This window comes from Paenibacillus tarimensis, assembly GCF_021532315.1.
In the GTDB taxonomy this organism is placed as follows: Bacteria; Bacillota; Bacilli; order Paenibacillales; family Paenibacillaceae; genus Paenibacillus_I; species Paenibacillus_I tarimensis.
Window position 1 is genome coordinate 57,672 of the sequence record NZ_JAKGAO010000007.1, and the last position, 115,343, is coordinate 173,014.

General features: G+C 52.5%; 113 protein-coding genes (2 of these 113 cut by a window edge). 80 read left to right on the forward strand and 33 right to left on the reverse strand.

The features are described from left to right. Window positions 1-475, forward strand: partial view of an ABC transporter substrate-binding protein gene (locus L1N82_RS06930; RefSeq protein WP_235286658.1) — the 3' portion only. Its footprint begins 722 nt before the window's first position; the window shows 475 of its 1,197 coding nt (coding positions 723-1,197); its start codon lies beyond the left edge, outside the window; it ends in the stop codon at window positions 473-475. 163 nt (window positions 476-638) lie between these two features. Beyond that, window positions 639-1,931 carry an ABC transporter substrate-binding protein gene (locus L1N82_RS06935; RefSeq protein ID WP_235286659.1) on the forward strand — a complete coding sequence of 431 codons (1,293 nt, stop codon included), beginning with the start codon at window positions 639-641 and terminating at the stop codon, window positions 1,929-1,931. Between the two features lie 16 nt (window positions 1,932-1,947). Here the strand turns inward: L1N82_RS06935 and L1N82_RS06940 are convergent, their stop codons facing one another. Then, window positions 1,948-2,793 (reverse strand): helix-turn-helix transcriptional regulator, encoded by an 846-nt coding sequence (locus L1N82_RS06940; protein ID WP_235286660.1) that lies wholly within the window; start codon window positions 2,791-2,793, stop codon window positions 1,948-1,950. 141 nt (window positions 2,794-2,934) lie between these two features. Between L1N82_RS06940 and L1N82_RS06945 the strand changes: the two genes are divergently transcribed. Next, window positions 2,935-4,230 carry a Gfo/Idh/MocA family protein gene (locus L1N82_RS06945; protein WP_235286661.1) on the forward strand — a complete coding sequence of 432 codons (1,296 nt, stop codon included), beginning with the start codon at window positions 2,935-2,937 and terminating at the stop codon, window positions 4,228-4,230. Window positions 4,231-4,350: 120 nt separating this feature from the next. On the opposite strand, the gene L1N82_RS23165 is transcribed toward L1N82_RS06945, so the two are convergent. Further along, window positions 4,351-4,476 carry a hypothetical protein gene (locus L1N82_RS23165; protein ID WP_268821866.1) on the reverse strand — a complete coding sequence of 42 codons (126 nt, stop codon included), beginning with the start codon at window positions 4,474-4,476 and terminating at the stop codon, window positions 4,351-4,353. Window positions 4,477-4,864: 388 nt separating this feature from the next. On the opposite strand from L1N82_RS23165, the gene L1N82_RS06950 reads away from it, so the two are divergent. From L1N82_RS06950 to L1N82_RS06975, 6 genes are all read left to right on the forward strand, one after another. Then, on the forward strand, window positions 4,865-6,619 hold the full coding sequence (locus L1N82_RS06950) for a cache domain-containing sensor histidine kinase (RefSeq protein ID WP_235286662.1): 1,755 nt from the start codon (window positions 4,865-4,867) through the stop codon (window positions 6,617-6,619). Then, window positions 6,612-8,171, forward strand: coding sequence for a response regulator transcription factor (locus L1N82_RS06955; RefSeq protein WP_235286663.1), 1,560 nt, complete (start codon window positions 6,612-6,614; stop codon window positions 8,169-8,171). Before L1N82_RS06950 ends, L1N82_RS06955 begins: the two co-directional genes overlap by 8 nt. A gap of 120 nt (window positions 8,172-8,291) precedes the next feature. After that, window positions 8,292-9,620 (forward strand): ABC transporter substrate-binding protein, encoded by a 1,329-nt coding sequence (locus L1N82_RS06960; protein ID WP_235286664.1) that lies wholly within the window; start codon window positions 8,292-8,294, stop codon window positions 9,618-9,620. 117 nt (window positions 9,621-9,737) lie between these two features. Next, a complete protein-coding gene (locus L1N82_RS06965; RefSeq protein ID WP_235286665.1) occupies window positions 9,738-10,634 on the forward strand; it encodes a carbohydrate ABC transporter permease in 897 nt (298 codons plus the stop codon). 2 nt (window positions 10,635-10,636) lie between these two features. Further along, window positions 10,637-11,473, forward strand: a complete 837-nt coding sequence (locus L1N82_RS06970; protein ID WP_235286666.1) for a carbohydrate ABC transporter permease — start codon at window positions 10,637-10,639, stop codon at window positions 11,471-11,473. Between the two features lie 139 nt (window positions 11,474-11,612). Next, complete coding sequence (locus L1N82_RS06975; RefSeq protein ID WP_235286667.1) at window positions 11,613-12,629, forward strand: GDSL-type esterase/lipase family protein; 1,017 nt, start codon at window positions 11,613-11,615, stop codon at window positions 12,627-12,629. 106 nt (window positions 12,630-12,735) lie between these two features. On the opposite strand, the gene L1N82_RS06980 is transcribed toward L1N82_RS06975, so the two are convergent. From L1N82_RS06980 to L1N82_RS06995, 4 genes are all read right to left on the reverse strand, one after another. Next, window positions 12,736-13,374 carry a hypothetical protein gene (locus tag L1N82_RS06980; RefSeq protein ID WP_235286668.1) on the reverse strand — a complete coding sequence of 213 codons (639 nt, stop codon included), beginning with the start codon at window positions 13,372-13,374 and terminating at the stop codon, window positions 12,736-12,738. A 59-nt stretch (window positions 13,375-13,433) separates the two neighbouring features. Beyond that, window positions 13,434-13,745, reverse strand: coding sequence for a hypothetical protein (locus tag L1N82_RS06985; protein WP_235286669.1), 312 nt, complete (start codon window positions 13,743-13,745; stop codon window positions 13,434-13,436). Next, window positions 13,746-14,639, reverse strand: a complete 894-nt coding sequence (locus L1N82_RS06990; protein ID WP_235286670.1) for a glycoside hydrolase family 43 protein — start codon at window positions 14,637-14,639, stop codon at window positions 13,746-13,748. It lies immediately after the preceding gene. A 208-nt stretch (window positions 14,640-14,847) separates the two neighbouring features. Continuing rightward, window positions 14,848-15,894, reverse strand: coding sequence for a glycosyltransferase family 4 protein (locus L1N82_RS06995; RefSeq protein ID WP_235286671.1), 1,047 nt, complete (start codon window positions 15,892-15,894; stop codon window positions 14,848-14,850). Window positions 15,895-16,221: 327 nt separating this feature from the next. Between L1N82_RS06995 and L1N82_RS07000 the strand changes: the two genes are divergently transcribed. The 7 genes from L1N82_RS07000 (at window position 16,222) to L1N82_RS07030 (ending at window position 23,311) form a co-directional block, all read left to right on the forward strand. Then, complete coding sequence (locus tag L1N82_RS07000) at window positions 16,222-18,321, forward strand: HelD family protein (protein ID WP_235286672.1); 2,100 nt, start codon at window positions 16,222-16,224, stop codon at window positions 18,319-18,321. Between the two features lie 249 nt (window positions 18,322-18,570). Further along, complete coding sequence (locus L1N82_RS07005) at window positions 18,571-20,160, forward strand: hypothetical protein (RefSeq protein ID WP_235286673.1); 1,590 nt, start codon at window positions 18,571-18,573, stop codon at window positions 20,158-20,160. A 61-nt stretch (window positions 20,161-20,221) separates the two neighbouring features. Next, entirely contained in the window at window positions 20,222-20,401 is a 180-nt protein-coding gene (locus L1N82_RS07010; protein ID WP_235286674.1) for a hypothetical protein, read from the forward strand. Then, window positions 20,388-21,260 carry an ABC transporter ATP-binding protein gene (locus L1N82_RS07015; protein WP_235286675.1) on the forward strand — a complete coding sequence of 291 codons (873 nt, stop codon included), beginning with the start codon at window positions 20,388-20,390 and terminating at the stop codon, window positions 21,258-21,260. Before L1N82_RS07010 ends, L1N82_RS07015 begins: the two co-directional genes overlap by 14 nt. Continuing rightward, the gene (locus tag L1N82_RS07020; RefSeq protein ID WP_235286676.1) at window positions 21,242-21,868 is read left to right on the forward strand and encodes a hypothetical protein; all 627 of its coding nucleotides are present in this window, start codon (window positions 21,242-21,244) and stop codon (window positions 21,866-21,868) included. The genes L1N82_RS07015 and L1N82_RS07020 overlap by 19 nt, the downstream gene beginning before the upstream one ends. 99 nt (window positions 21,869-21,967) lie before the next feature. Further along, window positions 21,968-22,375, forward strand: a complete 408-nt coding sequence (locus L1N82_RS07025) for a hypothetical protein (protein WP_235286677.1) — start codon at window positions 21,968-21,970, stop codon at window positions 22,373-22,375. 54 nt (window positions 22,376-22,429) lie between these two features. Next, entirely contained in the window at window positions 22,430-23,311 is an 882-nt protein-coding gene (locus L1N82_RS07030) for a YwqG family protein (protein ID WP_235286678.1), read from the forward strand. Between the two features lie 65 nt (window positions 23,312-23,376). On the opposite strand, the gene L1N82_RS07035 is transcribed toward L1N82_RS07030, so the two are convergent. The 5 genes from L1N82_RS07035 to kduI all read right to left on the reverse strand — a co-directional run bounded on the left by L1N82_RS07035 (window position 23,377) and on the right by kduI (window position 27,782). Next, window positions 23,377-23,802, reverse strand: coding sequence for a hypothetical protein (locus tag L1N82_RS07035; protein ID WP_235286679.1), 426 nt, complete (start codon window positions 23,800-23,802; stop codon window positions 23,377-23,379). A 697-nt stretch (window positions 23,803-24,499) separates the two neighbouring features. Then, a complete protein-coding gene (locus tag L1N82_RS07040; RefSeq protein ID WP_235286680.1) occupies window positions 24,500-25,165 on the reverse strand; it encodes a bifunctional 2-keto-4-hydroxyglutarate aldolase/2-keto-3-deoxy-6-phosphogluconate aldolase in 666 nt (221 codons plus the stop codon). 95 nt (window positions 25,166-25,260) lie between these two features. Then, window positions 25,261-26,013 (reverse strand): 2-dehydro-3-deoxy-D-gluconate 5-dehydrogenase KduD, encoded by a 753-nt coding sequence (gene kduD, locus L1N82_RS07045; protein WP_235286681.1) that lies wholly within the window; start codon window positions 26,011-26,013, stop codon window positions 25,261-25,263. 102 nt (window positions 26,014-26,115) lie between these two features. After that, window positions 26,116-26,886 (reverse strand): DeoR/GlpR family DNA-binding transcription regulator, encoded by a 771-nt coding sequence (locus tag L1N82_RS07050; protein WP_235286682.1) that lies wholly within the window; start codon window positions 26,884-26,886, stop codon window positions 26,116-26,118. 62 nt (window positions 26,887-26,948) lie between these two features. Beyond that, a complete protein-coding gene (gene kduI, locus L1N82_RS07055; protein ID WP_235286683.1) occupies window positions 26,949-27,782 on the reverse strand; it encodes a 5-dehydro-4-deoxy-D-glucuronate isomerase in 834 nt (277 codons plus the stop codon). Window positions 27,783-28,302: 520 nt separating this feature from the next. Between kduI and L1N82_RS07060 the strand changes: the two genes are divergently transcribed. The 9 genes from L1N82_RS07060 (at window position 28,303) to L1N82_RS07100 (ending at window position 39,083) form a co-directional block, all read left to right on the forward strand. Continuing rightward, window positions 28,303-29,406, forward strand: a complete 1,104-nt coding sequence (locus L1N82_RS07060; RefSeq protein WP_235286684.1) for a GntR family transcriptional regulator — start codon at window positions 28,303-28,305, stop codon at window positions 29,404-29,406. A gap of 121 nt (window positions 29,407-29,527) precedes the next feature. After that, window positions 29,528-30,238: an L-ribulose-5-phosphate 4-epimerase gene (gene araD / locus L1N82_RS07065; RefSeq protein ID WP_328284448.1), complete on the forward strand. Its 711-nt coding sequence runs from the start codon at window positions 29,528-29,530 to the stop codon at window positions 30,236-30,238. A gap of 81 nt (window positions 30,239-30,319) precedes the next feature. Next, the gene (locus tag L1N82_RS07070) at window positions 30,320-31,999 is read left to right on the forward strand and encodes a ribulokinase (RefSeq protein WP_235286685.1); all 1,680 of its coding nucleotides are present in this window, start codon (window positions 30,320-30,322) and stop codon (window positions 31,997-31,999) included. 71 nt (window positions 32,000-32,070) lie between these two features. Further along, complete coding sequence (gene araA, locus L1N82_RS07075; protein WP_235286686.1) at window positions 32,071-33,549, forward strand: L-arabinose isomerase; 1,479 nt, start codon at window positions 32,071-32,073, stop codon at window positions 33,547-33,549. Between the two features lie 245 nt (window positions 33,550-33,794). After that, on the forward strand, window positions 33,795-35,189 hold the full coding sequence (locus tag L1N82_RS07080) for a DUF2252 family protein (RefSeq protein ID WP_235286687.1): 1,395 nt from the start codon (window positions 33,795-33,797) through the stop codon (window positions 35,187-35,189). Window positions 35,190-35,301: 112 nt separating this feature from the next. Continuing rightward, on the forward strand, window positions 35,302-36,414 hold the full coding sequence (locus L1N82_RS07085) for an ABC transporter ATP-binding protein (protein ID WP_235286688.1): 1,113 nt from the start codon (window positions 35,302-35,304) through the stop codon (window positions 36,412-36,414). Further along, the gene (locus L1N82_RS07090) at window positions 36,404-37,210 is read left to right on the forward strand and encodes an ABC transporter permease (protein ID WP_235286689.1); all 807 of its coding nucleotides are present in this window, start codon (window positions 36,404-36,406) and stop codon (window positions 37,208-37,210) included. Before L1N82_RS07085 ends, L1N82_RS07090 begins: the two co-directional genes overlap by 11 nt. Further along, window positions 37,207-38,010, forward strand: coding sequence for an ABC transporter permease (locus tag L1N82_RS07095; RefSeq protein ID WP_235286690.1), 804 nt, complete (start codon window positions 37,207-37,209; stop codon window positions 38,008-38,010). Before L1N82_RS07090 ends, L1N82_RS07095 begins: the two co-directional genes overlap by 4 nt. Next, entirely contained in the window at window positions 38,007-39,083 is a 1,077-nt protein-coding gene (locus L1N82_RS07100; protein WP_235286691.1) for an ABC transporter substrate-binding protein, read from the forward strand. Before L1N82_RS07095 ends, L1N82_RS07100 begins: the two co-directional genes overlap by 4 nt. A 91-nt stretch (window positions 39,084-39,174) precedes the next feature. Here L1N82_RS07100 and L1N82_RS07105 read toward each other — a convergent pair whose 3' ends face one another. Together L1N82_RS07105 and L1N82_RS07110 are read right to left on the reverse strand one after the other, a co-directional pair. Further along, on the reverse strand, window positions 39,175-39,579 hold the full coding sequence (locus L1N82_RS07105) for an RDD family protein (protein WP_235286692.1): 405 nt from the start codon (window positions 39,577-39,579) through the stop codon (window positions 39,175-39,177). Between the two features lie 202 nt (window positions 39,580-39,781). Beyond that, window positions 39,782-39,937: a hypothetical protein gene (locus L1N82_RS07110; protein WP_235286693.1), complete on the reverse strand. Its 156-nt coding sequence runs from the start codon at window positions 39,935-39,937 to the stop codon at window positions 39,782-39,784. 242 nt (window positions 39,938-40,179) lie between these two features. Between L1N82_RS07110 and L1N82_RS07115 the strand changes: the two genes are divergently transcribed. The 4 genes from L1N82_RS07115 (at window position 40,180) to L1N82_RS07130 (ending at window position 43,824) form a co-directional block, all read left to right on the forward strand. Beyond that, window positions 40,180-41,817, forward strand: coding sequence for a PhoX family protein (locus L1N82_RS07115; protein ID WP_235286694.1), 1,638 nt, complete (start codon window positions 40,180-40,182; stop codon window positions 41,815-41,817). 119 nt (window positions 41,818-41,936) lie between these two features. Further along, entirely contained in the window at window positions 41,937-42,152 is a 216-nt protein-coding gene (locus L1N82_RS07120) for a twin-arginine translocase TatA/TatE family subunit (protein WP_235286695.1), read from the forward strand. Window position 42,153: 1 nt separating this feature from the next. Then, entirely contained in the window at window positions 42,154-42,909 is a 756-nt protein-coding gene (gene tatC, locus L1N82_RS07125; protein ID WP_235286696.1) for a twin-arginine translocase subunit TatC, read from the forward strand. 201 nt (window positions 42,910-43,110) lie between these two features. Further along, window positions 43,111-43,824: a hypothetical protein gene (locus L1N82_RS07130; protein ID WP_235286697.1), complete on the forward strand. Its 714-nt coding sequence runs from the start codon at window positions 43,111-43,113 to the stop codon at window positions 43,822-43,824. A 1-nt stretch (window position 43,825) separates the two neighbouring features. Here L1N82_RS07130 and L1N82_RS07135 read toward each other — a convergent pair whose 3' ends face one another. From L1N82_RS07135 to L1N82_RS07150, 4 genes are all read right to left on the reverse strand, one after another. After that, the gene (locus tag L1N82_RS07135; protein ID WP_235286698.1) at window positions 43,826-44,014 is read right to left on the reverse strand and encodes a hypothetical protein; all 189 of its coding nucleotides are present in this window, start codon (window positions 44,012-44,014) and stop codon (window positions 43,826-43,828) included. 171 nt (window positions 44,015-44,185) lie between these two features. Further along, a complete protein-coding gene (locus L1N82_RS07140) occupies window positions 44,186-45,568 on the reverse strand; it encodes an FAD-dependent oxidoreductase (protein ID WP_235286699.1) in 1,383 nt (460 codons plus the stop codon). A gap of 858 nt (window positions 45,569-46,426) precedes the next feature. Continuing rightward, window positions 46,427-47,329, reverse strand: coding sequence for a helix-turn-helix domain-containing protein (locus L1N82_RS07145; protein ID WP_235286700.1), 903 nt, complete (start codon window positions 47,327-47,329; stop codon window positions 46,427-46,429). A 140-nt stretch (window positions 47,330-47,469) separates the two neighbouring features. Beyond that, entirely contained in the window at window positions 47,470-48,747 is a 1,278-nt protein-coding gene (locus L1N82_RS07150; protein WP_235286701.1) for an MFS transporter, read from the reverse strand. Between the two features lie 130 nt (window positions 48,748-48,877). On the opposite strand from L1N82_RS07150, the gene L1N82_RS07155 reads away from it, so the two are divergent. After that, window positions 48,878-50,716: an ABC transporter substrate-binding protein gene (locus tag L1N82_RS07155; RefSeq protein ID WP_235286702.1), complete on the forward strand. Its 1,839-nt coding sequence runs from the start codon at window positions 48,878-48,880 to the stop codon at window positions 50,714-50,716. Window positions 50,717-50,781: 65 nt separating this feature from the next. Here the strand turns inward: L1N82_RS07155 and L1N82_RS07160 are convergent, their stop codons facing one another. Next, a complete protein-coding gene (locus L1N82_RS07160) occupies window positions 50,782-51,015 on the reverse strand; it encodes a hypothetical protein (RefSeq protein WP_235286703.1) in 234 nt (77 codons plus the stop codon). A 342-nt stretch (window positions 51,016-51,357) separates the two neighbouring features. Here L1N82_RS07160 and L1N82_RS07165 point away from each other — a divergent pair, with 342 nt between their 5' ends. The 3 genes from L1N82_RS07165 (at window position 51,358) to L1N82_RS07175 (ending at window position 53,570) form a co-directional block, all read left to right on the forward strand. Continuing rightward, window positions 51,358-52,674, forward strand: a complete 1,317-nt coding sequence (locus tag L1N82_RS07165) for an ABC transporter substrate-binding protein (RefSeq protein WP_235286704.1) — start codon at window positions 51,358-51,360, stop codon at window positions 52,672-52,674. A gap of 97 nt (window positions 52,675-52,771) precedes the next feature. Further along, window positions 52,772-53,197 (forward strand): GNAT family N-acetyltransferase, encoded by a 426-nt coding sequence (locus L1N82_RS07170; RefSeq protein WP_235286705.1) that lies wholly within the window; start codon window positions 52,772-52,774, stop codon window positions 53,195-53,197. 178 nt (window positions 53,198-53,375) lie between these two features. Next, complete coding sequence (locus L1N82_RS07175) at window positions 53,376-53,570, forward strand: hypothetical protein (RefSeq protein ID WP_235286706.1); 195 nt, start codon at window positions 53,376-53,378, stop codon at window positions 53,568-53,570. 49 nt (window positions 53,571-53,619) lie between these two features. On the opposite strand, the gene L1N82_RS07180 is transcribed toward L1N82_RS07175, so the two are convergent. After that, on the reverse strand, window positions 53,620-54,555 hold the full coding sequence (locus L1N82_RS07180) for a serine hydrolase domain-containing protein (RefSeq protein WP_235286707.1): 936 nt from the start codon (window positions 54,553-54,555) through the stop codon (window positions 53,620-53,622). A 126-nt stretch (window positions 54,556-54,681) separates the two neighbouring features. Here L1N82_RS07180 and L1N82_RS07185 point away from each other — a divergent pair, with 126 nt between their 5' ends. Continuing rightward, entirely contained in the window at window positions 54,682-55,143 is a 462-nt protein-coding gene (locus L1N82_RS07185) for a hypothetical protein (protein WP_235286708.1), read from the forward strand. Window positions 55,144-55,223: 80 nt separating this feature from the next. Continuing rightward, entirely contained in the window at window positions 55,224-55,604 is a 381-nt protein-coding gene (locus tag L1N82_RS07190) for a hypothetical protein (protein ID WP_235286709.1), read from the forward strand. Window positions 55,605-55,718: 114 nt separating this feature from the next. Here L1N82_RS07190 and L1N82_RS07195 read toward each other — a convergent pair whose 3' ends face one another. Beyond that, window positions 55,719-57,005, reverse strand: coding sequence for a glycoside hydrolase family 27 protein (locus L1N82_RS07195; RefSeq protein ID WP_235286710.1), 1,287 nt, complete (start codon window positions 57,003-57,005; stop codon window positions 55,719-55,721). 465 nt (window positions 57,006-57,470) lie between these two features. Between L1N82_RS07195 and abc-f the strand changes: the two genes are divergently transcribed. The 12 genes from abc-f (at window position 57,471) to L1N82_RS07255 (ending at window position 69,793) form a co-directional block, all read left to right on the forward strand. Further along, window positions 57,471-59,132, forward strand: a complete 1,662-nt coding sequence (gene abc-f, locus L1N82_RS07200) for a ribosomal protection-like ABC-F family protein (RefSeq protein WP_235286711.1) — start codon at window positions 57,471-57,473, stop codon at window positions 59,130-59,132. A 214-nt stretch (window positions 59,133-59,346) separates the two neighbouring features. After that, entirely contained in the window at window positions 59,347-59,736 is a 390-nt protein-coding gene (locus tag L1N82_RS07205; RefSeq protein WP_111149503.1) for a Fur family transcriptional regulator, read from the forward strand. Further along, the gene (locus tag L1N82_RS07210; protein ID WP_235286712.1) at window positions 59,715-60,536 is read left to right on the forward strand and encodes a winged helix-turn-helix domain-containing protein; all 822 of its coding nucleotides are present in this window, start codon (window positions 59,715-59,717) and stop codon (window positions 60,534-60,536) included. The genes L1N82_RS07205 and L1N82_RS07210 overlap by 22 nt, the downstream gene beginning before the upstream one ends. Before the next feature lie 164 nt (window positions 60,537-60,700). Beyond that, window positions 60,701-62,158 (forward strand): catalase, encoded by a 1,458-nt coding sequence (locus tag L1N82_RS07215; RefSeq protein ID WP_235286713.1) that lies wholly within the window; start codon window positions 60,701-60,703, stop codon window positions 62,156-62,158. A 73-nt stretch (window positions 62,159-62,231) separates the two neighbouring features. Continuing rightward, a complete protein-coding gene (locus tag L1N82_RS07220; RefSeq protein ID WP_235286714.1) occupies window positions 62,232-62,702 on the forward strand; it encodes a Fur family transcriptional regulator in 471 nt (156 codons plus the stop codon). 477 nt (window positions 62,703-63,179) lie between these two features. Further along, a complete protein-coding gene (locus tag L1N82_RS07225; RefSeq protein ID WP_235286715.1) occupies window positions 63,180-63,449 on the forward strand; it encodes a hypothetical protein in 270 nt (89 codons plus the stop codon). Window positions 63,450-63,870: 421 nt separating this feature from the next. After that, window positions 63,871-64,848: a ubiquinol oxidase subunit II gene (gene cyoA, locus L1N82_RS07230; RefSeq protein ID WP_407946720.1), complete on the forward strand. Its 978-nt coding sequence runs from the start codon at window positions 63,871-63,873 to the stop codon at window positions 64,846-64,848. 17 nt (window positions 64,849-64,865) lie between these two features. Next, window positions 64,866-66,836: a cbb3-type cytochrome c oxidase subunit I gene (locus L1N82_RS07235; RefSeq protein WP_235286717.1), complete on the forward strand. Its 1,971-nt coding sequence runs from the start codon at window positions 64,866-64,868 to the stop codon at window positions 66,834-66,836. Then, the gene (gene cyoC, locus L1N82_RS07240) at window positions 66,836-67,453 is read left to right on the forward strand and encodes a cytochrome o ubiquinol oxidase subunit III (RefSeq protein ID WP_235286718.1); all 618 of its coding nucleotides are present in this window, start codon (window positions 66,836-66,838) and stop codon (window positions 67,451-67,453) included. The genes L1N82_RS07235 and cyoC overlap by 1 nt, the downstream gene beginning before the upstream one ends. Window position 67,454: 1 nt before the next feature. Continuing rightward, window positions 67,455-67,811 (forward strand): cytochrome o ubiquinol oxidase subunit IV, encoded by a 357-nt coding sequence (cyoD, locus tag L1N82_RS07245; protein ID WP_235286719.1) that lies wholly within the window; start codon window positions 67,455-67,457, stop codon window positions 67,809-67,811. A 668-nt stretch (window positions 67,812-68,479) separates the two neighbouring features. Next, window positions 68,480-69,214: an MBL fold metallo-hydrolase gene (locus tag L1N82_RS07250; protein WP_235286720.1), complete on the forward strand. Its 735-nt coding sequence runs from the start codon at window positions 68,480-68,482 to the stop codon at window positions 69,212-69,214. Between the two features lie 6 nt (window positions 69,215-69,220). Continuing rightward, window positions 69,221-69,793 (forward strand): TetR/AcrR family transcriptional regulator, encoded by a 573-nt coding sequence (locus L1N82_RS07255; protein WP_235286721.1) that lies wholly within the window; start codon window positions 69,221-69,223, stop codon window positions 69,791-69,793. 114 nt (window positions 69,794-69,907) lie between these two features. Here the strand turns inward: L1N82_RS07255 and L1N82_RS23170 are convergent, their stop codons facing one another. Next, complete coding sequence (locus tag L1N82_RS23170; protein ID WP_268821867.1) at window positions 69,908-70,039, reverse strand: hypothetical protein; 132 nt, start codon at window positions 70,037-70,039, stop codon at window positions 69,908-69,910. 164 nt (window positions 70,040-70,203) lie between these two features. Between L1N82_RS23170 and L1N82_RS07260 the strand changes: the two genes are divergently transcribed. Beyond that, window positions 70,204-70,725: a CBO0543 family protein gene (locus tag L1N82_RS07260; RefSeq protein WP_235286722.1), complete on the forward strand. Its 522-nt coding sequence runs from the start codon at window positions 70,204-70,206 to the stop codon at window positions 70,723-70,725. Between the two features lie 59 nt (window positions 70,726-70,784). Here the strand turns inward: L1N82_RS07260 and L1N82_RS07265 are convergent, their stop codons facing one another. The 3 genes from L1N82_RS07265 to L1N82_RS07275 form a co-directional block, all read right to left on the reverse strand. Further along, window positions 70,785-71,378: a YdeI/OmpD-associated family protein gene (locus tag L1N82_RS07265; protein ID WP_235286723.1), complete on the reverse strand. Its 594-nt coding sequence runs from the start codon at window positions 71,376-71,378 to the stop codon at window positions 70,785-70,787. A 102-nt stretch (window positions 71,379-71,480) separates the two neighbouring features. Next, window positions 71,481-71,831 (reverse strand): ArsR/SmtB family transcription factor, encoded by a 351-nt coding sequence (locus L1N82_RS07270; protein ID WP_235286724.1) that lies wholly within the window; start codon window positions 71,829-71,831, stop codon window positions 71,481-71,483. A gap of 351 nt (window positions 71,832-72,182) precedes the next feature. Next, window positions 72,183-72,782, reverse strand: a complete 600-nt coding sequence (locus L1N82_RS07275; RefSeq protein ID WP_235286725.1) for a collagen-like protein — start codon at window positions 72,780-72,782, stop codon at window positions 72,183-72,185. Between the two features lie 301 nt (window positions 72,783-73,083). Between L1N82_RS07275 and L1N82_RS07280 the strand changes: the two genes are divergently transcribed. Continuing rightward, window positions 73,084-74,208 carry a DNA alkylation repair protein gene (locus L1N82_RS07280; RefSeq protein WP_235286726.1) on the forward strand — a complete coding sequence of 375 codons (1,125 nt, stop codon included), beginning with the start codon at window positions 73,084-73,086 and terminating at the stop codon, window positions 74,206-74,208. Window positions 74,209-74,237: 29 nt separating this feature from the next. Next, window positions 74,238-75,260, forward strand: a complete 1,023-nt coding sequence (locus L1N82_RS07285) for an aromatic acid exporter family protein (RefSeq protein WP_235286727.1) — start codon at window positions 74,238-74,240, stop codon at window positions 75,258-75,260. Window positions 75,261-75,359: 99 nt separating this feature from the next. Here L1N82_RS07285 and L1N82_RS07290 read toward each other — a convergent pair whose 3' ends face one another. From L1N82_RS07290 to L1N82_RS07310, 5 genes are all read right to left on the reverse strand, one after another. Continuing rightward, window positions 75,360-75,650 carry a transposase gene (locus L1N82_RS07290; protein WP_235286728.1) on the reverse strand — a complete coding sequence of 97 codons (291 nt, stop codon included), beginning with the start codon at window positions 75,648-75,650 and terminating at the stop codon, window positions 75,360-75,362. Window positions 75,651-75,712: 62 nt separating this feature from the next. Beyond that, on the reverse strand, window positions 75,713-75,856 hold the full coding sequence (locus L1N82_RS07295; RefSeq protein ID WP_235286729.1) for a hypothetical protein: 144 nt from the start codon (window positions 75,854-75,856) through the stop codon (window positions 75,713-75,715). A gap of 100 nt (window positions 75,857-75,956) precedes the next feature. Further along, the gene (locus L1N82_RS07300) at window positions 75,957-76,562 is read right to left on the reverse strand and encodes a TVP38/TMEM64 family protein (protein ID WP_235286730.1); all 606 of its coding nucleotides are present in this window, start codon (window positions 76,560-76,562) and stop codon (window positions 75,957-75,959) included. A gap of 72 nt (window positions 76,563-76,634) precedes the next feature. Then, the gene (locus L1N82_RS07305) at window positions 76,635-77,831 is read right to left on the reverse strand and encodes an MFS transporter (RefSeq protein WP_235286731.1); all 1,197 of its coding nucleotides are present in this window, start codon (window positions 77,829-77,831) and stop codon (window positions 76,635-76,637) included. Continuing rightward, window positions 77,815-79,065: an MGDG synthase family glycosyltransferase gene (locus L1N82_RS07310; RefSeq protein ID WP_235286732.1), complete on the reverse strand. Its 1,251-nt coding sequence runs from the start codon at window positions 79,063-79,065 to the stop codon at window positions 77,815-77,817. The genes L1N82_RS07305 and L1N82_RS07310 overlap by 17 nt, the downstream gene beginning before the upstream one ends. A gap of 163 nt (window positions 79,066-79,228) precedes the next feature. On the opposite strand from L1N82_RS07310, the gene L1N82_RS07315 reads away from it, so the two are divergent. Then, on the forward strand, window positions 79,229-80,206 hold the full coding sequence (locus tag L1N82_RS07315; RefSeq protein ID WP_235286733.1) for an aldo/keto reductase: 978 nt from the start codon (window positions 79,229-79,231) through the stop codon (window positions 80,204-80,206). Window positions 80,207-80,294: 88 nt separating this feature from the next. Here the strand turns inward: L1N82_RS07315 and ilvA are convergent, their stop codons facing one another. Then, window positions 80,295-81,569: a threonine ammonia-lyase IlvA gene (gene ilvA / locus L1N82_RS07320; protein ID WP_235286734.1), complete on the reverse strand. Its 1,275-nt coding sequence runs from the start codon at window positions 81,567-81,569 to the stop codon at window positions 80,295-80,297. A gap of 642 nt (window positions 81,570-82,211) precedes the next feature. Between ilvA and L1N82_RS07325 the strand changes: the two genes are divergently transcribed. The 8 genes from L1N82_RS07325 (at window position 82,212) to L1N82_RS07360 (ending at window position 88,774) form a co-directional block, all read left to right on the forward strand. Continuing rightward, a complete protein-coding gene (locus tag L1N82_RS07325) occupies window positions 82,212-82,754 on the forward strand; it encodes a PulJ/GspJ family protein (protein WP_235286735.1) in 543 nt (180 codons plus the stop codon). Continuing rightward, complete coding sequence (locus L1N82_RS07330; protein WP_235286736.1) at window positions 82,738-83,286, forward strand: prepilin-type N-terminal cleavage/methylation domain-containing protein; 549 nt, start codon at window positions 82,738-82,740, stop codon at window positions 83,284-83,286. The genes L1N82_RS07325 and L1N82_RS07330 overlap by 17 nt, the downstream gene beginning before the upstream one ends. 20 nt (window positions 83,287-83,306) lie before the next feature. After that, window positions 83,307-85,067, forward strand: coding sequence for a hypothetical protein (locus L1N82_RS07335; RefSeq protein ID WP_235286737.1), 1,761 nt, complete (start codon window positions 83,307-83,309; stop codon window positions 85,065-85,067). A 372-nt stretch (window positions 85,068-85,439) separates the two neighbouring features. Further along, window positions 85,440-86,066 (forward strand): hypothetical protein, encoded by a 627-nt coding sequence (locus tag L1N82_RS07340; protein ID WP_235286738.1) that lies wholly within the window; start codon window positions 85,440-85,442, stop codon window positions 86,064-86,066. Continuing rightward, window positions 86,063-86,578, forward strand: a complete 516-nt coding sequence (locus L1N82_RS07345) for an accessory gene regulator B family protein (RefSeq protein WP_235286739.1) — start codon at window positions 86,063-86,065, stop codon at window positions 86,576-86,578. Before L1N82_RS07340 ends, L1N82_RS07345 begins: the two co-directional genes overlap by 4 nt. 16 nt (window positions 86,579-86,594) lie before the next feature. Further along, window positions 86,595-86,717 carry a cyclic lactone autoinducer peptide gene (locus tag L1N82_RS07350; protein ID WP_235286740.1) on the forward strand — a complete coding sequence of 41 codons (123 nt, stop codon included), beginning with the start codon at window positions 86,595-86,597 and terminating at the stop codon, window positions 86,715-86,717. 23 nt (window positions 86,718-86,740) lie between these two features. Further along, complete coding sequence (locus L1N82_RS07355) at window positions 86,741-87,121, forward strand: LytTR family transcriptional regulator DNA-binding domain-containing protein (protein WP_235286741.1); 381 nt, start codon at window positions 86,741-86,743, stop codon at window positions 87,119-87,121. A 153-nt stretch (window positions 87,122-87,274) separates the two neighbouring features. Then, the gene (locus tag L1N82_RS07360) at window positions 87,275-88,774 is read left to right on the forward strand and encodes an N-acetylmuramoyl-L-alanine amidase family protein (RefSeq protein WP_235286742.1); all 1,500 of its coding nucleotides are present in this window, start codon (window positions 87,275-87,277) and stop codon (window positions 88,772-88,774) included. Between the two features lie 62 nt (window positions 88,775-88,836). Here the strand turns inward: L1N82_RS07360 and L1N82_RS07365 are convergent, their stop codons facing one another. Together L1N82_RS07365 and L1N82_RS07370 are read right to left on the reverse strand one after the other, a co-directional pair. Then, complete coding sequence (locus tag L1N82_RS07365; protein ID WP_235286955.1) at window positions 88,837-89,016, reverse strand: small acid-soluble spore protein H; 180 nt, start codon at window positions 89,014-89,016, stop codon at window positions 88,837-88,839. Window positions 89,017-89,188: 172 nt separating this feature from the next. Beyond that, entirely contained in the window at window positions 89,189-93,484 is a 4,296-nt protein-coding gene (locus L1N82_RS07370; RefSeq protein ID WP_235286743.1) for a DUF5057 domain-containing protein, read from the reverse strand. A 373-nt stretch (window positions 93,485-93,857) separates the two neighbouring features. Here L1N82_RS07370 and L1N82_RS07375 point away from each other — a divergent pair, with 373 nt between their 5' ends. The 9 genes from L1N82_RS07375 (at window position 93,858) to L1N82_RS07415 (ending at window position 102,737) form a co-directional block, all read left to right on the forward strand. Continuing rightward, window positions 93,858-95,522, forward strand: a complete 1,665-nt coding sequence (locus L1N82_RS07375) for a GspE/PulE family protein (RefSeq protein ID WP_235286744.1) — start codon at window positions 93,858-93,860, stop codon at window positions 95,520-95,522. A 16-nt stretch (window positions 95,523-95,538) separates the two neighbouring features. Continuing rightward, the gene (locus L1N82_RS07380) at window positions 95,539-96,621 is read left to right on the forward strand and encodes a type IV pilus twitching motility protein PilT (RefSeq protein ID WP_235286745.1); all 1,083 of its coding nucleotides are present in this window, start codon (window positions 95,539-95,541) and stop codon (window positions 96,619-96,621) included. Continuing rightward, complete coding sequence (locus tag L1N82_RS07385; RefSeq protein ID WP_235286746.1) at window positions 96,621-97,829, forward strand: type II secretion system F family protein; 1,209 nt, start codon at window positions 96,621-96,623, stop codon at window positions 97,827-97,829. Before L1N82_RS07380 ends, L1N82_RS07385 begins: the two co-directional genes overlap by 1 nt. 113 nt (window positions 97,830-97,942) lie before the next feature. Then, window positions 97,943-98,443 carry a prepilin-type N-terminal cleavage/methylation domain-containing protein gene (locus tag L1N82_RS07390; protein WP_235286747.1) on the forward strand — a complete coding sequence of 167 codons (501 nt, stop codon included), beginning with the start codon at window positions 97,943-97,945 and terminating at the stop codon, window positions 98,441-98,443. 233 nt (window positions 98,444-98,676) lie between these two features. Further along, entirely contained in the window at window positions 98,677-99,438 is a 762-nt protein-coding gene (locus L1N82_RS07395) for a prepilin peptidase (RefSeq protein WP_328284449.1), read from the forward strand. A gap of 15 nt (window positions 99,439-99,453) precedes the next feature. Beyond that, window positions 99,454-100,965 carry a pilus assembly protein PilM gene (gene pilM, locus L1N82_RS07400; protein WP_235286748.1) on the forward strand — a complete coding sequence of 504 codons (1,512 nt, stop codon included), beginning with the start codon at window positions 99,454-99,456 and terminating at the stop codon, window positions 100,963-100,965. Next, window positions 100,965-101,600, forward strand: coding sequence for a type 4a pilus biogenesis protein PilO (pilO, locus tag L1N82_RS07405; RefSeq protein ID WP_235286749.1), 636 nt, complete (start codon window positions 100,965-100,967; stop codon window positions 101,598-101,600). The genes pilM and pilO overlap by 1 nt, the downstream gene beginning before the upstream one ends. A 516-nt stretch (window positions 101,601-102,116) precedes the next feature. Further along, a complete protein-coding gene (locus L1N82_RS07410) occupies window positions 102,117-102,329 on the forward strand; it encodes a hypothetical protein (RefSeq protein WP_235286750.1) in 213 nt (70 codons plus the stop codon). Window positions 102,330-102,551: 222 nt separating this feature from the next. After that, complete coding sequence (locus tag L1N82_RS07415) at window positions 102,552-102,737, forward strand: hypothetical protein (RefSeq protein ID WP_235286751.1); 186 nt, start codon at window positions 102,552-102,554, stop codon at window positions 102,735-102,737. A gap of 182 nt (window positions 102,738-102,919) precedes the next feature. Here the strand turns inward: L1N82_RS07415 and L1N82_RS07420 are convergent, their stop codons facing one another. Continuing rightward, window positions 102,920-103,654, reverse strand: coding sequence for a YhcN/YlaJ family sporulation lipoprotein (locus L1N82_RS07420; protein ID WP_235286752.1), 735 nt, complete (start codon window positions 103,652-103,654; stop codon window positions 102,920-102,922). Between the two features lie 432 nt (window positions 103,655-104,086). Between L1N82_RS07420 and coxB the strand changes: the two genes are divergently transcribed. From coxB to L1N82_RS07480, 12 genes are all read left to right on the forward strand, one after another. Further along, entirely contained in the window at window positions 104,087-105,190 is a 1,104-nt protein-coding gene (coxB, locus tag L1N82_RS07425; RefSeq protein WP_235286753.1) for a cytochrome c oxidase subunit II, read from the forward strand. 69 nt (window positions 105,191-105,259) lie between these two features. Then, entirely contained in the window at window positions 105,260-107,071 is a 1,812-nt protein-coding gene (gene ctaD, locus L1N82_RS07430; RefSeq protein WP_235286957.1) for a cytochrome c oxidase subunit I, read from the forward strand. Further along, window positions 107,068-107,685 (forward strand): cytochrome (ubi)quinol oxidase subunit III, encoded by a 618-nt coding sequence (locus tag L1N82_RS07435; RefSeq protein WP_235286754.1) that lies wholly within the window; start codon window positions 107,068-107,070, stop codon window positions 107,683-107,685. Before ctaD ends, L1N82_RS07435 begins: the two co-directional genes overlap by 4 nt. Before the next feature lie 4 nt (window positions 107,686-107,689). Beyond that, window positions 107,690-108,007, forward strand: coding sequence for a cytochrome C oxidase subunit IV family protein (locus tag L1N82_RS07440; protein WP_235286755.1), 318 nt, complete (start codon window positions 107,690-107,692; stop codon window positions 108,005-108,007). Between the two features lie 85 nt (window positions 108,008-108,092). Next, on the forward strand, window positions 108,093-109,004 hold the full coding sequence (gene ctaG / locus L1N82_RS07445; protein WP_235286756.1) for a cytochrome c oxidase assembly factor CtaG: 912 nt from the start codon (window positions 108,093-108,095) through the stop codon (window positions 109,002-109,004). Window positions 109,005-109,293: 289 nt separating this feature from the next. After that, the gene (locus tag L1N82_RS07450; protein WP_235286757.1) at window positions 109,294-110,019 is read left to right on the forward strand and encodes a hypothetical protein; all 726 of its coding nucleotides are present in this window, start codon (window positions 109,294-109,296) and stop codon (window positions 110,017-110,019) included. A gap of 13 nt (window positions 110,020-110,032) precedes the next feature. Continuing rightward, window positions 110,033-110,461 (forward strand): GntR family transcriptional regulator, encoded by a 429-nt coding sequence (locus L1N82_RS07455; RefSeq protein ID WP_235286758.1) that lies wholly within the window; start codon window positions 110,033-110,035, stop codon window positions 110,459-110,461. A gap of 28 nt (window positions 110,462-110,489) precedes the next feature. Continuing rightward, on the forward strand, window positions 110,490-111,413 hold the full coding sequence (locus L1N82_RS07460; RefSeq protein WP_235286759.1) for an ATP-binding cassette domain-containing protein: 924 nt from the start codon (window positions 110,490-110,492) through the stop codon (window positions 111,411-111,413). A gap of 13 nt (window positions 111,414-111,426) precedes the next feature. Then, window positions 111,427-112,329, forward strand: coding sequence for an ABC transporter ATP-binding protein (locus tag L1N82_RS07465; protein ID WP_235286760.1), 903 nt, complete (start codon window positions 111,427-111,429; stop codon window positions 112,327-112,329). Beyond that, entirely contained in the window at window positions 112,313-113,614 is a 1,302-nt protein-coding gene (locus L1N82_RS07470; protein WP_328284450.1) for an ABC transporter permease, read from the forward strand. Before L1N82_RS07465 ends, L1N82_RS07470 begins: the two co-directional genes overlap by 17 nt. 938 nt (window positions 113,615-114,552) lie before the next feature. After that, window positions 114,553-115,146 carry a response regulator transcription factor gene (locus L1N82_RS07475; RefSeq protein ID WP_235286762.1) on the forward strand — a complete coding sequence of 198 codons (594 nt, stop codon included), beginning with the start codon at window positions 114,553-114,555 and terminating at the stop codon, window positions 115,144-115,146. 118 nt (window positions 115,147-115,264) lie between these two features. Further along, on the forward strand, window positions 115,265-115,343 hold the 5' end (the start) of the coding sequence (locus L1N82_RS07480; protein WP_235286763.1) for a F510_1955 family glycosylhydrolase. It continues 1,139 nt past the right edge of the window; only the first 79 of its 1,218 coding nucleotides appear in the window; the start codon lies at window positions 115,265-115,267; its stop codon lies off the right edge, out of view.

Sequence of the window (115,343 nt, forward strand, 5' to 3'; positions counted from 1 at the left end):
CTTCACGTCAGGGGAGTACGCCATGCAAGCCGTATCTTACGAAGAGTTCCGAATGCTGGAGCAGCAGACGGGCATGGAATGGGGAATGGTGACTATGCCTGTAAATCCCGCAGATCCTGATAATGGAAGCTCTATGACGGCGGGTGGTTTCTTCGCGATCCCCGCAGCATCAGTCCATGCCGACGCGGCATGGGAGCTGCTGCAGTACTTTATGTCGGACAGGGTGGCGGAGCTGGAATACCGGTCTTCCTATGGATTTTCCACCCTGACATCGATGATCTCGATGAGCGAAGCTGAAGATGCTTATACGGAGGCTTTCTACAAGCTTCTAAGTACTCCAGCCGCGGAAGAATCCGCCAAAGCTTATTCGCTAGTAGAGGAAGTTGTTACACGGCTGATTAAGGAAGATACCGCAACTGAGGTCATCTTGGCAGAAGCCGGGCAAGACCTGGCTGGCAGCAGTAGGCCTAAGTAGGCTAGCCATCCAATTATCGTTCACTCTCCCGATGTATACGGAAGCTTAAGGTGCTCCGTTTACTCTATTACAGCGGGGGTTCCTACGACCAGGACTACGCTTCAACGTCTTGGTAATAAGCGGAGGGTGGGTTATCCCACCCTTTTTATAATGGAGGCTGCACATGCGAACCGCACTAATCATGATTGTCTTTATGCTGGCTGTGGCAGGCTGCCAGAGCCCTGAGCCGGAAGAGCCGGTAACCATCACGGTGAACTACCCGTCTATACAGCAGTTTAACAAGATGTACGGTTATGCATTTGAAACGAAATTTCCCCATATACAGGTGAAGGTTGTTCAGGACCTGGAGCTGGATGCCGCTAAGGCGGGTACTACAGACCTCGTATACATGAACGGGATCGAAGCTTACAAGAAAGCTGCCCAGGATGGAAAGCTGCGGGCAATCTCCTATCTGGACAATGGAAGTCAGCTTGCCGATGGCTTGTCTCCGGTCGTCACAGCTCTACTGGGAGCGGCCGTACCGGATGGTCAGCTGTATGGGTTGGCCCCCACATTTCACAGCGCAGCGTTGTACTTCAATAAGACGCTGTTTGACAAGTACAGGGTGCCGCATCCGGTTAACGGGATGAGCTGGCAGGATGTCTTCACGCTGGCTTCACAGTTTCCTGCCGAGACGAACGAAGGGGAGCGACTGTATGGACTGCAGATGAACTATTACCGGGATGTAACGCTGAATTTCATTATCCAGGCTGGAGAAGCACAGCAGCTGTCCTATATCGATCCGAAGACATACAAGGTAACCATGAATACGGACAGCTGGAGGAAGATATGGTCTTACGCAGTTGGAGCCTTCCGGACAGGCGCTGTTTATGATAAAGGAGAAGACATGGACTCGATGCGGGCCCCGGCTTTTTTTACACAGGATGCGGCAATGACGGTCGGTTCCCACAATGTGGCTTACAGCATGGAGCCGTTCTCGAGGCAGAATGGGGAGCCGGTGATGGACTGGGGTATGGTGACTGTGCCTGTTGATCCTGCCGACCCGGTATACTCAACGTCTTACGCCGTCTACGATATATTCGGTGTATCCGCGGCGTCGGAGCATCCAGAGGAAGCGGCTGAGTTGTTAAAATTTATCGTAAGCGATCCGGTGAACAGCCGCCTGGTGGCCCGGAATCAGCCAAACTACGGACTCCCGGCCATCACAGATTATATCATCCCGGTAGGAGAACATGACTTGTCACCGCTCTACGCCTTGAAGCCCGCTCCCCATCATGTTGACCCTTATCTGGTCATTGAACCGGAAATCCTGGATGCCTTCAAGACAGCCGCCCAAGCCGTGCTGGACAAGGCAATAGCAGGAGAATTAACGATTGAGGAAGCAGTGGCTGAAGCGGAACGGTCCGGGCAGGCAGCGGTAGATGAAGCTAGGCTGAAGCTGGGATTAGGGTTATAAGGCCCGGGACGCCGCACTAACCCCGCCTATACGTGCGAGGCGAAACCTTGGTGAGCTTCTTGAACATTTTGCCAAAGTGGGAAAAGTTATTATAGCCGACGGCTGCCGATACGTCGAGGATGCTCATGTCCGTGTCCTTCAGCAGCTGCTCGGCTTCTTTGATGCGCGTTATATTCAGATACTCGTTCAGCGTCAGGCCGATCGCCTGCTTGAACATTCGGCTCAGATAATAGGGGCTGATGTGAAAATGGCCGGCAAGCTCCGTTAGCGTCAGCGGTTCCGTATAATGGCTGTTGATGAACTGGGCGATCTCCGTCATCTTACGGTACAGTGGCGTATCAAGCGGCGGTGCCGCCTCCTCCTGCTCGTCATGCCGCGCGGCAAGCAGCAGCAGATCGACGACCGCATGCCGGATTGCGGTTTCCTGGCCTGGGGCGCGGGTCCGCAGCTCCTGCATGATCCGCTCGTTCACGGCATCCAGCTGCAGCCGGGCCTTGGCGGGCAGGCGGCAGACCGGATTTTCCCGCTTGAAGACGCCGAGCAGGTAATCTGCCTCATTCTTATAATGCTGGCGCAGGAACGCTTCATAGAAGTAGATGACGATCCGCTGATGTGACGGCGGCCCGGCGTCCGAGGTCTGATGGACCGCTTGCTTGTCCACGAGCACGATATCCCCCGGCTGAATGTGGTAGGACCGGTCTCGGATGAAATACCGCCGCTCTCCCGACAGCAGTACATACATCTCGTAGAAATTATGATAATGATCGGTCGCCATCCGGAAAGGTCCGGTTCGTTCAATATACTCCAGCGAGAATAATGATCCCGGCGGATCAAACTGCAGCCATTCATTCCGTTCACCCATGGGAGCGGCCTCCTTATGCCCATCTTTATCGCAAATTATGCGGGGTTTGGTGTAAGAAGTCAATTATTGCGGCGTAATGGCTCCATTTTTGCGGTAATCTGAGGGTACATGGTTCACAAGACTTGGAGGGGGACAACGACAATGAGCAGGAAAAAACGGTATGTACTGGTCGGCTCCGGCGGACGGGCGGAATTCTTCTATGCGGCGATTGCCAAGGATTATAACGAGACATCCGAGCTGACGGCATTTTGCGATATTAACAAGACGCGGATGGACTACGCGAATAAACGGCTTGCCGAGCAGCATGGCTACCATGCGGTCAACACCTATAAGCCGCACCAGTTCGATGAGATGATTGAGAAGGAGAAGCCGGACGCGGTGATCGTGACCAGCGTGGACCGTACGCATCATACGTATATTATCCGCGCGATGGAGCTGGGCTGCGATGTGATCACTGAGAAGCCAATGACGGTCGACGAGAAGAAGTGCCAGGAAATACTGGATGCCGTGGAACGCACGGGGCGGAATGTCCGGGTTACGTTCAACTACCGGTATGCGCCGCATCACACCAAAGCGAGAGAGCTGATCATGGATGGCGTCATCGGGCAGGTGACTTCGGTTCACTTCGAGTGGCTGCTCAACACCCAGCACGGCGCGGACTACTTCCGCAGATGGCACCGCGACAAGCGCAACAGCGGCGGACTGCTGGTGCATAAGTCGACGCATCATTTTGACCTGGTGAATTTCTGGATTGGATCGCAGCCGGAGACGGTCTTTGCGTTCGGAGACCTGCTGTTTTACGGACGGGAAAATGCTGAGCAGCGCGGCGTGACGGAGTTTTACGACCGGGCGACATGGCATCCGAATGCGAAGGGGGACCCGTTCGCGCTGCATCTGGATGAGAACGAGCATCTGAAGGCGATGTACCTCGATGCCGAGCATGAGGACGGCTACCGCCGCGATCAGAGCGTGTTCGGCGACGGCATCAATATTGAGGATACGATGGGCGTTATAGTGCGTTACAAGAACAACGCGATTCTGACCTATTCCCTGAATGCGTATATGCCTTGGGAGGGTTATCAGATTGCATTTAACGGCACGAAGGGCCGCATTGAGATGAAGATTGTGGAGAAGTCCTATGTTAATTCGGGCGGTGACAAGGCGCTGGAAGGCGCATTGCAGAACAAGTCGATCCATGTGTTCCCGATGTTCGGCGCTCCCTATGAGGTTGAAGTGGAGGAGGGCATCGGCGGTCACGGCGGCGGCGACCCGGTGCTGCTGAACGATATTTTCGGCGTTCCGGTGGAGGACAAATTCAACCGCGCGGCCGACCACACGGACGGAGCACGCTCGATCCTGACAGGCATTGCGGCGAACAAGGCCATCCGCACAGGCCAGCCAGTACAGGTGGCAGATTTGGTGAAGTTCCACGGGTAAGGCAAGCAAGGCTGACTGCTGAAACATTATTTAAAATGATGAGGCTGTTCCGCGCCATCGTTGATGGCGCTTGGAACAGCCTTGTTTTTTAAGTGTGGTCTGCAGTGCTGCGTCAGCTAGCTAAACCTGCCAGCCGTCAATCATATTCTGCGCCATCCCCATATCGGATCCCTTGCCGGTAATGAGGGCAACTGCGGCTACCTGGATCGGGTAAGCGGGCCACCGCTCAGCGATATGCTCGGCCATCCACGAGCAGCAGCGGTCGGAAGATATAAATTTATTAAAGCTTCTAACGTTTACCTATTGTGTGTGTCATAAGGTCATCATCGTTCTCAATCGTAATTCTTCATCTGATTCATCCCTTTATGACGCTGGACCCACTGATCCTTAGCCTGTTCCAATAATAGCGGAGCCCCGGGTATTCTGCACATACTAGCTTAAAGTCAGGGAATGTTTACCCATAATGAACCCAGCCCGGACCATTGTGGTCTGGGTCTCTTCTTTTGCCGCCCTTCATAGGGTCTACCAGAGCTGCTCCTTCTTCATATCCCCGTATATCATGTCCGCAGTATGATGTCCAGCTGGGGTGATTTTGCTACAATAGGAGAGAAGCACCAGGAGGGAGGAAGCTGTATTGCCTCGTTTGAAAACGCTTTATCAGCAGCTTCGCATCAAATTCAAGCTGTTTGTGCTGATCTCGGCTGTGATGCTGACGGTCGGCGTCCTAATTGTATTGATTCAGCAGTATGCATTCGAAATCTATGATGAGGAAATTTACGAGCAGTCGGCGAAAGCTCTTAACCTGACCTCTGTCGGCATCGAAAATGAACTGAGGAAGATGGAGCAGCTTTCCTTCCGGATTGCCACAGATGAATCCATACAGAGCAACCTGACGAAGATCCGCAATGGCGGCTCGCAGTACGACAATTTCCTGGTATCTGCCCAAATCAGGGAGCGAATGATTGACCTGGGCGTGCTTGACCAGTATGTTCTCTCCTACCAGATCACAGATGCCTTTAATGGAGAATACTCCTCGGGCGTTAACCGGGTCACAACAACCGGCAAGCAGCTGCGGAGAATTAAGCGTGAGACGGCAAACAACGATGGCGGTAATACCTGGATACTGCCAAATGAGGATGACAGTGCGCTGGGGGCAGCCCGGTTGATCCGTTCCTTCGACCAGCTCAGCCTGGAGCAGCTTGGCACGATCATGATACGAATTGATATGGAACGGCTGATCCGTAACTTCTCTCTCGGGCTGAACCGTCAGGCTGACTTCATTATCCTGAACGGTGACAGAGCTGTCTATCCGCTTGATCCCCCGGAGACTGTCGCAGGGCTCAGCGCCTTGGGTGCCGGGGAACAAGGCTTTCGAATAATCGACCGGGACGGCAAACGGTATTTCATGACGTATGTCCCTTCCGAATACACGAGCTGGACTTATCTGACGATGATCCCGTACGACGATATCTTCGACCGGATTGCCACCGTCAAGCAGCTTTCTATAGTACTGTTCGGCGCATTGTTTCTTGCTGCGGTTATCTTCTCATTCCGCTTCTCCAAGGGGATTACCGACCCAATTGAACGACTGAATGCGAAGATGAAGCGGGTGCAGATGGGCAATTTCACCTATACGGAGGATCCCGATGACAAGCTGATGCCTATGGATGAAGCGGGCCAGCTGCACCGAAATTTTCGCATTATGCTGCAGCGGATTGACGAACTGATCAAGGAGAATTATGTCAAGCAGCTGTCGATCAAGGAATCCGAGTTCAAGATGCTGCAGGCGCAGATTAACCCGCATTTTCTATATAACACACTGGAGACGATCAACTGGACGGCCAAGATGGGCGGACAGAAGCAGATATCCGTGATGGTCGAGTCGCTCGGCTACCTGCTGCGCAGCTCTATCGGCCTGAAGGAGCCGCTAATTCCTCTGGAGCAGGAGCTGGATATTGTCAGCCATTATATTAATATTCAGAAAATCCGCTTCGAAGAGCGGCTGGCATTCGAGCTGGATATTCCCGGTCACCTAAAGCCATACAGCATCCCCAAGCTCTCGCTGCAGCCGCTTGTCGAGAATGCGGTGAACTACGGACTGGAGCAGATGCTGGAGTGCTGTCAGATCAAGGTATCGGCCTCCGACGAGGGCGACTATATACTGCTCAGCGTGGAGGATAACGGTCCAGGCATGGACGAGTCGCTGCTTGAGCAGTTGAATCAGGGCGTGGTGAAGCCCAAGGGCACAGGCGTGGGGCTGCGCAATATTAATGAACGGGTGAAGCTGCTGTTTGGAGAATCCTACGGCCTGAGCATCCGCAGCAAGCGCGGCGAAGGAACCTGTGTCAGCATCCGATTACCGAAGGAAGTGAGGGATTCTCATGTATAAGGTACTGCTGGTGGATGATGAGCGTATTATCCTGGACGGGATCTCGAATATTGTGAACTGGGCGTCCTGCGGCACCAGGCTGATCGGCACAGCCCGCAACGGGATAGAAGCCAAGGCAAGCATTGAGCGGGAACGGCCGGACATTATCATAACCGACATCAAGATGCCAGGCATGGACGGCCTGCAGCTGATTGAGCAGGTGAAGGAAGCGGATCCGGACATGGAATTCATTATGCTCTCGGGCTTCAGTGACTTCGATTATGCACGGAGGGCTATGCGTTATGGGGTTAAGGATTATCTCTTGAAGCCCTGCAATGAGCAGACGATTGAGGAAGCCCTGAAGGAGGCGGCCGGACGGCTCAGCCGTAAGCAGAGCAAGGAGGCCTTCATCCAGAAGACGGAGGAGGAGCTGAAGCGGGTGCTGCCGCATGCGCGGGAGCAGTTCCTGAAGGAGCTGGTGACGAACCGGACCTACGGTCGCCGGGATTGGGACAACTTCAGGCGGCTGTTCAACATTCCCGTCGAGCATGACAAGGTTCGTCTGCTGCTGTTCCAGATTGAAGGGGATTATGAATTTGAACATATATTTGCGCTGAAAAATATTGCCCAGGACCTGCTCGGTGAACAGGTGCTGCTGCTGAGCACCACGATCGGGAAGCAGGTGCTGCTGCTGATCCGGGATATGAGCGAGACGGACCTGCTGTATGCGCTCGTTGCCGAGATCCGAGGCACCTTCCGGCGCTACTACAAGCTGGAAGCAACTGCGGCTGTTAGTGATCCGGATGATATTACGGGCGCGCGCCGGATGTACCGGGATACGCTGGAATGCCTGGAGCATCGTTTTTATCTTGGCGAGGGCAGTCTAATTACGAAGCAGGATATTGACGCGGGGCCCGGCCGCTCCGCTGATGATTTTATCTATGATGAAGAGCAGTTGTGCCTGTATGTGAAATCCGGGCATTGGGAGGATGCGGAGCGCGAGCTCACGCATGTATTCGAGACGCTGTCCCAGCTGCGGCTGGAGACAGCCGTTACCAAATCCTACGTCATTCCGATCTATGTGGCCTGTGCCAGACAAGGAGAGCCCTCACGCATACACGAGCGGCTGAAGGGGCTTGCGGTGCTTGATGAGCTCGACACGCTGCAGGCCATCCGCGAGTTCATGTTCCAATCGGTCCAGGAGATCTGCACAGCTAACTATGAGCGGCACCGCAACAAGCATTCCGATATGGTGAGCCGGATGATCTCTTGCATTCTGGAGAATTTGGGCGAATCCAGGCTGTCGCTTCACTGGGTGGCAAGCGAAATTTTGTTTATGAATCCTGACTACCTCGGCAAGCTGTTCAAGAAGGAGACGGGCGAGAAGTTTTCTAATTATGTAACGAGACTCCGTATGGAAAAAGCAGTGGAGCTAATCGCCGAGGCCGACGATGTGAAGGTCTATGAGCTGGCCGACCGGCTGGGCTATGGCGACAACCCGCAGTATTTCAGCCAGGTGTTTAAGAAGCATACCGGCTGCTCTCCCTCCGATTACAAACGGACACTGATTTGACGACACCTCTGTTTTTTAAACAATGTAAACGGTTTTTTGGATTCCGGATATGTCTAAAAACGTTAAAATTAAAGATGTAAGCCTTATCATTTCTAAGTGACAGAAAGGGGCTCGTCAAACATGAGAAAATGGTTGACCATTATGCTTGCCTTTACGCTTGTGTTCTCGCTGGCAGCATGCAGCGGCGGCAGCAATAGCGGAGGCAATAATGTAAGCAGCAATGGGGGAAGCGGAAACAGCGGAGACGGCGGAGAGCAGAAGCCGGTTAAGCTCCGGATGGCCTGGTGGGGCGGTCAGCCGCGCCACGATTACACACTTGAAGTCATCAAGCTCTACCAGCAGGAGAATCCTCATGTAACGATTGAGCCGGAATACGCAAACTTCGATGACTACTGGAAGCGTCTGGCGCCACAGGCGGCAGCGAACGAGCTTCCGGATATTATCCAGATGGACATCTCGTACTTCACCCAGTATGCGCAAAAAGGGCAGCTGGCTGACCTGACGCCTTACATCGGCAATCAGATTAATGTGGATAACATCTCGGAAAATGCCATTGCCGGCGGTAAGCTGGATGACAAGATCTACGCATTTAACGTAGGCGTCAATACCGTCCAATTCCAGTATAACCCGGAGACGCTCAAGAAGGCGGGCATCGAAGAGATTGATGATGAGAACTGGACTTGGGAGGACTATGTACGGATCGCCAAGCAGGTAAAGGACAACACTGGTCTGTATTTCGATACTGGTATGCGTCCGGAGGTATTCTTCGGTTACTTCCTCCGTACCAAAGGACAGCATCTGTACAACGCGGAAGGAACTGCACTCGGCTACGAAGACGACGCGCTGTTCGTTGAATTCTTCGGACGGCTGGCTGAGCTGGTGAAATACGGTGCAGCGCCTGCGCCGGATGTGAAAGCACAAATTAAAGGCCCGGAGGATGATCCGATGGTTAAGGGTACGGGCGTCGGCATCTGGCAGTGGACCAACCAGTATGTATCCATTCAGCAGATTGCCGGTGTCCCCCTCGAAATGCTGCACATGCCGGGGCCAGACCGGGAGCAGGGGCTTTACCTGAAGCCAAGCATGTACTTTGCCATCTCGAAGAATTCCAAGCAGAAAGAAGAAGCGGCGAAGTTCATCGACTTCTGGGTGAACAACGTGGAAGCGAACAAGCTGATCAAAGGCGAGCGCGGTGTTCCAGTATCCTCCGTTGTGAAGGATGCCATCAAGCCTGAGCTGGATGAGGCGCAAGCCAAGGTATTCGACTATGTAGCATGGGCTGAGGAAAACAGCACGCCGATGGATCCGCCGGATCCAGTGGGCGCAGCGGAAATTATGAACATGCTGAAGAGCTACTCCGAGCAGATGGACTTCCAGAAGATTACACCGGAAGAAGCGGCTAAGAGATTCCGTGAGGAAGCTAATGCCGTACTTGGCAAGAATAAATAAAGAATTCCAGACGGATAACCCCGAGACGGGCGGCCAGCCTCATGGCTGGCCTCACCCGGCCGGATAAAGCTTCAACCGAAATCCCATACGTGCCTAGGGCAGTAGGAGTTGGAAAGAATGAAAGTGGCATGGAAGCAGCATTTGACGGGCTATGCCTTTATCGGGCCGTTCGTCATTGGGTTCCTTTGTTTTACATTAATCCCAGTAATCGCATCGCTATATCTATCTTTCACAGACTATGATTTGTTCACGACACCCTCATGGGTCGGTATGGAGCACTACAAGGAAATGTTCACGTCAGACAGCAAGTACGCTACATCCCTGAAGGTAACATTGATTTATGTGTTTGGAGGCGTACCGCTCCGTCTCGCATTCGCGCTGATGGTGGCGATGCTGCTGAACCGGGCTTCGAAGGCAATCGGTTTATACCGTACATTATATTATCTGCCCTCTATTATCGGAGGAAGTGTCGCTGTCTCCATTATGTGGCGCAACCTGTTCGGCGATGAAGGGGTAGTCAACCTGTTCCTTGATACACTTGGCATCGGCGCGGTCCGCTGGTTTGCTGAGCCGCTTGCAGCGCTGTGGATGCTGATCTTCCTGTCGGTATGGCAGTTCGGTTCTTCCATGCTGATCTTCCTGGCAGGACTTAAGAATATCCCAAGCAGCCTGTACGAGGCAGCGGGGGTTGATGGAGCAAACGGCTTCCAGAAATTCTTCAAAATCACGATTCCGATGCTGACGCCTGTTATCCTGTTCAACACGATCATGCAGACGATCAGCGCATTCATGACCTTCGTACCGGCTTACATTATTTCGAAGGGTGAGGGCGGTCCGCTTGACGGCACGCTGCTGTACTCTCTCTATCTGTTCCGCCAGGCGTTCGTGTACTTCGACATGGGCTATGCCTCGGCTATGGCTTGGGTCATGCTGATCATCGTTGGCATCATAACAGCTATCCTGTTCCGCAGCTCGCGGATGTGGGTTCACTATGAGTCGAAAGGGGGCAACTAGACATGAGAAGCAAACCGGTCAGACTGGTGATGTATCATATCCTGGCGGCAGGCGGCGCGCTGCTCATGCTCTACCCTGTGCTGTGGCTGGTGATGAGCTCATTCAAGCCGAGTACCTTGATCTTCTCCACAGCTGAATCTCTAATTCCGTCCCCATGGATATGGGAGAACTACGTTCAAGGCTGGCAAGGGATCGGCGGTTATACCTTCTCGACCTTTATCTCGAACTCTCTAATCATAGTTGTTCTGTCTACGATTGGCGTTGTGCTGTCTTCGGCACTTATTGCATTCGGGTTTGCGAGATTGCAGTTCTGGGGCAAGAGCTTCTGGTTCATCATCATGCTCATTACCCTGATGCTGCCTCATGATGTCGTGCTCGTGCCGCAGTATATCCTGTTTGCCAAGCTGGGCTGGCTGAACTCGTTCCTGCCGATTATTATCCCGAACTTCTTCGGGGCGCCGTTCTTCATCTTCCTGATGGTTCAGTTCATTCGGACACTGCCCCATGAGCTGGATGAAGCGGCCACCATTGACGGCTGTGGCAAATTCAGGCTGTTCTACCGGATTATTCTGCCGCTGATCGCACCGGCGCTCGCTACATCGGCTATCTTCTCGTTCTACTGGCGCTGGGAGGACCTGATCGGCCCGGTGCTGTACCTGAACAAGCCGGAGATGTACCCGGTATCAATGGCACTCAAGATGTTCCTGGATAACGACACGCTCTCTAACTGGGGCGCCATGTTCGCCATGTCCGTTGTAACCCTGGTTCCGGTTATCGCCGTATTCTTCGCCTTCCAGAAGTATATTGTCGAGGGGATTAGTACCAGCGGATTAAAGTAAGGGCAGATAGGAATTAGACGAACAGGCTGCCGGTATCTCTCGTATACCGGCAGCCTGTTTAATTTGAACGGCAGGACCATGTGAGGGAGACAGGCGAGGCATCTGCCTGCTATTTTCCAGAATAGGGGGAGAGGATAGGATGACATCGGCTCTTGAACAAGTGCTGCTGCATAACGTTGCAGAAGCGGAATGGACAGGACAGGGGGACTACCGATTGAGCCGGATACCGGCAGATGTCCGGGAACGGATCAACGCAGATGCGCAGAAGCGGGCATTCAATACTTGCGGCTGCGAGATCCGGTTCGTCATGAAGGGCGAGGAAGCGCTCGTGCTGCTGCGCCGGGCAGAGTCGGAAGCAGCGGCTGCCTATGGCATTGCAGAAGTCTACTTTGGCTTGTTCCAGGGCATGTATGCGGAGACCCCTGTTCCGGTTGGAATAGACACTGTGGCCATTAAAATCCGCAGACCTGCTCATATGGATGTGTTGAAGCGGCTGGCGAAGGAGCAGGGGATGGCTTTTGACCCCGAAGTCGTGCGCCTCATCCTGCCGTATGATTGGGAGTACAGGCTGGTTGGGATAGAAGGAAACGTTGCGCGGCCGCGTGCGGACCAGCTGCCAGGGAAGACTATGCTGGCCTACGGCTCGTCGATTACGCATGGCGGCGATTCGGTACAGCCGACTGGAACCTATGCGATGCGGACAGCGCGCAGGCTGGGGATGGACCTGATAAATATGGGCTCGGCCGGCAGCGCCCAGATGGATGAGGCCATGGCGGCATATATAGCAGGCAGGAAGGATTGGCACCTGGCAACAGTGGAGATGGGCATTAATGTCATCCGGCTGTGGGAACCCGAGAGGTTCGAGGTAGCGGTGAACCGGTTTCTGCGCGTGCTGGCGGATGGTGCCGGTGAACGTCCCGTAATCGTGACAGACCTGTTCCGCTGCATCCATGATGCTGCCGGTAACCCGAGGGCTACCGAGTACCGAGGAATTGTGCAGGAGGCGGTACAGAAGCTGCAATCGCCGCATTTCAGCTATATAAGCGGGCTTGACCTTCTCCCGGACTATGCCGGATTGTCCGTCGACCTTGTCCATCCGGGCGCGGCGGGCCATGAGCTGATTGCGGAGCGGCTGTCGGCAGCTGTGCAGGCATAGAATAGGGCCCGTGCTATTAGGACGGGCCTTTCTGCTGGCTGGCTGGTAGCATAATTCCTGGCGGGTGCTTCGAGAAGCAGGCATAGGAGGGGGACAGCCGCATTCCTTACGACTCCGCCTTCTCTAATTCATAGAAGTTGCCGTCTATAAGCACTATCGGAGGCTGTTCATCCCGGAGAATAATGAAGCTGCCTCCGCCATTCCAGTCGGCCACCACGATCGTCTTGACTGATTCGGCTTCAACACCGATATCGCTCAGCTCGACCCGGTATTCCTTGAGGAAGTTTTCATTCGTCATTTCATATTCTTCATAGACAGGGTCTTGTACCTCATCATGGCCCAGGGATGCCGTATTTGCATTATAGACAACGGTCAGTCCGATAACACCGTTGTTCGGTTCAGTCGAGATTCCAGTAGAGCCGATATGCTTGCTGATTGTCCACTCACCAAAGAAGGAAGGTGCATCATTGGGGCCGGCAGCGGTATTGGGATTCTCATCGGCTGCATCGGCCGCGCTGCCTTCAGTCCCGTCCGAATTCGTGCCCGCATTGCCTGGTGTGGCCTCTGTTCCAGTGCCTGAATCATTCCCGGATGTATTATTAGTCAAATCGTTGGTCGGGTCCACAGCGAAATTCTCTGGCGCTTCAGCCGGCGCATTGGTGTTCGTATTCTCGCCGCAGGCACTGACCAGCAGCATCAGCAGCAATATGAGCGGCACTGAGGAATAGCGGAATACTCTCTTCATATTTTCGATACCTCCCGATTAGTAGAGTCGCGCGTTGATCTGTACCATGAAACCTAAGTTTATCCATGTCCGGTTCGCTTCACTCTGAGCCTCCACACAGCGTAGCGGATAGAGCCGTATAATAGTGATGCTGCAGTGGAAGCTTTCGCGTAATCGAACAAGTCATAGGGCAAGAAATAGTGGACTCTTACGGTCCCATCATGACTCTCCAGCTTCTCAACCGTACTTTCCACCAGCACCGGCGGCGGCCCATCCTCCCATATATTCTCCTGCAGACCATGGGCCTGAATAAAATAATAGACGTACATGCTAATAACAACGGATAGAGCGATGACCAGGGATTCCAGTAAAATAACCGCTTCTCTGCGCATCTACTGCCCAGCCTGTCCTTCGATCACAAGCCTGCTGCCCTCTTCCTTTACCTTGAAAATAACCGGCCTCTCCTGCGGATTGGCGTTCGGCGTGTGGATGGTGAGGCAGAGCTCTCCCTCAAAGGTGCGGAACAGCATGCCATGACCGCCGTCCTTCGCGAATACGGGCTCAGCATCCTGTGTCCATGGGCCCTCAATACCGCCTGAAGAGCGGGCAAGTCCCATGGTATAGCCATGTTCACCAGCGCTGGACCAGAGCATAGCCAGCTGACCGTCAGGCAGTCTGTGCATGTAAGGACCATCTGTGATGTAGCTGTCCTTGTTATCGCCAACCGCTACTGCCCAAGGGGCATCCGAGGCTTTGAACAGCAGGACGGGATTACCATCGGCGCGGCTCAGATCGGGTGCCAGGCGGACTGCGTACATTTCACCGTCCTTCACCTCCACCCATTCCCGGCAGAAGACCATCCAAGGCTGGCCTTCATCGTCCACATGAAGCGTACCATCGAGGCATTCCCAACCTTCGGGTGTTACGGGCTTGCCGCCAAACAGCGGGATGAACGGCCCGACAGGGCTGTCCGATACCAGAATGGAGGTTCCGCGTGCCTGCTGCTCCGACTTAAAGCTGGCAAACATGTAGCAACGCCCGTTCCATTGATGCACCTCGGGCGCCCAGTAGTGACGATCCGACCAGAAGTCCTCATCCGGGCGAAAAGCAGGCTCAGGGCCTTCCCAGTTGACCAAGTCCCGGCTGACATAGACGTCAAAGCCCGCAGGTGTGCCCGACCAGGCGGTCGCGCCGTCCGTACCGTACAGATAGTAAGCCCCTGTCCTCACGTCCGTGAGAATGAAGGGATCGCGCAAATTGATTTCAGACAGGTTTAAGGATTTCATCGGGTTGTTTACCACCTCAGCTATAATTAATCGTAACGGCCGCTGCTAAAACATGGCCGAACGTTTGTTGCACGGCGCTATAAGAAATAGACGATGTCCGCAGCGAGTTGGTTTCACGGGATACGGAAGGTAAGAAACTCACCACAGTACAAAGAAGAGCATCCCGGCGGCAGTGGACTGCCAAACCAGGATGCTCAGCTGCTTAGCTCTAGCTAACCGTAAGAGTGCCTTCTCTCGAATTCTTCTCGTGCTTGTCCATAATTTCCTTATATACCTCGATGTAGTCTCTGACCATGCGCTTCTGGCTGAACCGTTCCTCCACCAGCTGCCGGCAGCCCTCTCGAGAGATGCTGCTGACCTCCGGAACACGCTGCACCAGCTCCTCTAGTGTATCTACGGCATAGCCGTTGCGTCCGTTCTCGATGATTTCAGGCATCGACCCCTTGCGGAATGCAAGCACAGGTGTGCCGCAGGCCATGGATTCGACCACGCTCAAACCGAACGGTTCGTGAAAATGGATCGGGTGCAGCAGCGCATAAGCGCCTCCCAGCACCTCATTGCGCTCCTTCGGGCCGACAGAGCCGATGTACGTGATATCGGTGCCAAGATTCGGCGCTACGTAGGCATCGTAGTAGTCCTGATCCTGAATAATGCCAGCGATCACCAGCTTCATGCCGATTCGCTTGGCGATCTCAATGGCTTCACGTGTTCCCTTGTCATGATGAATTCGGCCGAAGTAGACTAGGTAATCCCCCTGCCGCGGGTTGAACGTGAATGCCTCCAGATCGATGCCGTGGTGGATCGTCCGGATATAGTCCAGCTCAGCGCTGCGGTCGGCATCGCTGATCGAAACATAGTAGGAGCTCGCATTGTATTTGCGGTAGACCGGCAGAATCTTCGGCGAGGAGAAGCCGTGAATTGTGGTGATAACAGGCGTCCGGATCAGCCCGCTGTAAGATAGCGGCAGGAAATCAAAGTGGTTGTGAATGATATCAAATTCCTCCGCCTGCTCCATAATCTCGGCTATGTGCAGACATTCCCAAACCTTTGGGTCGAGCTCCCGGTCCTCTTCATAGGGTGCAGGACAGACGCTTCTAAGCTTGGCCGAAGTAACCGAGTCGGCGGTTGCATAGAGCGTGACATCGATGCCTTCCTTGACCAGCCCTTCGGTTAGCAGGGAAACGACACGCTCCCAAGGGCCGTAGTGGCGGGGCGGTGTGCGCCAGGCAATGGGTGACAGCATGGCTATTCTCATCCTCATGTTCTCCTTTCATCTCTTCTGGGAAGTGATTTCGGCCGTTTACGGCAGCCAAGAGATTAGATGAAGTCTGCGGGCTGCATGTATCGGTACATGTGGTGAGTGCAGTTCTCGGGACGCAAAAAAACCGGCTTCATCAGAAGCCGGTCTCCTAAACAGTTTAATCGAACAGCTCCCCAAAAACCGAACATACGTTCTAATTATTTTAGGCAACCCTCTAATCAACAGCATAGCAAATTTTTGAATATAAGTCTATTGTTTCTTAGCAGAATGTGGCACAATGATTAAGGTCTGCAGACGAACGATAATATAGGAGGTAACTGAATGGACGTTCAAAGTGCCTACCATGAGGAAAGCACACGCCTGAAGGAAACGCTGGAGGAAGTCAGGCAGCAGCTTGCGGGGATCGGCCCGCGGTATTATGGTGATGATTTTGTGGAGCAGCTGCTCGATGCCAAGCGCGAGGAAAGCCGGGAAAGGCTGCAGCTGCTGGAGATTGAGCCGTATTTTGGACGGCTGGATTTTCAAGAGAAGGGAATGGACGGTGCGTCACCGCTCTATATCGGCAAACGCGGGATGGAGAAGAAGGAGACCGGGCAGCCCTATATTATTGACTGGCGGGCGCCGGTAGCCAGCTTATTCTACTCCTTCACGGGCGGCGACGAGCCGGTTGAGTACGAAGCGCCTGAAGGGGTTGTTGGCGGCGAAATTCACCTGAAGCGCAACCTGTCGATCCGCGAGCAGGTGCTGCAGCGCGTCGTGGACAGCTATGTCAGAGGCGGCGACAACCTGGGGCTCAGCGATGAGTTCCTGCTCTACAGGCTTGGGGAGAAGAAGGATAATCGGCTGCGTGACATCGTGTCCACGATTCAGGCCGAGCAGGATCAGATCATCCGTGCCCCGCGTGCGAAGGCGCTTATCATCCAGGGGGCGGCAGGATCGGGAAAAACCACGGTGGCGCTGCACAGGCTGGCTTTCCTGCTGTATCAGTATCAGGATCAGGTGCGCGCGGACCGGATGATTATTTTTGCGCCGAATACGATGTTCCTTGATTATATATCCGGGGTGCTGCCGGAGCTGGGCGTCGGGAATGTGCGGCAGACGACCTTCGTAGATTGGGCACTGGAGCTGCTCGGTGATGAGGTGCGTCTCGCAGAGGACGACCAGGAAGGCAAACGCTGGTTCTCGCTTGAAGCGGCCAGGCCGGAGGAAGGCGAATGGGCCTCAGGGCGCTACAAGGGCTCGATGGTGTTTAAGGAGCTGCTGACAGGCTGGCTTCGTGAATATGAGCAGTTTTACTTGCCGGAGCTGGATTTTGAGCCTTGGGATGGCGGACATCTGCCATACAGGACGCTCCGTGAATGGTTTGAGGTGGAATACAGACCGTATCCGCTGGCAGCGCGCCGGGACCGGCTGGTGGCAAGGCTGAACCGCTGGCTGGAGATGGAGCTCGGCAAGATTTCGGACCCGAAGAAGCGCAAGGAACGCAGCAAGACGGGCAAGCAGCGGCTGCGGACCTTCCTGAAGAAGCTGCCAGAGGTGACGGCGCTGCAGTTGTACCGCAGGTTCTTCGGTGTGGAGGCCTCGCCTGTTGAGCCGGCCGCGGGAATGCCGGCGACCATCGCGGAACAGACCAAGGCGGGGTTGAAGAAGGGTGTGGTGAGGCAGGAGGATCTGGCGGCGCTGTGCTGGATACACCGGCAGATCCATGCGGCTGAGGGGCGGATGCTTGATCACATTGTTGTGGATGAGGCGCAGGATATCTCGCCGCTGCAGGTCGAGCTGTATAAGTCATTCATGAATGAGCCGTCCTTTACGATCCTGGGCGACCTTGCGCAGGGCATTCATGCCTACCGCGGCATTCACCGGTGGGAGGAGCTGTCGGAGCTGTTCAAGCCGGAACAAACCTCCTACCACGAACTGAAACAGAGCTACCGCTCGACGCTGGAAATCATTGAGTTTGCGAATACGATTCTGCCTTATACGGATACAGGGCTTCCGGCGGCGCAGCCGGTCTTCCGCAGCGGGGAACCCGTTGAGGTTGTCCGCTGCGCGGGCACGGATGAACGGGACCAGCGGGTCCGGTCGTATATTGAGGACATGGTAACAGGCGGCATGCGGACGGTCGCGGTCATCTGCCGGACGGACGGTGAATGCCGTGAGGTGCACGCCATGCTGGAGCGGGAAGGCGTCGAAGCTTCCCTGATTCTTGAAGGACAGCAGGCCTACAAGGGCGGCGTATCGGTTGTGCCGGTCTACATGGCCAAGGGCTTGGAGTTCGACGCCGTGCTGCTGCCGGATGTGGATGAGGGGCGTTACGCCGCTTCCCCTGCCGATGCCAAGCTGCTGTATGTCGGCTGCACCAGAGCGCTGCACCGCCTGACCCTGCTGCACATAGAGGAAGCTTCGCCGCTGCTGGGGTAGCGGAGGATCTGGAATGAGGCGGGCGGTTTTAACGAGAAGAGAAGTGCGAATTGTCTTGCCCGATCTTAACGTTTCATAGATGAATACAGGTGGGAAAAATGCTGGTCCCGGATAGCCGTGGACCGGCTTTTTTTGTCCATAATATTCCTTTTACTAGGTGAACTATAAATCCTTTTCCATAAGTCTATCGTTAAACTATCAAGATGCCAAGAAACTTCTTGCCGCACTCCTATTTAGGAAGGGTTGACGATGAGACAGACAATAATTAAAGAATGCTTGCAATTGCTTCGTTCTCCACTATGGCTGATACTGTTTGCCGGATGTATAGGCGGCTCTGTAATGCTGCCGCGTGCCAACCTGACAGGGTTGGATGTTATGCCGGGTATGGTCTATTTCATTATGGTAGCAAGCCTTCTGTTCTTCTTGTACGGAGCTGAAGAGGCACGGGGAGAGCAGCGACGGTACCAGCTGGAGCTGGTTCGCACCTTACCCGGTTTTACAGGCAACCGGCTGGGCAAGCTCCTGTTCTGGATGCTGTTTACCGGAATATTCTATCTGATCTTCTTCATGGCGGTCGTCCTCTACATTCTGGCAGTCCATGGAAGTGAAACGATTCATGAAGTGCCTCATGCGCTGCTGTACACAGTGCTCTGCTGGTGGGCTCCGTTCTTTTTATCCACCGTGCTCGGTTATGTGCTGTACAGCCTTACCAGCAGCTTGTACAGTTATGTACTGATTTCGCTGGCCTGGTTTTTGATTATGCCTTACAACGCTATGGTATTGGGCGATCTCATGCCGAGGGAGGTTGCGGGCTGGCTAATTGTAGGAGACCCCAATATTGAACTGATCATGGGGATATATGATATGGAGAGTCAGCGTGTAAACAGGGGCTTCTTCATTCAACGGGCGGTAGCCGCGGTGGTGATCATCGGGGCATATATCGGCCTGACGTGGACACGGCCAGTGAGACAGGCTGCCCTGGTCTGCATGGCAGGGGCGCTGATTCTGCCAGTCTTCTCGCCCTATGTCCCCTACTTGACGGACGAGAGCTGGTCGGTCAACTCTTATCTCCCCGCCGCGCCTCTGGACGAGGAGGAGCTTCAGTATTCGGTTGACCATATTTACATGAAGGTATCACATGGAAGAAGCAATCATGATCTGTATTATCGGTATGAGGCGGATTTGGAGGCGGAGAGTGATACAATCTCATTCGCGCTGTGGAATGATTTTGTAGTGGAGGAGGTTATGCTTGGAGACAAGCGCATCGCCTATACGCAGCAGGAGAATCTGTTGATCCTTAAGCTGCCATCCCGCGAAGGGCGGCTGAAGCTTACTGTGGCGACAAGGACTTACACATCCGTTGGACCGAATTTTGCGGAGCTCCCATCTGTACTGCCTTGGTACCCGATGCATCCTGCAGAAGCGATAGACCCGTATCACAGCGGCCGGAAGGAGAGCTATCGGCTTGAAGTGACGGGCAGTGAGAGCAGAAGGATACACACGAATTTGAGCCCTGCCGGGAAGGGTGTCTGGGAAGGCCAGGCTTATGGCCCGACGATCTTTTATGGTGAATATGTGGAGGATGGCGGGCTGCTGAGACCAGCGTTTGTCTCCCAGAAGGCAGCGGTCAGGAATCATAATGCCCATCAGCAGATCGTACAGGAGGCCAGAACTAGACTGGCTGAAGCTGCGGAGATGCCAAGCAAGGGGTTTATCATGAGTACGATTAATGAATTCGCGGCGAATCCGGACGAATATTTTGCCTCACCGGACAGTATTTCACGGACTCAAGGATCTGCGCTGGATGTGTTATTTCTGGCTCAGCCCCCCCTACGCTAGTAGCGATTTTCATAAGAGAATCCTGCTGTTTATTGCCCTATACTCCGTTGATATTGAGAGTTTGCAAGTTTCATTTTATGAAGATGTGTACGGTCAGGCGTTTATGAAGCAGCTGCGCGAGCAGTATGCTCCCTTGCCGGATGAGGAGAAGGAAAGGCTCATTAGGAAGTGGTATAACGAGACACAAGGTTTGCTCACACCAGAGCAGGTATTGGAGGACTTGAAGCATGCTGGTAGCTGAACAATTGACGAAGGCATATGGCCGTAAAACCGCGCTTCATGAAGCGTCATTCACGTTGTCGAACGGAATAACGGGCCTGCTTGGCCCCAATGGCGCCGGCAAAACGACGCTGCTGCGAATATTATCCACCTATCACCAGCCAACAACAGGAAAGCTGACTCTGGACGGCGTACAGTGGAGCCGCAAAAATATGGAGTATATCCGCTCGCTGATCGGCTACCTGCCGCAGCATGTCGGGCTGTTTCCCGCGCTAACGGTCCGCGAGTATCTGTCTTATATAGGGAGCATGAGGGGGATGGACAGCAGGCTGTTGATAGAGCGGGTTGAAAAGGTGCTTAGTGAGGTTAATCTGACCGATAAGGCCCGTGAGAAGGTGCGGTCGCTTTCCGGAGGTATGAAACAGCGGCTTGGGATTGCGCAAGCTATTCTGCATGAGCCGTCTCTGCTGCTTGTGGACGAACCGACCGCAGGTCTTGACCCGGAGGAGCGGATACGTTTCCGGAACCTGATCAAGCGCCTTGCATTTAACCGGGCCGTACTGCTCTCGACGCATATTACGGGGGATATTACGATGACCTGTGACCGGGTGTTTCTCATGAAGCAGGGACGGCTGGAAGCACACGAGCATGTGCATTCTGTCACCGGGTACGCCAGCGGGAAGGTCTGGGGGTTGTATGCGGGAAGAGAGGAGTACGAACGGCTCCTGGGCAATCTGGCATTATTCATTACGGATGCTGCTCAGCAGATCGGGGGCGGGTATAATCTGCGGATAATTGCGCAGGACGAACCGTGTGCGGGCGCCGAACTGGTTCAGCCTACTCTGGAGGAGGGTTATATGGTGTGGTTAAACGGGAACTAGTGCAGTGGCGTTATGTCTGGACAGCCCATAAGCCTTTGTTTGTCATTCCGCTGCTGCTGTGGCTGTTAGCCGTGATTGCCGGGACTACATCGCAGCAGTTTTCCAAAGAGATGACCGCGCTGGTGTTGTATCCCGCTCTGGCCTTTCCCATGCTTGGGCTCATGTCGCAGATTGGCAGTTCAGAACAGAAGGAACTGTGGATTACACTGCCTGCAGCTCCGTGGACGGCCGGTGCCCTGAGGCCGCTGCTGCTAAGTCTTCTGTATGCGGGTCTGTACGCTGCCGTCCTTCGTCAGTACTTTGATGCTGCTGAGGTTTGGGCAGGGTTTGTGTCGGCGGTACTGTATATGCAGATAACCGCTGTCTTGGTTGCGTTGTTCAAGCATAATGCCTTCGGCCTCTGTCTCGCGCTGTGTTATCTATTCTTTGGTATGTTTACAGGCGGAAGCGGACAAGGGCCGCTGTATCTGCTGCAGTGGTACCGCCAGAAGCTGGGTACGTCCCCGGAGGCATTCGTTACGGTACAAGCGGCGGCTTGCGCGGCTGCCGCCGTCCTTACTGCACAGCTGATCCGCTTCAGGGAGAGATTTCACCTATTGAAGGATTAATACCGTGCAATGGGGGAGAGGGCGCAACCTTGGCGGGATCCCGTTCGTCAATAAATTGAATGGAAGAATATTACCAATCGAGGTGTTCGTATGATAGAGTTGTCCCAAAGAACAGCATGGCTGCTGATGATCATCGCGCTGCTGGCTGGTTGTTCGGCCGAAGCTCCCCCCGGGAAGAAGGAATTGAAGACGCAGAGGCTGCATGAGTTTTACCCTGGTTCGATATCGAATGTGGAGGCTGTAAAAATTCTGGACGGCTCAACAGGGGACAGGAAGCTTATCTCGGATGAACTTATGGTGCGGGACTGGATTAATCAAGTGAAAGATATGATATTCGTTCCAGATCCCAATCAAGAGGGTCGGACGGGGTTTCTGTATGAGGTGTCGCTCTTTGAGGGTGAAGAGAGGAAGCTGAGCTTCACACCGAGTGTAGTGGGCGGGCATTATTATCTGCATAATGAAAAGCTGCTGGAGCATGTGGAGGCGTTATTCGAGGCAGCTGACTAATGATAGAATGAAAGGTAAAATTTGTTATTGATATTAATGGTCAGGGAGGCAGCTATGGAGCATAAGGATATCTTGAATCTGCTTGAGGAATCGGGGCTTGGTGCCTATAAGGAGAGGCTGTCGCCTTATATTTTCACATCTGCGAAGCTACATCTGCAGCCTGAACAGGAGGATAATGCTCCTGTAGGCGTTACGAAGGTAGGCGGGCGCCCGGACCTGCCGGAGGATTTCGAATGGCCGCGATGGAAGAAGTATAATCTATCCTTTATCGCCCAAGTCAACTTAAGTGAAATGCCTAAGGCACAGGCATCTCCGCTTCCCTGTGGCGGCCTGCTGTCTTTCTTCTATGCTGTAGAGGCTCTGTATGAATATGATGCGGAATTCTACGGAGATCCCCGGACCTGCCGGGTAATCTATACCGGACCACAGGACCTAATGAATCTGAAACGCAGAGAACTGCCTTCTCAACTAGCGCAAGAGGGGATTTTAAAGCCGAATCGGGTAACGTTCACTGCGGATGTTTGCGTACCGGCGCCGGAGTCCGCTTACCTGGAGAGTATGGGACTTGGCTGGAACGGCAATCAGGAAGAGTTCGAAAAGTACTGGAGTGTTTTTCTTCAGCAATTCATGGATCGCATGCAGCCTGGAAGATATGTGAATCGCCTGCTGGGTCACCCCGAGCAGATTCAAGGCGATATGCAGGTGTGGTGCGAGATGATGACGGAGGGAACTTATCACGAGGAACTTAATCGGGAAGAGAGTAAGCGTATGGCGGATTCCGCTTTAAGATGGAGGCTGCTGCTTCAGATCGATTCGGAAGAGGAGAAAACAGGCATCATGTGGGGAGATGTTGGCCGCATTTACTTCTGGATTAGGGAAGACGATCTGGCCGCCTGCCGGTTTGACCGCGCAGTCTGTATCATGCAGGATTCATAGGAAGAAAGCTTGGCTGCCTGTGATCCTGTATATACGGTGTTCGTGCGTCGTCGAAAGTTTTTTTACTATTTTTCATCTCTATAAAGTTCCTTCATGAGTGATGCTAATTTAGGGTTAGGCTTAATGGGATTGTGATTAATGCTTGTAGGGGTTATATATAACTTTTCTTGTTCTTTTTCAAACAAAGTAACATGGAATAAAACACCGCTAGATTCCTCTTGCTTTGGATCGGGGACGATTACTAAATGGCGGATTTTTTCCAGCCATTCCTTGATTTCCACTGGATTATTGATCACCTTCCGGTTCCCATTGCTACCACTGATCATTTCTATTGAATCTACGTTTGTGATATTGCCAGGGTAAAACTTTTCTAATTGTTTAGTCGTGAGGTCGTCCGATACTTCTGAATTGGATTGGTTATCATTTTGGCAACCGACGCAAATCCCAACAAGCATGGTTACGATGATGAACATTACGAGATTTCTTTTCATAAATCCATCCCCCCCCTATATTTTTACAAACAAACGTACTTATCATTAATAAAGTTGCACATTAAAGGGAACAACAAAAACGCTCGGATAAAAAGTCGTCCAAGCGTTTTCTTGGTATACGTTAATCCCTAATTTCCACATGTCTGTAATTGATCCGTATTGATCTAATAGTTGATAGACATCTGTACCGGTGGTTTCCCAGTTATCATGTACAATAGCGTACTGAGGGTTAGACCAGTTTCCCGTAGCCGTATAAGTTTCATAACCGACCAGGTTAACCAAGTGACCTCCATCTCTTCCTTCCGGTATTTAACCATATTTCCCCAACTGTAAAAAACCACGAGCTTTGGCGTTTTCTTCTGTTTTCATTTCTCCAAAACTTGGCGACTAAGCCATGTGGGGTAGTGCAGGATAATGCTTTTAAAGGGCGCGTAAATCGCTGCCTCTGTTCCTGTATGTCCGTAAACCGATTCAAGGGTCAATTGCCCCCCACACATCCAATCGTCTAGCCGATCCAAAACGTGAAATCCTGCGAATGAGTGAGCATTCGTGAGAAAACCACTTAAATACGAGGGATCGAGTCTCACACACGTTAGAAAAAGGGATTTCCCATAAGTCGTTATGACTCCCCGGAACATCCCCTTTAGTTCTATAAATCTGACATTGCTCTTACCGTCGGCACCGCGCCCGAGATACATTACTTCCCAGCCGCCTCACGGTAAGCTTCCATGTACGATTGAGCCTTGGCCGTGATCAGGCTGAAATCCTGCTTGGCGACGGCTTCCTTGGTCAGGTCCGAGCCGATTCCGACGGCGAATACGCCGGCTTTGACCCAGTCCTTCAGGTTAGCGAGCGAGACGCCGCCTGTCGGCATCAGGTTGGCCTGCGGGAGCGGCCCCTTGATCGTCGGGACGATTGAAGGCTCGAACAGGCTGCCCGGGAACAGCTTGCAGACGTCAACGCCAAGCTCAAGCGCAGCCGTAATCTCCTGGATCGTCACAACGCCAGGCATGACCGGCACACGGTACCGGTTGCAGAGCATGATCGTCTCACGGTTCAGAGCAGGGGCAACGACGAACTCGGCTCCCGCCAGGATCGTTGCGCGTGCTGTCTCAGGATCAAGCACTGTGCCGGCGCCGATGACAGCATAGTTATCCGCCGACGGGTCGCCGCTCTGATACTTCTTAGCCAGCGCTGTAATGGCTTCAAGTGCGAATGGGATGGTCATCGTAATCTCGATGGCCTTGATGCCGCCTTCGATGGCATGCTTGGCCATACGGACGACTTCCTCCGGCGAGTCGCCGCGGAGTACGGCTACTACTCCTGACTCGCGAATCTGTTCAATGAGCCGCAATTTTTTCATGACGCACACCTTCCGTGTAGTCGAATTAAGCGGACCGGACAGGCCGGCCCGCTTCTCTGTTTTTATTACCCGCCGCCTTGGACGGGCCTAACGCGTTAACGAGCCATCCAGCCGCCGTCGACGCACATGACATGGCCATTCAGATAATCGGAAGCGGAGGAAGAGAGGAATACGACAGGTCCCTTCAGATCATCCGGTGTGCCCCAGCGTCCGGCAGGAATACGGTCGGTAATCGATTGGTAGCGCGCTTTATCCTCAACAATCTGCTTCGTGTTGTTCGTCAGCATATAGCCTGGAGCAATCGCGTTGATCTGAACGCCTTTGCCTGCCCACTCATTGGCAAGCGCTTTCGTAATACCCGCAACGCCATGCTTGCTCGCCGTATAACCAGGGACATTAATACCGCCCTGATAGGACAGCATGGAGGCGATATTCACGATCTTGCCGCTGCCCCTCTCCAGCATATGGCGCCCGGCCAGCTGGGACAGGTAGAAGACGGTGCTCAGGTTGATGTCGATGACATCCTGCCAGTCCTGCCAGGCATGCTCTGCCGCTGGTGTACGGCGGATAATGCCCGCGTTGTTCACAAGCACATCGACACGGCCGCCAAATCCCAGCGCCTGCTTGAACACATCCTCAAGACCTTCCGACTGGCTGAGGTCAGCCTGCAGATCGACAGCCTTCCGGCCAAGTGCTTCTATCATGGCAACCGTCTCTTCACTGCCGCTGCTCGATACGGCAACAATGTCGGCGCCGGCCTCTGCCAGACCGACTGCCATACCTTGTCCGAGACCGCCGGATGTCCCTGTTACAACTGCCACTTTACCCGATAAGTCAAACATGTCCATGTCCGTTCCCTCACTCTCATAATATCAACAACCTGTAATGATATGGAGCTGTTTCTTCTATATAAAATAAAGAATGATCCTTACAATCTTAAGATGATCATCTCAATTCGCAGGCAGGTTGCGGTATTCAACTTCGACACCGGCCTCTATATAAGGCTGGGCGGCTGATTCAGTCAGGCCGCTGTCCGTTATAATCCGGCTGACATCCCTCAGCTCTGCGAAGGTGCGCAGGGCAAACTGCCCGAATTTGTGATGGTCGGCCACCACATAAGTGGTGCGTGCCGATTCCAGCAGTGCCCGCTTGAAGGCGATCAGGTCACCTGTATAGATCGAGTAGCCATACTCCGGATGGACACCGGTGGCGGACAGGAAGGCCTTCTGGACATTCAGGCTGCGGACATAGCTTTCAGCTTCCGGTCCGGTCAGCATATTGCGAACCCGGTAGCCGCCGGGGACGACAAGCCGGATATCGGGCTTGCGTGCCAGCTCGCCAATGATATAGACATCATTCGTGATAACGGTAAGCGGTATGTTGTCGAGACGGCGGGCAATCTCCAGCGTTGTTGATCCGCCGTCAAGCGCGATGATGTCCTTCGGCTCGATATAGCGGAGCGCGCGCTCCGCTACCTGAGCCTTCTCATCGCTGTGCTTGGCGACAGGCTCCTTGGCCGAGAGAATGCCAAGCTGCTCGCTCTGAGCGAGCACAGCGCCGCCATGCACGCGCACCAGCAGCCCCCGTTCCTCCAGCTTGGCGAGATCCTCCCGGATCGTCTTGCCTGTCACCTGCAGCTGGTCGCTTAAATCCGCAACCGTAACCTCCTTGCTGGCAAGGAGCTGTTCCATAATGGCTTCATATCGTCGTAATGGGTTCACCTGATTCGCATCCGTTCTGTGTACATTTTATAGGTAATTGTACCATAACGATTGAGAGATGATTAACGCAGGTCCTTCATGGCTACCATATCCATATCGTCGAAAATCTGATTCTCGCCGGCCATACCCCAGATGAAGGTATAGTTGGATGTGCCTACGCCGCTGTGGATCGACCAGCTGGGCGAAATGATAGACTGCTCGTTGCGCACGACCAGGTGACGGGTTTCCTGCGGCTCGCCCATGTAGTGGAAGACTACGCCGTCTTCCGGCATATCGAAGTAGAAGTACACCTCGGCGCGGCGGTTATGGGTGTGGCAAGGCATGGTATTCCACATGTTGTTCGGCTTCAGCATCGTCAAACCCATGACCAGCTGGCAGCTTTGGATACCGCCGCCGTGAATGAATTGGTAGATGGTGCGTTCATTCGAATTAGCGATGCTGCCGAGATGCTTCGGATTCGCTTCGCTGATGGATGCTTTCACAGTCGGGTACTGCTTGTGTGCCGGTGCTGAGTTGAAATAAAACTTGGCAGGGGAAGTTGAATCCTTGCTGCTGAACGCTACATCCTTGGCGCCAAGACCAATGTAGAGGCAGTCCTTGGTCTCCATGTCATAGGAAGTGCCGTCCACGGTTACCGTACCGGCTCCGCCGATGTTGATAATTCCGATTTCGCGGCGCTCGAGGAAGAAATCTGCACCCATTTCCTTTTTGTCGGCTTCAAGCTTGACTGAACCGTTCACCGGCAGGACGCCGCCAACGATAAAACGATCCACATGTGTATACGTAAGATTCAGTTGATTCTCGGTGAACAGAGACTCGATTAGAAATTCCTTGCGAAGACGGGTAGTATCAAAGCTCTTAACCTCATTCGGATGGGAAGCGTAACGGATTTCCATTTGTCCAGCACTCCTTCTGGGTTTATATTGGTTTAAAATAAGTTCATTTACGTTTACTCTACTCCACATATGGGCGTTTGGCAAGTGTTTCTGGTATAATCTGTGAGCGGTTGCATAAAGAATGAAAACGCAGTGCAGGAGTCATGGATTTAGAGCGTAACAGGGCACACAGGCAGATTGGTATCAGGCCAGAACCCTGTTCACACGAGCGGCTAGAACAACAGGTGCACATCGTTCTTGAAAATGTGAGATTCTTGATTATAACGCAGTAGATAACGGTCAATAGCCGGTAAACATAGAAGAAGAATAAGAATTCTATTAAAATTCATCCCGCTTTTGGAGGACTAGTGTCGTTTTGTATTTCCCTGTAATGGGAAATTAACTAAAACATTGGAAAGTTATTCGTGCGGGTTAAGTTGTGCACAGAATATTGGCGAAGAAATGTCTCACTTAACAGATGTGCGTACAAGTTAGCTTGTGCTATAATGACTGTAAATAAAGGAAGGGCCCGGGTGGAATAATGGGAACTAGGGAAACACCAAAATATATGCAGCTGCGGGATGAGATCATGGTGTCCCTGCAGGCCGGCAGATGGAAGCCGAACGAGCAGATGCCCTCCGAGCATGAGCTCGCAGCCAAGTATGAAATGAGCAGGCAGACGGTCAGGCAGGCGCTTGGTGAGCTGGAGAAGGATGGCTGGCTGTACAGACTGCAGGGCAAGGGGACGTTCGTCTCGCCTCGCACAGGAACCCGGCCCCAGCGGGAAGTGCAGACTGTGGGGATGATTACGACCTATATATCCGATTACATCTTCCCGCATATCGTCCGCGGTGCGGAAGCGGTGCTCAGAAGCAGGGGGTACGGTCTGCTGCTGTCCAGCACGGATAATGACAAGGCCAGGGAAACGCAGAGTTTGAGGATGATGCTGGGCCAGCCCCTAAGCGGATTGATCGTAGAGCCGACGAAGAGTGCACAGGGTAATCCAAATCTGCCTGAATACTTGAACCTGCAGGATCACATGGTGCCGTTCCTGATGATTAACGAACGGTATCCGGATCTTGACTGCCCTTGTCTGAAGGTAGACGATGAGGCGGGCGGCTTTAAAGCGGCAGAGCATCTGATCCAGCTTGGCCACCGCAAGATAGCCGGATTCTTCAAGACGGACGACCTGCAGGGAACGAACCGGATGAAGGGCTTCGTCCGTGCGCATAGGCATTATCAGGTGCCTATGACACCGGATGCGGTCACCTTTTACACATCGGAGGAAAAGGCAGCCAAGCCGGTAGAGACAGCGAAAGCCATGCTAAGCCGCCCGGACCGTCCAACTGCATTCGTCTGCTATAATGATGAGCTGGCGCTTACGCTGCTTGGCACAGTCAGAGAGCTGGGACTAAGTGTGCCGGATGATTTATCCATGATTGGATTTGACGACTCGACGCTTGCTGTTGCATCCGAAGTGAAGCTGACGACACTGACGCATCCGAAGACGGAGATGGGAGCTGCGGCTGCTGAACTTCTCCTCGATCTGATCGAAGGACGCCGGACTATGCCGGCAGAGGACATCTTATACGAACCGGAACTGATTATCCGGGAATCCACCAAGGAGCCGCAGCTGGTGCTGTAGCTCTTTTTTTAGAACTTGTATGTACCAGTTGTGAATTTACGATTTAATTGTTGAAGATAGGTACGTACAAGTGTATAATGAGAAACATCAATAACCGTCTTTCGAGAGGAGTGGACAAATCGTGCTGGAGCAGTTGAAGCAGGAGGTCCTTGAAGCTAACCTGGATCTTCCCAAGTATAAAATGGTTACGTTTACATGGGGTAATGTAAGCGGCATTGATCGTGAGAGCGGTCTTGTCGTCATTAAGCCAAGCGGTGTCCCTTATGAAGAGTTGAAGCGTGATGATATGGTCGTTGTTGATCTGGACGGTAAGGTGGTTGAGGGCAATTTGAAGCCTTCTTCCGATACCCCGACGCACGTTGTGCTGTATAAGGCTTTTCCTAATATTGGCGGTGTCGTTCATACCCATTCGCCATGGGGTACAACATGGGCGCAGGCGGGCCGGGGCATTCCAGCCCTGGGCACGACGCATGCGGATTATTTTTACGGAGAAATTCCTTGTACCCGCCTGATGACGGAAGCTGAGATCAAGGGCGCTTATGAGCTGGAGACCGGCAATGTTATTGTCGAGACATTCCGCGAACGCGGCATCGACCCGGATATGGTTCCGGGCGTACTGGTTAACTGCCATGCGCCATTCACATGGGGCAAGGATGCACACACGGCTGTTCACAATGCGGTTGTTCTGGAGGAAGTTGCCAAGATTGGTCACCGTACGGTACACCTGAATCCTGAGGTTCAGCCGATGGACCAGGACCTGCTGGACCGTCATTTCCTGCGCAAGCATGGTAAGAATGCCTACTACGGTCAAGGTACCGGCAGCGGCAAATAATTGCTCTGCAGCCTGTGCGAGTGAATAGGATAAGGGCAGAGCACCGTACAGAGAACGGATAGCCGGCGGGGGAGGCGGGACATGAGCAGCACAACGTACGCAATCGGAGTGGACTACGGCACGCAGTCCGGCCGCGCTGTCCTGGTAGACCTTGCAGATGGTACGGAGGTTGCGGATCACGTAACACCATACCCGCATCATGTTATTGACGAGAAGCTGCCGGAATCGGGTATAAGGCTGGAGCACGATTGGGCGCTGCAGCATCCGGGTGATTATCTGGAGGTGCTGAAGCGGTCGATACCGGCAGTCATGAGGGAATCCGGTGTGGACCCGGCTGATGTGGTCGGCCTGGGGATCGATTTCACAGCGACGACCATGCTGCCGGTCAATGAAGCGGGCGAAGCGGTCTGCCTCCTGCCGGAATACAGAGATAACCCGCACAGCTGGGTTAAGCTGTGGAAGCACCACGCCGCGCAAGAGGAAGCGAATCTGATCAACGAGATCGCGAGGAAGCGCGGCGAGAAGTTTCTTGCACGTTACGGCGGCAAGACTTCATCGGAATGGATGATTGCGAAGATCTGGCAAATACTTAACGAAGCACCGGATATCTATGAGAAGACTGACCGCTTCCTGGAGGCAGCGGATTGGGTGGTCTTGAAGATGACCGGCAGCTTCACACGCAATAGCTGCACATCCGGGTATAAGGCGATCTGGCACAAGCAGGACGGCTATCCCGGCAAGGATTTCTTCAAAGCGCTTGATCCGCGTCTCGAGAACCTGACCGAAACGAAGCTGCGCGGCGACATTCTGCCGCTCGGCAGCAAGGCGGGTGAGTTGACGGAAGAGATGGCGGAGGCAATGGGACTTCGTCCCGGCATCGCCGTGGCTGTCGGCAACGTCGATGCGCATGCAGCTGTGCCGGGTGTCGGTGTTGTTGAGCCAGGCAAACTGGTCATGGCGATGGGTACGTCGGTCTGCCATATGCTTCTGGGTGAGAAGGAGATCGCGGTTGAAGGCATGTGCGGCGTTGTGGAGGACGGGATCATTCCCGGATATCTGGGCTATGAAGCCGGGCAGCCGGCAGTAGGCGATATTTTCGAGTGGTATGTGGAGGAAGCGGTGCCGGCCTATGTGAAGGAAGCCGCGGCTGATGAAGGCATCGGCGTTCACGAATACCTGACGAGACTCGCATCGGCGTATAAGCCGGGACAGACCGGTCTGCTCGCGCTTGACTGGTGGAACGGTAACAGGTCTGTCCTTGTCGATACGGATTTGACCGGCCTGATTGTCGGGATGACACTTCTGACCAAGCCGGAAGAGATCTACCGTGCACTGCTGGAGGCAGCAGCATTCGGCACCCGAAAGATCGTGGACGCATTCCAGGACAGCGGTGTTCCGGTTAACGAGCTGTTCGCGTGCGGTGGTCTGCCGCAGAAGAATGCGCTGCTGATGCAGATCTACGCGGATGTAACGAACCGTGAGATCAAGGTTGCGGCATCGAAGCAGACACCTGCTCTAGGTGCGGCTATGTTTGGCGCCGTAGCGGCCGGCAGTGCTAATGGCGGTTATGATTCCATCGTGGATGCTGCCCGCAAGATGGCCCATGTCCAAGAGGAATCCTACAAGCCGATTCCTGAGCATGTCGCGGTCTACGATAAGCTGTACCGGGAATACACCAAGCTTCATGATTATTTTGGCCGCGGCGGGAACACTGTCATGAAGGTACTGAAGTCGATTAAGGCAGATGCTGCTTCCCGTTAAGGATATCGGGTGCAGTGAATCTGCTGATGATATTATCTAATGATGCATACATCCAAGGAGGATATTTAGCCATGTTGAACGTAAAAGCCTATAAGTTTTGGTTCATTACAGGAAGCCAGCATTTGTACGGTCCAGAGACACTGGAGCAGGTAGCGGATCACTCGCGCAAAATCGTGGAAGGCCTGAACAAAGCAGGTCTGCCGTATGAAGTGGTATTCAAGCCGGTTGTGAAGACAACTGAAGAAATCCGTCAAGTTATGGTCGATGCTAACAGCGATGCAGACTGTGCAGGTGTTATCACCTGGATGCACACATTCTCGCCATCCAAGATGTGGATCTCCGGCCTGTCGCTGCTGAACAAGCCGCTGCTTCACCTGGCTACTCAGTACAACCGTGATATCCCTTGGGATTCCATTGATATGGACTTTATGAACCTGAATCAGGCAGCACACGGTGACCGTGAGCACGGCTTCATCGGCGCTCGCATGGGCATCGCCCGCAAAGTGATTGTCGGATACTGGGAAGACCAGCAGGTTCAAGGCAAAATCGGCGGCTGGCAGCGTACAGCGGCTGCGTTCGCTGAAAGCCGCACACTGAAGGTTTGCCGCTTCGGCGACAACATGCGTAATGTAGCAGTTACTGAAGGCGACAAGGTCGAAGCCGAGATCAAGTTCGGCTGGTCCGTTAACACCTACGGCATCGGCGATCTGGTTGAGCGCATCAACGCGGTTTCCGACGAAGAAGTGAACCGTCTGATGGAGCTGTATGCTGAGAAGTATGAGATTGTAGTTAAGGATGACGCACAGCGCAGCAACATTGCTGAACAAGCCCGTATTGAAATCGGCATGCGTTCCTTCCTAGAAGAAGGCGGATTTACAGCGTTCACGACAACCTTCGAAGACCTGCACGGCATGAAGCAGCTTCCGGGCCTGGCAGTTCAGCGCCTGATGGAAGACGGCTACGGCTTCGCCGGCGAAGGCGACTGGAAGACAGCCGCTCTCGTACGCCTGATGAAGATCATTGCAGGCAATGAAGGCACGTCCTTCATGGAAGATTACACGTATCACCTTGACCCGCAGAACGAGCTCGTACTGGGTTCCCACATGCTTGAGATCTGCCCGACAATCGCAGTCGACAAGCCAAGACTGGAAGTACATCCACTGGGTATCGGCGGCAAGGAAGATCCGGCACGTATGGTGTTCAACGGCCGTTCCGGCGCTGCTCTGAACGCATCCATCATCGACATGGGCAACCGTTTCCGCATGCTGGTTAATGAAGTTACGGCTGTTGAGCCTAAGGAAGCGATGCCGAATCTGCCGGTAGCACGCGTACTGTGGCAGGTGCATCCGAACCTGAAGGACGGCGTAGAAGCTTGGATTCTCGCTGGCGGCGCTCACCACACTGGCTTCTCCTATGTGGTAACAACCGAGCAGCTGCAGGACTTCGCTGAGATGGCTGGCATCGAATGTGTTGTCATCGACAAGAGCACGGTTCCGACTGCATTCCGCAACGAGCTGCGCCTGAACGATATCGCTTGGAAGCTTCGTTAAGCTTCGCTGCTAGGTACAGGTTTTGAATCAAGCTGCAGATGACTGGTCAGGCATGCTATGCTGTCTGCCTGTACTGCGGTGAACAATAGATCAATTGCAAGCTGTCCCGGCTCAGAGTTAGAGCGGCCGGGGCAGTTTTTTTGTGTCCAAACCGTGGAGGCATTCCTTTTTGCTGGAAAACTAGTAAACTGTTTAGTAGGTTAATCATTAAAGAAGCTAAACAGTATTAACAGGGGGCGGGAAAGATGCAGAATATGAATAAGCTGCGCAGCATGGGAGTTCAGGCTCCTAAAGGGGCAGCGAGAAAAAGCTATCTGGCCAGTAAGATCAGGCAGGCGAATGCCTTTTATAACGATAGGGAGACGAAGGACCTGAAGTTCAAGAAGCTTGGAGCCAGCTCCTTTTCCTTCTTTCGTGGGACGCCGGATATTTTTTTCTATGATCTGGACAAGTACATAATCGTTCCCGAAGAATGGAAGGGGCAGTCCGGTCTTACGACCTGGGTGCAGGGCGACGCTCACATTCAGAATGTAGGCTTCTACCATAATAGTGAGGGTGAATGTGTGTTTGATCTTAATGACCTGGACAGCGCCTTTATCGGTCCCTTCTATTGGGACCTGCTCCGTTTCCTGACCAGTCTCTTCCTTGAGCGGGATAACAGCGGGCAGCTGGCCGATCTGCCGGACGAGAAGCTGAAGCAGAGCGCGCTGGTCTTCCTGGATGCCTACCGGAGCACGCTGGCTGATGTGAACTGTGCAAGCATTCCGTCAACGGCCGAGCTGACCAAGGAGCGGTTGAAGGGCTTCACACGCCGCGTGATGAAGGAGCTGGCCAAGGGCAGCCATGCATCGCTGCTTGATAAGTGGACGAAGGTGAAGGACGGAGTACGGGTGCTCCGCAGACGCAAGACGAAGTACCGGGCGCTTAGCGAAGAGGAGAGACAGCAGTTCGAGGCGGCCTGGCACAGCTACCCGGCTTCGCTGGCTGAGTTTGCGGAGGACAGGCTGTCGGTGAGCCCGGGCTACTGGCGCATCAAGGATGTGGCTTACCGGATCAACCAGGGTACGGCAAGCCTGGGAACCACGCGGTATCACGTGCTGCTCGAAGGCTCGCCGGATGGCCCGGACGGAGATATTCTTCTGGATGTAAAACAGCAGCTTCCTCCGCCGATGCTGGCTGCGGATCAAGCGCTGCGGGAGCGGTATGAAGAGCTGTTCGGACACCGGCATGGTGAGCGTGCACGGGTGGCTCATGATGCGCTGACGGGCGATAAGGACCTTTATGCAGGCGTGCTGACGTTAGATAACGTGGAATACGCTGTGCGCAGCATATCTCCCTTCAAGGGAGATTACACAGATGTCGGCGGCTTTGGCGGCCAGAAGGATCTGGATAACTATCTGTCTCATGCTGGCCAGGCCTATGCGCTCGCCCATGCGCGTTCAGATAACAGTTTCCATGCCGGGTATGTGCCACACAGCTTCGAGGATGCATTTGCTGCCGCAATGGATGATGAAGCCTGGAGCAGGTTTTGCGACGAGCTGCTTGAACTGTCGTTCCAGTATTATGAACAGGTCAAGTCCGACTACCAGCTGCTTGCAGGAGATTTGCTGAGTGGTACCCTGCTGGGCACTCATGCATAATCTGGTTAACAGCTGGCTTTTGGGCGGGCGGGAAAAATGTCATTTTTTCTGAGACACAATTATTGTATAGTAATTCACGGGAATAGTTACTAGAGAAGGGGATAGGATTCATATGGGAGGACAGGGAGAGCCGATCATCCGGTTTGAAGGCGTGACGAAGCGGTACGACGACGATACGGTCGTGCTGGATAATGTCAGCTTCGAAATCGAACGCGGCAAGTTTTACACGCTGCTTGGACCGTCCGGCTGCGGCAAGACAACGATACTCCGCCTCATCGCTGGTTTTACGGAACCATCGGAAGGCAACATCTGGCTTAGCGGACGCAATGTTAACCGGGTCCCTGCCAACAAACGTCAGGTGAACACCGTATTTCAGGATTATGCGCTCTTTCCGCATCTGAATGTGTTTGAGAATGTGGCATTCGGACTGCGAATCAAGCGGCTGAACAAGCAGATCATAACGGAGAAGGTCAGGGAGGCGCTGCGCTTCGTTAACCTGGCGGGCTATGAGAGCCGTGAAATCTCCGAGATGTCGGGCGGTCAGCGGCAGCGGGTAGCGATAGCCAGGGCCATCGTCAACGAGCCGGAGCTGATTCTGCTGGATGAGCCGCTGTCAGCGCTCGATCTGAAGCTGCGGACGGAGATGCAGTATGAGCTGCGCGAGCTGCAGCGCAGTCTCGGCATTACCTTCATCTTCGTCACTCATGATCAGGAAGAAGCGCTGGCGATGTCGGACGAAATCTTCGTGCTGAACCACGGCAAGATCCAGCAGAGCGGCACGCCGATTGATATATACGATGAACCGATCAACCGCTTCGTTGCGGATTTTATTGGAGAATCCAACATTGTATCGGGCACGATGCTGGAGGACTACCTGGTCGAGTTTACCGGCCGGCGGTTTGAATGTGTCGATGGCGGCTTCCGTCCGAATGAGACGGTGGATGTGATCATCCGTCCCGAGGATCTGGAAGTGACGGAGCCGGAGGCCGGGCAGCTTCAGGTTAAGGTTGATTCCCAGCTGTTCCGCGGCGTGCATTACGAGATCTGCTGCTATGACTCCGCAGGCAATGAGTGGCTGGTGCATTCGACCCGAAAGGTGACAGTTGGCGCCGAGATCGGCCTGGCTTTTGGCCCGGAAGCGATTCATATCATGCGGCACGGCGAGACAGAGGAAGCCTTCGACAAGCGGCTGGAGGCCTACCAGGGAGCCGGACATGCGGAATAGCCTGAAGAATGTTTATCTGATTCCATACTGCTTATGGATTCTGCTGTTCGTCGTGGCCCCAATTGTTCTTATCGTCTATTATTCGCTGTTTGATATTGAAGGGAATTTTACATTCGCCAATTATGCGAACTTCTTCACGCCCGTCTATATGAAAATGACGCTAAGCTCGTTCTGGTATGCGTTCCTCATTACGCTGTTCTCGCTGCTGATCGCATACCCGGCGGCTTACCTCTTGACGAAGACGAAGCATAAGCGGCTGTGGCTGATGCTGATTATTTTGCCATCGTGGATCAATTTGCTGCTGAAGGCATATGCCTTCCTGGGCATCTTCGGCACCTACGGGGCAGCGAATGCGCTGCTTGAGGTTCTGGGCATCGGGAGCCAGCAGATCCTGTTCACCGATTTCAGCTTCGTGTTCGTCTCGGTCTATATCTTCATTCCTTTCATGATCCTGCCGGTCTTCAATGCGCTGGAGGAGATGAATGCCGGACTTATCGATGCGGCCCGGGATTTGGGTGCGAGCGGCTGGACGACCTTCCGGCGTGTGGTGGTGCCGCTGACGATGAACGGGGTAAAAGCAGGCTGCCAGGCGGTCTTCATCCCGGCGCTGTCGCTGTTTATGATCACACGGCTCATCGCAGGCAACCGCGTAATCACGCTCGGGACGGCGATTGAGCAGCATTTTCTCGTTACACAGGACTGGGGGATGGGCGCAACGATCGCTGTATTCCTGATTATTGCCATGGCAGCCATTATGGTGCTGACCGGCGGCAGAAAGCGGGGGACCCAAGCATGAGAAATAAATGGAGACCCGCCAACCTGTATCTGGTGGCTGTATTTGTGGTGCTGTATGCGCCGATCTTCTATCTGATGTTCTACTCCTTCAACAGCGGCGGGACGATGCACGGCTTTGAGTCCTTCACGTGGGAGTGGTATGCGGAGGTGTTTCAGGACACGCGCCTGCTGATCATCGTCTTGAACACGCTCGTTATTGCGCTGTTGTCGGCTGCCATCTCAACCATTCTTGGCGTCGTAGGCGCGCTGGCCATTACACATGTGCGGAGACACCGCAGAAGAAAAGCGTTGCTGTCGCTTAACAATGTGCTGATCGTCAGCCCGGATGTCATTATCGGCGCTTCGTTCCTGATATTGTTCACGATGATCGGCATTCGTCTCGGATTCACATCCGTGCTGCTGTCGCATATTGCGTTCAGTGTGCCGATCGCAGTGCTGATGATTCTGCCGAAGCTGGAGGAGATGAGCCCGACGCTGGTAGATGCCGCACGGGACCTTGGCGCAAGCCGTCTCGATGTGCTGACGAAGGTTATTCTGCCGTTTATCCGGCCGGGCATATTTGCCGGCTTCTTCATGGCGCTGACCTATTCGCTGGATGACTTCGCGGTAACGTTCTTCGTAACAGGCAATGGCTATGCGACGCTGGCGGTGGAGATTTATTCGCGGGCAAGGCAGGGGATATCCCTCTCCATTAATGCGCTGTCGACGCTGATCTTCCTGTTCACGGTCATTCTGGTGATCGGTTATTACTTCATCAACCGCCGGGGCGCCAAGCAGGTCGGATGGGAGGCGGGCAAATGAAGCAGCTGGTCCAGATCTTTGCGGCGGTTATTATTTTCGCCCTTGGCCTGCAGTACCTCGTTGTTTACCTGAATGCGGAGCAGGGCTATTCGGGCGATAACACGCTGACTGTCTACAACTGGGGCGATTATATTGAGCCTGAGCTGATTGAGGAGTTTGAGGAGGAGACAGGAATCAAGGTAATCTACCAGACCTTCGATTCGAACGAGGCTATGCTGACGAAAATTCAGCAGGGCGGCACGACATACGATATTGCGGTTCCTTCGGAGTACGCGATCAGCAAGATGAAGGAAGAGGAGCTGCTGCTGCCGATTGATCATAGCCTGGTCCCGAATTTGAAGTATATAAACCCAAGATTCCTGGATCTCTCCTTCGACAGAGGGAACGAGTACTCGATTCCTTATTTCTGGGGAACGGTGGGCATTATCTATAACGCTTCGCTGCTGCCGGAGGGAATGGAATTCGACAGCTGGGATGATCTGTGGGATGACCGGCTGGACAATCAGATTCTGCTTGTCGACGGCGCGCGCGAGGTGATGGGCTTCGCTCTGAACAGTCTTGGCTATTCGCTGAACGACACGAACGAAGAGCATCTGCAGGAGGCCAAGCGCAAGCTCAACGAGCTGACGCCGAATGTGAAGGCTATCGTGGGCGATGAGATCAAGATGCTCCTGGCAGGCGAGGAAGCCGGGGCAGGGGTTGTATGGTCGGGTGATGCAGCAGAGATTATGGGTGAGAACGATAACCTTGACTACGTGATTCCGAAGGAAGGCTCGAACCTGTGGTTCGATAATATGGTAATTCCGAAGACAGCGCGTAATATAGAAGGTGCCCATAAGTTCATTAACTTCATGCTGGAGCCGGAAAATGCGGCCCGTAACGCCGAATATGTCGGCTATTCCACACCGAACCAGGCGGCGCTGGAGCTGCTCCCTGAGGAAATATCCGAGGATGAGCGCTTCTATCCGGATGTGGAGCTGACAGAGCGGCTGGAGGTCTACCGTAACCTGGGCAAGCGGATGCTGGCCCATTATAATGAATTGTTCCTGGAGTTTAAGATGCATCGTAAGTAAAGTAAGAGGCTGAGATCGGCGCTGCTGCAAGTGTGACGCCGCTCTCAGCCTATTTAGTTTGGGAAAGCTACAAGGCCGCTGCCTCAGTCTTTCAGTCCCTTACGACTTCCGTACCCGCGATAAAATCATGCAGAGACCGTTTGTCTTCCCTGACGCCTACCATAATGGCACTCACAATGATGCCAATGCCGATTGTTAGGCCGTATACGATGCCGGCTACTATATTTCGCATCAGCATGGTGCCGAGGCCGGGAGGATCCCCGTCTATTTTTGCGATCCGAATCCCGCATATCCGTTTGCCAACGGTATAACCGTTCCACAGAATGGGTACCAGCAGTGTGTACAGGAACATTACAAAATCTGATAGAGCCTCATCCTCCCAAGGCATTCCTGTAACCATCATTCCGAGAAGAGAGAGCGGAAGACCGATTATAAGCCCGTCAAGTAACATGGCGCCGAGTCGTATCCAAAAACCCGCTGGTTCATTTCCATTCATGCAGTAACCCCCTTTTTAAATACTATATGGGATATTACCACGAATTACCTAGACTGTAAGCCGAGGAAAACGGTTTTCTCACACATTTTTAATGAGCAGCATGTTTTCGATTCTAAGGTTCTCGAAGAACAATTAGCACCACATTGCCTTTCTAGTGGCTCTGCTCCACATAGCGGTGGGCCTCCGATGCCTGCTCCAGCGGTTAACGACGGTCAACGACCGAGCGCAGCTTGTCTGCCTCGATCAGTTCTTTAAGATAGATCAAATCCTCCGCATTCTCCTTCGATACTCCGCCAATTACCTTCCTGCCGCTCGTTACATTAACGCACAGACCGCGGGCAACGGGTGAAGGGCTCATATGCACCGCCCGCAGGTATACGCCTTGAGGTCCTTATTGGGTCAGGAGCGTTTAGACCTCTGATGTATACGCTTTATATGACAAGGGGCTCCAGTTTCGGCCAATTATTTTATATTCTTAATCCTATTCGACAAATTCTTCGGTTTATTTAACAAAACAACAATACAAACGTTAACGTACGTTTACATTGCAGAAGTATGCTTGTCCTCGAGGGTATTAAAACTGTTGAGGAGTGAGCACTTTTGAGCAAGAACATTGATCGTAAGACGTTTCTTTCCTACCTCGGTACCGGCGCAGCCGCACTGGCAGCCGCATCTGCAGGTTTGGGCACACTGGAGGGCAAGGCTTCCGCTGCGTCCAAGACAGCTGACCATCTGTTCGGCTTCAACACGAACCGCGTAAGCGGCTATTTTGACCCTATTGAACCTTCCAAAGAAGATAAATTAATCCTTCCAAAAAACTTTAAATATGACGTAGTAGCTGCTTATGACGACGTAATTAACGAGGCGGGCGAGAAGTTTGGTTCGGGCTGCGATTACAATGCCTTCTTCCCGCTTCAGGGCTCCAACTCGCGCGGTCTTCTGGCAACTAACCATGAGTATGTAACGTTCTTCCAGATCGGTAATGTGGACGGCAAGCCGACGAAGGAGCAGGTTGACAAGGCTCTGTACTATCAAGGTATGTCTGTCATTGAGGTATACCGCGATTCGAACGGCACCTGGAAAATGGATCCGCGTTCCCAGTACGCCCGCCGCATTAACGGCTACAGCAAGTTCGAGCTTACAGGACCTGCAAAAGGCTCCAAGGCTCTGGGCGGTGCAGCGACAGTTCAAGGAACCTTCGCGAACTGTTCCGGCGGCGTAACGCTGTGGAATACGGTCCTCTCCTGTGAGGAGAACTTCAAGTACACAGCAGCAGATGCGAACCTGCCGGATACGCACTACGGATGGGTCATTGAGATTGATCCGTTTGACAAGGGGTACCTGAAGAAGCATACCGCGCTTGGACGTTTCAATCATGAGAACACGGCGATGGGTCTTGCGAAGGACGGCCGCGTTGTGGTGTATATGGGCGATGACAAGAAGGATGCTTGCGTCTACAAATTTATCAGCAGTGGCAAGTATAATGCCTCCCTGGGCCGCGGTAACGCGAAGCTGCTCGAAGAAGGCACCCTGTATGTGGCGGACCTGAAGAAGGGCAGATGGCTGCCGATGACGATCGAAGCGGTAACCAAGGCGCTCGAGAAGGGCACGCCTGAGATGAAGGAGAAATTCAAGTCGCAGGCTGATGTAGTAACATACTGCCACGAAGCGGCAATGATCGTTGGCGGAACGCCGACCGACCGTCCGGAGGACATCGAAATTTCACCATTCGATAACACGGTCTTCATCTGCCACACGAACAATGACAAGCATGGCAATATTCATGGTCATATTACACGGATCTTCGAAAATGGCGACGACCTCGGCGCGCTCGAATTCGACTTCGAAATCTTCGCAGCCGGCGGCAGACAGTCCGGCTTCAGCTCCCCGGACAACCTGGCGTTCGATTCGAACGGCAACCTGTGGGTGGTTACGGATATCTCGACGAGCAGCCATAACACGGGTGTGTACAAATCGTTTATGAACAACGGCCTGTTCGTTATTCCGACTGCTGGGCCAGGCAAAGGTGTAGCTCAGCAGTTTGCATCGGGTCCGGTTGAATCCGAGCTTACCGGTCCGTTCTTCACGCCGGACGAGCAGACGCTGTTCCTGTCCATCCAGCATCCGGGTGAGCTGACGACAGATCTGAACAATCCGACGAGCACATGGCCGCACCGTCCGGGTGACAAGATCGCACGCTGTGGTGTTGTAGCGATTTCTGGCTTCAAGCTGGGCTAAGCTGCACGAACTGACCCTGACTGCTTTAATCCTATCGCTAATTACGCTTAACCATTTACAGCCGCGGACTGCTTTCGCGGCTGTATCCAATCCACATAAAATGAAGAGGAGTTGACATCATGCCATTCGGTTCCATTGGTATTCCTGGACTGCTGCTGATACTGGTGATTGCACTTATTATTTTTGGACCATCCAAGCTTCCGGAGCTGGGCAAAGCATTTGGACGCACGCTGAGCGAGTTCAAATCGGCCACCCGGGGCCTTGTCAGCAATGACGAGGACGAGAAGAAGAAGGACGCGGAGAAGGTAGAACCGTCCGCGCTGCCTAACAAGTAAGATGGATAAGAACGCCAATGACATGAATGTATTCGGGCATCTGGAGGAAATGCGATCGAGGCTGATCCGGACGCTGATTGCCTTTGTGGTCTCCATGGCAGCAGCATTCCTCTATGTCGGGGATATTTATGACTGGCTGGTAAGGGGAATGGATCAGAAGCTGGCCGTGCTCGGCCCTTCCGATGTTCTGTGGGTTTATTTCATGATTGCCGGTGTGGTGGCCATAGCGGTTACCCTGCCAATCGCGGCTTACCAGCTCTGGAAGTTCGTTCAGCCGGCCGTTCCGGATCAAGCCAGAAGGTCCACGCTGATGTTCATTCCAGCGATCAGCATTCTGTTCCTGGTCGGGATATCGTTCGGCTACTTTATCCTGTTCCCGATGGTGCTGCACTTCATGCAAAACATGGCCGCGGATGATTTCACGATTATGTACACGGCGCAGAAGTATTTCACGTTCATGATTCATATGACGCTGCCGTTCGGCCTGCTGTTCGAAATGCCAGCTGTGGTCATGTTCCTGACGAAGCTCGGGATCTTAAACCCGATGAAGCTGGCCAAGGTCCGCAAGCTGGCGTACTTCGTGCTTGTGATCATCGCTGTCACCGTAACCCCGCCGGACTTCCTGTCCGATATCATGGTCATCGTGCCGCTGTTCCTGCTGTACGAGATCAGCATCTCGATCTCCAGGCTGGTCTACCGCAAGCAGCTCGCAGCTGCTGAGGACAGTGATGGAGAGAATTTAAAGCCTTCGGCTTAAGGGAAAGAAATCAGTCTGTCAGGCGCATGCCTGGCGGGCTTTTTCTGTTGACTGGTCTTATTGAGCCTCTTCGTTGTCTCTTTCCCCCAAGGTCTGGACAAATCTTAATAAATATCCGTCTGGGTCCATGACTAGAAACTCCTTCTGTCCTGCTTGGCAGACTATAATAGGTGGAAGAAAGTTACAATACTAGCGGGGAGGATGGATACGATAAGCAGGTTTGGCGCCATGGTTCTTCTATTGTTTGGGGTCACGTTGGCAGCAACGTCGACTAGTCCGGTCAATATATATCGAAATGAGCAAAAGATAGAATCCGCGCTTTCATCGCGATACAGCATTAATAACGTTACTCCTCATGATGACCGGTTTGAACTCTTCAGCCACCGGATCGACATTGTGGAGACAGAGACGACAAGTGGTATGTCTTCTGTTCAAGTGCTTGTTAACAGCAGGGCGTTATTTGATCCGATGAACCTCAAGCTGGAGGAGAGGTCAGATTTCCGTTACTATAGCTTCCTTGGCTTTGGAGAAGTATGGGACAGAGAGACGGATATCAAGCGGGCATTTATTGTGCAGCGCCTCCCCCTCCCCAATGAGCATGACACAGGTGAGAGGGCGGATTACGACAAGAGACAGTGGTATATCTATTATCTTGGCCCGGACGGGTCGGTAGAGAAACGGGAATATATCAATATGCAGAACCGCAGAGAGAAGGAGCATCACCTGGGGATCAGGCTAATCATGTCGAGCGGGACGTTCTTGATTGCCATGGGCTACGTAACGGATGTCAGGCACAGCTTGCCGGTACTGATTCATCCGGACACTGCTCTCAATATAGCGGTTATAGCAGGGATATTGATGGTGGTGTTTGGCGGCTATCGGCTGATTCGTCCAAAGCAGAAGACAGCAGGTTGAATCAATGCTTTTCTTGATTGCTGGCTATATGGGCCAACTTAGCAAGGATCGTGATGAGACTCCAGAATATGCATCCCAGCAGGATGTGAATGCTGCTTTCATACAGCTTAAGACCATCCTCGCTAAGCAATACGCCGGTCATAAATCCAAGAACAATTATACGAATCAAATCCAGATAAAAATGCTTCATATTCTCAGCTCCTATGCAAGGTTGTTTAAACAAATAATAACATTTTAACCTGGAAGAGGAGAGAGAATAAGATTTAAGAGCCCATTTGGCTGAAAGCCAACGGGCTCTAGGTTGATAATGTGTCGGCAAGAGAAGAGATGGCTGCGACAGCTTAAGGGGTTGATGCCCTGTTTAAATCGCCTGCAGGCCGGCCTGGTTCAGCAGGTTCCACGGCTTGTTATAGTGCGGCTGGAAGAAGAAGTCCACGAAGCCGAGCTGATCGACAGTCATGCCGTTCTGGATGCATACGGACAAGGTATTAACCGACTGTGTAAGATCGGCCTCGGACAATACCTGTGCGCCGACGATCCGTCCGCCCTCTTCTTCATAGACCAGCTTCAGCATCACTTCATCGAAATGCGGCATGAATTCCGGCTTGTCGTTCTCCAGTACGGTTACAGTCTTGACCTTCATGCCAGCTGCTTCGGCGGCCTGCTCCGTCATGCCCGTCGAGGCGATGTTCAGGTCATAGATCTTAATGCCCGATGTCCCCTGGGTGCCCATATACTTCAGCGTCGGCTTCATCAGGTTGCGTGCGACGAGCGTACCCATCCGGACGGCGTTGGTTGCCAGCGGGATGTAAGCATGCGACTGTGTCGGGTTGTAGTAGACGGCACAGCTGTCTCCTGCGGCATACACATCCGGCTTGCTTGTGCGCATATATTCGTCAACGATAATGGCGCCGCTCGGCAGCATATCGACCTGTCCCTTCAGAAGCTCCGTATTGGGCCGAAAGCCGATACAGAGGACGACAAGATCGCTTTCAATCTCTCCCTTGGATGTGATAACACGTTCGACGGCCCCATTCTTCCCGCGGAAGGCTTCCACGCTTTGACCGAGTGCCAGCTTGATTCCCCGTGCTTCCAGCTCACCTTCTACACGGTCCGTAAATTCACGGTCAAGGTACTTGAACAGGACACGATCCGTATTATCGACGAGCGTCACCTGCTTGCCGAGCTGTTCGAAGGCTTCGACCAGCTCGATGCCGATATAGCCTGCACCAACGACGGTAATGCTGCGGGCGCTCTTAGCGCGTTCGATAATCGTCTGTGCGTGTGCATAATTTTTGCAGAGGAGGACATTCTGAAGATCTATGCCTTCCATCTTCGGAATAACCGGCCACGAGCCGGTTGTCACGACAAGCTTATCGTAGCTGTCGGTGAAGGCTTCGCCGGTCGCCAGATTCTGCGCTTCTAGCGTCTTGGTCTCTGTATCGACACTGAGCACATTGTGGCGCATCTTCGTTATAACACCCAGCTCGGTAAGCTGCTCAGGGCTGGAATAAAACAGCTTCTCCGCATCCTTGACGACTCCGCCAACATGCAGTGCGATACCGCATGAGAGGAAGGATACGTTGTCGTTCCGCTCATAGACGGTTATGCGGGCATCCGGGTACAGCTTGGCTATCTGGGTTACAGCAGCTGTACCGGCATGAGTACATCCGATCACGGTTATTTTTAACGGCTCGGTACCAGCATTATTCGTAGTGACAGCATGGATCATTTGAGTATTCATAGATAATCCTCCTCGAATATAGTGAAAAGTTTCACAAAATTGGGTGTGTAGAGCGACCGGATATGAAAACCAGTGCAGATTTCCCTGTGGGCAAAGATGTGTCGGTGATTCGGAACCACAGCAGTCAAGAGAGCAGCAACTGTGAGCTAAGCTAAACAAGCAAGTTAGTGAATAGTTTCACAAACATGGTTAAATAAAAACCGGGTTGCTTGAGACAGTCGGCCTAGATCCGTGTAGATAAGGAGAAGACTTCTGAATTCTCTCTGCATATTCTCATAATTCGTATCAACCAACTATGTGATATGATTCACAATGTCTTATGCTTAGTATCATACATCCACGGGAAGAAATATGCAAGAGGTTCTTGTGATTTTTTTCACAGGAAGAGGCTGCTTGAAAAATTCGTTGTGTTAGCAGGGCTGCGCCAAGCTATCCGCAAGAGGCATACTATACGCTCGTCTTACCGGTATGTTAGCGATTGCTGCGCCAAACCTGCATAAGTGCAGGTATTTTGGCTGAATCGCTCTATATTGATGAGATTCCTGCAGATATGCAGGTAATAGAGCTTAGAGATGCCTTTGAGGGCAGCTGACATGAATAAAGATGCACAATAGCAGGCATTTTCCTGTGCTCGTATGAACCATGGCAAAAGGATGCATAATCGCAGGCATTTTGCAGAGTGCGCCATACTAACCGGGCAAGGTTGCGGGTTCTTGCGGGTATGTCTCCTTCGACATCGATATTGCAGTAGAAGCGGTGTGGAATAACGCATTATAAGCAAATTCGACTGAGGGGAGAGAGGGGACGATGGCTGCGGTCTACTGGAATACAGATGGCTGAACGCCTGGCGGCTGCGGTCTACTGGATATACAGGTGGCTGAACGACTGGTGGCGGCGGCCGCTGCGGTATTCCCCCGGCGGGTAGCCGACCCACTTGTGAAACACCTTGATGAAATAGCTGCCGCTGGCGTAGCCGACTGCATGCGCAACGTCTTCGACGCGCAGCTCGGTTTCGCGCAGCAGTGTGATGGCACGCTCCAGCCGGATTCGGGTGAGGTAATGATTCGGTGTGCAGCCGACCGTGCGGGTGAAGCTGCGGATAAAATGGTACTTCGACAGGCCCGCCTGTTCAGCGACCTCGTCTATGGAACGGATCTGGTCATAATGCTGCCGTATCCATTCGGCGGCCTGTGCTATTTTGCCAGAGGCGGATTCACCTGCAGGATGAACTTCCGAGCTGTCGTGAAGAAGCTCCATTACAAGCTGGTAAACATGGGCTGAGGCACGGTAGGCATCGGAAATCCGGTGCTGCCGGGCTTCTCTGTACAGATGCTCCAGCAGAGCGGGGACAGAACCTGCCGGATCAAATGCAGTGACGTCTCCGCAGCTCCGCTTAATTTCCTCCCAGTGTTCAGACAGTCCGTACGGCCGGAACAGCGCAAAGTAGAACACCCATGGCTCACTGCCGCCGGGCGGATAGTAGTACCGATGCCGGCCGGGAATCTCCACGAGAAAAGCATGTCCGGCAGGCACCGGAGATCTGCGGCCTTCCACTTCAATTTCTCCGGTGCCCGAGACGGTATACTGCAGCAGCAGCAGCGGGCCGTCCTCCCGTTCGAGCCCGTCCCAGCTGTAGCTGTCCGTACGGTCAATCGACTGATGCCCGATAGCAAACAATTCATACAGCGGTGCGGCTGTGCCGCCTGAGAAGCGAAAGCCATAGACGCCATACGGCGAAGCGGATGAGATGATTTTGGACATTGCAGGCTGCCCCCGTTCCGAGTATATTTACTGCTCTTATCGTACCAGATTACACAGAGTGAGGTCATCTTCCGTCCCGTGCCCAACCAGCTATATTGTGCGGGTACTTTTTTCAAAGCGTGATGTCCGGTTAAACAAGCCTACCTGATTCCCCAAAGCTTGGAACGCAGCAGCAGCAGGAAGCAGCATACATTCCATGCCCCGGCCGTTATGAAAATAATCGCTGTTCCATGCTGCGCAATAACGAAGCCGGAGATGTACATGACAATCGGCATGCCGACGCGGAACAGCGTGCCGGTGATCCCGGCAATGCGGCCCATCAGGTGGGGCGGCGTCTGCTCTTGGCGGAAGGCGTAGAGCATGACGGCCTGTGCGGTGCTGCCAAGCCCGAACAGGAACAGCGAGAGCACGAGCGGTATAACGCCGAAGGCCGTTCCAATCGCAGGCAGCGCGTAGGAGATGCCGCAGAGGAGGTTGCCAAGCGCATATATTTTCCCGAGACCATGCTTCGTTCTCAACTTGCTCACCAGCATACTGCCCACAATACCGCCCAGCCCGGAAGCTGACAGCGTCAAGGCCAGCGCCGAAGAGGAGAGGCCGTAATCATCCTTGGCGGAGAATACGATGGAGATATTGACGACCGTAGCCGAGCAGTTCAGCAGCATAACGAACATCGTCATCATGAAGAGCAGCCGGTTGCCTGTGAAAGCCTGCCAGCCTTCCCGGATATCCTGGAGGAAGCTGCTCTTCTGCTGGATGGCTTGGGATCCGGTGCTGCTGCCAGCAGCCAGTCCGGAATTATCCAGCTTGAGCCTCGTAAGCAGCAGCGTGCAGACCAAGAACAGAATCGCTGTCATCAGGATGCCATCAGACAGGTCCGATATAAGGAAAATGAGACCCGACAGGGCCGGTCCCATAATGGTTACGAATGTCTCGACGAAGCTGATTCGCGCATTGGCCTGTGTTAATCTGTCCGGAGACACGGTGCGTTTGGTGAGACTTACCTGCACGTTGAAAAATCCGTAATTGAAAGTCATCAGAAGAAAGCCGATAATATAGTACATCGTTAACTGGGAAACGGCATTTTTGAATAGAAATACCAGCGCAGTGAGGAGTACCGCCTGAGCACCAACCATCCAGAGCGCCCAGCGCTTCTGGTTGACACGATCCACAAGCACGCCAATGATGATCGCGAATAGGAAGTTCGGCAGCAGCTCGACCGTCCGCATCGTCGCCATAGCGACCGCGGAGCGGGTCAGCTCATAGATCATGAGCGGCAGCACGAGCTCGTAGATTTTCTGCCCCACGCTGAGCAGCACAATGCTGCTCAGCAGAATCGTGAAGGAGCGCGGCATGGAGCGGGGGCTCGATTGGAGAGGGACGGCACCCTCTATTTTCTCGGTAATGACTGTTGACACTAGAACCTCAACCTTCCTGCAAGTTTCTCATCTGATCTGTAAAGCTATCTTAACGGCAGGAGGGCGAGGTAAAAATGGTAGATCAGCTCGCTTTTATTTCGACTTTTAACACAGAGGCAGGAGAAGACGGATGCGCTTGGCAGAGGATTATATCAGATTACGGGAGGCATTCCCGGATGCGGAGGACGGGCAGAAGAGACGTGTCACGATGGAGGAGATCGCGCAGGCGTTCTGCTGCACCCCGCGGAATGCGAAGCTGATCCTGGCCAAAATGGAAAAGCAGCAATGGCTGCATATAGTACCCGGCCGTGGACGTGGGCATGCGTCAGAGCTGACCTTCTACAAGAGCAGGGACCAATTGGCCGTTGAGGCGGCCCAGGAAGTGGTGAAGCAGGGGAGCGTACAGGAGGCGCTTGTCTGGCTGCGGGAGCATGCCGGGGCGGAGGCCAGGGCGCATTTTATGGAGTGGCTGTCGCGGTATTTTGGCTATGAAGCTGCAAAGTCGGCGGATGACGGCTTGAAGGAAACACTGCGGCTTCCGGTGTTCCGGCCCATCGTCACGCTGGACCCGGCTGATGCTTTCTATGGGCTGGATGTGCATCTGATTAAACAGATTCATGGAACATTGGTTGACTATGATGGAGATGCTGAGCGGGTGAAGAAGGGCCTTGCCCATCACTGGGACAAGAATCAGGAGGCCACCTGCTGGACGTTCTATCTGCGTAAGGGGGTGCTCTTCCACAATGGAGCGGAGCTCACAGCTGAGGATGTGGTCTATACGCTGACGAGACTGCAGGCAGGGTCCTACAGCCACAGCTGGCTCTGCCGGGATGTGCAGCAGGTACGGGCGGAGTCCCGCTATTGTGTGACAGTTGTACTGCGGCAGGCCAATTATATGTTTGATGTGTTCATGAGTCACACGGGGGCCTCAATCATTCCGAGAGGCAGCGGGGGACATACAGAAGAAGCGGGTTGGACGATGCCGGCAGGAGCAGGGCCATACCTGGTTGCAATGCGTATGGACGGCATGATTGTGCTGGAGGCGTTCACCTCGTATTACGCGGAACGCGGGCTGATGGACCAGATCGAGATTATTCGCGTGCCAGAGTCTGAGAGTGAGCTGGCGCTGCAGATTGATCCGGGAATCGTGCTTGTGCAGACAGGGGAGGGCTCGGTGCAGCAATTCCGGGAGGCGGCCCGGCAGCAGCAGCGCTACTTGACCGGATGCGCAGTGCTTATTATGAATATGAGGCGAGAAGGTGGCGTCCTCAGCTGCGGTACGCTGCGGCAGGCCTTGGTGCATGGCGTAGACAGGCAGCGGCTGGCGGACGAGCTTGGCTATCCGCATGCGGGACCTGCTGCCGGGTTCCTGCTGGAGATTCAGTCTGGTGACAGCGACGGATGGTATGAACCTGAGCTGGCTGCTGCCAAGCTGCTGGAGTCTGGTTATACCGGCAATGGCGGGGATGGGGAGCCAGTGTTAAGGCTGTTTGCCTATGAACGGCATGCCCGGACGGCGTACTGGCTGCAGCGGGCTCACGCGGAGCTTGGCGTCCGGCTGGAAGTAGAAATCCGTTCCTGGGGAGATATGATGAACCCTGCGGTCAGGAGTGAGGCTGATTTAATTCTGTTCGAGGCGGTACTGCGGGGCGGGCTGCTGCGTCAGCTCGAATACCTGCTGTCTGCAAACAGCTTCCTGCGCAGCGCGATGACCGATGAACTGCAGGCGCTCGTGGACGGCCAGGCGGCTGAGCTGGTGAAAGAGGCGGACCCTGCGGAACGTATGAGCAAGTTTAAAACGTTAGAGTCCCGGCTGGGAGAAGCCTGCGCAGCGGTCTACCTGACCTGCCAGGGCGTCAGCGCCCTGTCGCACCCGACCCTGCAGGATGTGAAATTCAATCCGCTGGGCTGGGTTGATTTTAAGGATATATGGGTGAAGGGAACTGCGGGGGAACAGCAATCCAGTTAGGTTATTGTTGTCCAGAAGCGAAATACGATCCGGGTTCGAACAACTGCCTCGGTCCCGGGACGTTATTACGTGTGTCCCAGAATGAACAGGCCAAGGATTACAGTGAGCGCAATTAGGGAAAAGAGAGAAGCACCTTTGACGTAGCGGATTGCCAGGTCGGTCGGCTCGGGTTCTTCTTTATACTTCCAGCGGTTACCGAATAGCATACTTTCAACGGGGTTGAAATAAGTCCAAAGCAAGACGGCATACAGCGGTATAATGCCGAATAATGTGATGGCGATGATTTCAGCAATAATCATACCAATACCCCCTTTACTATGGAGAGTATTATACCAAATTATGATACTTCTTGCAGGATACAGCAAAAAGAGTTGTGTGTTTGAGAAGGCGAAACTGCATCATGCGTTCGTCTTTACGTAGGTAAAAGGTAGGCTTGCATGTTTGACTAAAAGACGGTTCTTGATCATCTGAAATGATGATTAAAAGCCGTCTATTTTGCTTTGCGAGATAATATAAATCTCATTGCGGTTGTTTATTAATTATTACATAATAGGTTACAAGTAGGAAAACACTGATGAAAAATCGACGTTCGCAAGAACTGCTGATTTCGCCAGAGACTTTACTTGGGAGGAGCTTCACTTGTGAGAAGATTTCTTACCGCAATCATTCCTGTCCTCTTGGCTATAGGCCTGGCAGGCTGCGCAGAAACTGAACAACAGGAGCCTGTAACTCTTAAGGTTTTGACATGGAGTGAACAGTATTTCAATCAAAATTATGGTGATTTATTTACCGCCAAGAATTCTGAATATGATTTACAGGTAACATCCTTAAGCGAGAGGTTAGAACCTGGTGAAGATTTGAACCAAGCCGTTGAGAAGGCGGTGGAAGAAGTGAATCCCGACCTTCTGGCATTGAATATGGACTACTATCTCCATCTTCGCGAGCAAGGGAAATTGGCTACTTTAACAGACTGGATGAATAAAGATGATATTAATTTGAATGAGTTCATGCCGGCAGTTGTGAGTTATTTAAAGGACGATCAGCAGGAGCTGCATGGGTTAACGGCTTCGTTTACCGGGTCAGCTCTTTATTATAACAAGAGGTTGTTTCGCGAGAAGGGAATTCCTTATCCGCAAGGAACGATGACTTGGGATGAGGTGTTTAAACTTGCGGATTCATTTACTAAGATGGGCACGGATCAGGGGAGAACGTACGGATTTGTAAGCAAAGAATCAGCATACCCGTTCATGATGGCTCTGAAAATTGGGGAGGCAAGCGGTCTTAACTTCTTTCGCAGCCATACTTTCACCTTTAATACACCGGCGTGGGAGAAGGTTTTCGCACAGGTGCTGACCTGCCATTCAAACAAGACATGCTACGCGGCGATGCCGGACACTACGATGAAGACGAACATAGTGGAGCAGGAAAAGGAGACTTATCCGTTCCTTAAGGATCACGTAGCGATGGCTGTGGACAGCTCTGATCTGTATCGTGTATTAACCTATAATGAGAAGCGGTATGAAGGATTAGATTGGGGAGTCCTGCCCATGCCCGTAAGTAACGAGCAGCCGGATACCGGTTCAGGTATCTCAATATCGCATGTATTCTCAATACCTGCACAGGCAAAGCATAAGGATCAGGCTTGGGAATTCATCCGCTACATAAGCAGTGAGGAATATGCCAAAACGATGTCGTCCGTTAATCCGTATGAACTTCCCATACGAACCGGTGAGGAACAGAATGAAGAGATTAATGTATTTTACAACATGAAGGCTATTAATAATTCCTTAAACCGTACACTCAGGCGGCTGCCAGCCGAAGTCATAATGGAAATGGATGAAGTTACAGAGAAATATGTAACAGCATTCTTAGAAAAAGAGCTTAGTCTTAGCGATGCGTTGAATCGTATGAATGACGAGCTGCAATCCTTATATGATCAGAGTGAGGGGTTGGAGTAGCAGGCCCGGCGGGGAATATTACAAATCTAAGATGGTTTTATCCATGTATCGTGGATGCGCAAAAGGTTATTATTGTATCCATAGGAGGATGATGACCATGCGGATACAAGAATTAAAGAGTGCGGAAGAGATTAAGCAATCATACGGGGTTATGAACCAGCTTCGAACGGACCTGACGGAAGAGCAGTACCTGGATTTATACGGGCGTATGGCTGGCGAAGGCTACCGGCTGATGGCTTTGTTTGATGAGGAGGACAAGCTGGTTTCTCTCGCGGGATTCTCCATCCTGACTAATCTCTATTATTACAAGCATATATGGGTCTACGATCTGATTACCGATCAGGCTGCCAGGTCTATGGGATACGGGGAAAAGCTGCTCGTTCACCTCGAACAGCTCGCGAAGGAGAACGGCTGTTACTGCATCGCGCTGTCGTCAGGTTTTCCGAGAAAGGATGCCCACCGGTTCTATGAAACCAGAGCGGGCTACAGTAAGGAGAGCTACGTGTTTAAGAAAGTGCTGTGAAGCGGCTGCTGCATGCCTTGAATGCCCCGCGTTGAAAAGGTTGCAGCCTCTTTTTCTTGAATGAATACCTGCGAGGAAAGCCGCCCGACCTCTCACGCTCAATTTCGGTAAGTGTGGAAGTTGTATAATAAGGGTCACATGGCACATAATGGGTGTATGCTGTCCAAGGAGGCGGAACATGAGAACGAGAAATCCGATCCCGAAGTATCTGTTGGTGCTGATTGTCGTCTCGCTGCTGGTCCTCGTGAGTATGCTGCTCCTTAACTTCTCGGTGATCCTATCTTTCTTGGCCGGTCTTTCGGTTGGGGGCTGGCTGCTGCTGGCGTTGGTCATAGTGCTGTCTATTATCTACTTCAGATTCGGTCTTCTATAGGAGTATGGGCGTGCAGAGTTCTCGTTGTGTAGTGCCCAGCTGACCTGCATCACACCTCTTGGTCAATCATCTGCCGGACAATATGCAGCGGCCTCATCGTATCTCCGTACGTGTCGCTTGCAAAGGTCACTACAGTCTGCCGTTCGGGGAAAACCAGAATATACTGCCCGCCCAATCCCATCGCAAAATAATAGCTTTCGTCCGCAGCTGTCCGCGATGTCCACCAATGCCGCCCGTAAGGGCCAAAATGCCCGTAGGTCAGGTGCTCAGGGGATGTTGATCGGGATATCCATTCCCTGCTTACCAGCTGCTTACCCTTCCAGATGCCATTATTCAAATACAACATTCCGAACTTGTGCATATCCTCAATCGTCATATGTATACCGAAGCCCCCAATATTTACTCCCTGCGGGTCTTCATGCCACATATAGTCATTAATCTCCAGAGCAGCGAACAGATGACGATCTGCAAACTCCTGCGCTCTCAGTCCGGCTGTCTTCTGCAAAATAGCTGACAGCAGGTGGCTGCAGCCTGAGTTGTAGTTCATTGCTTGACCCGGCTCTGCAATCAGCGGCCTCTCCAGTACATACCTCACCCAATTCGTGCTGTGAATCATGCTCGGCCATCCGCCCCAGTCGCCCATCTCGGGCCAATCGAAGCCCGGCGACATCTGCAGCAGGTGATCGACCGTGATGAGCTGTTTTCGAGTATCCGGATCTTCAAGAATTGCGGGAAAGTATGTTGAGATTGGCTCATTCCAGTCAGGGATGAAGCCTTGATCATGAGCGATGCCTACTAGGCAGGAGATCACACTTTTGGTGCAGGAATTAATCTTGTGCTGCTTGGTTTTCATTTTCTTATTCTTGTAAAATTGATAGACCAGCTTGTTGTCTATACTGATCAGGCAGCCGTGAACCTTTGCTTTTTTAAGGCAAACGTCCAGTTTTCCGGTATTGAGGTGAGATAGAAGCAGCAGATGTTTCATTGGGCTTGTACTCCTCGTCGCAAGGATTCGGAAGCAGTCCGCTGAACAAGAAGCCAGGTCTTCCAGATATATACATATTTTACTCGGGGGGGCAGTTTCATTCATTCATAGAAAGGAGCGGTGCCATTGAATAAAATGACACGAAGCTTGCCGGTGCCGGCGCTGCTGCTCATGCTACTGATACTACTGATCGGCTATCTAACACTCTCTAATGATAGCGACAGGGACAAGGGTATCTCAAGTCAGATCGAAGAGAATATAGCGCTACTTGCGCATGAAGGCCGTGAGGCCAAGCTTTCGGACCTGGTCCCTTTTGACTGGGATACGGCTTATATACTCGAAGACCCGTTCTCCAACAGGGAGGCCATCGATGCAATCGTTGGGGCAGCCTGCGGACTGGATCGTTTGGAGGTTGATTGGAAACGCCGCATTACTTTCGTTGAGGGTGGCGAGTGCGTCTATGACTATAGCTATGATATGAGGAGCTTTACCTTTGAGCCGTTTGGGACAATAGAGTTAACGGAGGACAGCCGTATTCGCGTGGATAACGGATTGGGCAAAGCTATGGTATTGAGAGTGGAACCATAGCATAAGCACAAGAACTATTCTGCTCGTATGAAAAGGGGGACATGATGAGGGCGAATATACGATTTATCCTTTTAGGGTCGTTGGCTGTGCTTCTAATCTCAATCAGCATCAGCTACTTCCTGTTACGAGTAACAGAAGAGCAGATTGTTATTAATAAGATGGTCAAATTTTACAAATCCGCTCCGAATTCAGAACGGGTGATTAACGATAAGAATGCAGTAAAGCAATTCACCTACGCCGTAAGATTCGCCAACAAACAACCTGGTATTGTGGACATTGCTGATCCGCAGTATCAGTTTGTTTTAGGAGAACGGCAGTACTATCTCTGGGTCAGCGACCGTTACAGCAAAGGGACTCTGATGAAGCTTCCGGATACGGGAACCATCTATACGATTGATGAGTCAAGGACTAGCGGCCTTCTGGACATCATTAAGAAGGCATATGATAACGGGCAAGAGTAGTGTCACGAGAAGAAGAACCCGCCACGATCTGGCGGGCTTTCCTATCGGCTCTTGAAAACCTATTCTGAGAGTTGCTAGCCCACATTCCCGAGCTTTCCGGCACATGCCGTGTATTTATACCGTGAGCTTTACCAACATAGAAGCATGCGGTCGGAGCTGCTTCGACAGCTTCTCGCCGACTGTGCCCAAATCCTCGCGCTGCCACAGGTCACGTGCCTTGACGCCGGCGCCGCTCAGGCCAAGCTGCTCCAGCGTTACGCTGACTTCGGCAGGCTCATCGCCAGTGTTGAACAGCCCCACATACGTGTCGCCGTCTTCGCTGCCGGATACCCAGACGACGCGATCTCCTTCACGGTACAGCTGGCGCGCGTCACGGCCGGTGCGATGCAGATGCAGCACTTCCTCGTTCGTCAAGAGGGACAGCGTCCAATCGTCGTTATCACGCATTTCGCCGCCGAACATGAGCGGGGAGCGGAAGATCGACCAGAGTGACATCATCGTCACCTGCTCATCCTTCGTGAACCGGGTCCAGCGGTCAGCGCCGCCACCATCGACCGAGCGGATCCCGAGATGGCCGAGCGGCAGCATGTCGCAGTCCGGCCAGGAGCCTTCCTTGACATAAGGCGCCCACTTCTCGCAGCGCTCGAACATGCCGTAGAGCAGATGCCACAGATCCCAGAAGTCATCCGTCATACGCCACATGTTCGCTCCCTCTGTAAATTGTTGCTCATACTCCAGCGGCGCAGGGCCTGGGGACAGGCTGAGCACCATGTCGCGCCCGCACTTGTCGATTGCCTTTCGGATCATGGCGATTTCGTCAAGATGGGCATCGTACAGACGGGAAGCCGCGATGTCATCGACTTTGACAAAATCAACGCCCCATTCGGCATAAAGCTGGAACAGCGAATCGTAGTATTCCTGCGCACCTTCCTTCGAGGCATCCACACCATACATGTCCGTATTCCACGGGCAGATGGAGTTTGGATGCGCGATGTCGCGGGCTGTAGCCGACGTGCCGAGGATCGGAGTGGCCGCATGTGCAGCCTGGCGCGGAATGCCGCGCATAATATGAATGCCGAATTTCAGGCCGAGGCTGTGTACATAATCGGCCAGCGGCTTGAAGCCTTTCCCGTCTGCGGCAGACGGGAAGCGGTTAACGGCAGGCATCAGGCGGGAGAATTCATCCATCTCCAGCGGCACGAACGGCCTGTATTGGGAAGAAACGGCTCCCGGCTCATACCACTGAATATCCACGACGACATATTCCCAGCCGTAATCCTTCAGGTGCTTGGCCATATAGTCCGCGTTGCCGCGAATTTCTTCCTCACGCACAGCCGCTCCGTAGCAGTCCCAACTGTTCCAGCCCATTGGCGGAGTTGGTGCAAATGTATGGTGACGCATGTTCATCATCCTTCCTTCCTGAACCTTAGTATATCCTTATCATAGAAGAAGGGGACGGATGTTTACTACCGTAAAGATTTGCGTGTTGTTGTAAAATATTGCGTTCCGCCCTGTGCTTAGACTATTCTAAAGTAATGCCTGCGCATTTGCCTCCTTGCTTTTTCCAGAAGAATCGGTTACGATGGTGGCGAATAAACAAGGAAAGGGTGACCTTTAGTCCGATGCGCTACTAAATCCTGTTGTCATGCAAAAAGGTTAGCAGAGGCTGTAACGAATACGGCCATGTACTGCAATTTTTTTCGGACGGGATACGTGCGCGCATTTTTGACGGACTAAGAGCCACAGCAGCAGTCTGCCTGGACACCATTGTGCCCATTGGCATTCTCTGTTTTGTCAGCTTTTCTTTGGTCATATCGTGATAGCGGCGCACCTCCTGTCCTAAGCGGATAAGGAGGTTTTTTGGTTATGCATACGTTAGTGGAAGTTCATCAGCTTGAGGCGTCTGTACGTGACCGGCATCTATTCCGGATCGATTATCTTCGTGTTGGGGCGGGAGACCGGATCGGAGTCGTCGGTCCCAATGGGACTGGTAAAACCACCCTGCTGCATATTCTCGCCGGGCTCCTTGAGCCGGATGGCGGGACGGTCACCACGCACGCAGGGACAGCACTGATTCCGCAGTTGAAAGACGGGTCAGCGGGTCCGGCAGCCAAAGAATCTGGACACCCTCTAAGCGGCGGAGAAGAAACTTCTGCGGCAATCGACCGGGCTTTCAACAGTCAACCGGAGCTGCTGCTCGCCGATGAGCCGACGATGCACCTGGACACGGCGCATATTGAGCAGCTGGAGGAGCGGTTCAACCGCTATCCCGGCGCAATTGTGACGGTGTCGCATGACCGTGCTTTTCTCGACCGGGTGTGCACGCGCATCTGGTCGCTGGAAGAAGGGACGGTCAAGGTGTATAAGGGCGGATATTCGGATTATGCCGCGCAGCGGGAACAGGAGCGAAGGCGGCAGGAGCAGCAGTTCGAGGCTTATACCGAGAAGAGGAAACAGCTCGAGCAGGCCATCCAGCTGAAGGCAGGGCAGGCCCGGAGCATGCTGAAGCCGCCCAAGCGGATGAGCACGAGGGAGTCAGAGCTGCTCAAGGACCGGAAGGGGACCACGCAGAAGGGTGTCCATCAGGCGATCAAGGCGCTGCAGACGCGGATCAGTAAGCTGGAAAAGGTCGAGAAGCCGCGTGAGCTGCCGCGCATCAAACTCGATATACCGAATGCGGCACTGCTGCATAACCGTGCGGTTGTGACGGTGGAACGGTTGTCGGCTCATGCTGGCGGCAGGCTGCTCTGGCAGGATGCGTCGTTCCGGATGCTGGCCGGGCGCAAGGTCGCGCTGATCGGACCGAATGGCTGCGGCAAGACGACACTGCTCCGAACCTTGCTTGAGGGAGCAGATGGTGTCCGGATTGCACCGGCTGTAAGGCCCGGTTATTTTAGCCAAAGCCTTGATATTCTGGACCCTGCCCGGTCCGTCATGGACAATGTGAGCGCTTCGGCGGTGCATCCGCCAGAGCTTATCCGCCTAGTGCTTGCCAGACTGCTGTTCCGGGGGGATGATGTCTTCAAGCTGGTAGGCGTGCTGAGCGGCGGTGAGCGGGTAAGGGTGGCATTCGCTAAGGTTTTCCTAAGTGATATGAACATGCTTATCGCTGATGAACCGACTAATTTTCTGGATATTTCCTCGCTTGAGGCGTTGGAATCTCTATTGAAGGAATATGAAGGAACCGTGCTGTTCGTCTCACATGACCGGCGGTTTGTGGAGTCGGTGGCGGATCAGATCATAGAGATTGAAGGCAGGAAGGTTACCAGCTTTGATGGAACGCTGCAGGAATACCGGGAGCATCAGGCTCAGGCAGCGGCAAAAGGACAAGTTGAAGAAATAACGCTGATGGAAGAGGAGCTGCTGCGTGTAGAAACGCGGCTAACCGATGTACTGGGCAGGCTCAGCCTGCCCGTCCCCGCTTCCAAGGGGAGAGCGGGCGGTGAGGCAGATCTGAAGCTGGAGGAAGAATTCGCACGTCTCAGCAAGCAGCGCAGTGAATTGAAACAGCTTCTCGGCAGATCATAAGTAACGCAGTTAATGGTTAACGGGGGAAAATGAAACAAGACGGCTGCAGCCTTGGCAAGAGGCGGGCCGTCTTTTATTAGAAGTGATATTTTAGGCAGATTGCTTTTTAGGAATACTGTTTATGGAGGAAAAATGTTCAATGAGAGGTCTTGCAATTTGCAATTATTGAATTTATACTAAATCTAAATTCAAATCAAAACTGAGGGTGAACCCGATGAAAATCAATCTAACGACCCAGCGCAAAGCGGTCTACGATATTATTCTGCAGGCGCATGATCATCCGACTGCAGCAGATGTAATCGAGCGTCTCCGGGCGGCAGGTCATAACTTTGCATATGGCACGGTATACAACTCGCTCCGTTACCTGACTGATAATGACCTGATCCGTGAGCTCAAGCTTGGTGAAGCGGCAAGCCGTTATGACGCACGCACTGAGGACCATCATCATATTGTCTGTATCAAATGCGGACGCGTGGATGAAGTGATGACTGATGTGCCGCAGCAGTGGATGGAAGCTGTCGCTGAAGAAACCGGTTATGTTGTTCACGAAGCAACCATTAACTTAGAAGGAGTGTGTCCGGCATGCAAAACTTCCAAACCTTAACCTCCTCTGCAGCAGGTCAATTGGAGGCGCCATACCACAGGCAGGCACAGGGCTTCGGCTACCGCCAGCCTGCCGGTATACCGGTATGCCCGCAGACCAAACGGATTGCCTTGGTTACACCGGTGCCTGACCGGATGTATGATCTCATTCGTGAAATCTCGGCGAATTGCTTCGATGTTATGGTGTTTCGCAAGCTGGAGTCACTGACTGAGAGCGGGCCTGCGATTGATATGTATCTGTTTGATTTTGTGACAGAAGATGTATACGGCGATTACAGCAATATTAAGGCTTTTGTGTCTCATCCGGATATTGCCGCCCGTTCGATCTATCTGGCAGACCGGAGTGCGCTTAACGGTTCGGCTGAAGGCAGCGGACGCACAGGCGAGCAGGTTATCCCCTGGCCTTGCCCGGTATCTGAAGCGATGTATACCATATTCCGCATGTTCACGAAGCAGGATGCTGTCAAGTCGAATGTGTCTTCGGGTAATGATCCTTCTAATATAAGGTATAAGGATTTGACGGTAGATGCCAAGCGGATGTCTGTATACCGCGGGGAAGATCGCGTTGAACTGACGAAGACCGAATATGAAGTGCTGCTGTATCTTCTTGAAGCAGATGGCGCGGTTCTGACGCGTGATGAAATTATGCAGCGCATCTGCGGCAGCAGCTTTGTCGGCGGAAGCAATGTCGTAGACGTTCATATCAGAAGCCTGCGCAAGAAGCTTGGGGACAAAGCCGTTTCCTCCAAATATATCGTTACCATGCGCGGCGCCGGCTACCGGATGGCTGACATCCGGTAAGCCGCCATCTTACATAGCTATCTTAATATTCCTGATGATCTTCATCTGTTCTTCATATAAGCTTCACTCACTCATCATGCACGGTGAGACGCTGCCGTGTATAATCTGCTTATATAAGAACTTAGATTAAGTCTAATTCATAAAAAAGAAGAGGTGCTTCAACGATGATAAACCGACTGACAACGAACCAAGGCGCTCCCGTAGGAGATAATCAGAACTCCCGTACAGCAGGACAAAACGGCCCAACACTGCTCGAAGATTACCACCTGCTTGAGAAGCTGGCGCATTTCGACCGTGAGCGTATCCCAGAGCGTGTGGTGCATGCCCGCGGAGCAGGCGCCCATGGCGTATTCCGCACAGCCAGAAGCATGAAGGCGCACACGAAGGCCCACTTTCTGCAGGAAGCCGGTATTGAGACTCCGGTATTTGTCCGCTTCTCAACCGTTATTCATGGCGTTGGCTCACCGGAGACAGCACGCGACCCGCGCGGGTTTGCGGTTAAGTTCTACACGCAGGAAGGAAACTATGATATCGTAGGCAACCATCTGCCGGTCTTCTTCATCCGCGATGCGATGAAATTCCCGGACATGGTCCACTCGCTGAAGCCGTCACCAGACACGAATCTTCAGACGCCTGCCCGTTATTGGGATTTCATGACGCTGACGCCGGAGTCTACACATATGCTGACGTGGCTGTTCTCGGATAACGGAACGCCTGCGAACTACCGCCAGATGGACGGGTTCGGTGTTCACGCTTTTAAGTGGATCAATGCTGAAGGTAAGGTAACCTATGTGAAGTATCACTGGAAATCCAAGCAGGGCGTGGTGAACTTCTCGGCGAAGGAAGCAGGGGAGATGCAGGGGCAGGATTTCAACCATGCGACACGCGACCTCTATGAGCATATTGAGAAGGGTGAGTTCCCGGAATGGGAGCTGCATGTGCAGATGCTGCCGCCAGAGCACCTGGACCAGCTGAGCTTTGATCCGCTTGATCCGACCAAGGTGTGGCCGGAGGATGACTATCCGCTGCAACTGGTTGGTACGATGACGCTCGACCGCAATCCGGCTAACTTCTTCGCGGAAGTGGAGCAGTCCGCTTTCTCCCCAAGCGTGCTTGTGCCGGGTATTGAGCCTTCCGAAGACAAGCTGCTTCAGGGCCGTCTGTTCTCCTATCCGGACACGCAGCGTTATCGTCTGGGTGCAAATTATCTGCAAATTCCGGTTAATTGCCCGTACGCTCCTGTCCGGAATCATCAGCGCGATGGAGCGATGAACGTGAACCAGGACAATTCTCCGGTGAACTATGAGCCGAACAGCTATGAGGAGAGCCCGAAGGAAGACCCGGCTTACCGCGACAGCGAAGCACCGATCACCGGACCGGCAGGACGCAAGAAGATTGAGAAGACAGATGATTTTACACAAGCAGGCGAGAAATACCGTTCCTACACAGACGAAGAGCGTGATCATCTGATTGCCAACCTGGTAAATGACTTGAAGCAGACGAACCAAGATATTCAATTACGTGCGATTTGCAACTTCTTCCGTGCGGATGTCGAATACGGCATGCGTGTGGCGCAAGGTCTTGGTGTCGATATTAGCGGCTTCATGCCAAACAGAGGTTAAGATGGTGCTAGTGTATAAGCGCGGAGGCGGAAGGCAGCATGAGAGCTTCGCCCGAATTCAAGGAGGGAAGCCAATGAACAAGCAAATTGCCGAAGCGGCCAATAAACTGAAGGCTGGCGGCATCAGGTTGACGACACAGCGGCAGCTTATATTGGAACACTTATACAATCACCTGGCCCATCCGTCTGCGGAAGAGCTGTATCAATCCATCTTTCAAGTAAATCCGCATTATGTCAGCATGACGACGATTTACAATACACTGCGCACGCTTAAGAAGCACGGCATGGTCAAAGAATTCTATCTTCAGCGTGACGGGGTTTCGCGGTATGACATTAATATGAAGCCGCATCATCATCTGATCTGTGAAGCGTGCGGCTGCATATCGGATTATGAGCTTCCACTATCCCCGTTCCTGATGGCAGGGACTGATCAGTCCTTCCATGCGGAGCGTTACTATATTGAGTTCAGCGGACTCTGTCTGGCCTGTGAGGAGAAGCAGCAGCATGAGGCTAACAATACCGGCAAAAGGACAGCAGTCGGCTGAACAGCTGATCTTAGCTCGAACGATGGCCGACTAGCCGGCAGAAGCTGTCGTTCGGAGGATGATCTGTTACTGAATATCTCCGGTGCCTCAGCTGCAGGCGGCGAACAAGCCGATCGAGCAGCGGACGGCCGGAGATTTTTGGGCTGGACCGGTAGCGGGAATATTGGGCGGTTGATTCGAATCATGGCGGCGGCCGCCTTCATTTCCCGGGAAATCGACAGCAAGGGAGCGAGTTAGCTGCTTAAGTGCAGCGTCAGAATAGATTTGTCGAAAGTAAAAGCGAGCGGGGTTAACACTCGTTGGCCAGCGATTCGACAAACGGGTGAATAGAGTGATCGTTTGGGTCCTTCTTTGTAAGGGTAATAAAAAGTGTCTGAATTTTGATCAAAATTTGAACATTTTTTGAACACATTCGCATAAAATGTGGTATACTAAGTTTATCGAAAACCCTTACAACTGCGATAGGAAGTGATCCTAATGACAACAAGGACAGTTAGTGCAAACGGGCGCGAGCGGAACGGACAGGAAGTCAGACGCCTTTTTTCCTTTATGAATGTGATGGCATGGGCGGCACTCTTAATTGGTGTCGGAATGAGCCTCTGGAATGTTACTCATTTCAGTGATCAGAACCTGAGCCTGATGCTTGGCATCGGTTTTATGGTCGGCAGCGTCTTCATCTATACGATTGGGACGGCCATCCATCTTGTTCATAAGCGCAGGGATGAAGCAAACAGCGACATCATCTGATTGGCATTGTGCGGCAGCCCGGAACTGCCGGGAGAGTTGAATAAGAGTGATAAGAGAGCTGTTTCGTCCGTAGACGAAGCAGCTCTCTTTGTTGAGGAACTTATATATAAATTGGAGGGGAGGAACGGTCAGCAGTGGTTTAAATCACCCGCCAGATCCTCCATTTGCTAAACAATCGTCAAATCGGTGAACGTTGTATTACGGATTTTCGTCTTTTCGTTGACGCATTTGTTAACGGGGGAGACTCCATCTATGTAATCTGTTATTTTATTCACAGAAGGTGATTTTACTCTCTGGTAATGTCTAACGGGGAGTGCATTTCGCCACACCCCATTACTAGGACGGCCATAAGGAGATGATTCATAGTATGAAGAAAAGTAGTTGGCTTCGACGGCTGGGCACGTTTGCTTCGCTGGCCCTGATGGCCGCTCTGATGGCGGGCTGCACGGACAAAATGATTGTCCTCGACCCGAAAGGGCCGATTGGCGAACAGCAGCGTGACCTCATTTATATATCAACGCTGTTGTGCCTCGTGATTATTGTACCGGTGCTGATTATTACAGGAGTCATTATTTGGCGGTACCGCGCAAGACCGGACAATAAGGCGAAGTATCATCCGGAGTGGGAGCACAGCACGAAGCTGGAGACCATCTGGTGGGGAATACCGATTATTATCATTATTATTCTGGCTATCGTAACCGTCCGTTATACGTACGCGCTTGAGCCATCCAAGGCACTCGAGTCCGATAAGGAACCGGTTACGATTCAGGTAACGTCTCTTGATTGGAAATGGCTGTTCATGTATCCCGAGCAGGGAATCGCAACCGTGAACTATGTGCAGTTCCCTGAGGATACGCCGATCCGCTTCCAGCTGACATCGGACGCACCGATGAACTCGTTCTGGATTCCGCAGCTTGGCGGTCAGCTGTATACGATGTCGGGCATGGCGATGACTCTTCATCTGCAGGCCGATGAGCCGGGCGAATACTTCGGCTCGGGCGCGAACTTTAGCGGCAAGGACTTTGCCCAGATGCGCTTTACAGCTAATGCAACCTCGCAGGAAGAATTTGACGAGTGGGTAGAGGAGGTTAAGCGCAAGGCCCCGATCCTGACACTGGATGGTTACAAGGAGCTGGCGGAGCCGGGCGTTTCAGAGGTTCAAACATTCTCCACGTTCCCTGAAGGCCTGTTCGAGCAGATTGTTACCAAGTATGCCGCTTCGCATAATCACGGACTCACGACACGGGAAGCCGAACCACGTGAGCCGACGAAGCACGGAGAAGACCATAATGATATTGATATTAAAACAGACGACACGAAATCTGAGGATCTTGAAGTGCCGGCTGAAGGTTCGCATGACCACCATTCGGAGACGGATGAGCATGCGGGCCACCGTTAAGGAGGGGGTGAGCATCTATGTGGGAGAATATTAAACAATTCGCTTCCGAGTTCTTTGTAACGGGCGACCCGCTGATCTACGGGGCTGACGTTGGTATTGCGCTGACGATGATTGCCATCGTATTCATACTGACCTATTTCAAAAAATGGACTTGGCTGTGGCGCGAGTGGCTGACAACTGTCGATCACAAGCGTATCGGTATTATGTATATTATCGCATCCATCCTTATGTTGTTCCGCGGCGGCGTGGATGCGCTGCTGATGCGGACGCAGCTGGCGATGCCGGAGATGGAGTTCCTGACTCCTGAGCACTATAACCAGATTTTCACGACGCATGGCGTTATTATGATTCTTTTCATGGCGATGCCGCTGATGTTCGGTTTGTTCAACATCGTGGTCCCGCTGCAGCTGGGCGCGCGTGACGTCGCGTTCCCGTTCCTGAACTCGCTGAGCTTCTGGCTGTTCTTCTGGGGCGCGATGCTGTTTAACCTGTCATTCGTCATCGGCGGTTCGCCGGATGCGGGCTGGCTGGCTTATCCGCCGCTCTCGCAGATGTCGCATAGTCCCGGAGTCGGGCAGGACTTCTATATATGGGGTATTCAGATATCCGGTATAGGCAGCTTGATGACAGGGATCAACTTTATCGTCACGATTTTGAAGATGAGAGCACCGGGCATGTCTCTGATGAAAATGCCGATGTTCTCCTGGTCCGTACTGTCGAGCTGTGTCACCATTATCTTTGCTTTCCCTATTCTGACGGTTACACTGGCTCTGCTGTTCCTTGACCGTTATCTGGGCGCGCATTTCTTCACGCTCGACGGCGGCGGCAACCCGATGATGTATATCAACCTCATCTGGATGTGGGGCCACCCGGAAGTCTATATCGTTATACTGCCGGCGTTCGGTATCTTCTCCGAGATTGTGGCAACCTTCTCTCGCAAGAAGCTGTTCGGCTATAAGTCGATGGTGTTCGCGATGATGATCATCTCGGTTCTCTCCTTTTTCACCTGGCTTCATCATTTCTTCACGATGGGTTCGGGAGCAAGCGTTAACAGCTTCTTCGCGATTACGACGATGTTAATTGCGATACCGACCGGTGTTAAGGTGTTTAACTGGCTGTTCACAATGTTCCGCGGCCGGATCACATTTGAGACACCGATGCTCTGGACGATTGGCTTCATCCCTTGCTTTGTCGTTGGAGGGATGACCGGAGTGCTGCTGTCCGTAGCGCCTGCCGACTTCCAGTTCCATAACAGCTACTTCCTGATTGCGCACTTCCATCAGGTACTGATTGGCGGCGTGGCATTCGGCTACTTCGCGGGTCTGGCTTACTGGTGGCCGAAGGTATTCGGCTTCAAGCTGAACGAGAAGCTTGGCAAGTGGGCGTTCTGGCTGTGGAACATCGGCTTCTATGTCTGCTTCATGCCGCAGTACATTCTCGGTTTGATGGGCATGACCCGCCGGGTCAGCTCATACAGCTGGGACAGCGGCTGGTGGGAGCTTAACCTGGTCTCAACGATCGGCGGCTTCCTGATGGGTATCGGCTTCCTGTTCCAAGTATGGCAGATTGCCCACAGCATCCGATTCATGAAGCGGGATACGACGGGCGATCCGTGGAACGGACGTACGCTGGAGTGGTCAATTCCTTCACCGGCGCCACTGTACAATTTCGCCACGCTTCCGCAGGTCAGCAGCCAAGATGAGTGGTGGGAAGAGAAGCAGCGGATTGCCGCCGGCCAAGCGCCGAAGCAGCAGCAGCCGCTCGAACCGATTCATATGCCGAAGAATTCCGGCATTCCATTCATCAAGTCGTTCTTCTGGTTCATTGCGGGCTTTGGCTTTGTATTTGACTGGCTGTGGATGGCGATCCCGGGTCTTGCTGGTGTAGCGATCTGCATGCTGGCGCATTCCTTCAACTATGACACGGATTATTATATCCCGGTGGACGACATCAAACGTACGGAAGCCGCGGCTAGGGGGTCGGTATAATGGCACAAGCAAGTGCAGGCGCGCATCAAGGTCACGAGCATGGCCATGACGGCCATCATGATATTGAATCCATGCGCACCTTTGGCTTTTGGATCTTCCTGATTACCGACTGTATTCTGTTCGGTACGTTGTTTGCAGTCTATATCGTCCTGCATGGCAACACGAACGGCGGCCCTACGGCCGATGAGCTGTTCGCTATGCCGGGCATAATCGCCTCAACCTTCATCCTGCTGACGAGCAGCTATACGAGCGGCCTTGCGGTGTTGTCCATGAACAAGGGCAATGTCAAGGGCCTCATCGGCTGGCTGATTGTAACTGCGCTTCTCGGTGCTTCCTTCATCGCGCTGGAGGTTACGGAATTTGTACACATGGTGCATGAAGGCGCAACGATCGGAACTAGTGCCTTCCTGTCATCCTTCTACACGCTGGTCGGCACACACGGCCTTCACGTGTCGCTCGGTCTGGTCTGGATGATTGCTATTATTCTGCAGCTGTCCCGCAGAGGCATTACCAGTGTTACGAAGCGCAAGGTCAATGTCATCAGCTTGTACTGGCATTTCCTTGACGTCGTGTGGATCTTCGTCTTCACGATCGTTTATCTGATGGGGGTGATGTAAGATGGCGCAGCATTCTGCGAAAGGCCACGGCGCAGCCGGAGATCATGATGTGCACGGCGGCGGCCATACTCACGGCTCGTTCAAGTCTTACACGATCGGCTTCCTCCTGTCGATTGTCCTGACGATTATCCCGCTCGTGGTTGTCCTGAACGGCATGCTTGAGCGGACCGGAACCATCATCGTCCTGCTTGTTACCGCGGTTCTCCAATTTATCGTACAGTTGCTGTTCTTCATGCATCTGAACGAAGAAGAGAAGCCAAGATACAACCTGATGACGCTTATTCTGGGTCTTGTCATCGTGCTGACGATCGTCCTCGCTTCCATGTGGATCATGGCGTATAACGGTGTGGCACATTAATGAAATATGGGCATTAGAGAAGAGAGCTGAATCTGCTTGAGCAGAGACGGCTCTTTTCTTTTTTGCATATACTGGGTTAAACAAGAATTAATGAGGTCAACGATCAATGGAGTTAATGCTTAACAAGAGTAGCGCTGCGTGCCGTACAGTTCTCCGATGACAATGGCGATCAACCGGGTAATAACCATTTTATTTTTTCGCTAAGCAGGAGTTCTCCAAAAATGAGCGAATTTTTAAAATATTGAAATCGGTTACATATTTGGTCGTCACGTTTAATATGTAATATATAAAGGCATACTTGATACTAACTTTTACCCTATTACACTGGCTAGCCGGAATAAGGAGGCGTTGACTTATGGTCAGAAGAGAAGGAAGCATCGGCATCGGATTGCTGAATGGTGTAATGCTGTGTCTGCCTTTCTGGGCGGCTGTAATCAGCCTGATGGCACGGTAACTCCCACACTTCACTTAAGCAGCTGTTTTTGCAGCGGTTCTATATGATGAATAGCAATTGTTAAGAAAGACGGGAGGCTTCGGCCTTCCGTCTTTGTGTCTACGATGCCGCTTATTTTCAAGACAGGCCTTCGTAATGTCTGCTTGCGAAGCGGGCGGGATTCGTGTATCCTAAAACTAATATCATTAGTTTTGGCGAAGAGGAGAGGTTTTCGATGAGAGTTACCCCGTATACGAGCGGTCTGCAGCTTTCCTTCATGCCCCGGATTTTCCCGGTGAATTGCTACTTGGTGGAAGAAGAAGAGGATTGGACGCTGGTGGATTGCGCGCTTCCTTATGCCGCAGGGCCAATCTTGAAGCAGGTAAGGCAATCGGGGAAACCGCTCCGCCGCATCGTGCTGACCCATGCGCATGATGATCATATAGGCGCGCTCGGAGCGCTGGTCAGGGAACTGGGGGACAGCGTGAAGGTGTATATATCCAGGCGTGATGCACGGCTTCTCAACGGTGACCGGACGCTGGACCCTCATGAAGCCCAGTCGCCGGTTCGCGGCGGTGTTCCGAAGAAGGCGCCAGCTGTACCGGATGTGCTGCTTGAGGATGGCGATTCTGTGGGAAGCTTGCAGGCAGTGGCAGCGCCTGGACATACACCAGGCTCCATGGCATTCTTGGATTCACGCTGCGGAACGCTTATCGCAGGGGATACTTTCCAGACACGGCCAGGCATTGCGGTATCCGGCAGCATGAAGCTGCTGTTTCCCTTCCCGGCTTTGGCAACTTGGGACGCGGCAACCGCCCTTGTAAGTGCAAGAAGGCTGGCTGACCTGCAGCCTAGGCTGCTCGCTGTGGGGCATGGGAGGATGCTTCAGAGCCCGGTGGAGGCGATGCAGGGAGCCATCAGGGATCTTGAAGCAAAGCTGATGCAAAGTACATCGCAAGTTAGGAGCTGATATAGGATGTCACCCCGTATTGGAATGGATAAGCAGATCATTGTGACTGCAGCGGTGGAGATTGCGGATGCGGAAGGATTGGAATCGGTAACGCTGGCCCGTGTAGCGGAGAAGCTGGGGGTACGGTCACCGTCCCTGTACAATCACATAAACGGGCTTCAGGAGCTCCGGATGCAGCTTACCCTGCTGGCGCTTAACCGACTTCATGCAGCTATGGCAGCTGCTGCTGAAGGGAATCCAGGTGAGGAAGCTCTGCGGCGGATCAGCCAAGCCTATGTTAACTTTGCGCGTATGCAGCCGGGTCTCTATGAAGCGGTGCTCCGGTCGCCGGATCCTGCGGAAGATCGGGTGGGAGAAGCAGCCGGTACAATCGTCAGGCTTGTTCAGCAGCAGATGGCTTTCTTTGGGCTGAATGGGGATGCCTCACTGCATGCAGTAAGGGGGTTCAGAAGCATGCTGCATGGTTTTGCGGAGCTGGAGAGGGCAGGGGGTTTCGGTCTTCCGCTTGATCTGGATACTACCCTCGAGCTGATGATTGAAGCCTTCTGCAGAGGGTTAGCGGCTTACAAGCGCACATGAACAGCTGGAAGGCAAGGTTCGGGTGATGCAGTGTGTCAACATAGAGCCGGAGGCATAGCTGCCTCCGGTTTCTTTTTTTTGTTATTTGCATAATGCCATGTGGTCAAGCTGCCTTTAACAAAATTTGCCGCCCTTCTTCATCGGCTTCGTCTCTGTATCCTCTGCAAGCTTGTCCCCGAACTGGTCTAGTCGCCCTGGACTTGAAGCAGGGCCGTTATTCTTAGGCTTATTGTTGCGACCTGTCATCGTCATCACCTCCCGTGCTCATAACTTGAACGAAGGCAGCCGATTTCATTCGCCCACAACGCCTTATACGGATATCCCTGGTTGCACGGACTTATAACCTCGTGTATTTACTTGGCAGATAAGGGCAGGATAAGACAGATTAACGGATGGGCGGGTGTGTAGATATGCATTTACTTATCGTATTGTTCTCCATATATGCCGTATGGCGCCGGGCTGATCTGCGGAATTGGCAGGTGTACCATCCGACGATGCTATATATGGCGCTCGGTAATGCCATGTACAATTTTATCTGCGCGAACTATTTGCTGTGGGAGCTTCGTCCGGATATTATGCCTAACCATTCATTAACAGAGTATCTACATACGCTTATAACCTTCCCGGCGACTGTTCTACTGTTTCTGGGGGGGTATCCTAAGGGGGGCGGCCGCTTAAAGGTTCTCTTGCATTATTTGTTCTGGATTGGGCTGTATGCTGGTGTAGAGAGCGTGTTTGCGCTCACTAACCGAATCGTATATAACCATGGCTGGAATCTGATGTGGTCAATCTTGTTCGATTTCATGATGTTCCCTATGCTCAGGCTTCATGCCCGGCATCCCCTGGCCGCTTATGTCTTGTCTATACCGATATCAACCATTTTAATTATGATTTTCGATGTACCGGTGCATATCCCAATCCCGCAGCGTTGAAAATAGCTGTCTGTATATACCTGCTCTGCTGCTGGCGGATGACCGGGATCGGGCATGTGCTAATCTTTTAATCCTTTGCCATCGAGAATGTGCTGCAAATACTTTCCGACCCTCGATTCCCTGGTTTTGGATTGTTTAGGCTCAGAAAAGTAAAGTATGTATGCTCTTTGCCGTCCCGGAGTCAAAGCTTCAAAGGCTGTCTTCAATGCAGGCATTTCATTGAATTTATGTTGAAGCTCCTCTGGGATTGGAAGCTCTGTATTCTTCTTGAATTCAACTTCCAAGCCGGCTTTCTCAACTTCAATGGCTTCATGAATATAGTCTTTCAAGATATGCTCCATCTCCGTTATCTCTTGAACACTGGTGAACCGGATCTGGCGCGCTGCCTGCACATTCTCCGTTTGTTGAATGAGAATCCCGTGGGGATCCTGTAATAAGGCACCTTTGTGGAACAGAAGTGCACAATAATCTTTAAATCCGTGTATGAGAACAATGTTCTTATTGTCATACGTATAACAAGGATGCATCCACTTGATCTCTTCGGTCAGCTCACAGTCGAGAACAATTTTTCTCAACTTCTCAAATTCTTCCTTCCACTTCGTAGCTTTCCTCATAAATCCGTCAACCTTGGGATTTGTTCTGCTGCTGATCATCAAGGAACACCCCTTTTCTATTTCCTGTCGGCTGCTGACATCTTGGCTATCAAGTATAGGTTAAGCGGTCTGGTTCATCCACGATAAGCACTTCGCCGTCAATTATTCCAACCCACCATTCGGTTCTTCTTCCTCTTCCTCTAATAGCCGGCTCAATCGCACCAAATTCTCACTCCAGAACTTACTGTAGAAAGCAACCCAATCTTGAATTTCTCGGAGTGGAGAAGCGTTAAGTCTAAATCTTGTTTCTCTGCCGACCCTCCGGTCAAGTACCAGTCCCGCCTCCTTGAGAACTGCCAAGTGCTTGGATACGGCCGTCCGGCCCATCTCAAACTGTGCCGTTAACTCATGAAGAGGCAGCTCTTCTGCTTCGGATAGCAAACGAATCAGCTGGCGCCTGGTTGGATCGGCAATTGCGTCAAATACATCTCGTGACTGGTTGTTCTCGTTCATAACAGCGTCTCCAGTATGTAATTTTCTGTTGTATAAATCTCTTGTCGTTGTCGATACGAAGGACAGGCGTTAAGCCCGCTTCCTCCTAAAGTTTGCGGCTCTTCGGACGCGATGCCCATGAGGCGATGTGCAGTGTATAGTTAGCATGATTTCCTCTGGGAATGGATATTTATAACCGACAAATGGACACTATTTAGTGACGTTTTGAATTATAAGACACCGTATGGTGTCGTGTCAACAGCTTTAAATATACTGCATTAATCGGATAAATAAAAAAAGCGCCTCGGCAAGATGAGGGGACGCAAGGTCATTACTTCAAGAGCCCATCTGGAGGTCGCTCTAATTATTTACTTAAGCAATTTGCGTAATAACAAGGTGTGCGGAATCGGGCCTTGTTCCTCCCGCTAATGGCGTGATTGTGAGTGCCGTGGAATTCCCGGCAGGATTACGAACGGCCAGTACGGAATTAATGACCGTTGTTTGCACAAGTGCAATCCCTATTATCTGAGAAGTACCTGTCGCACGCCCGGCTACCGTATAGGCCAGATCAGCGCCATTGAGCGTTAGTATCAGTTGACCCGCTTCCACTATATTAACTTGAAACAAGACCTGATAGGTGCCAATTGCAGCCAAGTTAAATGAGCTTGCATTTATACGGGTAATTGAGGTCCCGCTGATTGGACCATTCCGGGGAAAACTTACATCTGTGCTTGGAGCAACAGTTACTGGATTATCAGGAGGCGCCAAGGAAAAAAAATCTGCAAAGGCTAATACTCCGCCTGGTGGCCCCACAGGTCCCGCTGGTCCAGCAGGTCCCGCTGGTCCTACTGCTCCGGCTGCGCCAACTGCTCCTGCCAGTCCTGCTATACCTTGGGGTCCAAGTGCGCCTGCGATTCCCTGTGGTCCGAGTGCGCCAATCGCTCCTACCAGCCCTCGCGGCCCAAGCTCCATGGCTAGACTGCAATCTATTTTTTGAGAATTGGGTTTATGATAGGGGGAGTGTTACACGACTGAACCCACACTCTTACAGTTAGGATGCCATAATGTAATTATTTCGGCAGCTCATGATTAATACATAGAGCCTGAGGGCTATCGGCCCCCTTTTCCTACAGAAGGGGTGTCACTTTGTCATCTGCGAAGTCAACTTGTGCCGATTGTAATGTGAGATTTACCACAATGCGGGTAAAAGATAGCATGGGTTTTTGAGGGCGGCCGCATTTCCGCTATAATAGCGGAAGGAGGAGATGAACTGATGGCCGAGCCTTTAAAAAATGAATACAGCCCAGACTTTATCCGCCGCCTGGCTGAGCTTGCCTCACGTGCAGAACCGGCGTTTGATGCAGCAGGATTTGAACATGCGGTGCTGGATGAAGCATGGGAGCTTATGGAGCTCAAAGCACGCACTCGGCGTGTTTCGCAGCTGCTTGGGCAGTACCTGCCTGCCGACTATGGCCGGGCGCTGGACATCTTGTATACGATCGAAGGAGAATTCCGCGGGCTTCCTCATCTGGTGTTTCCCGATTTTGTCGAGCAGCACGGTGTTGCGCCGGAGCACTGGGAACGCTCAATAGAGGCCCTGCAGCGCTTCACAAGGAATTCTACAGCCGAGTTTGCCGTCCGGCCGTTCCTCATTAGGGAACCGGAGCGGATGCTGCGCCAGATGGCGATCTGGGCAGAGGATGAGAGCGAGCATGTAAGGCGCCTGGCTAGCGAAGGCTGCCGTCCCCGCCTCCCGTGGGCCCAGGCTCTGCCTGTCTTCAAGAAGGATCCTGCACCGCTGCTGCCCATACTGGAGAAGCTCAGGCAGGACGAGTCGCTGTATGTGCGCAAGAGCGTGGCTAATAATCTGAACGATATCGCGAAGGATCACCCTGGATTAGTCATCGAGACAGCAAGGCGCTGGCAGGGCACCCATCCGCATACGGACTGGATCATCCGCCACGGATGCCGGACGCTGATCCGGGCCGCGCATCCAGACGTGATGAGCTTGTTCGGTTACGCAGACAGCGTGGAAGGCGAGCTGCTCGCCGACGTGCTTGCATGGGAGGTGTCGCCTGACCGGATCGCTGTAGGAGGACAGACAGAGCTTTCCTACCGGCTGCGTGTGCGTGGCGGTGAGCCTATGCGGCTGCGGATTGAGTACGGTATTGATTTTGTGAAAGCCAGCGGCAAGGTCTCCCGCAAGCTGTTCCTGCTCACGGACAAGACATCTGCAGGAGGATCGCTCGTAGAGGGGACAAGAACACACCGCTGGGCAGACCTATCGACGCGAAAGCATTATCCGGGCACCCACAGAGTGGTGCTGGTCATTAACGGGCGGGAAACGGCAAGCGCGCTGCTTCAGCTGGAGCCGGCGGCAGATTCACTACATAGTTAAGCCAATCATGACAGAAGGGAGTGCGGAATATGACAATCGGGGCCAGGGTGCTGAAGACAGGTGTTGCTGTTGCACTGGCGATTTTCGTAAGCGGGCTGTTTCATTTTCCGTCTCCAATCATAGCAGCGGTTGCGGCCATATTTACTATACAGCCATCGATATACCGCTCCTGGAAGCAGGTGCTGGATCAGGTTCAGTCCAATGTGCTGGGCGCGATTATTGCGCTGGCATCCGTACAGGTGCTTGGCAGTACGCCAATATCTGTCGGTCTGGTATGTATCGCGGTTATTTTACTTAATATCAAGCTGAAGATGGAGAGTGCGATCGGCCTTACGCTGGTTACCGTCGTGGCGGTCATGGAGGCGAACTCGGAGGGCTGGGATTATGCGCTGGGACGCTTCCTCATGGTTATGGCGGGAATGGGCTGCGCTTTTCTCGTCAACGTGCTGCTGTTCCCGCCACGACCTAAGAAGCAGTTCTTCGACCAGATCCGGGAGGCTTACGGTCAGCTGTCACTTCTGCTGCGGACAGCCATTTCCAACGAAATCAAGGAGCAGGTACACAAGGAAGAGAAGGATAAGCTGCATGGAACACTGCGCAAGCTGGATGAACGGTATGCGCTGTTCGAGGAGGAGCGCTCGGTGCGGCCGGAGAGCAAGCTGGACCGTGCCAGGCAGCTGCTGCTGTCCAAGCAGATGATTAAGGCACTCCGTAAGGGAGCAGACCTGCTGGATGCCGTCGAAGAGCATTACTTCTCGGCACCGGGAGCTGAGGAATGGTCACTGCGCTTCGATGAAAGGCTCGAGGAGCTGACGAAGTATCATGAGCATATCCTGCTCAAATCCGAAGGCAAGATGAAGACAGGCGCGCAGATCGAGCCAGAGGAAGGGCGCGAGGGGAGCTTCGTAAGCGAGCTCACGCATTATGTCAGCGCGAACCCGGATGGACATAAGAGGCTCATTTTCGTCGCGACAGCCCTGTTCGAATATGATTATCAGCTGCGGCGGCTCGACAAGCTGGTGAATCAAATTGAGGAGCGCAAGGAACAGTAAAAGAAACGGGTATGCTGCGTCATACGCTCTGCACGATACAGCCCCGCTGCCTTTCCTGTCTGGAAGGGCGGCGGGGCTTGCTTGTCAGGAGTAAGAGTATCAGTGATCTGTGCCTTCTACGAACTGCTTCGGTGTAGCAATGAACCCCTTCTTGTCCTCGGTTTCATTCTTGGCAACAAGCCTTGGGTCCGTACGGCCGTCATGGTGGTTATCAAATGCATATTCGACAAGCTTCCATTCAGTCGGTCCGAGTGTTACATCAGAGGGAAAATGCTGTCCGCGGTGCAGATGCTCCTCCCGGCCGGCCTCGTTCAGATAGACGCCATCAACCTCGACCATCTCGCCGGACATTGGCAGCATATCCTGGTTGTCCTTCTGAACCTTGTTCATTGCGCTGGCCTCCTTGGTAGTCATAATAAAAAGCGGATGATAACCGGTGCTTCGCTTCCGGGCTATAGGCCGTGCTTAGGGAAAGCCGCCTGATCCGCTTCAGACTGCATGCGGGAAGCCTTGTCCTTGCCGGCGCCTGTCCGATCCGCCTTGGATTGGACATACGCCGCCCTGCGCTGCTTATGTGACGGTTGTTCGCCAGACATGACAGGTCACTCCTTTCACCAGTCTTCCCGGTTAAGTGTGCCTCAAGGCCTCCTATCTTATGCCCGGCCGTAAGCTGTCTGCATACTTGGATATTCGTTCTTAACCGCTTTGGTAACGTGCCTCAAGCCGCTTGCCGCCAAACCACATAATCGCTATTGTGGCGAGTGCAACGACAATGCGCCATGGTTCACTGGCCAGGTCGGTGATGTCAAAGCTGAGCAGTGAGATCGAGAACACCATCACAGCCTTGCCCATCAGGATCGCAATCATGAATGTCTGAAATTTCACTGTGCTAAGCCCGGACGCAAGGTTAATCAGGAATGAAGGCGAGAACGGGAAACAGGCCAGCAGGAAGATAGGCGTGAAGCCCTTGCGCTCAATCCAGTGGAAGAAGCGGGAGGTAGCCGGATAACGCTTCTGCAGCCAGCTGCCGAAGCGGCCGCCAACCTTGCGCGCGAGCAGGAACATCAGGATCGAACCGGCAGATACGCCAGCCCACGACAGCAGGAAGCCGAGCCACAGTCCGTAAACATTGGCATTCACCGCGACGAACAGCAGCAGCGGGAGGAACGGCATGAATGCCTCCAGCAGCGGCAAAAGCAGGCCCGGCAGGGGGCCAAAAGCGGAATAACTTTCGATGGTTTGCTGCAGCTGCTCTTTATCGAGCTGCTTCAGTTCCTGCAGCCATTGTTGAATATCGATCATGTTCACCAGCTTTTTCGATAAAAATTGTGATATTACATATTGTATTCATAATAAAGCCTGACGGCAATGCCGTCAGGTTGCGCTGTGATTGTCTTCTCCGCCGGTAAACAGGCTGGCGGGGAACAGGATGTAGAACACGCCGATAATCGCGAACAGCAGGGCGCTGATCCAGACGACGTTGGACTCGTTCTGAAGCTGGGCGATGACGCCGCCGGCCACTGGTCCGACCATGACCCCGATGCCTTCCACGGTGGAGAAAATCCCCCATCCAAGCCCTTGCTGTGCAGGGGGGACATAGGCGGCAAGCAGGGCATTCCAGGCGGGCAGCACGGCTGCATAGGATATGCCGAGAACAGCCGCGAGCAGCACACACTGCCATAATGGCGGGGTTGTCGCGAGGAAGCCCAGTGACAAGGCGAAGATCGTGAACCCGCCAACCAGGAACCACTTGCGTCCGCCAATCCGGTCCGTTAACCGTCCCATCGGCATGAGGGCCAGAATCGTGCAGGCTCCGCCGGCAACGAGCAGGATGGAATACTGCGAATTGTTAATCCCAAGCTGCTTCTCGGCAAAGCTGGGCAGGATAGGCACCAGCATCGCGGCTCCTGTCGTCTGCAGGATCATCCCCGGCAGCAGCATCCTCATACGGTGCAGCTTCTCGCGGAGAATTGCCAGCTGCTCTCCGAATGGAATCGTAGCGACCTGGCGTTCCTGCCGGTTGCTGATAAACAGTGACAGAAGCCAGGCGACCAGGGACAGTCCTACCAGCAGGTAGAAGGTCAGCCTCGGGCTATAGTCCAGTAGCAGGTTCGAGCAGATCGGGCCAGCGCCAAGACCAATAAACCAGATCGTGTACAGATAGCCCATCTGCGTGGCGCGGCGCTCCTCAGTCACCTTAGTCAGGCAGACAATCCAGATCGGCGATATGCCGATGCCGTAAATGGCTGCTGCCATAATGAACATCCAGGGATATTCGGCAAAGCCCAGCAGGACAACGCCGAAGAGCGATATAAGCAGCCCAGAATGGACAACGGTCCGTACCGACACCCGGTCAAGCAGCCATCCGATCAGAATCTTAAGAATGGTGTCTGTTAAATAATGCGCGGTTATCGCAACGCCGATTATATCAAGTGACAGGCCCAGCGATTTTTCGCCATAGATCGGAATGAAGCTGATTGCGACGGCGCCTCTTACAAATTCAATAAAAAAGAGAATGACCGAAAACAGAATAATTTCCGGTCCGAATGCGATGCTACGTTTGAATGCCACCCGGTTTACCCCTTTGTAATCGGAATAGCCGTTTCCGATGCTTCGGAGACGGTGGAGACGATATTCCCCGGTCTTCGAAGGTTCGAAGAGTCCGGAGGAAATCTGTTACGATCGTCTCGGCCGCCTGCTGCTTCTGCAGGGCGGCTAAAGCTTGCTTACTGGTATGTAGACGATCAGGCTGGCGGATAAGTTTCACAATTTCTCCCACCAAATCCTGCGGGCGGCTGCAGACTACCGCCGCCTTCATGCGCGACAGATATTCGGCATTCCGTCTTTCCTGGCCAGGGACAGGCCGGTACAAGAAGATCGGAAGCCCTGCCGCAAGCCCTTCCGCCAGCGTTATGCCGCCAGGCTTGGTGACCAGGCAGGTAGAGATGGCCATGAGCTCGTGAATCCGATCCACATAATCGAAGATTCTCAGCCGGGAACCATAACCTGCGTTTCCAAGCGACTGCCGGACCGATCTGGCGAGAACCGCATTACGCCCGCAGACGAGAGCCACCGACAGACCGGGATGCTGAAGAAGCCGGCGGCACAAGGAAGCCACATCCGGCATGACACCCTGAGCGCCAGCCATGATCAGCACAATGGGTTCATCCTCAGTAAAGCCGAAGCGTTCCCGGTATTCGGGGAGAGGCTCAATATAATCGAAGCCGCTCTTGAGCGGAATGCCGCTGGCACAGATTTGGTCAGCAGCCATGCCCCGGTCTATAGCTTCCTGCTTAAGGTCATCAGTCGGCACGTACAGACGGTCAATACCGGGGTGAATCCAGCGGCCGTGCAGATCAAAGTCCGTCAGGACGGCACAGCTGGGTATTTTCCGGATATCGGATTGAGAGCGAAGTGTAGGCATGACAAACATGGGAAAGGTATGTATGACAGCGTCAGGGCGTTCCCTCTCCAGCAGCCGTCTCATGGTGGAGCGGCCGAAGGAATGGAGCCAGTCGCCAAACAGCGAGTTATGGCGCATATCGCGCGTCGTATCATAAACCCAGCCGTACAGGCCCGGCAGCAGGGTGAAGCTCTTCATATAGAAGCTGCGGGTAAACGCACTGATCCACGGATGGGCTTCAGCCATCAGATCGACCATGACAGTTTGCTTAATACCGCGGCCTTCAAGAGCGGCTTGCAGCGCTCGCGCCGCCTGCAGGTGTCCTTCCCCATACGAGGCGTAAACCAGCATGATTTTCTTACCTGTGAATGATTGATTGCAGTCAAGGCTTGACAAGGACATGGAAAGACACACCTCCGCTCGTAGTCTAACTCAGAAATGTCATCAGAGTATGAACACGGTATGGAACCTTTGTAAGAAATACCCATGCTTGCTATACTGATATTAACCTTATACACACAAATTCTCAAACGGCTTCGGCAAAAAAAAGGAGGTTAACTATCTAATGCAATATACGTATCTTGGAAAATCCGGACTGCGTGTCAGCCGGCTTTGCCTGGGAACAATGAACTTTGGCGTGGATACAGATGAGAAGGACGCATTCCGTATTATGGACGCGGCACTTGACGCAGGCATCAATTTTTTTGATACTGCAAACGTTTACGGCTGGGGGGAAAACGCTGGCCGCACAGAGGAAATTATCGGCCGCTGGTTCGCCCAGGGGGGCGGACGCCGGGAGAAGACCGTCCTCGCTACTAAATTTTATGGGGATATGAGTGACCCGTATGACGGCCCCAATGGAGAAGGCGGATTATCTGCGTATAAGCTGCGCCGCCACCTGGAAGGCTCACTGCGCCGCCTGCAGACCGATCATATAGAGCTGTATCAGATGCATCATATAGACCGCAATGTAAGCTGGGATGAGCTGTGGGGCGGGTTTGAGACAGCGGTTATCCAGGGGAAAATCGGATATGTCGGCTCGAGCAATTTTGCCGGGTGGGATATTGCAGTGGCACAGGGAGAAGCGAAGCGCCGCGGCTTCCTGGGATTGATCTCCGAGCAGCACAAGTACAATCTGCTGTGCCGTCTGCCTGAGCTTGAAGTGCTCCCGGCCGCTCAATCGCTTGGCCTTGGCGTTATTCCATGGAGCCCGCTGGACGGAGGCCTGCTTGGAGGCAATGCCCTGCGCGGCGGCTCGGGCAAACGGAGCGGCGATACGAGCCGGGTTGAGAAGCACAGAGCACAGCTTGAAGCTTACGCAGCCCTCTGCGATGAGCTGGGCGAACGCGAGGATATCGTATCGCTGGCGTGGCTGCTCGCTAATCCGGCTGTTACTGCACCGATCATTGGTGTCCGGACGGCCGAGCAGTTCGAGCGCTCGCTGCGCGCGCTGGAGCTGAAGCTTGACGAGGGCATGCTGGAGCGTCTCGATGAGATTTTCCCGGGACCGGGCGGAGATGCGCCTCGCGCTTATGCGTGGTAGCAGGCTCCTTAGACATAATTAAAGAGGGAGTCCACAGTGGCGCAGTTGCGGCCCGGGACTCCCTCTTCCTCTTTATCACGGCAAAACATCAGATCAGCAGATTGAAAAGGAACGAATCCTTGTTCAGCTCCTGGAACTGCAGTCCTTTACTGCGCATGCGCGCCATCAGGGGCTCGTAGTCTTCCTTGTGCTTGAGCTCCAGGCCGACGAGGGCGGGACCGTTGTCCTTGTTGTGCTTCTTCGTATATTCAAATCGGGTAATGTCATCATGCGGGCCGAGCACATCGTCGAGGAACTCGCGGAGGGCGCCTGCCCGCTGCGGGAAGTTGATCATAAAATAATGCTTTAATCCCTCGTGAATGAGCGACCTTTCCTTGATTTCCTGCATCCGGTCGACATCGTTGTTGCCGCCGCTGACCACGCAGACAACCGTCTTGCCCTTGATCTGCTCACGATACTGCTCCAGTGCCGAGATGGTAAGCGCGCCCGCAGGCTCGGCCACAATAGCGCTGGCGTTATAGAGATCAAGAATGGTGGTGCAGACCTGGCCTTCCGGAACAGCGACAATATCATCCAGGAATTCCTTGCACAGTTCAAAGGTGAGGTCCCCGACCCGCTTGACGGCGGCGCCATCCACAAACTTCTCGATCTGCTCCAGCGGTGTCACGGCGCCGGCTTCCAGTGAGGCTTTCATTGACTGGGCGCCTTCCGGCTCGACACCGATCAGGCGGGTGGAGGGAGCGACATTTTTCACATAGGCACCGACCCCGGCAGCCAGACCGCCGCCGCCAATCGTTACGAACAGATAGTCGGGCAGCGTGTCCGCATCTTCAATCAGCTCAAGCCCGATGGTGCCGTTGCCAGCAATAATCTTCGGGTCATCGAACGGATGGATGAAGGTCATGCTCTCCTTCCTGCTGACTGCAATTGCCGCTGTATACGCATCATCGTAAGTGTCGCCGACCAATATGACCTCGACCTGTTCACCGCCAAAAAACTTCACCTGCTTGACCTTCTGGCGCGGGGTGGTGCTTGGCATGAAGATCTTCCCCGGTACGCCAAGTGTCTGGCAGGAGTAGGCCACACCCTGTGCGTGGTTGCCGGCGCTTGCGCATACGACTCCCTTGGCGAGCTCCTCCGGCTGCAGGCTGCGCATCATATGGAAGGCTCCGCGTATTTTGAACGACCGGACAACCTGCAAATCCTCTCTCTTCAAGTACACCTGACAGTCATAGCGCTCGGACAGCACTCTGCTGTGCTGCAGCGGCGTCCGTACGACGACCTCCTTCAACTGATGCTGGGCCATAACGATATCGCCAAGCCCCACTCCGTCGCGAATGCGGGCATGCTCCTGATCCTTCATCCCGTTCTCTCCTTTCCCGACCTTTAACAGGTCCTGTCCAATTCTGATTCTATCGTCAAAAAGCCAGCTTAAGCCGCTTGAATAAATCGACCGATATAAGGTATAAAATCCCGTCTAACAAGTTTTTTTTGCGAGTTGATGTCCTCTAATCGACACAAAAAAATCCCGTCCAAAGGGACGAGATTGACTCGCGATACCACCCTGGTTCCGTATGCTTGCAGGGCCCAACTTTAGGTAACGGGCTGGCTGCGCAGGATATACGGCTCCTCATTTAACGTATTGGAACGTTCTCCCGCTAACGGGGGATGGCCGTCCGGGCTTGCCGCTGAAGATGAACGTTCGTTGCCTGTGGTCAGCTGGAGTGGGCCCGGATTCTCGGAGATGATATAGCATCAGAAGCTAGGATCGGCTTTCAGCGGATGCGCCGACTCTCTGGGCGAAGCGTTGCTGATGTACCTGTTCTCTTCACCGAATCGTTATTTAACAGATTACTTAGATTAGTATTGTTATACCGCTGGCGCGTGCAAATGTCAACCGCAGGGATACCCTGACTAAAGGCCCGGCTAACAAAAAATGAAGGTCGGACGATGTCGAACTATGATAAAATAGAGAAAAATGAATCCTTTGGGAAGGGACTGGCGGATGAGACGGCAGCGCAGCGGGGAAGAAGGCTTCACCCTTATTGAGATTATGCTTTCAGTAGTCATATTATCTATCGTCGGGCTGACGATGACAGGCTTTTTTGCCCAGTCGCTAGCCAATGCCAAGGGGAATCAGAGCAAGACGGTTATGGTCAATCTGGCGCGCAATGCGCTGTTCTATATTGAGAAGCAGAGCTTCGACAAGCTTGCCGGATACTTTGACCTGCGTGACGAGGCGGAGCATCATCCTTCGCTGACATCAGAGCTGTGCCGTCCCGCCGCATGCAGTGTTTATTCGGCGCTTGTCGACCACCCGGAGGTGCTGGCAGCGGTGCTGAATCCTACGGTGAACGGGATCACTTATCAGATTATGATAGAGTATCAGGACGGCCTGCATAAGCAAATGAGAGATTCGGCGGACAGGAAGGCAATTGCGCCTTACCTGATTCCGGTGAAGGTGACGGTCAAGAATGCGGCAGAGCCGGATAACAAGCGCGGCTGGACTGAGGTGGAGGGATATATTACCGATGAAGCGATTCGTTAACAGAGCGGCCGATGAGCGGGGGTTTACACTAATTGAGCTGATCGCGTCGCTCACGCTGTTGTCGGTGGTGCTTGGTGTTATATACGGCTCTATTACCTTTGGAATCAATGCTTATAACAAGATTAGTATAGAAAACTCGCTTCGCGATGAAGGAGATTTAATTATGTCCTCCATTATGACGGAGCTGTACACGTTTGGCCCGGATGAGCTTGAGCAGCTGGACGGAAGCGGGACGAAGATCGCGCTGCGGCTGAACGGGAATCCGGGAGTGGAGCACCAGTTGTATATCGCGCCTAACGGGGAGAACAGAGGAGCGCTGTTTATCGAGGAAGCGGTCGGGCGCCGGGAAATCCCGGTTCAGGCAGAGGTGGTCCCGGTTTCTGCTGAGGAACCCCGGGGTTCCAGTATCAAGCTGAGCTGCCCGGCGGGAGACGCCTGCAGCAGCGGACTGCTGGAAGTCAGGCTGCTCCTGCGCCATATGCACGGGAATGAGCCTATGGAGCTGGAGCTGGTCAGCAAATTCGGTTTTTAGGGAGAACGGGGGAAAGGCTTTTGAGGCGGTTGAGGGAAGAGGGAGGATCGGCCTTCCTGATGGTCATATTCATGATCCTGCTCTTCATGATGCTGGGCATGGCCGTGCTAAGCGCTAGTATCGGCGGAGCTCACCGTACAGAGAAGAGTGAGGATAATGTGCAGAGTCTGCATCTCGCGGAAAAAGCGCTGAACGAAGCGGCGGCGCATATCGCTGCAGAATATAATGGCAAGGAAATGGCTATCCGGCCCGCTGAGCTGATGGCGGAGCTGCAGGATTTTGTCAAGGCATTCAACGACAGGGCTGTCGGTACGGACTTAGAAGGCGCAAGCGGCCTCATTGAGTCGATCGTTTATACAGGGGAGGATCTGCAAGCAGATGAGCAGAAGCTCGATTATTACCTGAGGGTGACGGCCAAGACGGAAGTGAATGGTTCAGTCCGGAGGCTGTCGCAGGAGATTGTGCTGGATACATTCCCGGATTTTCTGCGTTACGGGCTGGGATCGGAGGAAGGGGATGTGATCCTGAACGGCTCGCCATATCTGGCAGGCAATCTGTATGTGGGAGATGAGCTGAAGCTCAGCAGTATGGCCGGCTACCGGTATTTGGGCCAGGAGCTTGCTGTACAATCGCAGTTCCCGTATCTGGCTCAGCAGGGAGGCCAATACGGCGAAGTCTATGTATCGGCAGTGGATCGAATCAAGCACCGTGAGGACCGGGTAAGCATCTATGTGCCGCTGAGCGATCCTGCGCATATCACCCGTTATCTGCATAGCGAGCCGAGCCGTATCAAGCTGAAGGATAACAAGAAGTTTGTCTCCATTGATGTGGAGCAGTCCTTCCTGGACAAGGCTGCCTTAACGGCCGGGGATGACCAGAATGTGCGGAACGAGCTGGCCTCCAGGTACGAGGGAAGTATGAAGAAGCAGGATAATATGCTGTCCATACTTAACGAACGGTTCAAGGAGGATGGCAACGGAGACGGCAGCCCGGACGGAGAGGGATGGCTAACGCCGCCGGTTATGCCTGAGCTTGCGGAGCCTACAATAGAGGATGAGGAGCGTTATGCGGCGGAGGTGCGCAATTTTGCGGCTAAGCTGGAGAGCTTGGCCAAGCCGGTAATCGTCGAAGGTCCGCTCAAGCTGGGCGATGATTACAAGCGCATCTATTACACAGATAAATCGGCGGGCAATTGGCTTATCGTGAACGGCGACCTGATTGTGGAAAACTACGAAGACCAGTTCGTTACCATACGCGGCAACATCCTGGTGACAGGCGATATAATTATCAAGGGCAAGCTTGCGGTGGATGCGACCATGATCGGGCTCGGCAAAACAGAGGTTGTCGATGCACAGATCAGGGGGATTGGCGGCAAGCAGCTGCTGGTCCTGATCTCGAAGGGACCGGTCGATGTGTACCGTTATGACGCATTTCAGCCTATTACAGAGGCCTACAGCAGGGAAGATGACTATACGCTGGATGCCTTCTTCTACACAGATGCTGAAGCGGAGCTGTACGGAGTAGGATCGACCTTCTGGATGAATGGCGGCTTCTTTGCCCGCGGAGACATCACGATCAATGCAGTCTTAGGTTCGACAAAGGCGGTTGAGGGAGAGAGGTCCCTGCAGTTCGATGCCCGCAGCCAATCGGCGATACCTGGCGAACAGTCCCGATTTGTCATTGATTATAATCAAAATGTCTTCACAAGTCAGAGCACCGGCCTGCCGCGCGTCAAGAAGGTCAAGGTCACCATCGGCCGCAAGTGGCTGGAAAGCCAGTAAACAGATGAGAGCCAGCAGCTGCAGGGACGCGGCGCTGGTTCTCTTATTGGCAGACGACCTGCCCGCAATTAAATGTATGCGTTTACAAAAAAGTGTCATTAGAGTACTTTGAAGTTCATAAAGTGTTAACAAAGCCGTTATATTCAACATTTAATGCGTTGGCTCACTAGGAGGGTACGAAGTCCCAAGAGCATCCTGGAATATCCTTCAAAAGGAATAAATCTATTGATTTTAATAGGTCTTTGTCTTATATTCAAATCAGAGTAAAAGGACGAAATATTACCAGACGTTCTTAACAAGAAGTTGCTAATTTAATGATTAGCGGAGAAATCATCTATCTAGGGCAAGAAATCCTCGAGGGGACTGATAGAGTTGAGTTTTCTGGGGTTTATGTTTTTTTCCACAATTGAAGGCTTGGCAATCTATGCTTTTGCCCTCTATGTTTTCAGAATGGATCTTCGGAAGTATATATGGCATGTATTAACGATGATCTTACTCATTACATTTCAAAACTATATTACTAGGGATATGCTCGAACTCTCCCAGCTCTCCACAGTTGGCAACTTAATTGTAACAGCTTTATTCTTCAACACTATCATTAGAATCCCGATGATCTGGTCCTTAATTATGACAGTAACCGGGTTCATAGGGCTAGGAATAATACAAACCCTAATCATATTCGGGTCCTTTGGATATTTTTCTATTGAAGAAGCAGCGGCACATGCATGGAAAACCTATACCATTCAAGGTGTTACCGGAGTTATCGGTTTTCTTATAGGTTGGGGGCTTTACAGGAAAAGACTTGGCTTTACTTTCGATTTCGACAATATAGTAATTAAAGGCGAGAGGCTTTTTGTCATTACGATTATCGGATTATTCATTCTTGCTTGGATCGGCATGGTATTATTTGAAAATGTTTATTTGAATCTATTTGGCCTGTTAATAGCCTTGTTGATCTTTCTGGTATATTCAATCAAGAAGGAATTGGCTGAACGATGACAATCTATGCTGTCTCTATGCGAATCGCTGAATCCATAAAGAAGGCGGCACCCGATCATCCCGCAAGTGTAGAGGTTCTACGGTATTCTGTTTCCTTTTTGATCAATACATTTTTAATCATATCGTTCACACTCTCAATTGCTTGTATTACAGGGCGACTGACAGAAGCCTGCATATCCTTATTTTCCTTTGCTTTATTAAGGCAGGTTTCTGGAGGATATCATTTAGGCTCAGGTATGTGGTGTATTCTGCTCTCTACCTTGCTATTAACCGGACTGACTTTCGTTGAATTCCAACCGCAGATCATAGATACTATGAATGTTGTTAGTGCGGTTCTTGTTTTAATTTATGCGCCATCTAGAATTGAGCGGCAAACCAGGATATCAGCCAAGCATTTTCCTGTACTAAAACTGGTATCATTCTGGATTGTAGCATTAAGTTTCTTAGCAGGAGATTCAGTCTTAACTGCTACCTTGTTCGTTCAATCCCTATCATTGATAAGAAGACTATAAGGGAGAGGTGAAGCCTGTGAAAAGTAAAGTTTTTTACAGACTTGCGACAATCTTAGCTGCTCTTGCAGTTGCAGTTGTATCGTCAGCTAGCTGGATGTACTTTCACCAAGACGAAACGCCGGAAGAATTGCTGAAATAATTATGGCGGGGATGGGTTAAATCATGCTTTTGTCTCTGACTCATGACATTGACGGAAAATCTGGATTTGTTCATGTCGAAGCGGACGATCTCTTGTACATATCCTATGACAGCATGACTAACCGTGTATCGTTCCACACCTTAGACGACGAATACTTCGCCATGGGCACGCTGAAGTACTTTATTGAGACGTTCCTTCACTCGGGTTATGTCTTCGATAAGGTTGACCGCAACAATGCGGTTAATATGCAGAAAATTACGCTGGTCGACGAAAGGATGGGTCTCGTTTACTTTGATGAAAGACCCGACCGAAGATCCAAGAAATGCACAGTAGCGGTTTCCAACTTCAAGAATATTATGCTTAAGCTGAAGTCCTTCAACCCGGATATCGCTGTACTGCGCTAAGAGATAACAGGTACTGCCTGAGTAGGCGGTACCTGTTTCTTTTTATGGTCCGTTACATGAATTCTATCTGCTGTAAACTCGCAACCTTTGCGGATTTTCGTCGTCTAATAGGTGGCTGGATGAATATGTAAAAGATTGTGGGATGGTGATGAAATGATCAGGAAGTTAAGGGTATTGGTCATCTGTTGGATCGCTTTCTGTCTAATTCTTACGGGACAAGCGTCACTGGCGCAGGCGAAGCCGGGGTCAGAGCCAGCATCGGCATCAATTGTGCTGAACGGAGCGAAGCTTGAGATGCTGCCGGGTGTCACCATCCCGATCGTAAGCGGCAATGTTATGATTCCGATCCGTATGGTTGTGCAGGGACTAGGTTATGAGGTGAAGTGGCAGCGGAATGAGCAGAAGGTGACGGTGTTTGCGTCAGGCAAGACCATTGAGATGACGATCCGAAGTGAAGAGGCATTGGTGGACGGAGCGGCCAAACGTATGGCGGCTGCGCCGATAGTAATCTCGGGTACTTCATATATTCCTCTGCGGTTTGTCGGGGAGGAGTTAGGTCTTAGGGTAGGCTGGGATAACAAGAGCAAGACGGTGTCGCTTGATACGGTAATGCCTGCAGAACCGGAGTTGGATCTACCGACTCATGATCCGGCGGTACCGGCAGCTCCGGGGGTGCCGGGCGGTGCGGCTCCTGTACAGGTAGAGGCGATCAGCTATGCGGATAACCGGTTGACCGTGTACACCAGCGCAGCGGTAGAGCCGAAGATCTTTACAATGACAGGTCCGGACCGGATCATTATGGATATATCCAATGCGGTATTTTCCGCTTCGCTTGCGCAATCGGTCGGGACCGGCGGACAGGGAGAAATCGCTGTAAATGATGCTTATGTGAACCGGATTCGTTATTCCGTATTCTCTAAAGACCCGGCAGCCGTCCGTATTGTTATAGATACCGCGCAGGTTATCCCTTATGAGGTGCTCAAAGGGCAGGAAGGCGGCTCTTACATCGTTATCGACCTGAATGCAGGTATAGCTAGCGCACCCGCTCAGCCGATTGGCCAGGATGGGAAGAAGCTGGTCGTTATTGATCCGGGTCATGGAGGCTCTGATCCTGGTGCGGCAAGTGTATCGGGCAGGAGGGAGAAGGACTTTACCTTATCGTTATCGCACAAGGTTGCTGAGCTGCTGTCGGCGGAGCCGGGCGTTGATGTCATTATGACCCGCAGCGATGATACGTATGTAGAGCTCGGCAGCCGCGGGACTATGGCTAACGCGCTTCGTGCCGATTTATTTCTATCTATACACGGCAATTCTTTTCCGCAAAACCCCTCGGTCAGGGGGACAGAGACTTATTACTACAATGAAGCTTGCAGGCCATTCGCCGAGCTGATGCACAGGCATCTATTGGGAGCAGCGGGTTTCCCCGACCGCAAGGTGAAGAGCAAGAGTCTGAAGGTGCTGCGGGATGCGACTATGGATGCCCTGCTGCTCGAAATCGGCTTCCTCTCGAACTCGGCGGAGGAGGCGGTCATGTTCGATGAGTCCTTCCAGTGGCGTGTTGCTCAGGCTATTGTGGCAGGAATCATGGAGCAGCTGCAGATGCGGCAGGAACAGGAACCGCTGCAGGAGCAGATGCCGCTGCCAGGGATGTAAGGGGTCAAAATCAAACAGGGAAGCGGATGCACTGCCCCTTCCCTGTTGTGGCGTTGCTTCACTTACTGTTCGGTCAGGCTGCGCAGCGGCACGCTCTGTTCGGCCTGAGGCTGATCCAGCGGAAAAATTCTCGCTGTCTCGGTTTCCTCGTCCACATGCTGGATGTATACCTGTTGTCCGTTATAGGTCACATTAGCCATTACGGGGGAGGCAGCAATTTCCTGGGCACGATAGATGTCCATTCTGTTATTCCCTTCCATATGGAGTATTGGCATAATGTGCGCGAATCGCAGCGTAAATATACTGGCTCCTGCAATTATCATGAACTCATTTCCTTGGGGCAGCAGAAAAATAACGCCATCCTTGGCCTATCGGCTTGGGATGGCGTTATTTTTGTAAGCTCATGATGGTTTATCAGTACACATCACCGCTGTACAACGGTTCAACTTTCACTATCATACTGGCCCGGATTTCCGGTCTTGAAGCATCGGGACGATAGATAGCCGTAATGATGGTTGAGCCCCGCTTTAGACCAGTAATTATGCCTGAATTTGTAAGACTTACAATACCGGAATCACTGCTGAGCCACTTGACCCCGGGCAGAATGCGGCTGCGCATGGATGCTGGAAGCACCTGCAGATCCGGCCCCAGAGAATGGCTGCTTCCTTGTGTGATCGTTCGGCTTGCCGGCAGGCGAAGCCGGATGACGGTGCCCTCATACTCAGCTCTGAAGGCAGCGCCAGATGTCGTCTGAATATGGACAACAACGGTTACGCTCCCGGCATCATTGCCGGTCAAGCTGGCTGTTTGAGGGTCGGCAGGCGGGCTGCTTAGTGAAGCGGTCCGCGCAGCTTCCCCTTCCTTCAACGTCCATCTGATGCTTTGAATGCTGCCTGGCGGCAGAGGACTGCCTTGCCACTCCAGCCCCAGATTAATCGTCTCTCCTATGCCAAATGCATCATGCCCGGTAATGCGGACGCTGCGGTCGTTAATGACAACTGTATGCTCGGCTGTAATTTGGTCACCGGATGCAAGAACGCCGGTAACAACTACGGTTACGCTGCCGGCTTCCACTGCTTTTAATGTACTTTCCAGCCTTTCAGTGCCGGACGTCAGCCTGGCCTTGGAGGCATCCGAAAGTCCCTTTAAGGACCAGGTGACGGACTGCACCATAGCAGCTGGCAGCATAACTGGGTTTCCTTCCGTATCGATCCATTCCGCGCGAAGCCCGATCTGCTCGCCCTTGCCGGTCTCGGACGGACCGGCGATCCGCAGTCGGGGATTGACGATTGTGACGCTGTGCTCGTCAGAGTAGGTATGCTTCACAGCGCCGGTGGCGAGATCATAGGTCGTTGCCTGAACGACGACTGTTACGGTACCGGCCTTCGTGCCGGTCAGTTTGCGATCCCAGACACTACCGCTGTCCGCCTCGGCAATCGCCGCTTTCGTGCTGTCTGCCTCGTTCTTGAAGCTCCAAGTTACCGAATCAGCCTGAATCGTCTCATTCGCTGTTTGTCTTAGTACGGCCTGCAGCGGCAGGGCAGAGCCTACCGTCACGGTATTGCCGCCATTAATGCTAAGGCCTGTCTTCACGACATTTATGGCTGCTTGCGCGGTCAGGCCGCTTACAGCATCCCGTACGGTTACGATAGCTGTACCGGGTGCGATGCCTTTCACAGTCCCGATCTCATTGATCTCGAGTACGCTGCGGTTGCTGGACTCCCAGGTGAAGATGGGAGAAGTAGCGTCTGCCGGACTGTATGAAGGATGCAGCGGCAATTCTTCGCCAACAGCTATCTCTGAGCCTGCGAGCGACAGCTTGTCGATCATCGTGATGGCCTGGAAGCTCAGGGGCTGGAAAGGAACGGTGATCGTTTGGGTCTCGCCAATATCCCGGAAGGACACCCGCGATTGATCCAATGTATAGTTGCCGTTGTTGACGGCTCTAATGCCGACTTCGAAGCGGATCGGTTCAGCCGTGTACATGCTGCCGTCCTCCGAGAGTTGGTATGTTACATCGGGCAGAGTGCCGCTGATTGTATAGCCGGAATCTATACTCCCGGAGGTGCTCATCCATGAAGGCAGAGTGGTTATCTCAATGCCCTTAGGCATGGTCTCGCGGAAGGAGACTTGATGGATGACAAGCTTATGCGGCTCCGTTGTAGAGTGTGCAGGTATGGGCATAGGCGTCAGCTGATAGTGCACGGTCAGCGGATCACCTTTTTCGGCCACCGGGCTTCCATTGCCGTCCGCACTTTCTCTCAGGCCTGACATGTGCCGGCTGACGGTAAGATTGGTTTCGATCTTCTTGATCTTGACCGGCACTTCCTTGATGGTCTTGGCTCCTTTCTTATCGCGCGCAATCACCTCTACGGTTAGATCGCCGCCTTGGGGCAGCGGATTCGTGAATGTCTGGGTCACGGTGGAGCCTGATAAGACATCCGCCTGCTGATACTTGCGCACAATTTGCCCGTTGTATTTGAAGTTAACCTCAACATATACGCGTGGGTCGGCCAAATCCCAGTCCTCAGGCTTGAAGCTTACTGCGATTCTCTGATAAGACGGAATATAATTGTCTTCCAGTTCCGTATAGGGGCGCGGCGTGAAGACAGTCAGCTTCGGCGCATGGTTCGAGCCGATGAACGCCCGGTACATAGTATTGACGAACAGCTTTTCTTCCCAGTCGGGAAACGGGTCCGATAAGTAGCTGGTCTGGCTGTTCAGGAAGACGTGCCCGCTGCCCGAATAAGTGACATTGCCTTTGGAATACGTGTAGTAATGATTCCAGCTGTCATTAGGGTCCCGGCTTCCGCCCGAAATGTTATACCAGCTGATAATACTGTCATCCTCCAGATCGAGGGTGAAATATTGATTGTGCGTTCTGGCAACCGAAGTGGCTGCATGGCTGATATTGAACGGATATTGCGTGAGCAGCCCATCATTGACCTTTACGGTAGTCGTCGATGTCCTGGGGGCGGTTAGTCCCAGGTTGGTCTGTGTTCCCCTCTGCCCGGTCGTATCCTGGAAGTAGCGAATCCAGTTATTGTTGTCTCCAAAGACGGTGTCATGTGTGAACATAACGGCCTGGCCGGTGCCGATGAATGCGTTAACGGCTTCCGCCGCGGCATCGCTAATGCCGGAATAACGGTTGTATTCGTCGATAAATCCGAAGATCAGCATATCGTACCGGCCGTTCAATTCCCGATACCCGCCGCTGTTAAATTTGTTAAACTCCGTCACGTCGATATGAATCTCAAATTCGCCCGCCTTCTTCAAGTAGGACTGCTTCAGTGTGGCGTCCCGCTGCAGGGAGCTGAACAGCTTGCCGTTTGGCATGACCTGCAGCACGTTAACGACGGTCGTCTCATCCTTGAAGCGGATCACACCGCTCTGAAAATCCTTAAGCCTGCTGTTCTGGTCCACAAGCTCCAGCTTCCAATAGTGGACACCGGAATAGCCCTTGGGCAGACGGTAGGTCAATTCGCCTTCTGGCCCGGTTACGGGTGTGGATGCTACCATCTGGTCGGGTGTGAACCGCAGCACCTGGTCCAATCCGATATACAGGTTGGCTGTTAGCCTCCGCTGGCTGAAGTCGGGGATATTGGCGGCGTTAAACTTGAAGGTGAGCGTATTGCCTGTGCTGTGAATGTAATCAGGATTCACGTTGTAATCAATGGGCCGCTCGCTTAGGACCAGCTTGGGCCGCTGCCGCAGGATTCGGCTATAGTTGTCCTCAGTCAACAGGCCGGCCAGACGGATGAGCCTGTCCTCGTTAATAAACAGAACATTGTCCCGGGCTTCTGAAGGCTTGCTGAAACGGCTGAACGTATTATAGAGCTTGCCCTTCTGTGGACTCTGGTAGAGAAGGCCGCTGCGCTGACCCGCATCACTGTAAAACATGACCAGCAGACCTTTATTAATATAATGCTGAATGATCTCATTGGCCTTAAGCTGGGTGATGTCGTTCATTACATTCCGGGTATCATGCCAGCTCTCCCGGTTGGAAGAAGTTGTGACCGGAACAGTCTCCGGATTATAGCTGCCTTTGCCGATATAGATAGCATCATATTTGCCGTCCAGATCCCCGCGGAGTGCGACGAACCGTTTCATGCTCATTGTCTCTACCTCAATATAAGGGACGGGACTGAGAATGGTTTGAATATCGGAGCTCCCGGTGTCAGTAATCTCCAGAATCTTGACGGGATGGTGCTCGGTCAGCTTGAAGCCGGTACATGCCCCGGCTGAGGTTTTGCTGGCGGCAAGCGGATAGGTGGTGCTGTCTAGCGACTTGTCCGCGCACACATATTTATTTTTGGAATCGATAAGGGATACCGTACCGTCTGTGTGATGGACTAGTGTGAACTGTTCCCGGGCTCCTATACTCGATGCAGCAGCTGTAAGCCGGCTTGAAGTGGAACTGACGCTCACATATTTGCCGTTACTCTCGGACTTTAGGGCAATACTGCCGCTGCTTAGCATGCTGAGTTCAAAAAGCTCGGCTGCCGCAGCATCCGTTGTGCTGGTGGATACGGCTGCTCCGTTACTGGTTATGGTTACGTATTTGGCGTTTATCTTCGCTTGAAGGGAGACAAGCTTACCTGTCCCGGCATGCACCTGACGCTCGCCAATTCCTGTGACTGCAAAGGCTGTGAAAATCATGCTGAGCGCAACTAGAAGGGTAAGCGGACGGTTGAACGTTCTTCTTCTCATGGAGTGCCTCCTATTTCGGATATCTCTATGATAACGAATTCCAATATGCATAGACATAGTATAAAAGGACTAATAATAGGTGTATATACTCACGTGCTTGTAATATGGCTGTAAGAATTGTCGAAGACAAATTAAGATACAATATTTTTGGTTATTGTCTTGTCATTAGCGACATTGTATAATGATCCTGATAAAGATGACCAAAATGGAATATAATCATATTCGACAATTTACTACAAAAAAATTCACTTAACACAGATCTTACAAAATTCTAACACATTCTAAATATTAGGTAGTTAAGACTAGTTTTCGAGGGGGTTCATTCCCGGCTTGTTAGACCGTTGTTAAAAGGTTAGAGGTAGGGGGACGGCAAATGGCCATCGTGAAGAAAAGGCTGGGCGACCTTCTGGTGGAGAGCCGGATTATTTCGCAGGAGCAGCTGCAGGAAGCACTGGCAGAGCAGAGCAAGTCGAAGCAGAAGCTGGGTGACCTGCTCATAACCCAAGGCTACATAACGGAGCAGCAGCTGATCGAGGTACTGGAATTTCAGCTGGGCATTCCGCATGTCAGCTTATACAAATATCAGATAGATCCTACGATTACTCAGATTATTCCGGAGAGCTTGGCGCGGCGTTATCAAGCAATACCGTTTCATAAGGAAGGCGGCAAGCTGATGGTCGCGATGGCGGACCCTCTGGATTATTTTGCCATTGAGGAGCTCCGCATGAGCACAGGGTTCAGAATTGAACCCGCTATCTCAAGCAAGGATGAGCTTCAGCGCGCCATAGCACGTCACTACGGCCTGCAGGATTCCATGAGCCAGATGATGGTCGAGCTTCCCAATCAGGAAGAGATCCGGGAGACGGAGATTACAGATGAGGACTCTCCTGTCGTGAGGCTGGTTAACCAGATGATTCAGCAGGCTGTGCAGCTGCAGGTTTCTGACATTCATGTGGACCCGGGGGAAGCCAATGTCGCTATCCGCTACCGGGTTGACGGCGTGCTTCGCACCGAGCGGATGATTCCAAAACAGATGCAGGGCTTTATTACTGCACGGCTCAAGATTATGGCGAGACTGAATATTGCGGAGCGGAGACTGCCGCAGGATGGTCGGATTAAGATGCAGGTGGATTACAGGACAGTCGATATTCGGGTATCGACACTTCCTACCATCCATGGTGAGAAAATCGTGCTCCGGATTCTTGATCTGAGCATCGGTGTGAAGGCGCTGGATCACCTAGGCTTCGGTTCACGTAATCATCAAGCGTTCAAGAGCATGATCGAGAAGCCGTACGGCATCATTCTCATCACAGGACCCACAGGCAGCGGCAAGACGACTACGCTTTATTCGGCGCTGCATCACCTGAATCAGGAAGGTGTCAATATCATGACGCTGGAGGACCCGGTGGAGTACCAGCTGGAAGGGATTAACCAGGTGCATGTAAACCCGGGAATCGGACTTACTTTTGCCGCAGGGCTACGCTCGATACTGAGACAGGACCCGAATATCGTGATGGTCGGTGAAATCCGTGATACAGAAACGGCCGAGATGGCGATCCGGGCTTCGCTTACAGGGCATCTTGTATTATCTACACTGCATACGAATGATTCGATCAGCACCGTTACGCGTTTCCGTGACATGGGGGTCGAAACCTACCTGATCGCTTCTTCACTGGTAGGCGTTGTAGCCCAGCGGCTTGTCCGACGGATTTGTCCGGACTGCAAGACTGCCTATGAGCCTAGTGAGCAGGAAGCTATTTATATGAAGAGCCGCGGAATCACAGCTGACAAGCTGTACAAGGGAACCGGCTGCGGCAACTGCAACAAGACAGGCTACCGCGGACGGCTTGCTGTCCATGAAGTGCTGGTTGTAGATGACCGGCTGAGGCAGCTGATTGCACAAGGAGCGACAATTCAGGAGCTCCGGGAGGAAGCAAAGGCGGCTGGCATGGTTCAGCTTATGGATGATGGTCTGGAGAAGGTGAAGCTTGGCGCGACAACACTGCAGGAAGTGCTGCGCGAGACGGTATCAAATTGACAGCGGAGGAGAAGGTATGCCTCATTACATCGATGAAATAGCCGGGGGACAACAAGAAGACAGGGAGCGGTTGACAGCTCTGCTGCTAGCTGTGCATGAGGCAGGGGCATCCGACCTGCATCTGGCGGCCGGGTCGCCTCCAGTCATGCGTCGGCACGGGCAGCTTCAGCGAATAGGGCAGCAGCCGCTGACAGCTGAGGCAATCAGCGGAATAGCGAGGGGGCTGCTTGAAGGGAAGCAGTGGGAACGATTTTGGGAGCTTGGAGAGATGGACTTTGCCTGGAAGCTTGAAGGTATATCCAGGTACAGGGTTATTGCCTACCTGCAGCGCGGACAGGTCAGCTTGGCGATCCGGACTATCCCGTTGGATATCCCTACACTGAGCTCCCTTGGCCTGCCCCCCGTTGTGGAGACGTTAGCTGGGAAGCCGCACGGACTGGTGTTGGTGACCGGCCCGACAGGCAGCGGCAAATCATCAACACTGGCAGCGATGATCGACCATATTAACGGTACTCAGAAGAAGCATATCGTAACACTTGAGGATCCGGTGGAGTTCGTGCATCCGAACCGGTTGTCACTGATCCAGCAGCGTGAGGTGGGTCAGGATACCGGCAGCTTTGCCAGCGGACTGCGGGCTGCATTGAGGCAGGACCCGGATGTCATTCTTGTCGGAGAGATGCGTGATCCGGAAACTATAGGGGCTGCGGTTACGGCGGCCGAAACCGGACATCTGGTGCTCGCAACGCTGCATACAACGGATGCGCCGCAGACAATTGACCGGATCATTGATGCTTTCCCGGCAGAGCAGCAGGCTCAGGTTCGAGGGCAGCTGGCAGCTGTACTGGCGGGGGTTATATCCCAGCGGCTGCTTCCCCGCCCGGATGGGTCAGGCCGCTGCTGTGCAGTCGAAATTATGATTAACACCCCGGCAGTCGCCAACCTGATTCGCACCGAGAAGAATCATCAGATTCGCAATGTGCTCCAGACAGGGCGGGCACAAGGAATGATTACGCTCGATATGTCCGTGCAGGAGCTTCTCCGGCAAGGCCTGGTTGAACCCATGGCCGCTAAGGCCTGCCTGACGGAAGGAGCGGTCTGATGCCGGAGTTTGCCTATCACGTCAAGAGTGCTAGCGGCAAGCAGCTCAAGGGGCGAATGTCTGCTATGGACAAGTCGTCTGCGGTGGAGGAGCTGCGTAAGCGCGGACTTATCGTACTGTCACTTGATGAGAAGCGGAAGACGCTGCTGTCGACGGAGATTTATATCGGCAACCCGGTCAAGCCGCAGCATTTTATTATCTTTTGCCGGCAGCTCGCCACCTTGATCCGCGCAGGCGTTACGATCGTAGAAGCTTCCAGCATATTGGCCAGCCAGACAGAGAGTAAGCCGCTGAAGAAGGCGCTAATCGAAGTTCATGCCGGTCTGATGCGTGGTCATGCCTTCTCGCAGACCGTGCAGGAGCAGAAGAAGATTTTCCCGGCCATCTTTACGAGTATGATACGCGCTGGTGAGGAGACGGGTGATCTGGATGGGACGCTGGACAGGCTGGCGCGGTTCTTCGAGAAGCAGCATGCCACCCGGGAGAAAATCAAGTCAGCCCTCACCTACCCGATTGTTGTTGGTGTGCTAGCGCTCGCTGCGGTTGTGTACCTGCTGATTTCGGTTGTGCCGCAGTTTGTCCAGATGTTCGAGTCAATGGATGCAGAGCTGCCCGCGATAACGAAGCTGGTTCTCTCGCTCAGCAACAGTGTTGTCGATTACTGGTACTACTGGGTACTGACGGCAGTGGCATTGCTCTCGGGCCTGTTGTTGATGAAGCGGAGCGACAAGGGGGCTTACTGGCTGGATTATGCCAAGCTGAAGATTCCGGTATTTGGCAAGCTGGCCCAGAAGGGCGCAATCGCGCAGATGTCTCGGACCCTTGCGTCGCTCTACGCGAGCTCGGTCCCGGTTCTGCAGTCGCTTGCGATTGTTGAGGAAGTGGTTGGCAACAAGGTGATGGGACGCTATATCAGGCGTTCCGCTGATTCTCTTCGGCGGGGAAATCCGTTATCTGATCCGCTGAAGCAGGCTTGGGTATTCCCGCCGCTTGTGACCCAGATGATTGCGATTGGCGAGGAAACAGGCTCGCTCGACCAGATGCTGGCGAAAGTAGCGGACTTCTACGAGGCGGATGTGGACAACACCGTTGACCGGCTGAAATCACTGATCGAGCCGCTGCTGCTGGTCTTCCTGGCGGGAGTCGTCGGCCTGATCGTCGCCGCCGTTATGCTGCCGATGTTCAGCATGTACGAGCAGATGAGCTAGCAGAGCGGCGCGGGGCAGGGCAGGAATAGGAATTGTAACATGGATTGGAAGTATGAATTCGTTTGGACCGGACTTATAAGTCTGTTCAATTATATAAGAGAGGAAGATTTAATATGCAAATGGTAATGAAGAGGCTGAAGAAGGAAGAGAAGGGTTTTACGCTGATCGAGCTGCTGGCTGTTATTGTTATTCTGGGTATTATTGCAGCAATTGCAATTCCATTGATTGGCGGAATTATTAATAACTCCAAAGAAAAGGCGGACGTGGCCACTTCTCGTCAAATATATGATGCCGCAAGATTATATCTTACTGCTGAAAATAATGGAGAAACCAAGAGTAAGAAGGTTGATATTACTGCACTGAAGCAGGCTGGTTATTTGAATGGTGATTTAGCTCTGCCAAGCAGCAAAAAGAGTATTACAGGGGGAGAAGTGCAGTTTAAGTCAACAGGAGATTTGTTGTACGTGTCATTAACTACGAGTGATGGGACTGTGTACTATGAGGGTTCTGTTGTTTTGAAGGGTGAAGGCGAGAAAGCATCTAGTAAGCCGGTAGAAACTAATAACAATAACAATAATAATGCCAATCCTAATGCTAATGCCAATGCTAACTAGTCAAACAATTCAGTTTTCCTGAACACTCTACAAACTCTATATAATAATCGAAAGGTATTCGGGCAATAGCATCGGGCTATTACAGAAATTACCGTAAGAGGTGCGAGTGAGAGGGATATCGTTCAGGTTCTAGCGGTGGCCCGCTTGAAAGTACTGTCATTGCCACAACAACCACAGCAGGAACAGACCCTGTTCCTGCTGTTTCATTTTAACCTAGGAAAGAGATGACCGGAATGACGATGGATGCTGCTGTAGGTGCCTATTTATTCGTGCTCGGGCTGGTACTGGGCTCCTTCTATAATGTCGTTGGGCTTCGGCTGCCGCGAGGCGAGTCGGTTGTTTATCCGCCGTCTAGCTGCGGAAGCTGCGGCATGAGTCTGCGTGCACGCCATCTGGTTCCGGTATTCAGTTATATAGCAACATGTGGCCGATGTGCCGGGTGCAGGACTAAGATCTCCCCGCTCTACCCGGCGGGGGAGCTGGCAACAGGCTTGATGTTCATCTGGGTTTATGGTCTCCACGGCTATACGGAAGGCTTGTTGACCGGACTGCTGCTGGTCAGTCTCTCTGTGATGGTTACAGTTGCAGACCTTAAGTACATGCTGATTCCCAACAAGCTGCTGCTCCTGTTCCTCGCGCCGCTGGCAGCAGCTGTATCGCTTACCTCGGAGCTTCCGATCTGGAACCATGCGTTGGGCGCTCTTGCAGGGGGTGCGGTTCTGCTGCTGATTGTTATTGTGTCGGGGGGCGGTATGGGAATGGGGGATGTTAAGCTGTTTACTCTGCTAGGCTTGGTGCTCGGGCTGCCACTTGTGTTTCTTGCCTTAATCATGGCCTGTCTGGCAGGTACTGTGATTGGCGGAGCTTTGCTGCTAACAGGACGTATTCAGCGCAAGCAGCCTGTACCGTTTGGACCTTTTCTGGCAATTGGTGCACTTGCAGCCTATGGGTATGGAACGGCAATTATTGAGTGGTATATAACACTATTCATGTAGCGGGATGTGATGGTCATGATGGGATTTGGCAGAACGCGGGTCGGTTTAACAATTGACCAGTCCGGAATCCAGTACGTGAAGCTGGTGAAGAACAAAGTATGGGAATTAGAAGCCAGCGGCGGTTTGATGCTGCCGGAAGGTGCAATAACGGAGGATCAATTCTCCAATACTGCCGCTATAGCGCCCATTCTCAAGGAATGGGTGCAGAAGGAGAAGCTGGCTGGTGAAGCGGTATCGATTGCCGTCCCCACCTCACAGCTTATCGTGCGCAAGATGCATCTGCCTTCACATAATGCCAAAGAATTGCGTTCACTGGTAGAGCTTGAGGTGGAGACAACCCTGCATCTGCCCTTTGAAAATCCGGTCTACGATTATGTGGAGATGGAAGCCGATGAGAGCGGCACGCAAGTTCTTGTGTTTGCTGCTCCTCGTAAATGGGTGGATACAGCTGTCTTGCTCCTGGAAGAGGCGGGCCTCAAGGTTAAAGATGCGCAGATTGCTTCCTTTGCGCTGGTCCGGGCAATCCGGCGGAATCCGCTGGAGCCGCTGAACGAGACGATGCTTATTCACTTGGATGATGCCAGTATGGAGATTTATATGTTCTATGCGGGTTATCCGGTGTTCATGCGCAGTATTAATCTCTCTGAGAATCAGGATTACCGTGACCATCAGGGTTTAATAGGCGATTCGCAAACGGCAGAACTGACAGCCGAAATAGCCCGTATGCTGAACTTCTATCAATTCGGTATTCAGCAGGGCGAATCCAAAATTGCAGCCATATGGGTGACGGGCGCTTCAGCGAGCCGTAGCAGGCTGGTTGAAGCCATCCGTGCTTCTCAGCAGGAGATAACCGTCTCAGAGGCAGAATATGTGGTACAGCTGCGGGATGGCGGGGATATGAAGCCGGTGAGCGGACTAAACGGGATCGCCGCCGGTCTGGTAATACAGGGCTCGGACAAGAACGCAAGTCTGCTTCCCAGAAAAGCAGCGGATACCAAGCTGTTTCCGGTATTGATCTACAGCAGCTTGGCATTATGGCTGGCTGCCGCTGGTGTTATCGGATATATGGCGATGAGTTATCACGAGCAGAAGGATGAGAATGCTCAAGAGATCATTCGTCTGGAAGGTGAACGGGCAATGCTGGAAGAGAGGTTCAGCTCTGCAGGCCGGGAGAACCAAGCCAATCCGGCAGCTGTGATTGAGCAATTAAGGGCCAATCGGCGTGATGCACCCGGCATTGTCCGTTTGCTGGAAAATGCTCTGCCCAAAGGCGGAATAATGAAGTCTTTAACTTATACGGCAGAAGGGAATATAACCGTGGCCGGTACATTTTCCACTCTGACAGCATCGGCAAAATATCTGGACAGTATACGCAAGCTTCCTCAAGTAAAGACAGCCCTCCTGGACACGGTTACCAAAGAAACAACGCTTGGCAGCCCGGATGGGGAACAGGGAGCGGTACGGACAGCATATGCGGCAGTCTACTCCATTGTCATGAAGAGGGTAACGGAAGGGGAGGTCGACTGATGGAACAGCTCCGAAACAACCGGCAGGCGCTTATACTAGCGGCCACAGTCATGTTGTTGGTTCTGCTCGCAGGCGTTGTCTATCTGATTCTTCCGGGTTCCCGGGCGGTTGATGAGCAGGAGGCGGAGATAACTGCACTTTCATCGCAGTTCCAGCTGCTTGAGAACAAGCTGGCAGAGCGGGAGAGAGAGGCTTCAGGCCTTGACATGGCAGATGTTCAAGCCGCTTTGCCCCTATGGGATAATTCAGAACAGCTTCTACTTGACCTGCAGCAGCTGGAGAACGACACCGGGGTTGAGCTGATGAGCAGCACATTCACTTTGGCAGCGCCGGCCGCAGACAATCAGACAACTGACCAGGCAGCGGGTGTGGATAGCGGGATATCCGGTTCTTCCTCTATGGGTAGGGTTCAACTGTCGCTTGTAGTTAGCGGCACTTATCAGGATTTGCTGAACTGGATGGATGGTGTGCAGTCACTGCCAAGGCTGATTACGATCGAATCATTCGCAGTCAGCAAGCCCCAAGCAGCTGAGGTTTCCTGGAAGCCGATAACGGTAAATGTGACCTTGACCGCTTATTATGATCCTTCTTACCGGGGATTGGTGGATGAAGTGCTGTGGCCGTTTGGCTCTTAATTATGGCAAGAGTAATTCAACTAAAAAATGAGCGTATGGCAACCGATAGTATTACTATAGGGTTGACATGCGCTTTTTACCATGTGTGTGTCAGTATGGTGACCCGGGCTTAAAAAATCTTAATGTGACATATTTCACGAGTAATGAACGGTTTAAGTGGGTACATGTATATAATGGTAATGATTTATCTTTGCCTGATCTCGATTGCCGGGGGGGTGAATATAGCCGGAAAGTCCAGGAACCAACCATACAAATGGAATCCGTGCTGATCATCCAGAACGGAAGTGACACCCTAAAGGCGCACATACATAACAACCGGAAGGTTGCCGAAGGAATGAAGCCTGATTAGGGTCTCAGAGCCATGATAACTCATTGGACCGGAATCAGGATTATTGTAGGATTGAATGTCGGAACAAGGATGGATATAATACTCTATAATTGTAAAAATTAGTATATACCATTCGGATGACAAGACTTGCTGTTGGTTAAGTCTATTCGGTCAGGAGGGACATGCCAATGCTGGAATCGTTGATGATGTACGCTGCAGTCTTATTCGGCATCCTTATAGCCGTCTGGGGTGTAGTCGCCTATTTGCGTATAACGAAGTCATCAACATTCGCCCAGCGACCGAATGACATGGAAGACGTGCCAGCTGCCAAGCGAATGGAACCACCTTCGCCTTACCTGCCAGCCAGGGAGGAACGTGACAAGGACAGTGCCACAGGGTAGGGAATCATCCCTTTTCATACCATAGTTTAACTGCTATAATGAAGGCACAACTGAATAGGTTACGAACCATACGGTTCGGCCATGAACGATCCTGTGGAACAGCCGGCGTCAGGCGACAGATGCAGATAGGAAACATTCGTATCATTTGCAGCTGACATATTGCCGCCAACATTCTCGTAAATTGTTTTAGGACGACCATCCAACATTGTGGGAGGGGATTTCATGGCGAAACGGGGCCATAATGAAGTCAAAGAAAGTCTGAAGGAACTCACGAGAATTTTCCAACCGAAAGATCCGCGTAAATTTGTCCGCGATTACATCCGGAAATATCGGATTACGGGCGGTTATGAAGATGAACTGACGGTGCTGGTCGAGCATGAGCTTGGTAAACTGAATTCAGTAAGCTAAACAAACTTATAACGTACAAATGTTGAAGGGGACGCGCAGGCGTCCCCTTTTTTAGATGGCAACAAGCTGGTGACTGTTTCGAAAGGTCCATAAGCAGCTATATATTATATGGAAGCGAAATTTTGGCATTGCTTCGAAGAGCGGTTAGCAAATATCAAGGACAGGCGTCAGAAGCCTGCAGTTCAGGGACCGGTTGTACCTGCTGCCTGCTGCTTCAGGTCACGGAGCGGGACAGGCATGATTTTGCCGCCGGCAAATTGATGCTTGACGAGGATGTTGAACTGATTCAGCCATGGATCGATGGAGCGGCCAGCCCAAGCTTCCTTGGCATACTCAGTGATTTCGTTCACGAAATCCATGTTAGCCGAAATATGAACTTCATCGACACGGGGGCTGATGCCGCGGACGCGCGCTGCGATCGTCTGCTTCATCTCATCGGACAGGGTATGGTAATCCGTCGTCGTGAAGTATGAATTATACGGGGTGACCTGATGGCTGTTGTCCCAGTAAGGGCTCCCTGTGTCAAAGTCATATACGCCTTCAATTGTACCGCCGTTGCTCTGATCCCACTGATTACGGCTTCCGCCCTCATTAAGGGTTCCTGCAGCCGTATTATCGACTGTAACCGCAACATATGCGTTCTTGTCCGTCAACATGACGAGCGCCGACCGTACGCCGTTCAGCTTCGTTACTTCGCGGGTAAGCAGACTGCTGTACTCGACAAAAGCATTGTCGTGTTGTTTTGGATTGCCTGTAGTTGAACCATACATCCGGGCTCCGAGTATCTTGGGGTCGCCCTTCTGGCGTGAGCCGTAGTCGTAATCACTGTCCTGTACGGCTCGCCTGTAATTACATCCTGTTAAAGTGAGCATGATGATGCACATGAAGAGTATGGCATGCTGAGTCAAGCGGTTCATGATCCTGCCTACCTCCCTGCATAGTCCGGCGTTATGCAGTTAGCTTCTGCCGCAGGGGTGGAAATATGCGTTCAAAAAGTATACATAATTACCCATAGTAATGGTGCATAATGATACCAAGTGAAATTGTGGATATGGGCGGACGAATAAGTGGTAAACACAGGGAAAAACATGACGTAAACAGGACACAAATTGGGTTGAAAACGCGCAGGTCAAGACCCTAAAAACCCTTTAATAATGCCGAATTTGACGTCTTTGAGAACAATTTGTGAACTCTCTTCGGAACATTGACAAAAATGGGCTTCAACTTTATATTTAATAAAGTGATCGAGATGTGCGTAATATCACAAAATTTTCACGTGTACCACGCAGTTTGCCGCCTGCCACGCCACGTATTGGCAACTGTGAAATCGTAAAAAGCGGGGTTGATTAATGATGAAACGGTGGCACGTTCTGAAACGCCTTCTGCCTTTGCTGGCAGGGGTCGCATTGCTCCTTTCGGCATGTGGACGAGCAGATTTATCCACTCTGAATCCACAAGGGCCGGTGGCACAAAGCCAATTTGACCTGATGAAATTGTCGATTTCGATCATGATTCTGGTGGTCGTTGTCGTGTTCGCGATCGCCATTTATGTGCTGATCCGATTCCGCCGCCGTCCAGGGAATGATAAAATTCCTGTACAGGTGGAAGGGAACCACAAGCTCGAAATTATTTGGACGGTTATCCCATTAATTCTTCTGGTTATCCTCGGTATTCCGACGATTCAGACCGTCTTTGCACTTGCAGAGGACTACAGCCGTGACGAGAATGCCGTTGTTGTCAAGGTAACTTCACACTTATACTGGTGGGAATTTGAATATCCTCAGCATGGTGTCGTAACGGCACAAGAACTAGTTATTCCGACGAACGCCAAGATTGCTATCGAAGCCAAGACGGCCGACGTGCTTCACTCCTTCTGGATTCCAGCGCTTGCAGGTAAGATCGATACGAACCCGGGGGGCAACGTGAACCGGATGTTCTTCGAAGCCCCGAAGCCAGGTATCTACTATGGTAAATGTGCGGAGCTGTGCGGACCTTCCCATGCTCTGATGGATTTTAAAGTGAAAGCAGTTGAACCCGCTTCCTTCGAAAATTGGGTGAATGCAATGAAAGCGCCTGCCCAATTGCCTTCCGATCCTGAGATCGCTGAAGTATTCCAGAGCGAATGTCTGAGCTGCCATGCTGTTGGTGAGCTTGGCGGACCGGCTTTCCCGAACCTGACGGGTATTGGCAGCCGCGAGTCTGTAGCAGGTATTCTCCTCAATACGGAAGATCCTGAGTATGAGAATGAAGGCACAACCTATGAGAACCTGTACAGATGGATTCAAGATCCACAGGCGATCAAGCCTGGTAATGCGATGCCTAAGGTTGATCTGACTGAAGAAGAGCTTGAAGGCATTGCACGCTACCTATCGGAGCTTAAGCTTGAAGGCTTTGATCCAGCAGAACTCCAGGGTAATAGTGTGACTAACGATGATCAAGAAAAGCAGCAATAATTTTAACGGGGATAAAAGGGGGTACCACACTTGGCTCACGCTCATGCGGTGAAACGGTATAGCGGCCTGATGGATTGGCTGACAACCGTGGACCATAAGAAAATCGGGATCCTGTACCTGATCTCCGGCGGCTTCTTCTTCCTCATCGGAGGTCTGGAAGCAATATTGATCAGGATACAGCTGTGGAAACCGATGAACAATTTCGTAAGTCCGGATACGTATAACGAACTGCTCACAATGCATGGTACAACGATGATTTTCCTTGCTGCCATGCCAGTTATATTTGCCTTAATGAATGCCATAGTGCCGCTGCAGATCGGGGCGCGCGACGTCGCGTTCCCGTTCCTTAACTCGCTTGGGTTCTGGACATTCTTCTTCGGCGGCGTACTGCTTAATATCAGCTGGTTCACTTCAACGGGTGCCCCGGCGGCCGGCTGGACATCCTATGTACCGCTGGCTAGTCCAATGTTCAGTGAAGGCCACGGCGTAGATTACTATGTCATCGGTCTTCAGATATCAGGTTTAGGTACCCTTGTTGGCGGTATTAACTTCCTGGTAACGATTATCAACATGCGTGCACCGGGCATGAGCTTCATGCGTATGCCGATGTTTACCTGGACGGCGTTTATCACATCGGCGCTGATCCTGTTCGCCTTCCCGGCACTGACTGTCGGCTTGGTCGCGCTGATGTTCGACCGTTTGTTCGACGGCAACTTCTTCGATCCAAGCTCAGGCGGTAACGTTGTGCTCTGGGAGCATATCTTCTGGATCTTCGGTCACCCTGAGGTGTACATTCTGATCCTGCCGGCATTCGGTATTATATCCGAGATTGTCAGTACGTTCTCGCGTAAGCGGCTGTTCGGTTACAGCTCGATGGTCTTTGCAACCGTACTGATCGGCTTCCTGGGCTTCATGGTCTGGGCGCATCATATGTTCACAACTGGTCTTGGACCTGTAGCGAACTCGCTCTTCTCCATCGCAACGATGCTGATCGCGGTTCCGACAGGCATCAAGATTTTCAACTGGCTGTTCACGCTGTGGGGCGGTTCGATTACATTCACATCCGCTAACCTGTTCGCGATCGGCTTCATTCCGACGTTCGTTATGGGTGGCGTAACGGGTGTCATGCTGGCGGCTGCGCCTGCTGACTTCCAATACCATGACTCGTACTTCGTCGTCGCGCATTTCCATTATGTTATCGTAGGCGGTCTGGTACTTGGCTTGTTCGCGGGTCTTCATTACTGGTGGCCGAAGATGTTCGGCCGGATGCTGAACGAAGGACTTGCGAAGCTGACCTTCTGGACCTTCTATATCGGCTTCCATCTGACCTTCTTCGTACAGCATTTCCTGGGTCTGATCGGTATGCCGCGCCGGGTATACACATACCTGGACGGCCAAGGCTTTAACGGCATGAACCTGGTAAGTACGGTTGGTGCTATCCTGATGGGTATTGGTACGATCATATTCCTGATTAACATTGCGGTCACAGCTGCAAAGCCGAAGAACGCTCCTGCCGATCCTTGGGTCGACGGACGTACGCTGGAGTGGTCGATTCCATCTCCTGCGCCTGAATACAACTTTGCTCAAACTCCGCTGGTACGTGGTTATGATGCACTGTGGAAGGAAAAGATGGACGGAAACAAAGGCATGACGCCTGCGGAGCCGCTTGGTCCGATTCATATGCCGTCACCATCGATTCTTCCGTTCTTCATGTCACTCGGACTGTTCATTATGGGCTTCGGTCTGATGTACCATCAATGGATTTTGACAGGTACCGGAGCACTCATGACATTCGGTTGTATGTTCCTGCGCTCGGTATATGACGATCATGGCTTCCATATCGACCCGGATGAACTCAAAGACAAGGGGGTTAAAGCGTGAGCGAGTTATCACATGTAGATGGTCAACTGCCGCATGAGCCGGAGAAGGCGACCCTCGAAGGCCGTAATAAAGTGCTCGGCTTCTGGCTTTTCCTTGGCGGTGAGGTCGTCCTGTTCGGTACCTTGTTCTCCGTGTACCTGGCCCTTCGGGATCAGATACTTGATGGACCACCTCCGCAGGAGCTGTTCTCGCTTCCGCTGGTTGCGATTGCGACGCTCATCCTGCTGACATCGTCGCTGACGAGTGTGTTCGCGATCCAGGCGATGCATCGCAACAACCGGACAGCTCTGATCAACTGGCTGGTCGTTACCGTTCTTCTCGGCTTTGGATTTCTGGGCCTTGAAATTTACGAGTTTATACATTATGCACATGAAGGTCACACGTTCAGTGCCAGTGCTTTCAGTACATCGTTCTATACGCTGGTCGGCTTCCACGGCGCCCACGTAGCTTTCGGTGTACTCTGGATTTCCCTTCTGATCGCCCAGCTGTTCAAGAAAGGGCTGACGGTAGTCACGGCCCCTAAGGTATATGTTGCCGGTCTGTACTGGCATTTTGTAGACGTGGTGTGGGTATTTATCTTCTCCGTCGTTTACCTGATGGGAAAGGTGGGCTAAACCTATGGCAGACAATCATGCGACTGCTTCAGAGCCGAAGAGACGTCACCGGGTGGAAGGCCCGAAGAAGCATGTTATATCATTCATTTTCTCACTCGTACTGACTGCAATCGCGTTCGCGCTCGTTATGTCGGGTGAGATGAACACAATGTTTATCTATATCATGCTGATCGCGATGGCGATTGGCCAGGTATTCATTCAGATGGCATTCTGGATGCATATGAAGGATCGCGGTCATATGTACTCGATCGTTGGTATTATAAGCGGCGTGTTCGTCGTATTCACGATGGTCGTTATGGCATTGTATTGGGTTTGGTGGTAAACTAGATAGTAGTATCGATAGTTGGGGAGGCGTGTCGCACTTGGGACCGCCTCCCTTTCCGAATTTATGGCAAGGGGGATCCCAAATGCTGGACTTGCAGTACTTCAGCTTTGAAGAATTGTGGAGCCCGTTCTTCTTCTTCTTCATGGCTGGGCTGGTAATACTCTACTTCTATATGATCGGCCCCTGGCGGGAGAATCACGTCCCGGATGAGCCGAAAGCTACCATTTCGCAGCGCTGCTATTTTGTTGTGGCAGCCATACTGTACTACCTGGCACAGGGCGGACCTCTAGAACTGCTCGGCCATCTGAATTTCACCTTTCACATGGTGAATATGTCACTGTCCTATCTGATCGTACCGCCGCTTGCCCTGCTTGGTATTCCGGGATTCTTGTGGCGCAAGGCATTCTCAGCGAATATCTGGAAACGTCTCAGCTGGCTGATGCATCCGCTGCTTACCCTGCTTTTGTTCAACATGCTGTTCTCGCTGTATCATGTGCCGGTCGTGCATGACTTCGTCATGACCCATTTTACAGTCCACCGGATCTACTATATGGTTCTGCTTGTTACTTCTTTCATGATGTGGTGGCAAATCGTATGCCCGGTTCCGGAATGGAGCCGGCTTAGCGACGTGAAGAAGATGGGGTATATCTTCGCGAACGGCGTCCTGCTGACGCCAGCGTGTGCGCTCATTATATTCTCGGGTGAACCGCTGTACGCGATCTATAATGACCCTGCTGTATGGGTCACAGCGATGGGATACTGCCTTACGGGGGACCCGGCGCTGCTGCTGCAGCAGATTAGCGGCCCGGACCATTTCACCATGACGAATGCGCTGGAGGACCAGCAGGCAGGCGGCATTATTATGAAGCTTGTGCAGGAAGTGATGTACGGCGCTATTCTTGCCTATGTCTTCTACAGCTGGTTCCGCAGAGAGCATTCCAGTGAGGATGATCCAATGCCTTCCCAGACCGAGCATGCCGGCGGCAATGCCTAGCAAACCGGTTGAATGGCTTGATAGATTACAGTAGCATATTGGATGGAAGAGAAGGCTGAACTCCTAGTGGAGTTTGGCCTTTTTTTAATGTATATAATGTCTTTAAGAATTCTTTACAAAAAAATGCAGCAGAATGGATTGACAATTACTGTTAGTGTGATTATAGTGTGTATAAAGATATACACACTATAATCACTGATAAGCACAGCACAATACAAGCACAGCACAATACAAGCACAGCATCCATACAGTGACTGCTTGGAGGACATCAGCTATAAGGAGGACGGATATGAACGTATGGGCTGGCGGGTGGAGAATTGCCCGATTCGAATTGAAGAATTCCTGGTTAGGCGTATTATTTACCCTTCTATTCTTCACTTACATAGTCGTTATTGCCGGTCCTGCTCTAGGACACGAAGGCATTCTAAATGATACGAGCTATACGAATTGGCTGTTCTTTGATTTTATCTACCTAACGGTACTGCCGAACCTGGGATTTGTAATGAATGTTTCCTTCGTCCGTTACTGGCGGGAGGATCACTCCAGCAGGAAGCTGGCGATGTGGAGAACCATGCCGATCTCAATGGATCAGATTGCGCTCGGCAGAATCATGCAGATGGTGCTGACGGCTGTCCCGGTAGCAGTGTTATTCTTCGGAATGCAGTACTGGCTGCTGGGTGAATCGCGAGCTGAGGTTCCTTTGGACGGCTATCTCAGTTACTGTCTCTTGTGGTTCAGCTACAGCATGCTGGTAGGAACAGGTTATATGCTTCTCGAATACGGAACCTCAGGGAAAAAGTACACGTTGTTCAGCTTCTTCTTCCTCCTCCTGTATGCATCAATCATACTGCTGTTGTGGTGGATGGAAATCAGCTTCCTCCGTCTAACCTTCGAATGGGCGGCTGCAGGCAGCTGGACACCGGCTTTAATCGCAGCAGGCATCGCAGTTATGGCATTAGTGACAGGCTATTGGATACTGAAGCGGCGGCTGCATCGCCGGAATTTCCTAGAGTGAGGAAGGTGAAGCCGTGTGGATTCCGGTCCAAATCAATGAGCAGAGCGCAGAACCCCTCTATCATCAGATTAAAGTACAGCTTCGGGCATTGATTGTCAGCGGACAGTTAGCCGAAGGCACACTGCTTCCTTCCATAAGGGAATTTTCCCAGCAGGTAAAATGCAGCGTCATCACGATCCGCCGGGTATATCAGGATCTGGAGAATGAAGGTCTGCTCCGTACGCGACAGGGTACTGGCACTTTCGTAGCCAAGGTCGGAGAACAGGAGCGAGACCGGCACAGGCTGGATAGTGTAGTGAAGGCGCTGGAAGAGGCGGTTGATGCAGGCAGGCGCGTACAGTGTGATGAGGAAGAGCTCCGGCGGTTGTTCGAGCAGGTGGTGAAGGAGCGGCTCTCGGCTGAGCAGAACAGTCATAGCCAGCCAGATTATGAAGGTGATTAACCTGGCGTCATTGGGGAGGGGAGCATAAGTGACAGAGACAGCAGTAAGGTTGAGCGGTGTGAAGCTGAAACGGCCGAATTTTCAGCTTGGACCGATTAATCTGGAAGTGCCGCGCGGCTGTGTAACGGCCATTGTAGGCCCCAACGGATCGGGGAAGAGCTCGACATTCCGCATGATCCTGGATGTGACCAAGCCGGATGAGGGAGAGATTGAGCTGCTCGGCGAGCGTGTTGAGCCCGGCAGCAGCAGCGACACGGCGCTCCGCCAGCGCATCGGGTATCTGCAGGAAGAATCGCTATCCCATGAACGGGGCTTCCGGGCCTCGGAGAAAGCGGCTTTCGTCAGCCAGTGGTACAGCGGGTGGGATGTGAACCGGTATCAGGAGCTGCTGCGCATCTTCGAGATTGATCCCTCCCTGAAGCTTGGCAAGATGTCGAAGGGAATGCGGCGTAAATTTGATCTGGCGGTCGTGCTAGCGCACAATCCTGAGCTGCTTATCCTGGATGAACCGTCCTCCGGACTGGACCCGCTGGCTTGGAAGCAGATGATTGAGCTTCTGCACCGCTATATGGAAGCCGGTTATCATACGATTCTGCTGTCTACGCACATTATCGAAGAAGTGAAACGTCTGGCGGATTATATCGTATTTCTTGTTCGAGGGCGCGTTCTCGGCGTATATGAGAAGGATGAGCTGCTAAGCAGCTGGTTCGTCTACTTCTTCACTGATCGGGAGCTGGCAGCAAGAGCGGACATTCAGATTGAGTCCATACCGGGGAAGCAGAGTCTGGAGCGGATGACCGGTATGGTGAAGATTACCACGGACAAGGCCGTTGAAGCAGAAGATTGGCTTAGACAGCAGGGCATAACAGCAGCAGGCAAGCAGGCACTAGAGCTTGATGACATACTCGAATTATTGGTAGAACGACAAAGGCTGCTGACGCGGCACTCATGAAAGGAGAACGAATATGAATCCTCTTGTAGTTGACAAGGTAGTAAAGCAGTACGGGGACAAAACAGCCGTTAACGGCATCAGCCTGGAGGTAGGGCAAGGCGAGATTTACGGGCTGCTCGGCGCCAACGGTGCAGGCAAGACGACGACGATGCGGATGGTGCTCGGACTTATTTATCCGGATGGGGGCAGCATTCATTATAACGGTAAGCCGTACAGCAAGGAACAGCTCCGCAACATGGGTTATCTGCCGGAAGAGCGCGGCCTGTATCCGAAGGTAAAGATCAAGGATCAGATTATCTATCTGGCACAGCTGAGAGGCATGGACCGCAAGACGGCCGACCGCAACCTGAAGATATGGCTGGAGAAATTCAATGTACCGGAGTATTACGATAAGAAGGTCGAGGAGCTCTCCAAGGGCAACCAGCAGAAAATTCAGTTCATCGCGGCTGTGATCCATGAACCGCAGATTCTAATTCTCGACGAAGCGTTCAGCGGTCTTGATCCGGTTAACGTCGAGCTGCTTAAGACAACCGTTAAAGAGCTGCGGGACGCGGGGAAAACAATCCTGTTCTCCACGCACCGTATGGAGCATGTCGAGGAGCTATGCCGTAATATCACAATTCTTCACCGTTCCAACCCTGTTCTTCAGGGCAGCATCAAGGAGATCAAGAAGCAGTTCCCGAAGGAGCGCGTCATGGTTGGTATCGATGGAACGCTGACGGGGCTCGATAAGCTTCCCGGAGTGAAGCAGGTAATCCAGCATGAGAATGGTTTTGAAGTGAAGATCGAGAATGCCGGAGCTGCCCAAGGGATTCTGGCCCATGCGATGTCGCAGGGTGAGGTTACCCGGTTCGAAGTAATGGAACCAACGCTGAATGAAATATTTATCCGATCGGTGGGTGAGAAAATTGAGTAATTTCAAGAATGTCGTAGCCTTCACACTGAGCAACAAGGTCCGTGCCAAATCGTTCGTTATTACGACGCTCATTATTGCTATTATTCTAAGTGTTGTCGTGAATCTTCCGTATATTATTTCGCAATTTTCTTCCGATGAGCCCGATAAGCTGGGGTTTATTGAGTCTAACGTTCCACAGGTAAGCGCTGAATTGAAAGATTATTTTGACACGCAGGAGAACAGCGGCATCAAGCTTGTCAGCTATCCGGATGCCGGTTCGCCGGATGCCAATGAGAAGGCATTGAAGGATGCAATGGAAGCGGGCGAAATCAAAGGCTATCTGGACTATGTACAGCCGGAGGGTGCGGCATTCCCGAATGTCGTGATTAAGTCGGAGGATCTGCTTGATTCGATGTCGGGTGCTGTGTCCACAGGTCTGCAGCAGATCAAGATGGAGATGGTTCTGCAGGATGCCCAGCTGACGGATGCCCAGCGCGAGATGCTATTCGCACCTGTAGATGTTAGCACCGTACAGATCTCGACAACAGGCGGTGCCGGTTCAGTCGGAGACGGCAAGACGCCAGAAGAGCGCGGCCTGGCCATGGGTCTGGTGTATGCCCTTATCATTGTTCTGTTCATGGGCGTCATGATCTCCGGCCAGCTTATTGCAAGTGAAATTACAGCGGAGAAGAGCTCGCGTGTTATGGAAGTGCTAGTAACCAGTGTGTCGCCGCTGACTCAGATGTTCGGTAAAATCATCGGCATGCTGCTTGTCGGTCTGATCCAGATTGGCGTGTACGTTGTCGTCTTCCTGATCAACCTGGGCCTGCCGCATAACAGCGAAATGCTTAGTGAAATGAACATTGATCTGTCCGCAATTGATCCGATGCTTCTAGTCTATGCGGCAATCTTCTACTTTGCAGGTTACTTCCTGTATGCAACATTGTTCGCTGCAGTAGGCTCGATCGTCAGCCGCACAGAGGACCTGGGCCAGGCGGTTATGCCGATTACGTTCCTCTCACTGGCCGGCTTCTACATTGCAATCTTCGGAATGACGACACCGAATGCGACGTTCATCGAAGTTTCATCGTTCATCCCGTTCTTCTCGCCATTCATCATGTTCCTGCGGATCGGCCTATCCGATCCTGCGCTGTGGGAAGTGCTGCTGTCGATCGGCATTCTGTTCGGTTCGATCTTCCTGTTCGGCTGGCTGTCGGCACGCATCTACCGCACCGGCGTCCTGATGTACGGCAAGCGCCCAAGCTTCAAGGAGCTGCGCAAGGCGATGAAGGCTTATAAGCTGTAATTGTCATAGTGATTTGACAATAAATGAGTTTTCGTCACTGCTGAGATCCCTCTAAACTTTTGTTTAGAGGGATCTTTTTATTACAAGGATTTGTCTGGTCCCTGAGCAGCAAACGAAGATTATAAGGCAATTATTGCTTTAGCACCTGTAGGTCACATTACAAATGATTTAGAAGTTTCTGTAAGAGCGGGACATTCGCCTTGGGAATACGATAAACGGTACCTAAGCAAACGGGAAAAGAAAGGGCGATGGCTGATTATGACGCAGCAAATGAATACCAACACAGTGATTCCGCAACCCGCTGGAAGCATGAATTCGAACATGCCGCATACAGGGACGTCTCTTGTCCAGACTATTCAACACTGTGCTGCTACGTGTGAACACATGTTCTTGATGATGGCCGCTTCTTCGGACGCAGCGTCACGAACACAGCAAATTCTGTTTTTGCGGGATTGTGCAGATATCTGCGCGTCGACAGCGCAATTTCTTGCGAGAAACAGCGTGTTTTCACGACAATTACTGTCTATATGCGCTTTCGTATGTGAGACCTGCGGCAGCGAATGTGCGAAGTACTCGGATCCGCATTCCCAGCATTGTGCACAAATATGTCTGCACTGTGCCCGTGAATGCAAGCAGTGGGTATAAGATCCATACTATAGCAGGAAAAGATCATGACAGCTCTTGTCATGGTCTTTTTGTTGTTCAGGACAAGCAGACAATACACAATTTACATCAGGGTAAGCTGGTAGACGGTTATATTACTGGTTCGCAGGCATCATTCTTTCATCACAACTTTTTTTTATACTGTGTAAACACACAAGTAAGAACAGGGCGTAGTCAATCTCGTAAAAGCGGTCTTCACAGCTTCAAAGTAACGGGTAATCTGCTGTCTAGTCCGGGTACACTAATATTGAACTTCACTTTATTAGGGGGTTGTCATGTCGAAGTTACAAATTCTCGTCGTAGACGATGAATGGAACATGCGGAACCTTCTCCGTGTGTATTTAACGAAGAATGGGTTTCAAGTCTCGGAGGCAGCGAATGGTCATGAAGCCCTGCAAGTGATCGAACGAGGTTCTTATGATTTAATCCTCTTGGATGTTATGCTGCCGGACATGGACGGATGGGAAGTGTGTAAGCGGGTGCGCCAGACGAAGCAAACGCCGATCATCATGCTGACGGCGCGTACAGAGACGAAAGATAAGGTACAGGGCTTTACACTCGGAGCAGACGATTATGTCGTGAAGCCGTTCGAGCCGGATGAGTTGATCGCACGTATTTTTGCATTGCTTCGCCGTGCGAACTCGAAGGAGACGGACCTTTTTCCTATAAGCCAGATTGAATACAACGATCTGTTAATCTCATCGGAAGCCAGGCAGGTGAAAGTCAAGGATCGGCCGGTTGACTTCACTCCTAAGGAATTCGACCTTCTGCGCTTCCTTGCGGAGCACCCGAACCGAGCGTTTACACGCGATATCTGTCTGGAGCAGGTGTGGGGAGAGGAGTTTTTTGGGGATACCCGTACCGTATGAGTCCTTCCGGGAATATTTTTTGGATGACTATATTTCGGCTGTGCACCTTAATCGGGATTCCGGTTGCCATCGCAGGTGTACTATATCTAATTTTCAAACGCAGAAAGGGAGATCCCAAATGAGATGGATGAATAAATTACTCGCTGTTATGCTTATCGCCCTATTATCTTTTCCGACAACCTTGTTGGCACATGGAA

Bases quoted from the DNA above. Each gene is read 5' to 3' on its own strand.
- L1N82_RS07285 (WP_235286727.1), top strand. From the start codon at position 74,238: ATGACAATCGGGGCCAGGGTGCTGAAGACAGGTGTTGCTGTTGCACTG.
- L1N82_RS06965 (WP_235286665.1), top strand. From the start codon at position 9,738: ATGAAAGTGGCATGGAAGCAGCATTTGACGGGCTATGCCTTTATCGGG.
- L1N82_RS07040 (WP_235286680.1), bottom strand. From the start codon at position 25,165: ATGAAAAAATTGCGGCTCATTGAACAGATTCGCGAGTCAGGAGTAGTA.
- L1N82_RS06955 (WP_235286663.1), top strand. From the start codon at position 6,612: ATGTATAAGGTACTGCTGGTGGATGATGAGCGTATTATCCTGGACGGG.
- cyoC (WP_235286718.1), top strand. From the start codon at position 66,836: ATGGCACAAGCAAGTGCAGGCGCGCATCAAGGTCACGAGCATGGCCAT.
- L1N82_RS07225 (WP_235286715.1), top strand. From the start codon at position 63,180: ATGACAACAAGGACAGTTAGTGCAAACGGGCGCGAGCGGAACGGACAG.
- L1N82_RS07100 (WP_235286691.1), top strand. From the start codon at position 38,007: ATGAAGCAGCTGGTCCAGATCTTTGCGGCGGTTATTATTTTCGCCCTT.
- L1N82_RS07440 (WP_235286755.1), top strand. From the start codon at position 107,690: ATGGCAGACAATCATGCGACTGCTTCAGAGCCGAAGAGACGTCACCGG.
- L1N82_RS07005 (WP_235286673.1), top strand. From the start codon at position 18,571: ATGAGACAGACAATAATTAAAGAATGCTTGCAATTGCTTCGTTCTCCA.
- L1N82_RS06975 (WP_235286667.1), top strand. From the start codon at position 11,613: ATGACATCGGCTCTTGAACAAGTGCTGCTGCATAACGTTGCAGAAGCG.
- L1N82_RS06945 (WP_235286661.1), top strand. From the start codon at position 2,935: ATGAGCAGGAAAAAACGGTATGTACTGGTCGGCTCCGGCGGACGGGCG.
- L1N82_RS07120 (WP_235286695.1), top strand. From the start codon at position 41,937: ATGCCATTCGGTTCCATTGGTATTCCTGGACTGCTGCTGATACTGGTG.
- L1N82_RS07375 (WP_235286744.1), top strand. From the start codon at position 93,858: ATGGCCATCGTGAAGAAAAGGCTGGGCGACCTTCTGGTGGAGAGCCGG.
- L1N82_RS07300 (WP_235286730.1), bottom strand. From the start codon at position 76,562: ATGATCGATATTCAACAATGGCTGCAGGAACTGAAGCAGCTCGATAAA.
- L1N82_RS07170 (WP_235286705.1), top strand. From the start codon at position 52,772: ATGCGGATACAAGAATTAAAGAGTGCGGAAGAGATTAAGCAATCATAC.
- L1N82_RS07210 (WP_235286712.1), top strand. From the start codon at position 59,715: ATGCAAAACTTCCAAACCTTAACCTCCTCTGCAGCAGGTCAATTGGAG.
- L1N82_RS07290 (WP_235286728.1), bottom strand. From the start codon at position 75,650: ATGAACAAGGTTCAGAAGGACAACCAGGATATGCTGCCAATGTCCGGC.
- L1N82_RS07195 (WP_235286710.1), bottom strand. From the start codon at position 57,005: ATGCGTCACCATACATTTGCACCAACTCCGCCAATGGGCTGGAACAGT.
- L1N82_RS06935 (WP_235286659.1), top strand. From the start codon at position 639: ATGCGAACCGCACTAATCATGATTGTCTTTATGCTGGCTGTGGCAGGC.
- L1N82_RS23170 (WP_268821867.1), bottom strand. From the start codon at position 70,039: ATGACAGGTCGCAACAATAAGCCTAAGAATAACGGCCCTGCTTCAAGT.
- L1N82_RS23165 (WP_268821866.1), bottom strand. From the start codon at position 4,476: ATGGCCGAGCATATCGCTGAGCGGTGGCCCGCTTACCCGATCCAGGTA.
- L1N82_RS06970 (WP_235286666.1), top strand. From the start codon at position 10,637: ATGAGAAGCAAACCGGTCAGACTGGTGATGTATCATATCCTGGCGGCA.
- L1N82_RS07255 (WP_235286721.1), top strand. From the start codon at position 69,221: ATGTCACCCCGTATTGGAATGGATAAGCAGATCATTGTGACTGCAGCG.
- L1N82_RS07015 (WP_235286675.1), top strand. From the start codon at position 20,388: ATGCTGGTAGCTGAACAATTGACGAAGGCATATGGCCGTAAAACCGCG.
- L1N82_RS06980 (WP_235286668.1), bottom strand. From the start codon at position 13,374: ATGAAGAGAGTATTCCGCTATTCCTCAGTGCCGCTCATATTGCTGCTG.
- L1N82_RS07315 (WP_235286733.1), top strand. From the start codon at position 79,229: ATGCAATATACGTATCTTGGAAAATCCGGACTGCGTGTCAGCCGGCTT.
- L1N82_RS07270 (WP_235286724.1), bottom strand. From the start codon at position 71,831: ATGAACGAGAACAACCAGTCACGAGATGTATTTGACGCAATTGCCGAT.
- L1N82_RS06940 (WP_235286660.1), bottom strand. From the start codon at position 2,793: ATGGGTGAACGGAATGAATGGCTGCAGTTTGATCCGCCGGGATCATTA.
- L1N82_RS07135 (WP_235286698.1), bottom strand. From the start codon at position 44,014: ATGAAGCATTTTTATCTGGATTTGATTCGTATAATTGTTCTTGGATTT.
- L1N82_RS07365 (WP_235286955.1), bottom strand. From the start codon at position 89,016: ATGGACATCTATCGTGCCCAGGAAATTGCTGCCTCCCCCGTAATGGCT.
- L1N82_RS07180 (WP_235286707.1), bottom strand. From the start codon at position 54,555: ATGAAACATCTGCTGCTTCTATCTCACCTCAATACCGGAAAACTGGAC.
- L1N82_RS06985 (WP_235286669.1), bottom strand. From the start codon at position 13,745: ATGCGCAGAGAAGCGGTTATTTTACTGGAATCCCTGGTCATCGCTCTA.
- L1N82_RS07275 (WP_235286725.1), bottom strand. From the start codon at position 72,782: ATGGAGCTTGGGCCGCGAGGGCTGGTAGGAGCGATTGGCGCACTCGGA.
- L1N82_RS07355 (WP_235286741.1), top strand. From the start codon at position 86,741: ATGCTTTTGTCTCTGACTCATGACATTGACGGAAAATCTGGATTTGTT.
- L1N82_RS07475 (WP_235286762.1), top strand. From the start codon at position 114,553: ATGTCGAAGTTACAAATTCTCGTCGTAGACGATGAATGGAACATGCGG.
- ctaG (WP_235286756.1), top strand. From the start codon at position 108,093: ATGCTGGACTTGCAGTACTTCAGCTTTGAAGAATTGTGGAGCCCGTTC.
- L1N82_RS07130 (WP_235286697.1), top strand. From the start codon at position 43,111: ATGGATACGATAAGCAGGTTTGGCGCCATGGTTCTTCTATTGTTTGGG.
- L1N82_RS07310 (WP_235286732.1), bottom strand. From the start codon at position 79,065: ATGTCCTTGTCAAGCCTTGACTGCAATCAATCATTCACAGGTAAGAAA.
- L1N82_RS07325 (WP_235286735.1), top strand. From the start codon at position 82,212: ATGAGACGGCAGCGCAGCGGGGAAGAAGGCTTCACCCTTATTGAGATT.
- L1N82_RS07370 (WP_235286743.1), bottom strand. From the start codon at position 93,484: ATGAGAAGAAGAACGTTCAACCGTCCGCTTACCCTTCTAGTTGCGCTC.
- tatC (WP_235286696.1), top strand. From the start codon at position 42,154: ATGGATAAGAACGCCAATGACATGAATGTATTCGGGCATCTGGAGGAA.
- L1N82_RS07145 (WP_235286700.1), bottom strand. From the start codon at position 47,329: ATGTCCAAAATCATCTCATCCGCTTCGCCGTATGGCGTCTATGGCTTT.
- coxB (WP_235286753.1), top strand. From the start codon at position 104,087: ATGATGAAACGGTGGCACGTTCTGAAACGCCTTCTGCCTTTGCTGGCA.
- L1N82_RS07260 (WP_235286722.1), top strand. From the start codon at position 70,204: ATGCATTTACTTATCGTATTGTTCTCCATATATGCCGTATGGCGCCGG.
- L1N82_RS07295 (WP_235286729.1), bottom strand. From the start codon at position 75,856: ATGTCTGGCGAACAACCGTCACATAAGCAGCGCAGGGCGGCGTATGTC.
- abc-f (WP_235286711.1), top strand. From the start codon at position 57,471: ATGCATACGTTAGTGGAAGTTCATCAGCTTGAGGCGTCTGTACGTGAC.
- L1N82_RS07060 (WP_235286684.1), top strand. From the start codon at position 28,303: ATGGGAACTAGGGAAACACCAAAATATATGCAGCTGCGGGATGAGATC.
- kduI (WP_235286683.1), bottom strand. From the start codon at position 27,782: ATGGAAATCCGTTACGCTTCCCATCCGAATGAGGTTAAGAGCTTTGAT.
- L1N82_RS07330 (WP_235286736.1), top strand. From the start codon at position 82,738: ATGAAGCGATTCGTTAACAGAGCGGCCGATGAGCGGGGGTTTACACTA.
- L1N82_RS07395 (WP_328284449.1), top strand. From the start codon at position 98,677: ATGACGATGGATGCTGCTGTAGGTGCCTATTTATTCGTGCTCGGGCTG.
- L1N82_RS07105 (WP_235286692.1), bottom strand. From the start codon at position 39,579: ATGAATGGAAATGAACCAGCGGGTTTTTGGATACGACTCGGCGCCATG.
- L1N82_RS07380 (WP_235286745.1), top strand. From the start codon at position 95,539: ATGCCTCATTACATCGATGAAATAGCCGGGGGACAACAAGAAGACAGG.
- pilO (WP_235286749.1), top strand. From the start codon at position 100,965: ATGGAACAGCTCCGAAACAACCGGCAGGCGCTTATACTAGCGGCCACA.
- L1N82_RS07160 (WP_235286703.1), bottom strand. From the start codon at position 51,015: ATGATTATTGCTGAAATCATCGCCATCACATTATTCGGCATTATACCG.
- L1N82_RS06995 (WP_235286671.1), bottom strand. From the start codon at position 15,894: ATGAGAATAGCCATGCTGTCACCCATTGCCTGGCGCACACCGCCCCGC.
- L1N82_RS07250 (WP_235286720.1), top strand. From the start codon at position 68,480: ATGAGAGTTACCCCGTATACGAGCGGTCTGCAGCTTTCCTTCATGCCC.
- L1N82_RS07410 (WP_235286750.1), top strand. From the start codon at position 102,117: ATGCTGGAATCGTTGATGATGTACGCTGCAGTCTTATTCGGCATCCTT.
- L1N82_RS06960 (WP_235286664.1), top strand. From the start codon at position 8,292: ATGAGAAAATGGTTGACCATTATGCTTGCCTTTACGCTTGTGTTCTCG.
- L1N82_RS07095 (WP_235286690.1), top strand. From the start codon at position 37,207: ATGAGAAATAAATGGAGACCCGCCAACCTGTATCTGGTGGCTGTATTT.
- L1N82_RS07070 (WP_235286685.1), top strand. From the start codon at position 30,320: ATGAGCAGCACAACGTACGCAATCGGAGTGGACTACGGCACGCAGTCC.
- L1N82_RS07280 (WP_235286726.1), top strand. From the start codon at position 73,084: ATGGCCGAGCCTTTAAAAAATGAATACAGCCCAGACTTTATCCGCCGC.
- ctaD (WP_235286957.1), top strand. From the start codon at position 105,260: ATGGATTGGCTGACAACCGTGGACCATAAGAAAATCGGGATCCTGTAC.
- L1N82_RS07085 (WP_235286688.1), top strand. From the start codon at position 35,302: ATGGGAGGACAGGGAGAGCCGATCATCCGGTTTGAAGGCGTGACGAAG.
- araA (WP_235286686.1), top strand. From the start codon at position 32,071: ATGTTGAACGTAAAAGCCTATAAGTTTTGGTTCATTACAGGAAGCCAG.
- L1N82_RS07205 (WP_111149503.1), top strand. From the start codon at position 59,347: ATGAAAATCAATCTAACGACCCAGCGCAAAGCGGTCTACGATATTATT.
- L1N82_RS07110 (WP_235286693.1), bottom strand. From the start codon at position 39,937: ATGAGCCCTTCACCCGTTGCCCGCGGTCTGTGCGTTAATGTAACGAGC.
- L1N82_RS07215 (WP_235286713.1), top strand. From the start codon at position 60,701: ATGATAAACCGACTGACAACGAACCAAGGCGCTCCCGTAGGAGATAAT.
- L1N82_RS07220 (WP_235286714.1), top strand. From the start codon at position 62,232: ATGAACAAGCAAATTGCCGAAGCGGCCAATAAACTGAAGGCTGGCGGC.
- L1N82_RS07345 (WP_235286739.1), top strand. From the start codon at position 86,063: ATGACAATCTATGCTGTCTCTATGCGAATCGCTGAATCCATAAAGAAG.
- L1N82_RS07450 (WP_235286757.1), top strand. From the start codon at position 109,294: ATGAACGTATGGGCTGGCGGGTGGAGAATTGCCCGATTCGAATTGAAG.
- L1N82_RS07235 (WP_235286717.1), top strand. From the start codon at position 64,866: ATGTGGGAGAATATTAAACAATTCGCTTCCGAGTTCTTTGTAACGGGC.
- cyoD (WP_235286719.1), top strand. From the start codon at position 67,455: ATGGCGCAGCATTCTGCGAAAGGCCACGGCGCAGCCGGAGATCATGAT.
- pilM (WP_235286748.1), top strand. From the start codon at position 99,454: ATGATGGGATTTGGCAGAACGCGGGTCGGTTTAACAATTGACCAGTCC.
- cyoA (WP_407946720.1), top strand. From the start codon at position 63,871: ATGGCCGCTCTGATGGCGGGCTGCACGGACAAAATGATTGTCCTCGAC.
- kduD (WP_235286681.1), bottom strand. From the start codon at position 26,013: ATGGACATGTTTGACTTATCGGGTAAAGTGGCAGTTGTAACAGGGACA.
- L1N82_RS07265 (WP_235286723.1), bottom strand. From the start codon at position 71,378: ATGATCAGCAGCAGAACAAATCCCAAGGTTGACGGATTTATGAGGAAA.
- L1N82_RS07000 (WP_235286672.1), top strand. From the start codon at position 16,222: ATGGACGTTCAAAGTGCCTACCATGAGGAAAGCACACGCCTGAAGGAA.
- L1N82_RS07155 (WP_235286702.1), top strand. From the start codon at position 48,878: ATGCGCTTGGCAGAGGATTATATCAGATTACGGGAGGCATTCCCGGAT.
- L1N82_RS07035 (WP_235286679.1), bottom strand. From the start codon at position 23,802: ATGAAAAGAAATCTCGTAATGTTCATCATCGTAACCATGCTTGTTGGG.
- L1N82_RS07415 (WP_235286751.1), top strand. From the start codon at position 102,552: ATGGCGAAACGGGGCCATAATGAAGTCAAAGAAAGTCTGAAGGAACTC.
- L1N82_RS07140 (WP_235286699.1), bottom strand. From the start codon at position 45,568: ATGAATACTCAAATGATCCATGCTGTCACTACGAATAATGCTGGTACC.
- L1N82_RS07420 (WP_235286752.1), bottom strand. From the start codon at position 103,654: ATGAACCGCTTGACTCAGCATGCCATACTCTTCATGTGCATCATCATG.
- L1N82_RS07385 (WP_235286746.1), top strand. From the start codon at position 96,621: ATGCCGGAGTTTGCCTATCACGTCAAGAGTGCTAGCGGCAAGCAGCTC.
- L1N82_RS07390 (WP_235286747.1), top strand. From the start codon at position 97,943: ATGCAAATGGTAATGAAGAGGCTGAAGAAGGAAGAGAAGGGTTTTACG.
- L1N82_RS07465 (WP_235286760.1), top strand. From the start codon at position 111,427: ATGAATCCTCTTGTAGTTGACAAGGTAGTAAAGCAGTACGGGGACAAA.
- ilvA (WP_235286734.1), bottom strand. From the start codon at position 81,569: ATGAAGGATCAGGAGCATGCCCGCATTCGCGACGGAGTGGGGCTTGGC.
- L1N82_RS06990 (WP_235286670.1), bottom strand. From the start codon at position 14,639: ATGAAATCCTTAAACCTGTCTGAAATCAATTTGCGCGATCCCTTCATT.
- L1N82_RS07175 (WP_235286706.1), top strand. From the start codon at position 53,376: ATGAGAACGAGAAATCCGATCCCGAAGTATCTGTTGGTGCTGATTGTC.
- L1N82_RS07080 (WP_235286687.1), top strand. From the start codon at position 33,795: ATGCAGAATATGAATAAGCTGCGCAGCATGGGAGTTCAGGCTCCTAAA.
- L1N82_RS07030 (WP_235286678.1), top strand. From the start codon at position 22,430: ATGGAGCATAAGGATATCTTGAATCTGCTTGAGGAATCGGGGCTTGGT.
- L1N82_RS07090 (WP_235286689.1), top strand. From the start codon at position 36,404: ATGCGGAATAGCCTGAAGAATGTTTATCTGATTCCATACTGCTTATGG.
- L1N82_RS07360 (WP_235286742.1), top strand. From the start codon at position 87,275: ATGATCAGGAAGTTAAGGGTATTGGTCATCTGTTGGATCGCTTTCTGT.